At 74.2% G+C, this 115,343-nt stretch carries 93 protein-coding genes and 1 pseudogene (1 of these 94 running past the window's edge); 47 read left to right on the top strand and 47 right to left on the bottom strand.

Annotated features, from left to right (window positions below):
• From ACFVVX_RS10370 to ACFVVX_RS10335, 8 genes are all read left to right on the top strand, one after another.
• Positions 1-1,195: the 3' portion of a flavin monoamine oxidase family protein gene (locus tag ACFVVX_RS10370; protein WP_387943583.1), read on the top strand. Its footprint begins 275 nt before the window's first position; the window shows 1,195 of its 1,470 coding nt (coding positions 276-1,470); its start codon lies off the left edge, out of view; it ends in the stop codon at positions 1,193-1,195.
• 135 nt (positions 1,196-1,330) lie between these two features.
• Positions 1,331-3,037 carry a class I adenylate-forming enzyme family protein gene (locus tag ACFVVX_RS10365; protein WP_387943581.1) on the top strand — a complete coding sequence of 569 codons (1,707 nt, stop codon included), beginning with the start codon at positions 1,331-1,333 and terminating at the stop codon, positions 3,035-3,037.
• A gap of 6 nt (positions 3,038-3,043) precedes the next feature.
• Complete coding sequence (locus tag ACFVVX_RS10360; protein WP_387943579.1) at positions 3,044-4,438, top strand: KamA family radical SAM protein; 1,395 nt, start codon at positions 3,044-3,046, stop codon at positions 4,436-4,438.
• Between the two features lie 85 nt (positions 4,439-4,523).
• On the top strand, positions 4,524-5,603 hold the full coding sequence (locus tag ACFVVX_RS10355; RefSeq protein WP_387943577.1) for a RimK family alpha-L-glutamate ligase: 1,080 nt from the start codon (positions 4,524-4,526) through the stop codon (positions 5,601-5,603).
• Complete coding sequence (locus ACFVVX_RS10350; protein WP_387943575.1) at positions 5,600-6,826, top strand: AMP-binding protein; 1,227 nt, start codon at positions 5,600-5,602, stop codon at positions 6,824-6,826. Before ACFVVX_RS10355 ends, ACFVVX_RS10350 begins: the two co-directional genes overlap by 4 nt.
• Positions 6,823-8,175 (top strand): MFS transporter, encoded by a 1,353-nt coding sequence (locus tag ACFVVX_RS10345; protein ID WP_387943573.1) that lies wholly within the window; start codon positions 6,823-6,825, stop codon positions 8,173-8,175. Before ACFVVX_RS10350 ends, ACFVVX_RS10345 begins: the two co-directional genes overlap by 4 nt.
• Positions 8,172-9,044, top strand: a complete 873-nt coding sequence (locus tag ACFVVX_RS10340; protein WP_387943571.1) for an SDR family NAD(P)-dependent oxidoreductase — start codon at positions 8,172-8,174, stop codon at positions 9,042-9,044. The genes ACFVVX_RS10345 and ACFVVX_RS10340 overlap by 4 nt, the downstream gene beginning before the upstream one ends.
• A 14-nt stretch (positions 9,045-9,058) precedes the next feature.
• Complete coding sequence (locus tag ACFVVX_RS10335) at positions 9,059-10,315, top strand: phenylacetate--CoA ligase family protein (RefSeq protein WP_387943569.1); 1,257 nt, start codon at positions 9,059-9,061, stop codon at positions 10,313-10,315.
• A gap of 62 nt (positions 10,316-10,377) precedes the next feature.
• Here the strand turns inward: ACFVVX_RS10335 and paaI are convergent, their stop codons facing one another.
• Complete coding sequence (gene paaI / locus ACFVVX_RS10330; protein WP_387943567.1) at positions 10,378-10,827, bottom strand: hydroxyphenylacetyl-CoA thioesterase PaaI; 450 nt, start codon at positions 10,825-10,827, stop codon at positions 10,378-10,380.
• 216 nt (positions 10,828-11,043) lie between these two features.
• On the opposite strand from paaI, the gene ACFVVX_RS10325 reads away from it, so the two are divergent.
• The 3 genes from ACFVVX_RS10325 (at position 11,044) to ACFVVX_RS10315 (ending at position 12,926) form a co-directional block, all read left to right on the top strand.
• Entirely contained in the window at positions 11,044-11,745 is a 702-nt protein-coding gene (locus tag ACFVVX_RS10325) for a TetR/AcrR family transcriptional regulator (protein WP_387943565.1), read from the top strand.
• Between the two features lie 216 nt (positions 11,746-11,961).
• Positions 11,962-12,156 (top strand): DUF1918 domain-containing protein, encoded by a 195-nt coding sequence (locus tag ACFVVX_RS10320; RefSeq protein WP_387943563.1) that lies wholly within the window; start codon positions 11,962-11,964, stop codon positions 12,154-12,156.
• A gap of 50 nt (positions 12,157-12,206) precedes the next feature.
• Positions 12,207-12,926, top strand: a complete 720-nt coding sequence (locus tag ACFVVX_RS10315) for a DedA family protein (protein WP_387943561.1) — start codon at positions 12,207-12,209, stop codon at positions 12,924-12,926.
• A 3-nt stretch (positions 12,927-12,929) separates the two neighbouring features.
• Here the strand turns inward: ACFVVX_RS10315 and ACFVVX_RS10310 are convergent, their stop codons facing one another.
• A complete protein-coding gene (locus tag ACFVVX_RS10310; protein WP_387943559.1) occupies positions 12,930-13,670 on the bottom strand; it encodes a PIG-L deacetylase family protein in 741 nt (246 codons plus the stop codon).
• A gap of 272 nt (positions 13,671-13,942) precedes the next feature.
• Between ACFVVX_RS10310 and ACFVVX_RS10305 the strand changes: the two genes are divergently transcribed.
• Positions 13,943-14,995, top strand: coding sequence for an MDR family NADP-dependent oxidoreductase (locus tag ACFVVX_RS10305; RefSeq protein ID WP_387943557.1), 1,053 nt, complete (start codon positions 13,943-13,945; stop codon positions 14,993-14,995).
• Positions 14,996-15,048: 53 nt separating this feature from the next.
• Entirely contained in the window at positions 15,049-15,483 is a 435-nt protein-coding gene (locus ACFVVX_RS10300) for a MerR family transcriptional regulator (RefSeq protein ID WP_387943555.1), read from the top strand.
• A 39-nt stretch (positions 15,484-15,522) separates the two neighbouring features.
• On the opposite strand, the gene ACFVVX_RS10295 is transcribed toward ACFVVX_RS10300, so the two are convergent.
• The gene (locus ACFVVX_RS10295; protein WP_387943553.1) at positions 15,523-17,415 is read right to left on the bottom strand and encodes a CocE/NonD family hydrolase; all 1,893 of its coding nucleotides are present in this window, start codon (positions 17,413-17,415) and stop codon (positions 15,523-15,525) included.
• Between the two features lie 222 nt (positions 17,416-17,637).
• Positions 17,638-18,876, bottom strand: coding sequence for a sensor histidine kinase (locus tag ACFVVX_RS10290; RefSeq protein ID WP_387943551.1), 1,239 nt, complete (start codon positions 18,874-18,876; stop codon positions 17,638-17,640).
• A 249-nt stretch (positions 18,877-19,125) separates the two neighbouring features.
• Between ACFVVX_RS10290 and ACFVVX_RS10285 the strand changes: the two genes are divergently transcribed.
• Positions 19,126-21,336: an MMPL family transporter gene (locus tag ACFVVX_RS10285; protein ID WP_387943549.1), complete on the top strand. Its 2,211-nt coding sequence runs from the start codon at positions 19,126-19,128 to the stop codon at positions 21,334-21,336.
• A gap of 136 nt (positions 21,337-21,472) precedes the next feature.
• Here the strand turns inward: ACFVVX_RS10285 and ACFVVX_RS10280 are convergent, their stop codons facing one another.
• Positions 21,473-21,910 (bottom strand): hypothetical protein, encoded by a 438-nt coding sequence (locus ACFVVX_RS10280; protein ID WP_387943547.1) that lies wholly within the window; start codon positions 21,908-21,910, stop codon positions 21,473-21,475.
• 247 nt (positions 21,911-22,157) lie between these two features.
• Here ACFVVX_RS10280 and ACFVVX_RS10275 point away from each other — a divergent pair, with 247 nt between their 5' ends.
• From ACFVVX_RS10275 to ACFVVX_RS10265, 3 genes are all read left to right on the top strand, one after another.
• Positions 22,158-24,116, top strand: a complete 1,959-nt coding sequence (locus ACFVVX_RS10275) for an FUSC family protein (protein WP_387943545.1) — start codon at positions 22,158-22,160, stop codon at positions 24,114-24,116.
• Between the two features lie 103 nt (positions 24,117-24,219).
• The gene (locus ACFVVX_RS10270; protein WP_387943543.1) at positions 24,220-24,543 is read left to right on the top strand and encodes a hypothetical protein; all 324 of its coding nucleotides are present in this window, start codon (positions 24,220-24,222) and stop codon (positions 24,541-24,543) included.
• A 164-nt stretch (positions 24,544-24,707) separates the two neighbouring features.
• Positions 24,708-25,481 carry a maleylpyruvate isomerase family mycothiol-dependent enzyme gene (locus ACFVVX_RS10265; RefSeq protein ID WP_387943541.1) on the top strand — a complete coding sequence of 258 codons (774 nt, stop codon included), beginning with the start codon at positions 24,708-24,710 and terminating at the stop codon, positions 25,479-25,481.
• Positions 25,482-25,564: 83 nt separating this feature from the next.
• Here the strand turns inward: ACFVVX_RS10265 and ACFVVX_RS10260 are convergent, their stop codons facing one another.
• Positions 25,565-26,986, bottom strand: coding sequence for an amidase (locus ACFVVX_RS10260; RefSeq protein WP_387943539.1), 1,422 nt, complete (start codon positions 26,984-26,986; stop codon positions 25,565-25,567).
• Positions 26,987-27,212: 226 nt separating this feature from the next.
• Between ACFVVX_RS10260 and ACFVVX_RS10255 the strand changes: the two genes are divergently transcribed.
• On the top strand, positions 27,213-28,271 hold the full coding sequence (locus tag ACFVVX_RS10255) for a LacI family DNA-binding transcriptional regulator (RefSeq protein WP_387943537.1): 1,059 nt from the start codon (positions 27,213-27,215) through the stop codon (positions 28,269-28,271).
• 107 nt (positions 28,272-28,378) lie between these two features.
• Here ACFVVX_RS10255 and ACFVVX_RS10250 read toward each other — a convergent pair whose 3' ends face one another.
• Positions 28,379-31,267, bottom strand: coding sequence for a glycosyl hydrolase (locus tag ACFVVX_RS10250; RefSeq protein WP_387943535.1), 2,889 nt, complete (start codon positions 31,265-31,267; stop codon positions 28,379-28,381).
• Between the two features lie 236 nt (positions 31,268-31,503).
• Between ACFVVX_RS10250 and ACFVVX_RS10245 the strand changes: the two genes are divergently transcribed.
• The 9 genes from ACFVVX_RS10245 to ACFVVX_RS10205 all read left to right on the top strand — a co-directional run bounded on the left by ACFVVX_RS10245 (position 31,504) and on the right by ACFVVX_RS10205 (position 43,857).
• Positions 31,504-32,793 (top strand): extracellular solute-binding protein, encoded by a 1,290-nt coding sequence (locus ACFVVX_RS10245; protein ID WP_387943534.1) that lies wholly within the window; start codon positions 31,504-31,506, stop codon positions 32,791-32,793.
• Positions 32,794-32,822: 29 nt separating this feature from the next.
• On the top strand, positions 32,823-33,764 hold the full coding sequence (locus ACFVVX_RS10240; RefSeq protein ID WP_387943533.1) for a carbohydrate ABC transporter permease: 942 nt from the start codon (positions 32,823-32,825) through the stop codon (positions 33,762-33,764).
• A 5-nt stretch (positions 33,765-33,769) separates the two neighbouring features.
• Entirely contained in the window at positions 33,770-34,606 is an 837-nt protein-coding gene (locus tag ACFVVX_RS10235; RefSeq protein ID WP_387943531.1) for a carbohydrate ABC transporter permease, read from the top strand.
• Between the two features lie 28 nt (positions 34,607-34,634).
• Entirely contained in the window at positions 34,635-36,059 is a 1,425-nt protein-coding gene (locus ACFVVX_RS10230) for a GH1 family beta-glucosidase (protein WP_387943529.1), read from the top strand.
• A gap of 107 nt (positions 36,060-36,166) precedes the next feature.
• Positions 36,167-37,336 carry a serine hydrolase domain-containing protein gene (locus ACFVVX_RS10225; protein WP_387943527.1) on the top strand — a complete coding sequence of 390 codons (1,170 nt, stop codon included), beginning with the start codon at positions 36,167-36,169 and terminating at the stop codon, positions 37,334-37,336.
• A gap of 228 nt (positions 37,337-37,564) precedes the next feature.
• Positions 37,565-39,625, top strand: a complete 2,061-nt coding sequence (locus ACFVVX_RS10220; protein ID WP_387943525.1) for a SpoIIE family protein phosphatase — start codon at positions 37,565-37,567, stop codon at positions 39,623-39,625.
• Between the two features lie 67 nt (positions 39,626-39,692).
• Positions 39,693-40,601: an Lrp/AsnC family transcriptional regulator gene (locus ACFVVX_RS10215; RefSeq protein ID WP_387943523.1), complete on the top strand. Its 909-nt coding sequence runs from the start codon at positions 39,693-39,695 to the stop codon at positions 40,599-40,601.
• Between the two features lie 152 nt (positions 40,602-40,753).
• Positions 40,754-42,214, top strand: coding sequence for an APC family permease (locus tag ACFVVX_RS10210; RefSeq protein ID WP_387943521.1), 1,461 nt, complete (start codon positions 40,754-40,756; stop codon positions 42,212-42,214).
• Positions 42,211-43,857, top strand: a complete 1,647-nt coding sequence (locus tag ACFVVX_RS10205) for an amidohydrolase (RefSeq protein ID WP_387943519.1) — start codon at positions 42,211-42,213, stop codon at positions 43,855-43,857. Before ACFVVX_RS10210 ends, ACFVVX_RS10205 begins: the two co-directional genes overlap by 4 nt.
• A gap of 67 nt (positions 43,858-43,924) precedes the next feature.
• On the opposite strand, the gene ACFVVX_RS10200 is transcribed toward ACFVVX_RS10205, so the two are convergent.
• From ACFVVX_RS10200 to ACFVVX_RS10115, 18 genes and pseudogenes are all read right to left on the bottom strand, one after another.
• Positions 43,925-44,932 (bottom strand): MsnO8 family LLM class oxidoreductase, encoded by a 1,008-nt coding sequence (locus tag ACFVVX_RS10200; protein WP_387943517.1) that lies wholly within the window; start codon positions 44,930-44,932, stop codon positions 43,925-43,927.
• 189 nt (positions 44,933-45,121) lie between these two features.
• On the bottom strand, positions 45,122-46,246 hold the full coding sequence (locus ACFVVX_RS10195; RefSeq protein WP_387943515.1) for an NADase-type glycan-binding domain-containing protein: 1,125 nt from the start codon (positions 46,244-46,246) through the stop codon (positions 45,122-45,124).
• A 5-nt stretch (positions 46,247-46,251) separates the two neighbouring features.
• Entirely contained in the window at positions 46,252-46,824 is a 573-nt protein-coding gene (locus ACFVVX_RS10190) for a phage tail protein (protein ID WP_387943513.1), read from the bottom strand.
• Entirely contained in the window at positions 46,821-48,782 is a 1,962-nt protein-coding gene (locus tag ACFVVX_RS10185; protein WP_387943511.1) for a putative baseplate assembly protein, read from the bottom strand. The genes ACFVVX_RS10190 and ACFVVX_RS10185 overlap by 4 nt, the downstream gene beginning before the upstream one ends.
• On the bottom strand, positions 48,782-49,204 hold the full coding sequence (locus tag ACFVVX_RS10180) for a GPW/gp25 family protein (RefSeq protein ID WP_387943509.1): 423 nt from the start codon (positions 49,202-49,204) through the stop codon (positions 48,782-48,784). The genes ACFVVX_RS10185 and ACFVVX_RS10180 overlap by 1 nt, the downstream gene beginning before the upstream one ends.
• The gene (locus ACFVVX_RS10175; RefSeq protein WP_387943507.1) at positions 49,204-49,521 is read right to left on the bottom strand and encodes a PAAR domain-containing protein; all 318 of its coding nucleotides are present in this window, start codon (positions 49,519-49,521) and stop codon (positions 49,204-49,206) included. The genes ACFVVX_RS10180 and ACFVVX_RS10175 overlap by 1 nt, the downstream gene beginning before the upstream one ends.
• Positions 49,522-49,573: 52 nt before the next feature.
• Complete coding sequence (locus tag ACFVVX_RS10170) at positions 49,574-51,391, bottom strand: VgrG-related protein (RefSeq protein WP_387943505.1); 1,818 nt, start codon at positions 51,389-51,391, stop codon at positions 49,574-49,576.
• A 161-nt stretch (positions 51,392-51,552) separates the two neighbouring features.
• A pseudogene (locus tag ACFVVX_RS10165) lies at positions 51,553-52,251 on the bottom strand (LysM peptidoglycan-binding domain-containing protein); the annotation flags it as partial.
• A gap of 110 nt (positions 52,252-52,361) precedes the next feature.
• Positions 52,362-52,787: a phage tail protein gene (locus ACFVVX_RS10160; RefSeq protein WP_045943037.1), complete on the bottom strand. Its 426-nt coding sequence runs from the start codon at positions 52,785-52,787 to the stop codon at positions 52,362-52,364.
• A gap of 34 nt (positions 52,788-52,821) precedes the next feature.
• Positions 52,822-53,112 carry a hypothetical protein gene (locus ACFVVX_RS10155; protein ID WP_387943503.1) on the bottom strand — a complete coding sequence of 97 codons (291 nt, stop codon included), beginning with the start codon at positions 53,110-53,112 and terminating at the stop codon, positions 52,822-52,824.
• A gap of 3,199 nt (positions 53,113-56,311) precedes the next feature.
• Positions 56,312-56,470, bottom strand: coding sequence for a DUF6760 family protein (locus tag ACFVVX_RS10150; RefSeq protein ID WP_387943501.1), 159 nt, complete (start codon positions 56,468-56,470; stop codon positions 56,312-56,314).
• Positions 56,467-56,967 (bottom strand): hypothetical protein, encoded by a 501-nt coding sequence (locus tag ACFVVX_RS10145; protein WP_387943499.1) that lies wholly within the window; start codon positions 56,965-56,967, stop codon positions 56,467-56,469. Before ACFVVX_RS10145 ends, ACFVVX_RS10150 begins: the two co-directional genes overlap by 4 nt.
• Positions 56,964-57,404: a phage tail protein gene (locus ACFVVX_RS10140; protein WP_148648195.1), complete on the bottom strand. Its 441-nt coding sequence runs from the start codon at positions 57,402-57,404 to the stop codon at positions 56,964-56,966. The genes ACFVVX_RS10145 and ACFVVX_RS10140 overlap by 4 nt, the downstream gene beginning before the upstream one ends.
• An 89-nt stretch (positions 57,405-57,493) precedes the next feature.
• On the bottom strand, positions 57,494-59,053 hold the full coding sequence (locus ACFVVX_RS10135; protein ID WP_387943497.1) for a phage tail sheath family protein: 1,560 nt from the start codon (positions 59,051-59,053) through the stop codon (positions 57,494-57,496).
• A 223-nt stretch (positions 59,054-59,276) separates the two neighbouring features.
• Positions 59,277-61,409: an AAA family ATPase gene (locus ACFVVX_RS10130; RefSeq protein ID WP_387943495.1), complete on the bottom strand. Its 2,133-nt coding sequence runs from the start codon at positions 61,407-61,409 to the stop codon at positions 59,277-59,279.
• Entirely contained in the window at positions 61,406-62,110 is a 705-nt protein-coding gene (locus ACFVVX_RS10125; protein ID WP_387943493.1) for a DUF4255 domain-containing protein, read from the bottom strand. The genes ACFVVX_RS10130 and ACFVVX_RS10125 overlap by 4 nt, the downstream gene beginning before the upstream one ends.
• Entirely contained in the window at positions 62,107-65,370 is a 3,264-nt protein-coding gene (locus ACFVVX_RS10120) for a hypothetical protein (RefSeq protein WP_387943491.1), read from the bottom strand. Before ACFVVX_RS10120 ends, ACFVVX_RS10125 begins: the two co-directional genes overlap by 4 nt.
• A gap of 167 nt (positions 65,371-65,537) precedes the next feature.
• Complete coding sequence (locus tag ACFVVX_RS10115) at positions 65,538-66,389, bottom strand: LuxR C-terminal-related transcriptional regulator (RefSeq protein WP_387943489.1); 852 nt, start codon at positions 66,387-66,389, stop codon at positions 65,538-65,540.
• A gap of 149 nt (positions 66,390-66,538) precedes the next feature.
• On the opposite strand from ACFVVX_RS10115, the gene ACFVVX_RS10110 reads away from it, so the two are divergent.
• On the top strand, positions 66,539-67,897 hold the full coding sequence (locus tag ACFVVX_RS10110) for a hydrolytic protein (RefSeq protein ID WP_387943487.1): 1,359 nt from the start codon (positions 66,539-66,541) through the stop codon (positions 67,895-67,897).
• Positions 67,898-68,225: 328 nt separating this feature from the next.
• On the opposite strand, the gene ACFVVX_RS10105 is transcribed toward ACFVVX_RS10110, so the two are convergent.
• Both ACFVVX_RS10105 and ACFVVX_RS10100 read right to left on the bottom strand, forming a co-directional pair.
• On the bottom strand, positions 68,226-68,909 hold the full coding sequence (locus ACFVVX_RS10105) for a response regulator (protein ID WP_387943485.1): 684 nt from the start codon (positions 68,907-68,909) through the stop codon (positions 68,226-68,228).
• Positions 68,906-70,105, bottom strand: coding sequence for a sensor histidine kinase (locus tag ACFVVX_RS10100; protein WP_387943483.1), 1,200 nt, complete (start codon positions 70,103-70,105; stop codon positions 68,906-68,908). Before ACFVVX_RS10100 ends, ACFVVX_RS10105 begins: the two co-directional genes overlap by 4 nt.
• A 193-nt stretch (positions 70,106-70,298) precedes the next feature.
• Between ACFVVX_RS10100 and ACFVVX_RS10095 the strand changes: the two genes are divergently transcribed.
• A complete protein-coding gene (locus ACFVVX_RS10095) occupies positions 70,299-70,925 on the top strand; it encodes a DUF2306 domain-containing protein (RefSeq protein ID WP_387943481.1) in 627 nt (208 codons plus the stop codon).
• 28 nt (positions 70,926-70,953) lie between these two features.
• Here ACFVVX_RS10095 and ACFVVX_RS10090 read toward each other — a convergent pair whose 3' ends face one another.
• From ACFVVX_RS10090 to ACFVVX_RS10080, 3 genes are all read right to left on the bottom strand, one after another.
• Positions 70,954-72,081, bottom strand: a complete 1,128-nt coding sequence (locus tag ACFVVX_RS10090) for an alpha/beta hydrolase family protein (RefSeq protein WP_387943479.1) — start codon at positions 72,079-72,081, stop codon at positions 70,954-70,956.
• An 83-nt stretch (positions 72,082-72,164) separates the two neighbouring features.
• Positions 72,165-73,223, bottom strand: coding sequence for a GlxA family transcriptional regulator (locus ACFVVX_RS10085; protein ID WP_387943477.1), 1,059 nt, complete (start codon positions 73,221-73,223; stop codon positions 72,165-72,167).
• A gap of 53 nt (positions 73,224-73,276) precedes the next feature.
• On the bottom strand, positions 73,277-74,107 hold the full coding sequence (locus tag ACFVVX_RS10080) for a S1 family peptidase (protein WP_387943475.1): 831 nt from the start codon (positions 74,105-74,107) through the stop codon (positions 73,277-73,279).
• 160 nt (positions 74,108-74,267) lie between these two features.
• Here ACFVVX_RS10080 and ACFVVX_RS10075 point away from each other — a divergent pair, with 160 nt between their 5' ends.
• Positions 74,268-75,293, top strand: a complete 1,026-nt coding sequence (locus ACFVVX_RS10075; RefSeq protein WP_387943473.1) for a GlxA family transcriptional regulator — start codon at positions 74,268-74,270, stop codon at positions 75,291-75,293.
• A gap of 60 nt (positions 75,294-75,353) precedes the next feature.
• Here ACFVVX_RS10075 and glmS read toward each other — a convergent pair whose 3' ends face one another.
• Both glmS and ACFVVX_RS10065 read right to left on the bottom strand, forming a co-directional pair.
• Positions 75,354-77,207: a glutamine--fructose-6-phosphate transaminase (isomerizing) gene (gene glmS / locus ACFVVX_RS10070; protein ID WP_387943471.1), complete on the bottom strand. Its 1,854-nt coding sequence runs from the start codon at positions 77,205-77,207 to the stop codon at positions 75,354-75,356.
• Positions 77,208-77,263: 56 nt separating this feature from the next.
• Complete coding sequence (locus tag ACFVVX_RS10065) at positions 77,264-77,539, bottom strand: hypothetical protein (protein WP_387943469.1); 276 nt, start codon at positions 77,537-77,539, stop codon at positions 77,264-77,266.
• Between the two features lie 224 nt (positions 77,540-77,763).
• On the opposite strand from ACFVVX_RS10065, the gene asnB reads away from it, so the two are divergent.
• The 7 genes from asnB (at position 77,764) to ACFVVX_RS10030 (ending at position 87,975) form a co-directional block, all read left to right on the top strand.
• Entirely contained in the window at positions 77,764-79,614 is a 1,851-nt protein-coding gene (gene asnB, locus ACFVVX_RS10060; protein WP_387943467.1) for an asparagine synthase (glutamine-hydrolyzing), read from the top strand.
• Positions 79,615-79,964: 350 nt separating this feature from the next.
• Positions 79,965-81,101 carry a hypothetical protein gene (locus ACFVVX_RS10055; RefSeq protein WP_387943466.1) on the top strand — a complete coding sequence of 379 codons (1,137 nt, stop codon included), beginning with the start codon at positions 79,965-79,967 and terminating at the stop codon, positions 81,099-81,101.
• Between the two features lie 158 nt (positions 81,102-81,259).
• Positions 81,260-82,753, top strand: coding sequence for a pyridoxal phosphate-dependent decarboxylase family protein (locus tag ACFVVX_RS10050; RefSeq protein WP_387943464.1), 1,494 nt, complete (start codon positions 81,260-81,262; stop codon positions 82,751-82,753).
• 109 nt (positions 82,754-82,862) lie between these two features.
• Positions 82,863-84,266, top strand: a complete 1,404-nt coding sequence (locus tag ACFVVX_RS10045) for a GNAT family N-acetyltransferase (RefSeq protein ID WP_387943789.1) — start codon at positions 82,863-82,865, stop codon at positions 84,264-84,266.
• 298 nt (positions 84,267-84,564) lie between these two features.
• Positions 84,565-85,827, top strand: a complete 1,263-nt coding sequence (locus tag ACFVVX_RS10040; protein WP_387943462.1) for a MurT ligase domain-containing protein — start codon at positions 84,565-84,567, stop codon at positions 85,825-85,827.
• A 43-nt stretch (positions 85,828-85,870) separates the two neighbouring features.
• Positions 85,871-86,599 (top strand): type 1 glutamine amidotransferase, encoded by a 729-nt coding sequence (locus tag ACFVVX_RS10035; RefSeq protein ID WP_387943460.1) that lies wholly within the window; start codon positions 85,871-85,873, stop codon positions 86,597-86,599.
• Positions 86,600-86,949: 350 nt separating this feature from the next.
• Complete coding sequence (locus ACFVVX_RS10030) at positions 86,950-87,975, top strand: 6-phosphofructokinase (protein ID WP_387943458.1); 1,026 nt, start codon at positions 86,950-86,952, stop codon at positions 87,973-87,975.
• An 82-nt stretch (positions 87,976-88,057) separates the two neighbouring features.
• On the opposite strand, the gene ACFVVX_RS10025 is transcribed toward ACFVVX_RS10030, so the two are convergent.
• Complete coding sequence (locus ACFVVX_RS10025; protein WP_387943456.1) at positions 88,058-88,885, bottom strand: tyrosinase family protein; 828 nt, start codon at positions 88,883-88,885, stop codon at positions 88,058-88,060.
• Between the two features lie 55 nt (positions 88,886-88,940).
• Positions 88,941-89,345 carry a tyrosinase cofactor gene (locus tag ACFVVX_RS10020; RefSeq protein ID WP_387943454.1) on the bottom strand — a complete coding sequence of 135 codons (405 nt, stop codon included), beginning with the start codon at positions 89,343-89,345 and terminating at the stop codon, positions 88,941-88,943.
• 475 nt (positions 89,346-89,820) lie between these two features.
• Between ACFVVX_RS10020 and ACFVVX_RS10015 the strand changes: the two genes are divergently transcribed.
• Complete coding sequence (locus tag ACFVVX_RS10015; protein WP_387943452.1) at positions 89,821-90,816, top strand: 2-hydroxyacid dehydrogenase; 996 nt, start codon at positions 89,821-89,823, stop codon at positions 90,814-90,816.
• A 21-nt stretch (positions 90,817-90,837) separates the two neighbouring features.
• Here ACFVVX_RS10015 and ACFVVX_RS10010 read toward each other — a convergent pair whose 3' ends face one another.
• Together ACFVVX_RS10010 and ACFVVX_RS10005 are read right to left on the bottom strand one after the other, a co-directional pair.
• Positions 90,838-91,488, bottom strand: coding sequence for a response regulator (locus ACFVVX_RS10010; RefSeq protein WP_387943450.1), 651 nt, complete (start codon positions 91,486-91,488; stop codon positions 90,838-90,840).
• Positions 91,485-92,696, bottom strand: coding sequence for a sensor histidine kinase (locus tag ACFVVX_RS10005; protein WP_387943448.1), 1,212 nt, complete (start codon positions 92,694-92,696; stop codon positions 91,485-91,487). Before ACFVVX_RS10005 ends, ACFVVX_RS10010 begins: the two co-directional genes overlap by 4 nt.
• Before the next feature lie 242 nt (positions 92,697-92,938).
• Between ACFVVX_RS10005 and ACFVVX_RS10000 the strand changes: the two genes are divergently transcribed.
• Positions 92,939-95,083 (top strand): MMPL family transporter, encoded by a 2,145-nt coding sequence (locus tag ACFVVX_RS10000; protein WP_387943446.1) that lies wholly within the window; start codon positions 92,939-92,941, stop codon positions 95,081-95,083.
• An 86-nt stretch (positions 95,084-95,169) separates the two neighbouring features.
• A complete protein-coding gene (locus ACFVVX_RS09995) occupies positions 95,170-96,441 on the top strand; it encodes a GNAT family N-acetyltransferase (RefSeq protein ID WP_387943444.1) in 1,272 nt (423 codons plus the stop codon).
• Between the two features lie 109 nt (positions 96,442-96,550).
• Here the strand turns inward: ACFVVX_RS09995 and ACFVVX_RS09990 are convergent, their stop codons facing one another.
• The 3 genes from ACFVVX_RS09990 to ACFVVX_RS09980 form a co-directional block, all read right to left on the bottom strand.
• A complete protein-coding gene (locus tag ACFVVX_RS09990) occupies positions 96,551-98,908 on the bottom strand; it encodes an arylsulfatase (RefSeq protein WP_387943442.1) in 2,358 nt (785 codons plus the stop codon).
• A 151-nt stretch (positions 98,909-99,059) separates the two neighbouring features.
• Complete coding sequence (locus tag ACFVVX_RS09985; RefSeq protein WP_387943440.1) at positions 99,060-100,001, bottom strand: NAD-dependent epimerase/dehydratase family protein; 942 nt, start codon at positions 99,999-100,001, stop codon at positions 99,060-99,062.
• On the bottom strand, positions 99,998-100,624 hold the full coding sequence (locus ACFVVX_RS09980) for a ScbR family autoregulator-binding transcription factor (RefSeq protein ID WP_387943438.1): 627 nt from the start codon (positions 100,622-100,624) through the stop codon (positions 99,998-100,000). Before ACFVVX_RS09980 ends, ACFVVX_RS09985 begins: the two co-directional genes overlap by 4 nt.
• A 135-nt stretch (positions 100,625-100,759) precedes the next feature.
• On the opposite strand from ACFVVX_RS09980, the gene ACFVVX_RS09975 reads away from it, so the two are divergent.
• Positions 100,760-101,767, top strand: coding sequence for a ScbA/BarX family gamma-butyrolactone biosynthesis protein (locus ACFVVX_RS09975; protein ID WP_387943436.1), 1,008 nt, complete (start codon positions 100,760-100,762; stop codon positions 101,765-101,767).
• A gap of 105 nt (positions 101,768-101,872) precedes the next feature.
• Complete coding sequence (locus ACFVVX_RS09970) at positions 101,873-102,847, top strand: cytochrome c oxidase assembly protein (protein ID WP_387943787.1); 975 nt, start codon at positions 101,873-101,875, stop codon at positions 102,845-102,847.
• Between the two features lie 101 nt (positions 102,848-102,948).
• Here ACFVVX_RS09970 and ACFVVX_RS09965 read toward each other — a convergent pair whose 3' ends face one another.
• The gene (locus ACFVVX_RS09965) at positions 102,949-103,650 is read right to left on the bottom strand and encodes a TetR/AcrR family transcriptional regulator (protein WP_387943434.1); all 702 of its coding nucleotides are present in this window, start codon (positions 103,648-103,650) and stop codon (positions 102,949-102,951) included.
• A 265-nt stretch (positions 103,651-103,915) separates the two neighbouring features.
• Between ACFVVX_RS09965 and ACFVVX_RS09960 the strand changes: the two genes are divergently transcribed.
• Positions 103,916-105,349: an MFS transporter gene (locus ACFVVX_RS09960; RefSeq protein ID WP_387943432.1), complete on the top strand. Its 1,434-nt coding sequence runs from the start codon at positions 103,916-103,918 to the stop codon at positions 105,347-105,349.
• Between the two features lie 102 nt (positions 105,350-105,451).
• Complete coding sequence (locus ACFVVX_RS09955) at positions 105,452-106,450, top strand: YdcF family protein (protein WP_387943430.1); 999 nt, start codon at positions 105,452-105,454, stop codon at positions 106,448-106,450.
• 131 nt (positions 106,451-106,581) lie between these two features.
• On the opposite strand, the gene ACFVVX_RS09950 is transcribed toward ACFVVX_RS09955, so the two are convergent.
• The 3 genes from ACFVVX_RS09950 to ACFVVX_RS09940 form a co-directional block, all read right to left on the bottom strand.
• Positions 106,582-108,801: an NADP-dependent isocitrate dehydrogenase gene (locus ACFVVX_RS09950; RefSeq protein ID WP_387943428.1), complete on the bottom strand. Its 2,220-nt coding sequence runs from the start codon at positions 108,799-108,801 to the stop codon at positions 106,582-106,584.
• Between the two features lie 162 nt (positions 108,802-108,963).
• Positions 108,964-109,332: a DUF4180 domain-containing protein gene (locus tag ACFVVX_RS09945; protein WP_387943426.1), complete on the bottom strand. Its 369-nt coding sequence runs from the start codon at positions 109,330-109,332 to the stop codon at positions 108,964-108,966.
• The gene (locus ACFVVX_RS09940; RefSeq protein WP_387943424.1) at positions 109,325-109,759 is read right to left on the bottom strand and encodes a helix-turn-helix domain-containing protein; all 435 of its coding nucleotides are present in this window, start codon (positions 109,757-109,759) and stop codon (positions 109,325-109,327) included. Before ACFVVX_RS09940 ends, ACFVVX_RS09945 begins: the two co-directional genes overlap by 8 nt.
• 237 nt (positions 109,760-109,996) lie before the next feature.
• Between ACFVVX_RS09940 and ACFVVX_RS09935 the strand changes: the two genes are divergently transcribed.
• Together ACFVVX_RS09935 and ACFVVX_RS09930 are read left to right on the top strand one after the other, a co-directional pair.
• The gene (locus ACFVVX_RS09935) at positions 109,997-110,296 is read left to right on the top strand and encodes an SAV_915 family protein (protein WP_387943422.1); all 300 of its coding nucleotides are present in this window, start codon (positions 109,997-109,999) and stop codon (positions 110,294-110,296) included.
• Entirely contained in the window at positions 110,293-110,607 is a 315-nt protein-coding gene (locus ACFVVX_RS09930; protein WP_387943420.1) for a hypothetical protein, read from the top strand. The genes ACFVVX_RS09935 and ACFVVX_RS09930 overlap by 4 nt, the downstream gene beginning before the upstream one ends.
• Before the next feature lie 118 nt (positions 110,608-110,725).
• On the opposite strand, the gene ACFVVX_RS09925 is transcribed toward ACFVVX_RS09930, so the two are convergent.
• Entirely contained in the window at positions 110,726-110,977 is a 252-nt protein-coding gene (locus tag ACFVVX_RS09925) for a hypothetical protein (RefSeq protein ID WP_387943418.1), read from the bottom strand.
• A 71-nt stretch (positions 110,978-111,048) separates the two neighbouring features.
• On the opposite strand from ACFVVX_RS09925, the gene ACFVVX_RS09920 reads away from it, so the two are divergent.
• Positions 111,049-111,993, top strand: a complete 945-nt coding sequence (locus ACFVVX_RS09920; protein ID WP_387943416.1) for a serine/threonine dehydratase — start codon at positions 111,049-111,051, stop codon at positions 111,991-111,993.
• 35 nt (positions 111,994-112,028) lie between these two features.
• Here ACFVVX_RS09920 and ACFVVX_RS09915 read toward each other — a convergent pair whose 3' ends face one another.
• The 3 genes from ACFVVX_RS09915 to ACFVVX_RS09905 all read right to left on the bottom strand — a co-directional run.
• Positions 112,029-113,351: a DUF2254 domain-containing protein gene (locus tag ACFVVX_RS09915; protein WP_387943414.1), complete on the bottom strand. Its 1,323-nt coding sequence runs from the start codon at positions 113,349-113,351 to the stop codon at positions 112,029-112,031.
• 148 nt (positions 113,352-113,499) lie between these two features.
• Positions 113,500-114,357: an iron uptake transporter permease EfeU gene (gene efeU / locus ACFVVX_RS09910; protein WP_387943412.1), complete on the bottom strand. Its 858-nt coding sequence runs from the start codon at positions 114,355-114,357 to the stop codon at positions 113,500-113,502.
• A 42-nt stretch (positions 114,358-114,399) separates the two neighbouring features.
• A partial coding sequence (locus ACFVVX_RS09905; RefSeq protein ID WP_387943410.1) for a Dyp-type peroxidase occupies positions 114,400-115,343 on the bottom strand: 944 nt, incomplete at its 5' end.

The following is a 115,343-nucleotide window of genomic DNA, read 5'->3' as shown; positions in this document are numbered from 1 at the left end:
CCTCGGCGACCGGCACACCGAACTCCTCGCGACCATGGCGCGGTTGGACCTCAAGACCACACCGACCACGATGGCCGGCGCCAGCCGCTTCGCACTCGGCGGCGCGGACGCCACCCGCGACGGGCGCTTCCCCCCGCTCAACGCGGTCGCCCTGGGCGACCTGTTCGAGCTGCTGGACGAACTGACCGCCGCCGTCCGGCCCGAGGCGCCGTGGCTCACCCCGGACGCCGGGCGGCTGGACACCCTGACCGTCGCCGAGTGGGCCGACGAGCAGCTGACCCACCCGGACGCCCGGCTCTTCCTCCCGCTCTTCCTGGGCGAGATGATGGCCGCCGACCCGGCCGAACTGTCGGTCCTGCACATGGCGTTCTACCTCCGCTCCGGCGGCGGACTGCGCTACCTCAACGCCTTCGAGGGCGGCGCGCAGCAGGACCGGGTCGCCGGCGGCGCGCACCTGGTCTGCGAGCGGCTGGCCGAGCGACTGGGCCCGCGGGTACGGCTCGGCGAGCCGGTCGAGGCGGTCCACCAGGACGCCGACGGGGTCACCGTCCGTTCGGCGCACGGCGTGCACCGGGCGGACGTCGCGGTGGTGGCGCTGCCGCCGCTGCTGGCCGACGCCCTGGAGCACCGTCCGGCGCCGCCGGTGCGGCGGGCCGGCGGGCGGACCTCCCGCGGCTGCGCGGTGAAGGTCAACCTGGTCTACCCCGAGCCGGTCTGGCGCGGGCACGGGCTGTCGGGCTGGTCGGTGAACGCCGAGGGCCCGCTGCTGTCCACGGTGGACGACTCGCCGGCCGGGGGCGGCGTGGGCGTGCTCACGGGCTTCGTCACCGGCGCCGAGGCGCACCGGTTCGCGGCCCTCGCCCCGGACCGGCAGCGGGCGGCGGCGGTCGGGCAGGCCGCGCGGCTGTTCCCGATGCTCCCGGAGCCGATCGGCTTCCACGTCACGGACTGGGTCAACGAGCCGTACAGCCGGGGCTGTTACGCGGCGCTGTTCGGCCCCGGCGACTGGCTGCGGCTCGGTCCGGCGCTGACCGCACCGCACGGACGGGTGCACTGGGCCGGCACCGAGACCAGCACCGAGTACTTCGGGCTGATGGAGGGGGCGATCCGCTCCGGCCACCGCGTCGTCGAGGAGATCCTCGCCGGGCCGCCGAACCGCCCCGAGGCCGCCCACCCCTCGACCGCCCGGCCGTAGCGCGGACACCCCGCCCCCCAGGCGTCTCGCCCCCCGCCTATCGCATCGAAACACCAGCTCCCCCTCTCTCGCCCCTCTCACCCGCCCCCGGTTCCACAAGAACCCCGGCCGGGCCGCCTTCCCTGGGAGACCGCCATGAGCGACCAGACGTCCATCGCCCCCCTCGCCGCCAGAGAACAGCTGATGACCGATCCCACCCTCGGCGCCGGCAACTTCCTGGACCGGGCCATCGCGGTCAACCCGAACCGCGCCGTGCCCTTCGCCCACACCCACCACACGGACCACCGCGGCGCCGTCGTACTGCGCGGGCACAGCCTGCTGGACCTCGCGGCCCTGCGCGACCGCTACGCCAAGTGGTACCGGGCCAACGGCGTCCGCCCCGGCGACCCGGTCGGCGTGGTGGTCGCCGAGGGCCTGGAGCCGCTGCTGCACTTCCTCGCGCTCACCGCGCTGGGCGCCGTCCCGGCCCTGGTCAACGACGCCATGCGGCACGACGTCATGGTCCGCTACCTCAACCATGTCGGGGTGGTCGGCGTCGTCGCGGACGACCCGACCCGGCTGGCCGCCGCCTACCGGGAGGACCCGCAGCGCCGCCCCGGCTTCATCGCCCTGGCCGCCGAGGTCCAGGCCTTCGACGCCGACGCGGCCGGACTCCCGGAGGACTACCCGTACCGGCACGCCGCCGAGGACGTGGTCGCGCTGATCCACTCCTCCGGCACCACCGGCACCCCGAAGTCCACCATGCTGGCGCACCGCCAGTTCTGGGACGGCAAGCAGCCCCGGATGGTGCGCTTCCCCGCCGAGCCCTCGGACCGGCTGATGTCGCTGATGCCGCACACCCACGCCGGCGGGCTCAGCTACTTCCTCACCGCCACGCTGCTCGGTCTGCCGACCGTGGTGATGGCCGACTGGCGGCGCACGGTGGTGGAGCCGGTGATGGAGGCCTTCCAGCCGACCATGGTCGCCTCCTTCCCGCGCACCTTCGTCGAGTTGGCCACCGGGGAGCTCCCGGTCAGGGGCGCGGCCCGGGTGCACTCCTGGTTCAACACCGGGGACAGCGCCCACTACGGCCACATCCGGCGGCTGGTGCAGCTCGGCGAGCGCCCGGCCGGCCTGATCCGGCCGTGGCTGCTGCCGAGCGAGAAGGCCGGGCAACCCGCGCTCCCCGGTTCGCAGTTCATCGACGGGCTGGGCTCGTCCGAGATGGGCATGGCGCTGTTCGGCCAGGTGACCACGCCGGAGACCCCGCGCGACGACCGCTGCGTCGGCAAGCCCCTGGAGGTGGTGCTCAAGGCGGCGGTGTTGGACGAGCAGGGCGTGGAGGTGCCGGACGGCACGGTCGGGATGCTCGGCGTGGTCACCCCGTCGCGCACCCCCGGCTACTGGAACAACGCCCGGCTCACCGCGAGCTTCGAACTGGCCGGCTACTGGCTCACCGGCGACGTGGCCCGCCGCGACGCCGAGGGCCGGTTCCACCACCTCGACCGCACCGTGGACGTCATCGACACCACCGCCGGCCCGGTCTACAGCCTCCCGGTCGAGGAGGTGCTGCTGGCCGACTGCGCCGACCTGGTGCAGGACTGCTCGGTGGTCGGCGTGCCCGGCGGCCCCGGCGGGGGCCAGCGGCCGATCGCCGTGGTCCGCCTCCAGTCCGAGGCGGCGGCGAGCAGCGCCGAGGAGGTCCAGGAGGCCGCCAACAAGGCCCTGGCCCAGGCCGGCCTGGCCGCGCTCGCCGCGGTCCGCATCGCCCGGACCCCCGAGGACTTCCCGCTCGGGCCCACCGGCAAGGTCCTCAAGCGCGAGCTGCGCACCCGCTTCGCCACCCTCTTCACCGGCCAGTAGCACCCGATGGAACACCACGCGATCCGGCAGCCGTACCAGTACGTGCGCACTCCCCTCACCGAGCCGGACTGGCGCCGGCTGCCGGGCTGGCGCGATGTCACCGCGGCCGAGTGGCGGGACGCCCGGTGGCAGCGGGCGCACTGCGTCAAGGACCTCCGCCAGCTGCGCGAGGTCGTCGGCGGCCTGCTCACCGACCGGTTCTACGCGGACCTCGCCGCCGACCAGGCCGAGTTCGCCACGATGTCGATGCTGCTGCCGCCGCAGATGCTCAACACCATGGCGCCGCACGGCCCGACCGATCCGGAGGGGTTCACCGACGCGTTCCTGGCCGACCCGGTCCGGCGCTACATGCTGCCGGTCCGCTCGGAGCGGCACCCGCGGTGGCCGAGCCACCCGTACGCCGAGCGCGACTCGCTGCACGAGGCGCAGATGTGGGTGGTGGAGGGTCTGACCCACCGCTACCCCGGCAAGGTGCTGGCCGAGCTGACCTCCACCTGCCCGCAGTACTGCGGGCACTGCACCCGGATGGACCTGGTCGGCAACTCCACCCCCCAGGTGGCCAAGGCCAGGCTGACCCTGCGGCCGGCGGACCGGCAGGAGCAGATCCTCGACTACCTCAAGCGCAGCCCCGCTGTGCGCGACGTGGTGCTCTCCGGCGGCGACCTGGCCAACGTGCCATGGCCCCGGCTGGAGGCCTTCCTGCTGCGGCTGCTGGAGCTGGAGTCGGTGCGCGACATCCGCCTCGCCAGCAAGGCGGTGGTGGGCCTCCCGCAGCACTGGCTGCAACCGCGGGTGGTCGAGGGGGTGGCCAGGGTGGCCGCGGTCGCGGCCCGCCGCTCGGTCAACCTGGCCGTGCACACCCACGCCAACCACGTGCGCTCGGTGACGCCGCTGGTCGCCGAGGCGGCCCGGGCGCTGCTGGACGCGGGTGTGCGCGACGTCCGCAACCAGGGCGTGCTGATGCGCGGCGTCAACGACACCCCGGAGGACCTGCTCGACCTGTGCTTCGCGCTCCAGGGCGAGGCGAACGTCCTGCCGTACTACTTCTACCTCTGCGACATGATCCCGAACGCCGAGCACTGGCGGACCCCGGTCCACGAGGCGCAGCGGCTCCAGGAGGCGATCATGGGCTACCTGCCGGGCTACGCCACCCCGCGGATCGTCTGCGACGTCCCGGACCTCGGCAAGCGCTGGGTGCACCAGGCGGTGGCCTACGACCGCGAACTCGGCATCTCGTACTGGACGAAGAACTACCGCACCGGCCTGGAGGCGCGGGAGGCGCAGGGCGGCGACCTCGATGCCGTGCTCAACCGGCGCCACCCCTACTACGACCCGGTGGACACCCTGCCCGAGCCCGGCCGCCGGCGGTGGTCCGAGCGCTTCGCCGGGCAGTGCCCATGACCCCGCACAGGCCCACGACCTCGCACAGGCCCACGACCTCGCACAGGCCCCGGACGGACCGGGAAGGCCTCGGAAAGGAGCAGTGGTGAACCCCACCCCCGCGAACGACACCGGCCCGCTGCGCCGGATGTGCTGGATCTTCCCCGACCGGGAGTCCACCCGGATGACGGCGACGTGGCAGCACTTCTTCTGGGAGTTGTACGCGGAGGCCGCCGCCGAGCTCGGGATGAGCTGGACCAGGCACGCGCCCGAAGCGGTGACCGTGGACGCCACCGTCCGCGGCCGGCCGCGGGTCTACGTCGACGAGGAGCTCGTCACCCCGCAGGACACCCTCTTCATCACCGCGCTCTACTCGCTGCCGTACCAGTCGATGGACGTCTTCAACCAGTACGCGCTGTACGCGGTGCTGGAGCAGGCGGGCTTCTACCTGCCGTTCCCCCCGCAGGTGTCGCTGCTGGGCAACGACAAGCTGGCCACGCTGCTCTACCTGGAGGACTCCCCGGTGCGGCCGATCCCCTCGGTGCGGATCGGCACCGGACGGGACATCAGCAAGCACCAGTACGAGGTGGCCCTCGGGGGCATGACCTACCCGGCGATCGTCAAGCCCTCCGGCTGGTGCGGCGGCGGCGGGATCAACCTGGCCCGCGGCCCCGAGGACGTGCGCGGGCTGGCCAGCCTGGCCCAGGGCGGCGACACCACGCTGGTGGTCCAGCCGTACCTCGGCGACGGCACGGTGGACTACCGGGTGTACGTGGTCGACGGCGAGCCCTACGCGGTGATGAAGCGGACCCCGGAGCCGGGCTCCCCGGTGGCCAACGCCAGCCGCGGCGGCAGCATGGAGTTCCCCCCGGTGCCGCCCGAACTCGCCGCCGCGACGGCCTACTTCGCCGAACGGCTACCGATCCCGTTCTTCTGCGTCGACTTCCTCTTCGACGGGGAGCGGTACTGGTTCTCCGAACTCGAACCGGACGGGGTGATCGCCCCGGACTTCGACGACCCGCACCGCACCCTCCAGCGGGACGTCACCCGCGCCCGCTTCACCGCCTACCGCGACGGCCACGCCAAGTGGCTCGCCGACGGGGCCCGACCGGCCGACCCGTTCGCCGCCGCGGGCCGCCCCTACACCTCCGCGCTCGCCACCACCCCAGGAACGGACCCCCGATGACGGACGTGTTCTCGCTGCCCCCGGACGCGGCCGAGCCGCACCTGCACGTCGCCCGGCGCTCGCTGGAACGGCTGCGGACCGTCCCCGGGCTGGCACCGCGCTACGCCGGGCACGACGGACCGGCCACCCTGGAGGGCCTGGCCGCGCTGCCTCCGCTGGTGAAGGACGACCTCAACGTGGCGCTGGCCCACCTGGAACCGCAGGCCGGACAGGCCGCCACCTGGCTGTTCCAGAGCGGCGGCAGCACCGGCGCGCCGAAGGTCGGCTACGCGCCGACCGGCTTCTACATGGCGGGCGTGTACGCGCACTGGCGGCCGCTGGACCGCGACGACGTCTTCGTCAACGCCTGGGGCGCCGGCCGGATGTGGGGCGCGCACTTCCTCGCCGCGGCCCTGGCCGACCTGTGCGGCTGCCGGATCATCGCGCTGGGCTCGGTCACCCGGGACGAGTACGCCGACTGGCTGGCGTTCTTCGCCGCCCGCGGGGTCACCGCGATCGGCGGGACGCCCAGCGTGCTGCGGCTCTGGTTCGCGAACGCCAGGGCCGCCGGGGTACGGCTGCCGGCGCTGCGCAAGGTGCTCTGGCTCGGCGAGGCCTGGCAGCCCCAGCTGGAGGAGGACATGGCCGCGGTCGCACCGGACGCGCGGCGCTGGGGCATGTTCGGCAGCACCGAGACGTGGGTGGTCGGCACCAACACCCCGGACTGCCCGGCGGACACCTTCCACACCCTCCCCGAACAGCTGGTGCACGTCGGCCCGGACGGCCTGCTGGACTTCACCACGCTCGACCCGGAGATGCTCAACCCGGTGCTGCGCTACCGCACCGGCGACGCCGGGGAGCTCACCGCCTGCCCGTGCGGCCGGCCGGGCCGGGCCATGCGGGTGCTGGGCCGCCGCGACGCCGTGGTGCAGCTGCGCGGTCTGGGGCTGCACGTGGACGAGGTCGTCGTACGGGTGGAACAGGAGCCCGGGGTGGCCAGGGCCCAGGTCCTGATCACCGAGCGGGGCGGCCGGGCCACCGGCGTGGACGTGCTGCTGCTGACCGATCCGGGCGCGCGACCGGACACCGGGCGGCTGCGCAAGGAGCTGCTCTCCGCGACCTTCACGCTGAGCACCGCCTTCCAGCACGACCCGGAGTCCTTCCGGGTCCGCACGGTGGACGAGCTGGTCAGCAACGACCGCACCGGCAAGACCGCCGCCTTCGTGGTCCGGGAGGAGGCGTGAAGCCGCGCCGGCCGGCCCCGCTCGGGCGCGGCTTCGACCTGTTCTGGGCCGGACAGACCGTCAGCACGGTGGGCGACCGGGTCACCCTGTTCGTCGTACCGACCCTGATGATCTTCGCCCTGCACGCCTCGGCGCTCCAGGTCGGCGTGGTCGCCATGGCCCAGTACCTGGGCATCCCGCTGCTCGGGCCGGTCGCCGGGGTGCTGGTGGACCGCTGGGACAAGCGGTGGACGATGCTGGTTTGCGACCTGGTCCGGCTGGCGGCGGTGGCGGTCATCCCGCTCGCCTACTGGCAGGACTTCCTCTCCACCCCGCTGCTGTTCGCCTGTGTCGCGGTGATCAGCGGCGCGACGATCTTCTTCAACGTCGGGTACCTGGTCGCCGTCCCCGCCGTCGTCCCGGAGAAGGACCTGGTCCGCGCCTACTCCCGGCTGGAGGGCAGCGGCTCGGTCGCCGAGGTGGCCGGGCCGTCCATCGCGGCCGGCCTCTACAGCGCGCTCGGCGTGGCCGCCCTGCTGGTGGACGCGGCCAGCTACCTGGTCTCGGCGGTCTGCTTCCGCTTCATGCCACCCTGGGGCGAGCGGACGGTGGTCCCCGGCTCGGTCGGGGAGCGGCTGACCGCCGGGTTCCGGCTGAACTGGGCCGACCCGGTGCTCCGGCGGGTGGTCGTCGCGGCGGTGACGCTCAACTGCGGCGGCCCGGTCTTCGTCACCGTGCTGCCGGTGCTCGCCTACCGCGGGCTCGGCGTCTCGGTCGGCGTGTTCGGCGCGGCGATGTCGGTCGCGGCGGTGGGCGCGCTGATCGGCGCCGTGGTCGCGCCGCGGATCAGCGAACGGCTCGGACTGGGACGGACGCTGGCCTGGGCGCTGCTGCTGCACTGCCTGGTCGGGCTCGGCGTGCTCGCCGCACCCGCGCTGCCGGCCGGGCCGGTGATCGCGGTGACCATGGGCTGCTACGGCTTCTTCATGTCGTGCATCAACGTGTGCAGCGCGCCCACCCGGCAGTCCCGGATGTCGGCGCAGCACCAGGGTGTGATGCACGCGGCCTTCCGCACCGTCACCTGGGGGGTGATCCCGCTCGCCGCGCTGGTCGGCGGCGTGGCCGTCTCGCTGCTCACCGGGCCGCTGGGCATCCTCGACGCCGCCCGGGCGGTGATGGCCGGCGGGACGCTGCTGGCGGCGCTCTCCTTCGTCCCGGCCCTGGGGATCCAGCCGCTGCTGGACGCCGCCGCCCGCGCGGCAGGGTCGCGGGCGGCGGACGCTCCGGCGACCGAGGGTGCCGGTACCGCCGGCTCCGCGACCGACGGCTCCGCGACCGACGGCTCCGCGCTCGCGGAGAGCGCGCCGTGACCGCGGCGGAGCGCCCGGTGCTCCTGATCACCGGGACGTCCTCGGGCATCGGCCTGGCCACCGCGGTCGAGGCCGCCCGGGCCGGGTTCACCGTGGTGGCGACGATGCGCGAGCCCGGCCGGGCCGGACCGCTCCTCGACGCGGCCCACCGGGCGGGCACCACCGTGGACGTCCACCGCCTCGACGTCACCGACGAATCCTCCGTCACGGCCTGCCTGGACGGCGTGCAGCAGGCGTACGGGCGGCTGGACGCGGTGGTCAACAACGCCGGCGTCTCCAACTTCGACCCCACGCTGGAGATGTCGACGACGCAGGCGCTGCGGGCCAACCTGGAGGTGAACTTCTTCGGCGTGATCGCGGTCAGCCGGGCCGCCATGCCGCTGCTGCGCGCCGCCCGCGGCCGGCTGGTCACCATCGGCAGCGTGCACGGCCTCGTCGGCCAGCCCTTCAACGAGGCCTACTGCGCGGCCAAGTTCGCCGTCGAGGGATTCATGGAGAGCCTCGCCCCGGTCGCCGGCGCGCACGGTGTCCGGGTGTCGGTCGTGGTGCCCGGCTTCGTGCCGGACACCGACTTCGGGGTCTTCCCCGACATCGACCGCACCACCATCCGGGCCGCCTCCGGCCCCTACGCGCAGACCTTCGGCGACTACCTCGACTGGGTCGGCGGCCAGGGCTGGGAGGCCGCGGGCCAGTCGGCCCGGGAGGTCGCCGCGGTGGTGGTGGACACCCTGCGCGCCGACCGGCCGCCCTTCCGCGTCCCCACCGGCGCCTGGGCCGCCGCGTACCTGGACCAGAAACTGACCGACCGGGACGGCGCGAGCGTGCAACGGCTCGCCCGCACCTGGATCGGACGACCGGACCCCCGATAGAGGCAGGAGAAGCAGTGCCCGCGAAACCGCTACAGGACCTGGTCGACTTCGCCCGGACCAACTCCCCCTTCTACGCGGAGGCGTACCGCGACGTGCCGCGGACGATCTCGCACCTCACCGAACTGCCCCTGATCGACCAGAACGCCTTCTGGGCCGCCAACACCTGGCCGGACAACCGCCTGCTCACCGGACCGCTGAGCGACGCGGGCGTCTACAAGACCGGCGGCACCACCGGCGTCCCCAAGTTCTCCCCCTGGACGCGCACCGAGCACGCCGACTCGGTGAGCGCCTTCGGTGCGGGCATGGTGCAGGCCGGACTCCGGCCGGGCCACCGGGTGGCCAACCTGTTCTGCGCCGGCGAGCTCTACGGCGGCTTCCTCTACATCGAGAACGCCCTGCACCACGCGCCGGTGGAGAACGTCCGGCTGCCGGTCGGCGGCACCGCGCCCGACGACTACGTGGCCGACCTGATCGCCGGGTTCGGGGTGCACGTCCTGGCCGGCGAGCCGATGAAGCTCAGCTCGGTCGCCGAGTGCCTGGTCAAGCGCGGCGAGAGCGCCGACTCGGTCGAGCTGCTGCTCTTCGGCGGCGACCTGCTCTTCGCCGACCTGCGGCCGATCCTCACCCGGGCCTTCCCCAAGGCGGCCGTGTCCTCGCTCGGCTACGCCTCGGTCGACGCCGGGCTGGTCGGCGCCCCCGTCCCGGGCGACGACGTCCGCGTCCACGAGGCCTTCCCCCACCGCACGGTGGTGGAGCTCGTCGACGACGTGACCGGCGAGCCGATCACCGCCGTCGGCGTGCCCGGCCGGGTCGTGGTCACCAACCTCTTCCGCACCCTGATGCCGATCCTGCGGTACCCGACCGGCGACCGCGCCGAGTGGGTCGACCCCGCGCGCGGCCGGTTCCGCCTGGTCGGCCGGTCCGTCGAGGGCGCCCGGGTGGGGACGGTCGCGATGCCGACCGAGGAGATCCGGGCCGTGCTGATCGCCGCCGACCCCGACCGGTACATCTCCGGGATGCAGCTGGTGCAGCGGCGTTGGGACGGACGGGACGGCCTCATCCTGCGCCTGGGCTGCACCGAGCAGCCTCCCGAGGAGCTGAGCGGGCGCCTCGTCGAGGCGGTCTACGCGGCGCGCCCGCTCTACCCGGCCGAGGTGGCGGCCGGCGCCGTCCACCACCTCGCCGTCGAGTGGGTGCCGCGCTCCGAGCTGGTCACCAACCCCCGGACCGGCAAGCTCCAGCAGGTCTTGGACGAGCGCCCGCCGGCCTGACCGCCGCGCCGGGGCCGCGGGGCTGAGGCGCCGCGGCCCCGCGCGGCGGCCCTGCGCCGCGGTCAGTCGCCGAACGGCCGGCCCGGCAGCATCACGCTCTGCCCGCGGAACTCCGCCACGACCTTTCCGCCCGCCTGGCGGACCGTCACGTCGTAGATCCCGGTACGGCCGGAGCGCGACCGCTCCTGCGCCTCGGCCACCAGTTCGTCGCCGACCGCCGCCGGCGACAGGAAGGTGACCTGGGCGGCCTGCGCGACGGTCACCGGGCCGTGGCTGTTGCAGGCGTACGAGAAGGCCGCGTCGGCCAGCAGGAACAGGTAGCCGCCGTGGGCGATCCCGAAGCCGTTCACCATCGTCCCGGCGACCCGCATCCGCATCCGCGCCCGCCCGGGGGCCACCTCCTCCAGGGCGATCCCCAGCGTGCGGCAGGTGTGGTCGCGCTCGTAGAGCTCGGCGATCGCGCCGCTCCCCTCGCCGCTCCCCTCTCCGGTCGACCCGACATCGGAACCCATGCCGCCCTGCCTTCCCTCGGGGCTCGGCCCCCGTGGCCGGCCGGAATCGCCCCCGGATTACACCGACCCGCCCCGCCGCCTGTCAACGGCCGCCCGGGCGCCCTGTCCCGGCACGGCGCGGGGCGCGCGGCCGGCCTGCCGGGGCCCGCGGCCTCCGGTGGGAGTGTTCACCCGGATGATTCGCCGGTGGAACACCGGATGCGGCACAGTGGCCCCATGAGCGCGGACACGAGGAGTCACCAGGCGGTCGGGCGGCCGGGCGCGGCCCGGCGGCGGCCGGTCCAGCAGCGCAGCCAGGAACGCTGCGAGCGGATCCTGGACGCCTGCGCGGGGCTCCTCGACGCGGTCGGGGCCGGTGCGCTCACCACCAAGGAGGTCGCGCACCGCGCCCAGGTGCCGATCGGCACGCTCTACCAGTTCTTCTCCGGCAAGGAGGACCTGCTGGCCGCGCTGGCCGTCCGCAACCTGGAGCACTACCTCCAGCGGCTGGACCGCCGGCTGTTCGCCGAGGCGCCGGTCGGGCCGGCCGGGTTCACCGACCTCGCGGTGGACGAGTTCGTCGCGATGAAGCGGGCCGTCCCCGGGTTCGGCCAGGTGGACTTCGGTCTGTCGGGTGCGCTCGTGCCCGCCGGGGTCCGGGACGACCGGCACCTGCTGGACACCGACCTGGACAACAACACCGCCGTCGCCCTGCGCCTGCAGGCCCTCGGCGGCGAGGCCTTCGCGGGGGCCGACCCGGCGGCGCTCACGCTGCGGCTGCGGGTCGCCCTGGAGGCGGCGGACGCCGTCCTCAAGCTCGCCTTCCGCAGCGACCCGGACGGCGACCCGGCGCTGATCGCCGAGTGCAAGCGCCTCGTCCGCTGCTACCTCGCCGACCAGCTCACCGGACCGGCCGGAGGACCGCTCGCGCCGCGCTGACGGGGACGGGAACAGACGGGAACGGGACGGGAACGGGGTGCGGACGGCGACGTCGGCGCGGCGGGGACGGCGGTGAGCCGTTGCGAGCCCGCCCCGGCCGCAGCACAGTGGAAGCAGCACAGTGCACGTTTCACCGTGCACGCAGCACAGCGCACGCAGCACAGAGTGCGCGCAGCACAGCAGCCACCGAAGCCGCCACTACCGGAGGAGCAGCCCATGCACGCAGCGGTAGGTGACCAGCTCCACATCCACAGCAGGTCGGTGGGCATGGTCGACCAGAAGGGCGAGATCATCGAGGTCCGCGGCGCCGCCGGCGAGCCGCCGTACATGGTCCGCTTCGAGGACGGCCACGAGGGCCTGATCTACCCGGGCCCCGACTGCGTCGTCGAACCCGTCGAGAAGACCCACTGACCCGCGTACCCGCCGCCCCGCGCCCGACCCGCGCGCGGCGGTGAGTCGCGTTGTCCGCGCCCTTCGCCCCCTCCGTTCCCGCCGCTTCCGCCGTCTCCGCCGTTTCTCCCGTTTCCGCCGCCGCCTCCTCCCCCGGCACTCCGCTCCCCGGCGCGCTCGCCGCGCTCGCGCCACTGCTGGACCACTACGGCTACCCGGCCCTGGCGCTGTTCGTACTGCTCGACAACTGCGGGATCCCCGCGCCCGGCCAGACCATGCTGGTGCTCGCCGCCGTCTACGCCGGCACCGGGCACCTGAGCCTCGCCGCCGTGGTGGCGATCGCCTTCGGCGCGGCCGTCGTCGGCAACAGCCTCGGCTACCTGATCGGCAGTACCGGCGGCCGTGCCTTCGTGCACCGCTGGGGCCGCTACGTGCTGCTCACCCCGGCCCGGATGGAGCGCGCGGACGGCTTCTTCGCCCGGCACGGGGGCAAGGTCGTCACCGTCGCCCGCTTCGTGGACGGCCTGCGCCAGACCAACGGCATCATCGCCGGCACCACCGAGATGCCCTGGCGCCGCTTCCAGCCGTTCAACCTGCTCGGCGCCGCCCTGTGGGTCGGTGTCTGGTCGACCTTCGGCTACCTGGCCGGCGCCAACATCGGCACGGTGTACCGGACCGCGATCCGCTACCAGCTGTGGCTGCTGATCGGGCTCGGTGCGCTCTGTGCGGCGCTGGCCGGACGCCAGCTGCTGCGCCACCGGCGCCGCCGCGACGGCGCCGGGCGCGGCTAGGGATCAGTGCAGGGGGAACACCTCGAACGGCACGGCGAAACGCACCCCGAGCCGGCTGCCGGCGCCCCGGCCGAAGCCCTCCAGGAACTCCCGGGCGTCGGCCATCGCCCCGCCGAGCCCGGCCAGGTAGGCCCGGTGCTCCTCCAGCGAGGCGACGCCCTTGTCGAAGTGCTCGGTGGTGTCCACCGCGTGCCGGGACTCCGGCGAGGCGACCGCCCAGACCTCCTGTACGCCGTTCCACGGCTCGTGGCCCTCGGCCGTCAGCTCGCGGAACACCCAGCGGTTGCCCGCGTCCCGGACGGCGTCCAGGGTGGCGCGGCCGACCGCGATGTGGTCCGCCTGGTTGAGGAACGTCCCGCCGTACGTCTCGCGGAAGTTGCTGGTGATGACGATGTCCGGGCGGTGTCGGCGGACCGCCCGGGCGATGTCCCGGCGCAGCGGCAGGCCGTACTCCAGCACGCCGTCCGGGTGGCCGAGGAACTCGACGGTGTCCACGCCGACCACGGCGGCGGAGGCGATCTGCTCGGCCTCGCGCAGCGGACCGCACTCCTCGGGGCTCATCGAGTCGATCCCGGCCTCGCCGCTGGTGACCATCAGATAGACGACCTTCTTGCCCTGGGCCGTCCAGCGGGCCACCGCGGCGGCCCCGCCGTACTCCATGTCGTCGGGGTGGGCGACGACCGCCAGTGCGGTCTGCCAGTCCTCGTTGACCGGCTCGAACGGCTCGGGTGCCTGCTCGCTCATGGTTCTGCTGCCTCTCGTGCTGTGCCTACGTGCTGTGCCCGTGTGCGGTGCTTGTGTGGTGAGTCCGTGTTGTCCGTGCTGTCCGTGCTGTGCGGTGGTTCGGTCGTACGTTCCTGTCGTCGCACCGCAGGCGACTCTAGGAGATCACCGCGCCGACCGGCCGTCAGACACCGCTCCGGACCGCCGCCTTGACCCTGACGCGCGGGTCAGGGGTTAGCGTCCCGGCACCCGCAGCGGGACCGCCGCTGCCCGGTCCGCCCAGGAGCGCTGCCATGCCCCGCACCCGTCCGTCCGCCCTGCACCCCACCGTCCTGCCCGAGACCGCCCGGGAGGTACGGCTGACCGCCGTCCCCGACGGGCTGCCCGCCCCCGCGCACTTCGCGCTGGTCGAGACCCCGCTCCCGGCGCCCGGCCCGGGCCAGGTGCTGGTGCGCAACCGGTACTTCCTGGTCTTCCCCGGCCTGCGCACCCTGATCGGCGGCGAGCTGGGCGACCTCCCGCTGCCGCTGATCGGCCGGGGCCAGGCGCTGTTCGGCCCCGCGCTCGGCGAGGTGGTGGCCGCACCGGCGGGCGGCCCGCTGCGCCCGGGCGACCTGGTCACCCACCTGCACGGCTGGCGGGACTACGCGCTGGCCGACGCCGACCACTTCACCGCGGTCGACGACACGCTGCCCGACCCGGTGGCCTACCTCTCCCCCGCCTCCGCCGGGTACGGCGGGCTGACCCGCACCGCCGAGGTCCGCGCGGGGGACGTCGTGCTGGTCACCGGCGCGGCGGGCGCGGTCGGCACGGTGGCCGGGCAGGTCGCCCGGCTGCTGGGGGCGTCGAAGGTGATCGGCACCACCGGCTCGCCCGCGAAGGCGGAGCGGCTGGTGAAGGAGCTCGGGTACGACGCCGTGCTGGTGCGCGGGGCCGGACCGATCGCCGAGCAGCTGGCCGGGGCGGCGCCCGACGGCATCGACGTCCTGCTGGACACCGTCGGCGGGGAGCAGCTGACCGCCGCCGTCGACGCGGCCCGGCCCGGCGCGCGGTTCTCGCTGGTCGGGGCGCTCTCCGGGCAGCTGGCACCGGACCGGCTCGGCGGCAGCTCCCCGGCCGTGGTCGACACCTTCCGGCTGCTCAACCAGGGCGTCACAGTGCGCGGCTTCCGCGGCGCGGACCACCCCGGTCTGGAGGCCGAGTGGCGGCCGCGGTTCGGCGCCTGGCTGCGGTCCGGCGAGCTGACGTTCCCCTGGACGGCCGTGTCGGGCATCGATCGCGCCCCGCAGGCGTTGCCCCGGTTGATCGGCGGCCACACCTTCGGGGCCACCATCGTCGAGGTGTAGGTCCTGTCCGGCCGATCCTGCCGGACAGGACCTGGTCGGCAACGGGAGGACGGATGCGGATCGGCGACGCGGCGGCAGCGGCGGGCACCACGCCCCGGGCGCTGCGCTTCTACGAGCAGCGCGGCCTGCTGCCGCCGCCGGTCCGCACGGCCTCGGGCCAGCGTGAGTACGGTCCGGCCGAGGTGGCGCGGGTCCGCACGATCCGGCAGCTGCTGGCGCTCGGCCTGACCGTCGAGGACCTGCGCAGCCGGGCCCACCGGCTCGACCTGCTCGCCGAGGACCCGCCGCGCAGCTGCGCCTCCACCGGTGAGGCGGGGCCGGAGACCTTCGCCCCGGTGGTCGAGCACCGGCTGGCCGAGCTGGACGCCGAGATCGCCCGGCTGACCGGTCTGCGCGACCGCCTCGCCCGCCACGCGTCGTCCGGCGGCGCCGGCCCGGGCCCCGGCGTGGGCGGGGGCCCGGGCGTCGGCGAGCAGGCGGGAGCGTGAAGACGGACCCCGGGGCCGCGGACCGCCCGGCCGGGGTTTTCAGCCGACCACCGGGAGGTCGACGTAGGAGGGGCGTACGGCGCCGCGGCCGATGGTGTACTCGGCCCTGCCGTCGGCGGGCAGGAGCTGGAAGGAGTCGGGGTTGGCGGCCGCGACGGTGAGCCGGATCCGGTCGCCCGCCCTGAAGAGGACCGAGGTCGGCTGGAGGTCCAGCGTCACCTGCTGGGGCGTGCCCTGGGGGAACGGTGCGGCGTCGGCGGCCGCGTAGGTGCGCGGGGTGCGCAGCCGGCGCCAGTCGGGGTTGGTCCACCGGGAGGCCACCGCCCGGTCGGCGAGGGCGAGTTGGCCCTCGGTGATGTAGGTGACGCGGCCGTCCGGGGCGACGTCCTCCAGGTAGACGTGCAGCGCGCCGTCGGCGGCGCCGCTGACGCCCGTCACGTCGAGGCTCACCCGGCCGAGGCCGGTCACCCTGGTGTCCTGGTGGACGGGCGGGCTGGTGTAGCTGAGCAGCCCGCGGTCGACGGCGGCCCGGTCGGGGTAACTGACCGGGTCGCCGCTGAGGTTGGTGTTCCAGCGGTCCAGCGGGCCGGTGCCGGCGGTGGGGTCGAGGGTCAGCGGGTCGGTGGCGGGACGGCCGGGCGCCGGGGTCGGCCGCTGCCGGCTGAGGGTGTTCCCGTCGGCGAGGTAGAGCCGCTGGTTCCTCGTCCCGGGGACCGGCCAGCGGTCGGTGGTGCGCCAGGTGCCCTCGTTGAGGGTGTAGTAGTGCACGAGGCGGCTGCCGTCGGGGAGTTCGCCGTCCCTGACGTAGCGGTCGAAGAACGCGAACGTGCGGTCGCCGATCTGCCGGCGCTCGTCGCCGGTGAGCGGCCGGCTGGGCTGGAACGGGTCGGCGAGGTATCCCTGGCCGTGGTTCCAGGGGCCGATCCAGCTCTCCTGGGTGTTCGACAGGCCGGTGAACTGGGACAGCACGCCGTTCGGGGTGCCGGCGTCCAGCCAGCCGGCGTCGGTGAGGATCGGAATGCCGCCCGCCCTGATGGCGCGGCTGCGCTCCGCCACGCTGGTGACCGCCCAGCCCTCCGGGCCGTCGGTGTAGTCGCGGTGCGCGCCGTTGCGGGCGAGGTCGACCAGGTTGGCGTTCCCGTTGTGCTCGGCGCGCGCGGCCGCGCGCAGCGCGGGCCCGTCCGGACCGTCGACGGGCTTCGGCGCGGCACCGGTCAGCCCGTACTCGCCGCAGAGCCGCCGGGTCTCGTCGCTGGTCTCGCAGGTGGTGCCGCCGGCCTGGTCGAGGATCCGCAGCAGCGCGCCGTAGACGGCGACCCGCGGTTCGATCAGCAGCCCACCGGGGCGGATCAGGTCCTCGTAGGGGTCGAAGTCGTAGGAGTTCGGCGCGGCGGCGGTGATGTGGTGGTTGCGCAGGCCGAGGGCGAGCAGCGCGGTGTCGCCTCCGTAGGAGACGCCGGTCGTCCCGACCCGGCCGTTGGACCAGGGCCGGGCGGCGATCCAGTCGGCGAGCGAGCCGCTGTCGGCGATCAGGGTGCTGCCGAGTTCGGCGTCGAGCGTGCCGAACGAGGCGCCGGTGCCGCGCAGATCGGCCAGGACGTAGGCGTAGCCGCGGGCGTTCCAGCGGCCCGCGGCCCCGGCCCTCGGGTCGTTCTCGGGCCCGCCGGCGTGCTCCCTGGAGCGCCAGTACCGTTCGGTCTCCAGGATGGTCGGCAGCCGTTGTCCGGCGGTGGCACCGGGCGGCAGCCAGACGTCGACGGCGAGCCGGACGCCGTCGGGCATCGCCACGTACAGCGACTGGAGGCGCGGCAGTTCACGGGCCGCGGCGCCTGCGGGGTCGGCGGCGGCGGCCGGCGTGAGTGAGAACGCGAGTGCGGCGAGCACGGCCAGCAGCGCGGTCAGCGGCCGGCGGAGGGAGCGGGGTGGTGGCACGGGTGTCCCCTTCGGTCGTGGCGACCGTGCCGCGAGCCCGTTCCGCCCGCGGACGGCGCACCGGCGCGCTTAGGACGGTGACCCGTCAACGCGCCTTTTTCACACTGGGATTGACGTTCGGTCAGGACAACGACCGACACCCCTCACGCGCTCCCGGCCCCGGCCCCTCGCTTCACGCCCCCGCCGGGCCCGGCGCGGTCGGCGCCACCCTGGGCCCGGTCGTCACCGGCGCGCGGTGCCCTCGGACCGGACGGCCGCCACGGCCGCCTCGCCCGCCTCGTCTGCGGGCACTGGCAGTTCGGCGACCACGGCGAACCCCCCGTCGGGCTGCGGGCCGACGGTGAGGGTGCCGCCGTGCAGGGCGACGCGCTCGCGCATGCCGATGAGGCCGTAGCCGCCCGGTCCCGCCTTCGGCGCCCCCTCCTGCGGCGGCGCTCCCCCGCCGTCGTCCCGGACCTCGATGGCGACCAGCTCCTGATGGTACGTCAGTCGGACCGAGACGCGGGCGGGTCCCGCGTACTTGCGGGCGTTGGTGAGGGCCTCCTGGGCGATCCTGAACACCGTGAGGCCGACGGTCGGCGGCAGCGGACGCGGCAGCCCGTGGACGGCGAACTCGGTCGGCAGTCCGGCGAGGCGGGACTCGGCCACCAGGCGGTCGAGCTCGTCGGCGCCGGGCTGGGGCAGCGACGGCTCGGCCTCCGGTTCGTCGCCGGCCCGCAGCACGTCGAGGAGTTGGCGCATCTCGCGCAGCGCGAGCCGCCCGGAGGACTCCAGGGCGACCAGGGCGTCCCGGACCACCTCCGGTTCGCCGAGGTTGGCCCGGGCCCCGCCGGCCATCAGCTGCATGGCGGTGATGTGGTGGGCCACGATGTCGTGCAACTCCCTTGCGATGCGGCGGCGTTCGTCGGCCACCGCACGGTCGGCAAGGAGTCTGCGGTTGGCCGCGACCTCGCGCTGCCAGCGGTTGAGCGCCACCGCGGCGCCGACGACGATCAGGGCGCTGAGGGGTGCGGCGACGGCGTCCTGCCAGGTCGGAATCCGGCCGTCGCCCTGGCTCAGCAGCGTCAGCGACACCGTCGCGGCGGCCGCGGCCGCCGTCACCCGACCGGAGCACTCCCTGGCGACCGAGTACAGGGCGACCACCAGGACGGCTCCGAAGTGGCGGGGCAGCGGCACCATCAGAGCGGCCGTCACATCGAGTGCCAGGACAGCGGTGAGCGCCGCCACCGGGTGGCTCCGCCGGGCGAGCAGCGGCACGGCCGCCAGCGCGACGAGGAGGAACCCGGCGACGCTCACCCGGTGCTGGGCGCCGGGTGCGTCGAAGAACACGTAGCTGAGCAGGTTCATCGCGCAGGCCCCGACGGTCACGAGTGCGTCGCCGAGGCCCCACGGCGGCTCGGCGCCGTCGGTGCGCAGCGGCTCCCGGGCATCGTCCGGCCCGTCGTGTCGGCTCCTGAGCATGTCTGTTTCCCCTTGCGTCCGACCTCCCGGCCCCCGGGACAGGGTTGCACAGCGGCCGCGGCGGCGGTTCGCACCCCCCGGCCCGGCACCAGGACCAGGGTCCTGGTCGCGGGCCGGGGAGGGCCTCAGGACCCCGGTCCGGATCACCCGCTGCCACGACGCCCGAAGGCCCCTCGCAGTGATGGTCTGGAGACCGGCCGGGAGCCCCCGGCAGACGTCCGTTTCCAAGTCCGTCCGTCGGAGGACATCGTGATCCGCGCCCTGACCGGCTACTCCACCAGACACCCGTGGAAGGTCATCGTCCTCTGGGTGGTGCTGGGTGTCGCACTGAGCGCCCTGACCCCGAGCCTGATCTCCCGCGTCACCCAGAACCAGACCGGGGAGTTCCTGCCCCGGAGCTACGACTCGGCCGCCGCGCTGCAGATCGCCCAGGAGCGGTTCGGGGTGGACCCCGACGCCACCACGGTGACGGTCCTGGTCGCCCGGTCGGACGGCAGGGCCCTCGGCGCCGACGACCAGAAGCGGATCGAGGCCGAGGCCGCGAAGCTCGCCCAGCGCCGCGTGGTCATGCCCAGGGAGGACGACCTCCCGGAGTTCCTGGTCCAGGACCGCTCCCAGACTCCCCTGGTCGCCCCGGCGATGACGGCGCCCGACCGGAGCTTCGCGCTGCTCTCCGTCCAACTGCTCGGGAACCCCGTGGACCCGGGGGTCCAGGGCGTCTACCGAGCCTTCCGGGACGCCGCCCGGACCCAGTTCACCGAGGCGGGGATGCGCACCGGGTTCACCGGGAGCCTCGCCGACACCGTCGACACCACGGATGCCCACAAGACCGCCGCGACGGTCGGGAGCGCCCTCGTCATGGGGTTCATCGTCCTGCTCAACGTGCTGGTGTTCCGCAGTGTCCTGGCGGCCGTGCTGCCGCTGATCGCGGTCGCCATGATCGGCGGCGTGGCGGGGGGAGCCGTCGCGGGTGCCGCGATGCTCACCGGGCGCAAGCTCGACGCGGGCACGCCGGGGTTGATCAACGTGGTCCTGCTCGGCATCGGCATCGACTACCTGCTGTTCCTGCTGTTCCGCTTCCGCGAGCACCTGCGCGCCCGGCCGGAGCAGAACGCCCGCGAGGCGGCCGCGCAGGTCTCCGGCCGGGTCGGCACCGCGATCACCTCGGCGGCGCTGACCATCGTGGCGGCGTTCGCCACCCTGGGGCTGGCGACCTTCGGGCAGTTCCGCTCGCTGGGCCCCGCGATCGCCGTCGCGGTCCTGGTGATGCTGCTCGGCAGCCTCACCCTGCTGCCGGCGCTGCTCGCGGCCGCCGGGCGCAAGATGTTCTGGCCCTCCAAGTCCCTGCGCCACGAGCCGCCCGCAGGCCGCGCCGCCCGCTTCGGCGCGCTGGTCGCACGACGGCCGCTGGCGATGCTGACCGCCTCCGTCGCCCTGCTCGCCGCGCTGGCCGCCGGGTTGGTCGGCATCCGGATGGACTACGGCCGGGCCGACACCGGCGACCGGACCCCGGCCGCGGCCACCGCGGCCGAGATCTCCCGTGCGCTGCCGGCCGGGGTGTCGGACCCGACGAGCGTCCTGGTCGCCGCCACGGACGGCCGCGCCCTCGCCGCCGACCGGCTGGACGACCTCGCCAAGGCGCTCTCCCGGGTCGACGGCGTGGGCCAGGTAGCCCCGATCGTGCTGAACGCCGACCACCGTGCCGCCCGGATCGACCTCTACACGACCGCCGACCCGCAGAGCCGGCAGGCCCGCGACCTGGCCTCCGGGCCGATCCGGGCCGCGGTCGCCGGGCACACGCCCGCCGGGACGACGGCCCACGTGGGCGGGACGGCGGCGATCTTCGCGGACATCTCCACCGCCGTCGACCACGACCTGCGGATCGTGTTCCCGGTCGCGGCCGCGCTGATCGCGCTGATCCTGCTGCTGCTGCTGCGCAGCCTGCTCGCGCCGGTGGTCCTGATGCTCGCCGTCGGGCTCGGCTTCGCCGCCACCCTCGGCGCCGCCACGCTGCTGTTCCAGCACGCCCTGGGCAAGCCGGGTGTCGCCTTCACCCTCCCCCTGGTGCTGTTCCTGTTCGTCGTGGCGCTGGGCACCGACTACAACATCCTGATCACCGACCGGATCCGGGAGGAGATGCAGCGCCCGGGCCCGGCCCGCGCCGCCGTGGCCCGCGCGGTACAGCACACGACACCGGCCATCGCGACGGCCGGGCTGGTGCTGGCCGGCTCCTTCGCGACGCTCGCCACGACCCCGGGCAGCGAACAGGTCGCCTTCGCGATGGCGCTCGGCATCATGCTCTCCGCGCTCGTCCTCTCGCTGGTGCTGGTCCCCGCGCTCGCCGCACTGCTCGGCCGGGCCATCTGGTGGCCGGTCCGCCCGCGGCCCGCCACGGCCGGCCACCCGCAGCACCGTGCCACCGAACCCGCCCCGCAGCCCGACCGGGTCACGACGTACTGACCCCCGGGGTCCGCGAACGGCGACGGGCCGTGCACCCCGCGGGGTGCACGGCCCGTCGCCGTTGCCGTGGCCGGGTGCGCGGCCCGTCGCCGTGGCCGGGTGCGCGACCGCCGCCGACCCGGGGCCCGGACGGGGATCAGCAGGCGACGGGCACCGCGATGGTGGCGGTGGACGGCGGCCAGCCCCACTGCGTCACCAGGAAGGTGCCCTCGACGGTCGAGCCGCAGGGGACGGCGCCGGAGACCTGGCCCACCCAGCGGCCGCCCTTGGGGATGACGGCGCTCGGCGTGTCGGTGCCGAGTTCGGCGCCGCCGACCACGGAGGCGGAGAGGCGGAAGGGGACGGCCCGCTCCTTCCAGGTGATGCTGGCGGGGACGGCGTGACCGGTCAGCGTGAGCCGGTCGCCGTCGACCTCGGCGCAGAGCTCGGTGAGCAGGATGCCCTCGTAGCCGGAGACACAGGTCCTCGTGGGGATGGACGAGGCGGTCTCGGCTGCGGTCCGGGCAGTGGCCTGAGCAGCGCCGGCCGCGGTCAGGACGGCGGTGCCGGCGAGGATGGCGAGGAGCCGGTTCATCGGATGCTTCCCGTTCGTAGGAATGGATGACACCGTGAAGCAATGTGACATTTCACGCTTCACACCTCAGATACTGCCATGGATTCGAGCGGAATACCTAGTTCCAACCTTGCTCTCGAAGCCAATTCACGATTTCAGCCTTCACATGTCCGAATCTCGTCGGTCGGAGCTCGGCCGCCTGCACTCCCGGCCGGACGCGCCGTCCGAACGCCGGGCCCACCGGGCGCCGGGGCCTTACGTTGACCCCATGGCACGCAGCGCCCGGGCCGCGCGGCTCGCACCCCCCAGCTGGCTCGCCGCGGGCCTGCGCCCCCGGTCGGCGCCGATTCCCTGGGCGGCCGTCGCCCGCGCCTCGGTCGCCCTCTCGGCGCCCCTGGCCGTCGGCTTCGCCACCGACCGGCCCGCGTACGGCGCCCTGGTCTCGATGGGCGCACTGTCCGCGGTCATCGGCGACACCGCCGACGCCTACCGGATGCGGGTCTTCAACATCGCCGTCCCCCAGCTGTTCGGCGCCCTCGGCGTGGCCCTGGGCACCCTGGTGTACGGGGACGGCTGGGTCGCCGTCGGCGTGCTGACCCTGATCGCACTGGTCTCCGGCATGATCTCCTCGATCGGCGCGGTCGCCTCCGCGTCCGGCCTGCTGCTCCTGCTCGACGCCGTGGTCGGCGCCGGCCTGCCGATGCCCACCCCCTGGTGGAAGGCGCCCCTGCTGCTCACCCTCGGGGGCGTGCTGGTGCTCCTCCTCGCCCTGTTCGCCTGGCCGCTGCGCGGCGGCGTCCCCGAACGGACCGCCGTCGCCGGGACGTACCGGGCCGTCGCCGACCTCCTCGCCGCGGCCGGCACCCCCGCGCACGACGAGAAGCGACAGGCCGTCACGCACTCCCTCAACGAGTCCTACGACCTGCTGCTCGCGCACCGCACCCGCCGGCACGGCCGCTCCCCCGGGTCGGTGCGGCTGCTCGCCCAGCTGAACGCCGTCATCCCGGTGGTCGAGGCCGCCACCTCGGCGAAGCTGCGCCCCTCCTCGCTCGGACCGCTGCCGGACGCCTACCCGGCGGCGGCCCGCGAGCTCGCCGCCGCCGTCGGGACCGGCCGCACCGGGGCGGGACCCCTCGCCCTGCCGGAGCCCGCGGGGCCGTCCGAGCGCGCCGTGGACCACGCGCTGCGGTACGCGGCGACCGTCGTCCACGAGACCGCGCCCGACCTGCACGGCGTCGCCGAACGACTGGGCCGGCCCGCGCCCGTGCGGATCCGCACCCGGCGCGCCCTGCGGGCGGTGATGCTGTCCGGGGCGTCCTGGCGGTACGGGCTGCGGCTCGCGCTGTGCATCGGCCTCGCCCAGGCCCTGGTCTCGGTGATCGCCGTCCCCCGCTCCTACTGGGTCACCCTGACCGTCACCTTCGTGATGAAACCCGACTTCGGGTCGGTCTTCTCCCGGGCCGTGCTGCGCGCCCTCGGCACCGCGGCCGGACTGCTGATCGCCATGCCCGTCCTCGCGGCGGTGCCGCACGGGTGGTGGGACGTGCCGGTGATGATGCTGCTCGCGACGCTGATCCCGGCGGTCTCCGCGAAGGGCTACGCCTTCCAGACCGCGGCCATCACCCCGGTGATCCTGCTGCTCTCCGACCTCCTCAACCACCAGGGCTTCGACCTGGTACTGCCCCGGCTCTACGACTCGCTGATCGGCTGTGCGATCTCGCTCGTCGCGGGCTACCTGCTGTGGCCGGAGTCCTGGCACACCCGGATCGGCGACCGGCTCGCCGACGCGGTGTCGGACACGGCGGCCTACCTGGCCCTCGCCTTCGAACCCCGGCCGGACCAGACGGCCCGGCTGAAGTACCGGCGCCGGCTCTACCGCGACCTGTCCACCGTGCGCTCCGAGTTCCAGCGGGCACTGACCGAGCCCCCGCCCACCGGGACGCGCGCCGCCGCCTGGTGGCCGCTGGTCATCGCCGTCGAGCGGATCGTCGACACCACCACCGCCACCCGGGTCCGGGTCGACCACGGCGAACCCGCCCCGCCCGCCGACGAGATCGCCGCCATCGGACGCGAGTTGCGGGAGCTCGCCGACGCGGTGCGGTCGAGCGGCAGCCCGGCGCGGGCACCGGCGGAGGCGGACGGGCCGGACGAGCCGACGGGCGTGCTGGCCCCGCTGCACGACGAGGTCCGGGCGGCCCGCGCGGTCGCCGCGCCCGGCCTGGGCTGAGCGCCGGACCGGGCCGGGGTCCGGGAGAGGGTGATCTGAGGGCCGGTCAGCACCCGTCCCGGGCGACCGGCGGGCACCCGGGGGCGCGTCGTACGATCAACCCATGTCCCAGCATTCAGGCTCGTTTCGCTCACTCTGGTCCAAGGACGCCGTGCTGTCGATCGCGTCGGCGGGCTCCACCCTCTCGATCGGATCGGTCGCGTCCGTGCTCTCCGTGGGCTCGGTCGGCAGCGTCCTGTCGATCGGCTCGGTCGGCTCGGCGCTCTCCGTCCTGTCGGCCGGCTCCTTCCTGAGCACCGGCTCGATCCTCTCCGCCCAGTCGCGGTGGTCGACGCTGTCCTGGCGCTCCCGGGGCAGCCTGCTAGCCGCCGGCGCGGTGGCGGCGGTCGCCGGTACCGCACTGGTCGAACGGCACCGGTCCCGCTAGGTCCGGTCCGGTCGCCGGTGTCGTCGGTGTCGTCGATGACGACACCGACCACCGGGACGCGGAGTTCAAGGACGGCTTCGGCACTGACGGTCCGTCCGGCCGTCGACGCGTTCGTCCGACTAATTCGCTACCCGGCGGCCGGAACGCCGTGATACACAACCGACGTGCAAAACATTTTGGAGTTTCCCGAGGTCCTGCGGCTGATCGAAGACCGCTCGGCCGCGTTCCGCGCCGCGATCGCGTCCGTCCCCGACCTTGACGTCCAGGTACCGACCTGCCCGGACTGGACGCTGCGCGAGCTGGCGCAGCACATCGGCGACGGCCGCCGCCGCCAGGCCGCCATCGTCGCGGCGGGCCCGGGCGCCGAGCCCCCCGCGAGGACGGACCCGAAGGGCGCCCCGACGGCGCCGCGCGACCGCGAAGCCCTGGACGCCTGGCTCGCCGAGTCGACCGAGCTGATGCTCGACGCGATGCGCGAGGCCGGCCCGGACCGCGGCTGCTGGACCTGGTGGGGCCGCTCGCAGGCCCCGGAGACCAGCGGAGCCGTGGCCCGGCACCAGATCCAGGAGCTCGCCGTCCACACCTACGACGTCCAGCTCACCCAGGGAGCCGCACAGCCGCTGCCGACGGACGTCGCGGTCGAGGGCGTCGACGAGTTCCTGACGACCGTTTCGGCGACGAACGTCCCCTGGCCGTTCAAGCCGGCGACCATCGACCTGCACGCCACCGAGGGCCGCTCCTGGCGCCTGACCCTCAACGCCGACGGCGTCCGCTGCGACGACCTCGCCGCCGACGCGGAGCCGGGCGACATGGCGATGCGAGGCGCAGCGGGCGAACTGGTCCTCTACTTCTACGCCCGCGTCCCGCTCGACAGCGTGGAGACCACCGGCAACGCCGAGCCGATGGAGCAGCTCGCGGAGTGGGACCCGAACGCGTAGACGCGTACCTGCGCGCGTGACGGGGCGAACGGGCCGGGCCAGGCCCGTTCGCCTCCCGATCCGCGCGGCCCCGGCCGGGCGCCTCAGGTCCTGGCGTCCTGCCGGTCCTGGATCCGCCGCCACGGGCGCTCCGCCTCCAGGGCGAAGGCCAGCTCCAGCAGCACCTGCTCCCGCCCGTGCGCCGCCGAGAGGTGCACGCCGATCGGCAGGCCGTTCGCCGCCTCCCCCGCGGGCAGTGCGATCCCCGGGCCGCCCGTCACGTTGTTCACGGGCGTGAAGGCCACATAGCGGTTCAGCCGGTCCAGCAGCTCATCGAACGCGACGTTCGGGCTCAGGTAACCGATCGGCGGGGCGACGTGCGCCAGCACCGGCGAGAGGATCACGTCGTGCTCGTGGAACAGGCCCGCGTAGGCCTGCTCCGCCTGCCGCAGCCGGCGCAGCACGCCCGGTGTCCGGAGGAACTCGCGCTGGTAGCGGCGCCGCAGCCCCAGGGTCAGACCGTCCAGCTTCCGGGTCTGGAAGCCGCGGTCCAGCACCAGCCGGCCCGTGGCGGCGATCAGGAAGGCGAGATAGCCCCAGTACAGCGTGAAGTCCCGGGCGAACTCGGCCCCGAACGGCAGAGCCGCGGGTACGACCCGGTGCCCCATCCCCTCCAGCCGCGCCGCCGTCTCCTCGACGGCCCGGCGGGTCTGCTCGTCGGTGGTGGCCAGCGGCGAGTCCAGCACCAGCCCGACCCGCAGCGACCGCTCCCCCGGGCCCTCCACCAGCCCGAGCGGGGGCAGCGCGGGATTGCGGTAGTGCCGCTCGGCCGCCGCCAGGAAGGCGGCGGTGTCCCGGACGGAACGCGTCACCACCCCGTCCGTGACCAGGTCGATCGGCAGCCTGCGGCCCTGGCCGTTCGCCACCGTCCGGCCGCGGGTCGGCTTCAGGCCCACCAGTCCGCAGCAGGCCGCCGGGATCCGGATCGAGCCGCCGCCGTCGTTGGCGTGCGCGATCGGCACCACACCGGACGCCACCAGGGCGGCCGCACCGCCGGAGGAGGCCCCCGCCGAGTGCGAGGGCTTCCACGGGTTGCGCACCGGCGGCGCGTCGGCGAACTCGGTCGAGGCGTTGAGGCCGAACTCCGGCAGCCTGGTCTTGCCCAGCACCACCAGGCCGGTGCTCAGGAACTGGTCCGCGAATCCGGCGTTCCGCCGGGCCGGGCGGGCCTGGAACGCCGCGCTGCCCTGGCCGGTCGGCAGGCCCGCGAGGTCCACGTTGTCCTTCAGGTAGGTGGGCACGCCGAACAGCGCACCGCCCGCGCCGGCCGGGGCGCTGCGCGGCTGCTCGTAGGCCTCGCACGCGACCGGCGCCAGCTCCGCCTCGACCCGCCGGGCCCGCTCCACCGCGGCGGCGGCCAGCTCCCCTGGGCTCACCTTGCCCGTGCGCACCAGCTCCGCCAGCGCCACCGCGTCGTGCTCACCCAGCGCATCGTCGCCGAATGCGTGGATCCGCTTGTCCGCCATGCGAACTCCCTCATCCCTACCGGCTGGTAATACCCAGAGGGTTCAGCAGTGTAGGGGCGCGCAGCGGCGGCCGACACCCCGCACCGGGCGGGCCGCCCGCCGGCTCACCCACGGTCGGGCCGTGGTCGGGCCATGGTCGGGCCGACCATTTCTGAGAGCGCTCTCACGCCGTGTCCGGTACCGGATAGGCTCTGGGGGCGAAGCGTTTTCGGGAGAGGAGCCCACGGTGGCGGAGCACACGGCGCGGCCGACACTGGAGTCGGTGGCCGAGCGGGCCGGGGTCTCCCGGGCCACCGCGTCCCGGGTGGTCAACGGCGGGGCCGGGGTCCGGGAGTCGCTGCGGGAGAAGGTCCAGCGGGCGGTGGACGAGCTGGGGTACGCGCCCAACCTGGCCGCCCGCACCCTGGTGACCCGGCGGAACCAGGCGGTCGCGGTGGTGGTCGCGGAGCCGGAGAGCCGGCTCTTCTCCGATCCGTTCTTCGCCCAGCACCTGCGCGGGATCGGCCGCGAACTGTCCGACGCCGACAACCAGATGGTGCTGCTGCTGATCGAGGACCAGCGCGACTACGACCGGGTCGGCCGCTACCTGGCCGGCGGCCACGTGGACGGGGCACTGCTGTTCTCCCTGCACCGGGCCGACCCGCTGCCGGAGATGGCCCGCCGGGTGGGCCTGCCGTTCGTGGTGGGCGGGCGGCCCGGCTGGCCGGGCGCGGAGTCCGAGCGCGAGCTGGTGTACGTGGACAGCGACAACCGGGGCGGTGCGCGGCTGGCCGTCGGACACCTGGCCGCGCTCGGCCGGACGGCGATCGCGACCATCACCGGCCCGCTCGACCAGACCTCGTCCGTGGACCGCCTCGACGGCTACCGCGACCTGCTGCCCGACGGGGATCCGGAGCTGATCGCCGAGGGCGACTTCACCCGGGACGGCGGCTGCCGCGCGATGGCCGAACTGCTCGCCCGCCGCCCCGACCTGGACGCCGTGTTCGCGGCCTCGGACGCGATGGCCTCGGGTGCGCTGCGGGTCCTGCGGGCGGCCGGCCGCCGGGTGCCGCAGGACGTGGCCGTGGTCGGCTTCGACGACGTCGAGTCGATCGCGGCCTGGACCGAGCCCCCGCTGACCACCATCCGGCAGGACATCGAGGGCATGGGCCGCCTGATGGCCCGGCTGCTGCTGCGCCGACTGGCACAGGACCAGGGCACCGCGGCCGGGGGCCCCGGCCTGCGCGTCGGCGGGCCCACCTCGGTGATCACCCCGGTACACCTGGTCCACCGCGGCTCGGCCTGAGACCGGGCGACACGGCCCCGGGCGCCCGGATCGGGCCGGGGCCGTGTCGCCCGTCGGGCCCCGGCCGGGGGAAACCGGCCGGGGCCCTAACTCACCTGCGAGGTAGGTCAGTTGTAGGGGATGCGCAGGACGGAGGAGCTGCCCTGCGACTGGGTGGCGCCCACCCTCAGCCGGGCGGGCGCGTTGCCGATCGCCGACCAGACCTCCAGCCGCACCGTGCCGTGGACGAGGTTGCCCGGGGCCCCGGTGGCCGACACCGGACCGGCGCCCGCGCCGGAGTACCGCTCCCAGCCGTCCACCGGGTCGGTGGCGAAGTAGCGGTAGGTCTCGACCCGGTCGAAGGCGCCGTCGCCGTCGAGGTCGTAGGAGACCCGGGCCTGCTGCCCCAGCCCGACGGCGCCGCCGGCGTCGACGAAGAGGTCGAAGTCGGTGCCGGCGCCCGGCCGCAGGGTGCCGGTGACGTTGCGGATCTCGTAGCTCCTGGCCTGGTAGGGCGTGCCGTCGTGGTTGGCCCCGCCCGCCGAGGGGAGGGTGTCGACCGCCGCACCGGATCCGTATGCCGCGGTGAGCGCGCCCGAGGCCTGCAGGTAGAAGGTGTTCCCGGCGGTGGGCGGAACCGTCGGGCTCGCCGTCGGCGACGGCGAGGCGGTCGGGGAAGTGGTCGGCGAGGGCGAGGCCGTCGGCGAGGGCGAGGCGCCGCCCGTCCCGCCGTCCTGGAAGGAGCCCCGCTCACTGGCGGTCGAGCGGGCGGGCACCGTCAGGCTGTACCCGTCCGAGAACCGCACGGTGCGGGCGGCGGTGGTGTAGTTGTGCGCGACGTGCGTCCGGACGGCGCCGTTGGCGAACACGGCCGCGGTCGGGCTGTCCGCGGTGGTGGCCGGATCCAGGGTGCCGAGCACGGCGAGGTTGCGGATCCAGTGGTCGGTGTGCGCCTTGGACTCGCCCTCCTCCGGGGTGTAACCGGCCTTCCCCGCCTCCCAGTTGGCCTTGGCCGCGGCCGGGTCGGCGAGCGCCTGGAACTCCCAGAGCAGATCCCGCCAGTCGGTGAACGTACCGCCGTTGTTGGCCCGCAGCTCGTTCAGGTTCGCCGTGACGGCGTCCTTGCGCCGCGCCAGGTAGAGCGAACCACCCGTCACCGGGAGCACGTTGATGCCGTGGATCATCCCGGGGGCGGCGGTCCACCAGGTCGAGTAGGCCGCGCCGCTGCCCCAGACCATGCCGACGGTGTCGTGCCCGAAGGAGGCGGGGAAGACGGCGTGGTCGGCGTCGAACCAGTACTGCTGCACCGCGTTGGCCTCGGTGGTGTAGAGGTAGATGCCGAGGTCGCGCAGTGCGGTGTCGCCGGTGGCGGAGCCGTAGAGGATCAGCCCGGAGCTGAAGTTGAGCGACTCGGAGGAGGACTCCTCGTTGTTGCCCGCCGCGAAGGCGGCGTGGCCGGAGGCCCAGCCCTGGCCGGCGTACGGGTCGAAGTTGCGCAGCAGCGGGAAGCGGGTGTCGGCGCGGTCGGCGTTGGCGGCGTCCTTGGCCAGCAGCTTGACCATCCCGCCCCAGGCCGGGTCGGCGGCCCAGGCGGCGTCGTAGCGGGCCACCGTGGCGGCGGCCTGGACGAAGTACCCGTAGTGGAAGTGGTGGTCGTTGAGTTCGGCGTCGGTGCCGTACGAGGCCGGGTAGCCGATCAGGGTCTTCCAGGCGGCGTCGTAGGCGAAACCGGTCGATCCGCCGCCCTTGAACCAGGTCTGCAGGCGGCCCCTGATCAGTCCGAGCAGCTTGTCCCTGGTCGCGGCGTCACCCAACTGGTCGGCGATCGGAACGAGTTGGGCGAGCCGGCCGAGCGCCTTGCCGGTCCAGTAGGTGTCGGTGGCGCCCTGGAACGGGTCGGCGGCGTCGGCCGCCTCGCGGACCAGGGCGCCGAGGACGGCCCGGTCGGTCCCGCCGGTGTCCGGCAGCGAGGGCAGCACGCCGTTGACGCTCTGCACGGTGGTGAAGCCGTCGCCCTGCCGGACCTTCATCAGGCCGCGCGGGGAGGTGTAGGTGAGCGCGGTGAGCGGGTCGGCGGTGGCCGTCCACTGGTGGCGGTAGAGGGCCAGCAGGGTGCCGGTCCGGGTGCCCTCCTGGGCGGTCGTGGTGGCGGTGTACGTGGTGGCGAGGGTGCCCGCGGCGGCCTGGTACTGCCAGCCGACCCTGGTGTCGGTGACGAAGCTGTAGGCGTAGTCGCGGAACAGCGCGAGGTCGCCCGGCGAGGGCAGGACGGCCACCGAGTAGTAGTCCTTGGCGCCCAGGGCGGCGGTCAGCGTGGTGCCGTTGACCGTCCAGTCGGTGCCGGTGGGGGCGAACAGGCCGTAGTGGTGGCCGCCGACGGTGATGCCGAGGACGTTGCCCTGGTCCGCGAAGACGGTGGGGGCGCCGGCCGCGGTGACCTGCGCGGCGCCGCCGCTGGCGTGGGCGTACACGTAGGGCAGGCCGTGGCCGATGGTCGCGGTGAAGGTGTGCGCGCCGTCCGACCAGGAGGGGGTGACCGTCCAGTCGGACCAGCCGTCCACCCTGGTGTCCGGGGAGTTGAGCCCGGCCACGCCGAGGGTGAGGTCGCGGGTGTGGGTGAAGTCGTACTGGCGGCCGTCCGGGGTGACGGTCGGCGCGGTCGGGTAGCCGACCTCCAGTCCGGCGGCCTGCGCCTTGAAGGTGAACGGGTGGGCGTACATGTTCTCGGAGTACGGGTTGCCCGCGTAGCGCTGGTAGATCAGCGAGGACCACCAGTCGTTGGTCGGCGCGGCGCGGCCGGCCATCCGGGCGGTGACCTTGGGGGTGACGGGGGCGCCGTCGGAGTTGCTCGGACCGACGGTGCCGGCCGGGCGGCTGTCGCTGTAGCCGCCGAGTCCGACCGGGACGGTCGCGGCGGCGGCGGTGCCGGCCCCGGTCAGAGCGGTCAACGCGGCCGCGGCGGCCAGGGCGAGCGCGGTCACGGCGGCGGCCGGTCTGCGCAGAGGGCGGTGCTTCATGAGTGGTCCACCTCGGGGTGGGGGATGGGGGGTGGATTGAAAGCGCTCTCAGCGATCGGACGGTAGAGGGGTCGGCGAGGGGGTGTCAACGGGCCCGGCGGGATCTGGTGCATTCAGGTCCCGAACGCATGACCGCTACAACATCCTGGATTACGTTCAGGTTTCAGGGTCTTGACGACCACACTGCCCGCCGGGCAGTCTCCCGACATCACTGAGAGCGCTCTCAAGGAGATTTCATGCGCCCCAGCTCTGTCGCCCTCGGCTCCGCCGCGCTCGTGGCCGCCCTGCTCCTCACCTCCTGCGGCAGCTCCGGCGGCTCCGCGGACACCGCGGCCGGCGGCAAGGTGACGCTCACCGTGGACCTCTTCGGGACCTTCGGGTTCAAGGAGAGCGGCCTCTACGAGGAGTACATGAAGCTGCACCCCGCCATCACCGTCAAGCAGACCGACACCCAGGACGAGGGCCAGTACTGGCAGGCCCTGCAGACCAAGCTGGCGGGCGGCGGCGGCCTCGCCGACATCCAGGGCGTCGAGGTCGGCCGGGTCGCCGGACTGCTGCAGAAGCAGGCCGACAAGTTCACCGACCTCAGGAGCCTCGGCCTCGGCGCGGTCAACGACGACCTGGTCCCCTGGAAGGGCGCCGCCGTCAAGGCCGCCGACGGCCGGATCCTGGGCGCCGGCACCGACATCGGGCCCGAGGCGATCTGCTTCCGCACGGACCTCCTCAAGGCCGCCGGCCTGCCCACCGACCGCACCGAGCTGGCCGCCAGGTGGTCGACCTGGCAGGGCTACCTGGACCTCGGCCGGCAGTACGTCGGCAAGGCCGGCGCCGGCAACACCTGGACGGACAGCGCGGCGGGCGTCTTCACCGCCGAGGTCGGCCAGCAGAAGGTGCGCTACGCCGACGCGGCCGGCAAGCCCGTCTTCGACAGCAACCCGGCCGTGCAGAGCGCCTGGACGGACGCCACCCGGCTGGTCGCCGACGGCCTGTCCGCGAAGCTGCCGCAGTGGACCCCGGAGTGGAACAAGGCCTTCACCACCGGCAAGTTCGCCACCCTCAGCTGCCCCGCCTGGATGATCGGCTACATCAAGGGCCAGGCCGGCACGGCCGGTTCGGGCACCTGGGACATCGCCCCGGGCCCCGGCCGGACGGGCAACTGGGGCGGCTCGTACCTGACCGTCCCGAAGAGCGCCAAGCACCCCAAGGAGGCGGCCGAGCTGATCCGGTGGCTCACCGCCAAGGAGCAGCAGACCACGCTCTTCACCAAGCAGGGCTCCTTCCCGTCCTCCACCGGCGCGCAGACCGCCATCAAGGGCGTTCAGGACCCGTACTTCAACAACGCCCCGATCGGCGAGATCTTCAGCGAGTCCGCCGCCAACATGCCGGTCCAGGTGCTCGGCGTGGACGACGGTGTGATCGGCAAGGCGTTCACCGACGCCCTCGGCGAGGTCGAGCGGACCGGCACCGCACCGGACACCGCCTGGAAGCACGCGCTGGACACCGTCCGGACGGCCGCCGGGAACTGACGGCACGTCGGATCACTCAAGGGACCTTCATGGCCACCACCACCTCAGCCCGGCTGCCCGCGGCCCGCCCGGCGGGCGCCCGCCCCCGCCGGACCGGGCGGCTCGCCCCGTACGGCTTCGTCGCGCCGTTCTTCGTCCTGTTCGCCGCGTTCGGCCTCTTCCCGCTGCTCTACACCGCCTATGTCTCGCTGCACCGCGTCGAGTTGCAGACCTCCGACCGGATGGACTGGCTGGGGCTGCGGAACTACACCCGGCTGCTGGACGATCCGTTCTTCTGGAACGCGCTGCGCAACACCTTCACCATCGGCGTGCTCTCCACCGTCCCGCAGCTGCTGATCGCCCTCGGCCTGGCCCACCTGCTCAACTACCGGCTGCGCGGCCGCACCTTCTTCCGGGTGGCGATGCTGATGCCGTACGCGACCTCGGTCGCCGCCGCCACCCTGGTCTTCGCCCAGCTCTTCGGGCGCGACTACGGGCTGATCAACTGGCTGCTGGGCAGCGCCGGGCTGAGCCCGGTGGACTGGCAGGCCGACACCTGGGCCTCGCAGTTCGGCGTCTCCGCGATCGTGACCTGGCGCTGGACCGGCTACAACGCGCTGATCTACCTGGCCGGCATGCAGGCCATCCCCGGCGAGCTGTACGAGCAGGCGGCGGTGGACGGCGCCTCGCGCTGGCAGCAGTTCCGCCACGTCACCGTGCCGGGCCTGCGTCCGACCATCGTGTTCACCGTGGTGGTCTCCACCATCGGGGCCACCCAGCTGTTCGGTGAGCCGCTGCTGTACGAGGGCAACGCCGCCGGCGGCATCTCCCACCAGTACCAGACCCTCGGCCTCTACCTGTACGAGCAGGGCTGGAGCTTCTTCCACCTGGGCCGCGCCGCGGCGGTGGCCTGGGTGATGTTCCTGCTGATCGTCGTACTCGCCCTGGCCAACGCGGCGCTCGCCGCCCGGGCCGGCCGAAGGGACCGGTGACCGCCATGCGCTCCACCCGACGCTCCCCGCTGCACGGCGGCCCGCTCGCGTACACGGCGCTGATCGCCGCCACGCTGGTGTCCGTCTTTCCGTTCTACTGGACGCTGGTGGCCGCCAGCCGGTCCAACTCCGAGCTCAGCGCGGCCACTCCGGCCCTCACACCCGGCCCGAGCCTGTTCCACAACCTCGGCGAGGCCCTCCAACAGGCCTCGATCGGCACCGCGTTGCTCAACTCCCTGCTCGTCTCCGGCCTCGTCACCGCGGGCGTGGTGCTCTCCTCCACCCTCGCCGGGTTCGCCTTCGCCAAGCTGCGGTTCCGCGGCCGCGGCCTGCTGCTGGCGGTCACCGTGGGCACCATGATGATCCCGCCGCAACTCGGGGTGATCCCCTTGTTCATGCTGATCGTCCGGCTCGACCTGCAGAACAAGCTGCCCTCGGTGATCCTGCCCTCGCTGGTCTCGGCGTTCGGGGTGTTCTTCATGCGGCAGTACCTCGTCCAGGCGCTGCCCGACGAGCTGATCGAGGCCGGCCGGGTCGACGGCGCCTCGCTGCTGCGGATCTTCCGTTCGATCGTGCTGCCGGCCGCCCGGCCGGGCATGGCCGTGCTCGGCATGCTGACCTTCATGGCCACCTGGAACGACTTCTTCTGGCCGATCGTGGCCCTGAGCTCGCAGAACCCCACCGTGCAGGTCGCGTTGAAGTCCCTCGGCCAGGGGTACGTCCCCGACCAGTCCGTCATCATGGCCGGCACCCTCCTCGGCACCCTGCCCGTCCTGCTGGTCTTCGGCCTGCTGGGCCGCCAGATCGTCGGCGGGATCATGCAGGGCGCCGTCAAGGGCTGACGCCCGACTCACCGCCAAGGAAGGCGACATGACCCTCGAAGCCCCCACCGCCCCGACCCGCTCCGGCTTCCCCGCCGGCTTCGTCTGGGGTGCGGCGACCGCCGCCTACCAGATCGAGGGAGCCGCCGCCGAGGACGGCCGCACGCCCTCGATCTGGGACACCTTCAGCCGACGCCCCGGTGCCGTCCGCAACGGCGACACCGGCGACATCGCCGCCGACCACTACCACCGCTACCGCGAGGACGTCGCGCTGATGGCCGAACTCGGCCTGGGCGCCTACCGGTTCTCGCTCTCCTGGCCGCGCGTCCGGCCCGGCGGCCGCGGCCCGGCCAACCCGGCCGGCCTGGACTTCTACGACCGGCTGGTGGACGAGCTGCTCGCCCGCGGCATCGCCCCGGTCGCCACCCTCTACCACTGGGACCTGCCCCAGGAGTTGGAGGACGAGGGCGGCTGGACGGCCCGGGACACCGCGTACCGCTTCGCCGAGTACGCCGCGCTGGCCGCCGACCGGCTCGGGGACCGCGTCCCGACCTGGACCACCCTCAACGAGCCCTGGTGCAGCGCCTTCCTCGGCTACGGCAACGGCGTGCACGCACCCGGCCGCAGCGATCCGGCCGCCGCGCTCACCGCCCACCACCACCTGCTGCTCGCCCACGGCCTCGCCACCGGCGTGCTGCGCGAGCGGCTCCCGGCCGCCGCCCAGGTGTCGCTCACCCTCAACCTGGCCGCCGTCCGCCCGCTGACCACCGACCCCGGGGACACCCGGGCGGCCCGCCGGATCGACGGCCTGGCCAACCGGATCTTCCTGGACCCGGTGTTCCACGGCCGCTACCCCGCCGACGTCCTGGCCGACACCGCCCACCTCGCCGACTGGGCCTTCGTCCGCGACGGCGACCTCGCCGAGATCTCCCGGCCGATCGACGCGCTCGGCCTCAACTACTACACCCCCACCGTGGTCGCCGCCGACGACCCGGCCGCCCCGGCGCCGCGCCAGGACGGCCACCAGGGCGAGCGCTCGCCCTGGCCGGCCGACGAGGGCGTCCGCTTCCTCCCCGCCGAGGGCAGCCGCACCGCGATGGGCTGGCCGGTCGACGCCGACGGCCTGTACGAGCTGCTCACCCGGCTGCGCGACGACCTGCCCGGCCTGCCGCTGCTGGTGACGGAGAACGGCGCGGCCTACGAGGACTACGCCGACCCGTCCGGGGCGGTGCACGACCCCGAGCGGGTGGCCTACCTGCACGGCCACCTCGACGCCGTCCGCCGCGCGATCGCCGACGGCGCCCCGGTGCGCGGGTACTTCCTCTGGTCGCTGCTGGACAACTTCGAGTGGGCGTACGGCTACGGCAAGCGGTTCGGCATCGTCCACGTGGACTTCGCCAGCCAGCGCCGCACCCCCAAGGACAGCGCCCACTGGTACGCCGAGGTCGTCCGCACCGGCCGGCTGCCCGGCTGAGCGGGGCGGAGGAATACTCCTGGGGCAGGTGGGGTTGACGCACCGACACCGCGCAGGGGCCGCCACATCGGGGCCGCCGCGCCGGGGCCATCATCGAGGGGGAGCAGATGTCGAGCAGTGCCGTCGTCCACGGGAGCGTCGCACCGGGTTTCGAGCAGGTGCGGGAGGAGTTCGCCGCCGTGGCCGCCGCCGAGTCCGACCTCGGCGCCCAGCTGGCCGCCTACGCCGACGGGCGGCGGGTGGTGGACCTCTGGACGGGCGAGGGCGTGACGGCCGATTCGCTGCTCGCGCTGTTCTCCTCGGGCAAGGGCGCCGCCCACCTGGTGGTGGCCCTGCTGGTCCAGGAGGGCGTGCTCGGCCTCGACGAGCGGGTGGCCCGGTACTGGCCGGAGTTCGCCGCCGAGGGCAAGGGCGGCGTCACCCTGCGGCAGCTGCTGGAGCACCGGGCCGGGCTGATCGGCGTCGACGGCGGCTTCACCCTCCGGGAGCTGGCGGACGACCGCCTGCTCGCCGCCCGGCTGGCCGGGCAGAAGCCGCACTGGGAGCCCGGGACGGGCTACGGCTACCACGCCTTCGTGATCGGCGCGCTCACCGGCGAGGTGGTCCGCCGCCGCACCGGGCGCTCCGTCCAGGAGCTGTTCGAGGAGCGGATCCGGGCCCCGTACGGGCTCGACTTCCACCTCGGCCTGCCGCAGGAGCTGGAGCCGCGCTACCTCCCGGTGCAGCCCGCCCGGCTCACCCCGGAGCAGGAGGCACTGGCCGCGGCCGGCGCGCCCGCCCCCGACAGCCTCACCGGGATCGCCTTCAACCTCAACGCCGGCCCGCCCACCGATCTGGTGGAGTTCGCCAACACGCGCGCGGTGCGCGCCCTCGGCCCGGCCTCCGCCGGGAGCGTGGGCACCGCCCGCGGGCTGGCCGCGATGTACGCGGCCGCCATCAGCGAGGTCGACGGCCGGGCGCCGCTGCTCACCCCGGAGACGGTCGCCGAGTTCGGCCCGGCCCGGACCACCGGCACCGACCTGGTCACCGGCGAGCAGGACCACTTCGGCCTCGGCTTCGAGGCGCAGCACTCGCGCTACCCGTTCCTCGGCCCCGACGCGTTCGGGCACAGCGGCGCGGTGGGTGCGCAGTCCTTCGCCGATCCGCGCAGCGGCGTCGGCTACAGCTACACCCGGCGCCGCTTCGGCTTCGGCGACGGCGGCGGCGCCGCGGAGAACCACCGGCTGGCGGCGGCGGTGGTCCGGGCCGCCGCAGCCGCCCGCGCGACCACCGCCTGAGGTACCGGCCGGCGGCCGGGGGGACCGCGCGCAGCGGCGGCCGACCCCCGTCGGGTGCGACACGTCGGGCCGCGGAGCGGCGGTGCGGCCCGTCAGCGCCCGGTCCGCCGGTAGCGTGCGGGGGGAGGCCGCCGTCGATCACCGCTGATCGGCTCCCGGCCGCCGACCACCGGGCGGCCGGGGCGCTGCGCGTGCCGCCGCCATGCACCGCCGAAGGGGACGAGACGGGTGGCCGAGCCTCAGCTGACACCGGAGGTCTTCGACCGGGCCATCGTGGCGATCGCCCTGACCGCGGGGCCGGACCACATCCTGGTGTACCGCAACGACGCCTTCCGCGACCTGTTCGGACCGCGGCCGACCGGTCGGCCGATGCGGGAGCTGTTCACCGAGCCGGGGGTGAACCGGTTCCTCGAGTCCCTCGACCTGGTCCTCGCCGACGGGACGGCCCGGCAGGTCACCACGCCCCGCACCGTGGAGACCTCGCACGACGACCCGGACGGCCACCGGCACTTCGTCTACAGCTGCTCGCCGGTCTCCTCCCGGTTCGGCCCCGGGGTGCTGGTCTCCGCGATCGACACCACCGCCGAGGTGCACTCCGCGCACCAGGCCGAGCAGCTGTCGACCGAGCGCCTGCACGCGCTGCAGCGCTACGAGGCGCTGATGTCGGCCGTCTCCCAGCTGGTCTGGCTCACCCGCGCGGACGGCTCGATGGTCGAGCTGGTCCCGGGCTGGGAGGAACTGACCGGGCACCCCTGGCGGGAGACCATGGACGAGGAGTGGTTCGAGCTCATCCACCCGCAGGACCGGGACGCCCTGGCCCGGCGCTGGCTGGAGGCGGCGGAGGGCGAGCCGTCGATGTTCGAGCACTCCTTCCGGGTGCGGACCGTCGGCGGGGAGTACCGCCACATCGCCGCCCGGGCGGTGCCGATCGTGCGCGACGGCCGGCTGGTGGAGTGGATCGGCGCCACCTCCGACATCGAGGACCGGTGGCGCAACCGGCTGCGCGAGCGGCTGCTCGCCCGCGCCGTCGCGGTCACCGAGGCCACCCGCGCCGAGGACGCCTTCGCGGCCGTCGCCGAGCTGGTGGTCCCCGACCTCACCGACGCCTGCACCGTGTTCCTGCTCTCCGGCCGGGAGCACTCCTCGCAGCCCGACGAGATCCGCGGCATCCGGATCGCCTCGATCGCCCGGCCCGGTCTGCCGCCGCTGCCGGGTCTGCGCCAGCAGACCTTCGTCCTCGGCCCCGCCGCCCGCCGGGTGGTGGCCGACCGCACCCCCGTCGTGCTGACCTTCCCGGCCGACCGGGTGCCGCCGGGCCTGGTCCCCGCGGAGTCCTCCCGGTGGCTCGCCCGGGCCGGCGCCACCAGCCTCACCCTGCTGCCGATCGTCATCGACGGCGCCACCGTCGCCCTGGCCGCGGCCGCCGGGTGCGACGGCACCCCGCCGCCGGGCCGCGCCGACATCGAGCTGCTCCAGGAGGTCCTGCAGCGCGCCCAGGCGCCGCTGCGCCAGACCCTGGAGCTCCAGCGCACCCGGCACGCGGCCCTCGTCCTCCAGCGGGCCCTGCTCACCGCTCCGCCGACCGTGCCCGGGGCCGAGCTCGCCGCCCGCTACCAGCCCGGCAACCGTGCCGCCGAGGTCGGCGGCGACTGGTACGACGCCTTCGTGCTGCCCGACGACTCCCTCGCGCTGACCATCGGCGACGTGGCCGGCCACGACCTGACCGCCGCCACCACGATGGGCCAGCTGCGCAGCATGCTGCGGTCCATCGCCTACAACCGCACCCATCTGCACACGCCCGCCTACGCCCTCGCCGAGCTGGACACCGCCGCCGACGGGCTCGGCGTCGCCGCCTTCGCCACCGCCATCCACCTGCACCTCGCCCGCGCCGGGAGCGGCTGGCAGGCGGCCTGGTCCAACGCCGGGCACCCGCCGCCGCTGCTGGTCCCGGCCGAGGGGCCCGCCCGGTTCCTCACCACGGACGAGGCCGATCTGCCGCTCTGCGTGGCCCCCGCCGAGGCGCGCCACACCCACGACACCCTGATCGAGGCGGGCGACACCCTGCTGCTGTACACCGACGGACTGGTCGAGGTGCCCGGCGAGAACCTGGCCACCGGTCTGGCCCGGCTGGCCGACGCCGTGGACGAGGGGCACGGCCTGCCGCTCGCGGCGCTCTGCGACCACCTGCTCGCGGAGGTCCCGGACGCCCGCGACGACATCGCCCTGATCGCGTTCCGCGCCGACCCCCCGCCGTCGCCGGCCGCGCCCGGCCCGCCGCACCCGGGCTGACCGGCGGCGGCCGGCCGGGTGCGGGTAGATTGCCTGGATCCTCCGCCCCGCCCCCCAGGAGCTCCCCGTGCTCGACACCACCGATGCCGCCCTGGTACGCGAACTGCAGCGCGACGGCCGGGTCAGCTACCAGCGGCTGTCCGAGCTCCTCGGCATCTCGCGGGAGGCGGCGCGGGCCCGGGTGCAGCGGCTGCTCCGGCACGGCGAGGTGCGGATCGTCGGCATCGTGCCGCCCGCCGTCGCCGGGATCGAGGCGGTCGCCCACGTGTCCCTGGACGTGTCCGGCCCGAGCGGGCCGGTCGCGGCGGTGGCGGCCGGGCGGCGGGCGGCCAGCTTCGTCTCCTGCACGGCCGGGCCGCACGGGGTGATCGCCGAGGTCCGGGTGGCCGACGCGGCCGCGCTGGAGCGCGAGTTCGCGGCGCTGCGGGCGGCGCCCGGGGTGCGCGGGCTGGAGGTGTTCCGCTGCGCCGAGCTGGTCCGGGACGCCTACTCCCCCGAGGTCGCGGGGGTGCGGCCCGGCCCGCCGCCCGCGCTGGACGAGGCGGACCGCCGGCTGCTCGGGCTGCTGCAGCTCGACGGACGGGCCAGCTTCGCCGCGCTGGCCGAGCAGATCGGGCTGTCCCAGCCGGCCACCCGGGCGCGGGTGCTGCGGCTGCTGGAGGAGGGCGCGGTGCACGTGACCGGGCTGGTGGAGTCGCGCGCGCTGGGGGTGCGGGAGGCCGCCGGGGTGGGCCTGGGGGTGCTGGGGCCGGCCCGGGCGGTCGCGGAGGCGGCCGCCGCGCTGCCGGGGGTCAACTACGTGGCGACCGGCTACGGGCGCTTCGACGTGGTGTGCGGGCTGGACGCCCCGGACCGCTCGGCGCTGCTCGCCGGGCTGGAGGCGGTACGCGGTCTGCCGGGGGTCGGCCGCTCGGAGTCCTGGTTCCACCTGGGGATCGTCAAGGAGTCCTACACCTACGATCTGCCCATCCGGTAGGCGATTCACTCTCTTGCGCACCATGGTGCGAATGATTCACCGGGCGGGGAACATTTGACAGGCGAAAAGATACACAACCGCCCTTGACGCGTTCTTTTCGCCTCGCCTTCAATGGCCGGACACCTTCCCCCGCGAGAGAATCCGGTCCCCCGATGACGTCATCTCCTCCCCCACCGCCCGCGGTCGCGGCACTGCCGCGCTCGCTGGGCGTCTTCGGCGGGGTCCTGCTGACCCTGTCGTGCGTGACGCCCGCGTCGTCGCTCTTCATCGTCGTGCCGCCGCTGCTCCAGTCGCAGGGCAGCGGCGCGGTCATCAGCCTGCTGGTGGCGGCCGTGCTCTCGCTCGGGGTGGGCCTGTGCTACGCCGAGCTCGGCACCCTGGTGCCCAGCGCCGGCGGCGAGTACTCGATCGTCGGCCAGGTGCTCGGCCGGCTGGCCGGCTGGCTGGTGTTCGTGATCTCGATCGTCTCCCTGCTGGTGATCCCGCCGATCATCGCGCTCGGCACGGCGGACTACCTCGGCTCGGTGCTCTCGCTGGACCCGGCGGTCGCCGGCTGCGCCGTGATGGCCCTCGCCGTCGCGGTCGGCGTGCTGGACATCAAGTCCAACGCCCTGATCACCGGTGTCTTCCTGGGCCTCGAAGTCCTCGCCGCGGGCGTCGTCACGGTGCTCGGCCTGACCCACATCCAGCAGCCCGCCTCGACCCTGGTGCACGCGGTCGTCCCGGACGGGCAGGGCGGCACCAGCCCGTTCACCCTCGGGCTGCTGATCTCCGGACTGGCCGTGGCGATCTTCACCTACAACGGCTTCGGCACCGCCGTCTACCTCTCCGAGGACCTGCGCGACCCGCGCCGCTCGGTGGCCCGGACCGTCCTGTGGTCACTGCTGGCCGGGGTCCTCGTCATCACCGTGCCGGTGATCGCGATCTGCCTGGGCGTCTCCTCCCCGGACCAGCTGGCGACGGGCGACCTGGTCGCCATCGTCGACTCCTGGGCGGGCAGCACGGTCGGCACCTTCGTCAGCCTCTGTATCGCCGCCGCCATCCTCAACGCCGTCATCGTGATGGTGATCCAGAACGGCCGGGTGCTCTACGCCTCCGCCCGCGACCGCACCTGGCCCGACCCGGTGAACCGCGCCCTCGCCACCCTGCACCCGCGCTGGGGCTCCCCCTGGGTGGCCACCCTCGCCATCGGGCTGCCCGGCGCGGTGCTGGCGCTGACCGTCCCGATCAGCGCCCTGCTCGGCTTCACCGGCGTGGTCGTCGCGGTGATCTACCTGCTGCTCGGCGTCGCCGCCCTCGCCGCCCGGCGCGGCCGCCACCAGTCCACCGGCGCCTGGCGGATGCCGCTGTGGCCGCTCGCCCCCGTCCTCACCACCCTGGTCCTCGGCTACACGCTCACCCAGCAGGCCGGCCGGGACCTGCTGATCACCCTCGCGGTGCTGCTCGTCGGGGTCCTCTACTGGTTCCTCTACCTGCGTCCGCGCAGCGCCACCCACTGGGTGCTCAGCCTCCCGGCCGACCAAGCCGACCAGGCCCGTGCCGAGCGTGCCGACCAGGCCGAGCAGCCGGGCAGCACCCTCGCCGCCGCCACCACCGTTTCGGAGAAGCCGTGAACCGCCCCGCCGAACTGATCGTCCACAACGCCCACGTGCACACCGTCGACGACCGGCACCCCCGGGCCGAGGCGGTCGCCGTCCGCGACGGGCGGATCGCCTGGGTCGGCGACGGCGACGGCTGGCGCGAGCTGGCCGGCCCCGGCACCGAGGTGGTCGACGCCCGCGGACGCCTGCTGGTGCCCGGCTTCGTGGACAGCCACAACCACGTCCGGCTGGGCTCCGACGCGGCCTGCGTCCAGCTGGCCGGCGCGGCCGACCTGCCCGAGATCGGCCGCCGGATCGCCGACTGGCTGCGGCACAACCCGACCGCCGACTGGGTCGAGGCCGAGGCCTTCGACTACTCCGCCATCCCCGGCGGGCGGATGCCCACCGCCGCCGACCTCGACCCGTACACCGGCGACCGGCCCGCCTTCGTGCTCAGCTACGACGTGCACACCGCCTGGCTGAACACCGCGGCCCTGCGCCGCCTCGGCATCACCGCGGCCACCGGTGAACTCGCCTTCGGCACGGTCCGCAAGGACCCGGCCACCGGCGAACCGACCGGGTTCCTCACCGACTTCGCCGTCCGCGGCCTCTCCCGCGACGGCCACCGGGCGCTGCGCGCCGCCGGCGTCCCGTGGGCCGACCCGGACCGGCAGTACGGCCGGCTCTGCGCCAGTCTCGACATGGCCGCCCGGTACGGCCTGACCACCGTCGTGGAACCGCAGAACTCCCTGGACGACCTGGCCCTGTTCGAGCGGGCCATCGCCGAGGGCCGGCTGCGCTCGCGGCTGGTCGCCGCGCTGTTCCACCCGCGCGGCACCACCGCGGCGGAGCTCGCGGAGTTCGCCGCGGCCGCCCGCCGCCACGACGGCGACCGGTTCCGGGTCGGTCCGCTCAAGCTGTACATCGACGACGTGGTGGAGCCGCACACCGCCGCCCTGCTGGAGCCGTACGCGGGCCACCACAGCCACCGCGGCGAGACCTTCTACCCCGCCGAGGAGTTCGCCGAGGTGCTGGCGGGCCTCGACGCGGCCGGCTTCCAGGCCTTCGTGCACGCCACCGGCGACCGGGGCATCCGGACGGTCCTGGACGCCGTCGAGCACGCCCGCCGGGTCAACGGCGCCCGCGACGCCCGCCACCAGGTGGTCCACGTGGAGTGCCTCGACCCGGCCGACGTGCCGCGCTTCGCCGAACTCGGCGTGGTCGCCTGCATGCAGCCCCGGCACTGCTCGCCCGACATCGCCGGGCCGGGCCGCGACTGGGCCGAGGCCGTCGGTGAGCAGCGCTGGTCCAAGGCCTGGCCGATGCGCAGCCTCCAGCAGGCCGGTGCGGTGCTGGCCTTCTCCAGCGACTGGAACGTCGCCGAGATGGACCCGCTCGTCGGCCTCTACACCGCCGTCACCCGCCAGGGCCTGGACGGCGGCGAGCCCTGGATGCCCGGCGAGACCGTCTCCCTGGCCGCCGCCCTGCGCGGCTACACGCTGGGCAGCGCCTACGCCAACTTCCTGGAGGACAGCCTGGGTTCGATCACCCCGGGGAAGCTGGGCGACCTCGTCCTGCTCTCCGAGGACCTCTTCGCGCTGGACCCGAAGGCCATCCTGGACACCCGGGTCGACCTCGGCGTCGTCGGCGGCGAGGTCGTCCACCGGGCCGGCTGACGCCCGGGCCCGCCGCCGCCGCCCCGGCCGCGGCAGCGGGCCCCGGCACAGGCCTGCGGCCCCCGGCTCAGCCCAGCGGGACCGCCTCGGCGAGCAGCCGGTAGGAGTCGAGCAGCGCGGCCCGGTCGTGGGTGCTGGTGGTCACCAGGTACTCGTCGGCCCCGGTGCGCTCCATCAGCGCGCGGAGCTCGGCGACGGCCTGCGCCGGGGTGCCGGCGATGTGCCCGCCCAGCGCCTGCTGGTAGGCGGCGCGCTCGCGCGGGCTCATCTCCCGGTCCAGCACCTCCCCGGCCGGGAGCAGCGGCGGGAACTCGCCATGGGTGCGGGCGTAGGCGCTCGACCAGGCCTCGGCGACCAGCAGCTCCGCGGCCCGCTCGGCACTCCCGGCCACCGCCACCGTGCCCGAGACCACGACGTAGGGCTCCGGTGCCTGCGCCGAGGGGCGGAACCGGGCCCGGTAGCGGTCGATGGCGGCGAGCATCCGGTCCGGCCCGTGCGCGGCGGCGATGACCAGCGGAAGCCCGGCGTCGGCGGCGAGGTCGGCGCCCGCACCGGTGGCCAGCACGAAGGCGGGGACGTGCAGCCCCTCGGCGGGCCGGGCGTGCACGTCGCGGTGGGTGCGCGGCGACCCGTCGAAGTAGCCCAGCAGCTCGGCGAGCTGCTCCGGGAAGCGGTCGGCGGCGTCCTTGTCCCGGCCGAGCGCCCGCCGGACGCCGTCCGTGAAGGCCACCGAGCGGCCCAGTCCCATGTCGATCCGGCCGGGGAAGAGCGCGGCGAGCACCCCGAACTGCTCGGCCACCACCAGCGGCTGGTGGTTGGGGAGCATCACGCCGCCCGTCCCGACCCTGATCCGCGTCGTGGCGGCGGCCACCGCCGCGGCCAGCACCGTCGGCGCCGAACCGGCCACCCCCGGCACGCCGTGGTGCTCCGACACCCAGAACCGGTGGTAGCCCAGCCGCTCCACCTGCTGCGCGAACGCCACCGTCTCGCGCAGCGCCCGCGCCGGCTCCTCGCCCTGTCGCGTCCTGGAGCGGTCCAGTACGGAGAGGCGGATCGTCGTCGCGTCGGTGGCCATGTGGGCAGTAACGATCACCGGCGCGGGTCGCATTCCCCGCGCTGTCCCGTCCCCGGCGCTGCCCCCCCTTCCCCCCGCTGCCGGATTCCCCGCGCTGTCGGAGCCGTCTGTTTGGCTGGCGCCCATGAGCGACGCCGCACAGATGTGGATCACCGCCGTCCCTGCCGAGTCGGGGCCCGGCTCGGCTGCTCAGCTCCGCTGGAAGAACTCCACCTCCGCCAGGGCGAGGTGGCGGTCGCCGTCCAGCCCTGCGGGGGCGTCGAGGGTCAGCCGGATCGTGGTGGCGTCGCTGATGCCGGTCTCGAAGGTCTGCGGACCGGGCTTGTCGCTCAGGGTCAGCGTCTTGAGGACCTTCCGGCCGTCCGACGCCGTCACCTCCATGCCGATCCGGAGCGCCCGGCCCTCGCGGGCGTAGTCCTCGGGCGCGGTCGAGGCGCCGTTGGTGACGATCACGGCCACCAGGCGGAACGGCTTGGCGAAGGTGTACGTCACCGAGGCGCCCGGCGCGGGCGCACCCCAGTAGCGGTTGCTGAGTCCGTCCGTGGCGTCGCCGGCCGGGTGCCCGGGCACCTCGGCGCTCGCCGCCACGCGAACCGGGGTCACCGCCTTGCTCTTGCCCAGCTTGTCCCGGGTGTCCTCGATCAGGCTCCGGCCGGCCGGCAGCAGCAGGAAGCCGCCCGCGCACAGGGCCAGCACCACGGCCAGGATCACCAGGAAGCGCGTCGTGCGGCCCGAGCCGGCCCGGGTCCGGCGGCGCAGCGGCCAGATCGTCCGCCACCAGGGCAGCGGCGGCGGGGTCGTGCCGGGCGTGAGCGGGGTCGCGCAGCGGCGGCAGAAGCGGCGGTCGGGCGGGTTGGGCGTGCCGCAGGAGGGGCAGGGCGCTCCGGCGCCGTCCTCGTCCACCGGGACGGGTCGGACGACCGGGCGCGGCGCGACGGCCTTCGCGGGCTGCACGGGCTGCGGCGAGTCGGGCGGCGGTGAGTCCGGTGGCGGGGATGCTCTCGGCGCGGCTGCCTTCGGGACGGCTGCCTTCGGGGCGGCTGTCCGAGGGGCTGACGTCCGACGGGCCGGGGTCTGCGGGGTCGATGCCTGCGGCGCGGCGGCCTCCGCCTGGGCGGCGGCCTCCGGTGCGGCGGCGGGCTCCGTCGGGGGACCGCCGTCCGGGGTCGTGGCGGCACCCGGCGGCGTGGATGCCGGGGACGCCGGGGCGGCGGGGGCGGTCGAGGTGTCCGACCAGCCCAGGTAGGAGCCGCAGTTGCCGCAGAAGCCGTCCGTCGGACCGTTGGACGCCCCGCACACGGGACACTCGCGCATCGCCGTCACCCCTCCTCACCCGCGGGCGGCCCCGACAGGACCTCCACCCGGCAGACCGTGTGGACCGGGCACAGGCTCCGGACCAGTGAGCGGACCCGTTCCGCGTCCACCTCGTGCGCCTCTCCCCCGCGCCGCGGCCACACCCGTACGAGGACCTCCTCGGCCGGGGCGGGCGGCAGCGCGGCACCGGCCGTGGCCGACCAGGCGGCCCCGCCGTCCCCGCTGACCTCGGCGGACACGCCCAGCACCAGGCGCAGGGCCTCGACCAGGCCGCGCCGGGTGCCGCGCCAGCGGTGCAGTTCCACCGCGCGGGCCACCGCCTCGCGCCGCAGCTCCACCGGCCAGTCGGGGTCGTCGGCGCCGCCCACCCAGGTGGCCAGCCAGGCCAGGAAGTCGGCCGGGGCCAGCCGCGGGTCGAAGTACGAGGGCAGGTTGTCGAGGGTCGTGAACACCGGGGCCAGCACCGTGTCCAGGCCCGCGGTGAACCGCTGCGCGAAGTCGTCGTCGGCGTACAGCGCGGGCAGCTGCTCGCCGATCGGGTACCGGCTGGGCAGTCCCGGTACGGCGGCCCGGCTCATCCGCGCACCTCCGGCTCCCGGGCGGTCACGACCACCTGGTGCTGGTAGGAGAAGACCAGCGCGCCCGCGCCGACGTCGATCCGGTCGACCGGAGCGCCGCGCCGGCCGGTGACCGGGTCGGCGGCGAACAGCAGGATCTCCTCCACCAGCACGTCCCCGACCGCGCGTTGCAGCACGCCGAACACCTCCCCGTACTGCACGGGCCGCCCGAACGGCCAGCCCGTCCCGTCGGGCCCGCCGCGCAACGGGTCGAGGTGCCGGAACAGCGCGGCGAGCGCCGCGTCGCGCACCCGGTCGGTGTCCGCGGCCGGTGCCGAGAGCCGGGCGACGACGGTGACGCCCTGGTAGACGGGCGGCTCGACGACGAGCCGGGTGCCGATCAGGCGCCGCTCGTCGAGGGCCGCGGTGATCCTGGCGAGGACCTGGTCGGAGGGGATCAGCTGCTCGAAGCGCAGCCGGTCGCCGCGGTCGGCCACCGCGTCCGGCACCACCAGGACCCGGACCGCGCCCGGGCCCGCGTCCCGGTCGGGCAGACAGCGGACCCGGAGCACGGAGGGTGCCGCCTGCCGGGCGATGATCTCGTGGTCCTCGGCGGTCACCGCGCGCTCCTGCATGCGCAGCGCCTCCGGTGCCCGCAGCTTGGCGTTGTCGATCGTCTCCCCCGCGACACCGCCGCGCGCCGCCTCCCGGTTGGTGACCCGGGCGACGTACGGGACGGAGCTGCGCAGGACGGAGACCGCGCCGCGGGAGACGTTGCCCGCCGGGCCGCCGCCGGTGCGGTAGCGGGCCACCCGGATCCGGGCGCCCTTGGAGGGCACGGCCCCGCACGGGCGCAGCGTGCCGTCGGCCTCGCGCAGCACCGGGGGGAACGCGAACTCGCCGGTGGTGGCGTCCACCCGGACGTGCCGGTCGGCCGGCCCGGAGCGCCCGAAGTGCTCCACCACCTCCCAGCGCTGCCACCCGTCCGGCGAGGACACCTCCACCACCGGGGGCTCCCCGTCGAGCAGCACGGGCGGGCGGCCGAGCCGGAAGGACTGCCCCGCCACCCCCTCCGACACGCCGAGCGGTACGTCGGCCACCCGCTCGGCGTGCTCCACGGCCGTCGTGCCGCCGACGGTGAAGACGGCGGCCTCGCGCACGGTCGGCGACTCCGAGTAGAACGGCTGGCCCGGCTCCGCCTCGGTGACCCGGCAGCGCAGCCAGCCCGCGCGGGTGCCGCTGACCAGCGACGCCGTGTGTCCTGCCGGGACGTACACGATGACCTCGCCGGGCCGGTTCAGCCCGCCGGTGCTGTCGGAGCCGGTCTCGCAGCGCTGCCACCGGCCGCCGTCCCACGCCTCCCACACCAGCGGGGGCTGGCGCGGGTCGACGCCGACGCCCTCGACGCGGCTGTCGAGGCGTACCGCGACCACGCAGCGCGGCACCGCCGTCGGCAGGCCGAACAGCAGCGCGTCGCCGGGCTCGGGCGCGGCCTGGAAGCACGGGATGTCCCGGCCCTCGGCCAGCGCGGCCGTCCGGTCGGTCTGCTCTCCGCCGCGGTGCGCGGTGACCAGCCGGGTCAGCTCGCTCGGCACGATGCGCAGGTCGTCGGTGGTGGCGAAGACCACGGCCTCCTCGGTCTCGCCGGCCGCGGTCGTCACCTCGGTGCCCGCGGGCAGCGTCACCGTGTCCGGTTGGGGCGCCGACAGCCAGAAGTCGACGTCGGCGACGGCGGCCGACGGCGGGTAGAGCCGGATGCCCAGCAGGTCCAGGAAGGCCAGGTAGTTCTTGTCCGGGACCCGGTTCAGCCGGTACAGCAGCTGGTCCACGAGGTAGGCGAACGTCTCGATGAGGGTGACGCCCGGGTCGGAGACGTTGTGGTCGGTCCACTCCGGGGCGCGCTGCTGCACGTACCGCTTCGCCTCGTCGACGAGCTGCTGGAACCGTCGGTCGTCCAGGTTGGGAGAAGGCAGGGCCATCAGTCCGCGACCGTTTCCTCGGTCCCCTCCTCGGAGGGGATCGTGTAGAAGGGGAAGACCAGGTTGCGCCGGTCGTTGGTGGTGCGCACGGTGTAGCGCACGTCGATGTAGAGGGTGCCCGCCTCCACCGCGTCGAAGGCCACGACGACCTCGTCCACGGCGATCCGGGGCTCCCAGCGCTCCAGCGCCTCGCGCACCTGCTGGGCGATCCGCCCGGCGAGGGCGCCGTCGCCGGGGGCGAAGACGTACTCGTGGATGCCGCAGCCGAAGTCGGGCCGCATCGGCCGCTCGCCGGGCGCGGTGCCCAGCACCAGCCGGATGGCCTCCTCCAGCTCCTGCTCCCGCTCGACCATGGCGATGCCGCCGGTCGGCCCGACCCGCAGCGGGAACGCCCAGCCGCGCCCGATGAACCGTTCGCTCATCACACGCCTCCGATCAGCACGTTCATGGCGCCGGTCAGGACCATCGCGCCGCACGCCGTCTGGTCGCGGGCCCGCGCGGCGGGCAGCCCGCCGATCAGCACCAGGCCCGCGGTGGCCGCGGCCGGGTTGGGCATGAGCACGTTGCCCGGTCCCAGGGCCGCGTGCGGCGGCACCGGGCAGACGTGCAGGCTGCCCACCACGGCGGCGGGCTGCCCGCCGATCAGCACCGTCGCCACCTGCGCGGCGGCGCCGGGCGGCGGGGTCGCGACCCGGCCACCGTGGTTGGTGGGGTCACCGGTACGGGCTGCGGCTGGCATCGGGGGCTCCTCGGGGAGAACGGTCGGGGCGGCATGGAGAAGTGACGAGGCGTCAGTTGATCCTGATGAGGCGGGCCTTGAGGACGGCGAGCAGTCCGCCGTCGACGGAGACGTCCGCCGTCCCGGACACCTTCACCGACCGGCCGCCGATGCTGACCCCGGCCGTGCCGTCGATGTCCACCTGCCGGCCGGTCACCTTCACGGTGCCCTGCCGGGCGTCGAGCGTGATGCCGTCCCGGTCCAGCAGGACGGAGGTCAGCGGGCGGTTGCGTCCCGCGTAAACGGTGAGCTCGATCCGGTCCCGGCGGTCGTCCAGGCGGACCTCCAGCCGCTCGTCCCCGGTCACCAGCCGCAGCCCGGAGGGGCCCGGCGCCGGCGCGTCCAGCAGCTCCACCCGGTGGCCCGAACGCGACACCACCGAACGGCGGTTGACCTTGCCGCTGGTCGCGTCGACCAGCGGCACGTCGTGCGGCGAGGGCTGGTCCACCCCGTTGTAGAGCCCGCCGATGACGTACGGGCTGTCCAGCAGGCCCTGCTCGAACCCGACCAGCACCTCGTCGTTGACCTCGGGGCTCACCACACCGCCGCCGCCCTTGCCGCCCCACTGGACGGTGCGCACCCAGTCGGTGACGTACGTGTCGTCCAGCCAGGGGAACTTCAGGCGCACCGCGCCGCGTTCGGAGCCGTTCGGCTCGCGTACGTCCGTCACCACGCCGATCGCCAGACCGGGGATGCGCGGGCCGCGCCCCGGGGCGTTGGCGCCGGTCACCAGGCCTGCCAGCGAGCGGTCCGGGCTGGCGCTGACCCACACGGTCGTGCGGTAGCCGCCGTGCGGCTCCAGCACGTGCTGCACGGCCGTCGCCGTGTACCGGCCGGAGAACGCCTCGCCCACGTTGCCCAGCGCCACCGGCTTGCCCGCCCGCAGCAACGGATTGCCCTCGGCCACCGCCTCCAACTCGCCGAACCCTGCGCTGACCTGGGCCGCCGCCGCACGGGCGGCCGCCGTCGTCTCCGCCTGCGTCCGGTACGGGGTGTCGGTGACCGCCACGGCCGAGGTCCCGAAGCGGGCGGCGGCCCCGGGGGCGAGACCCGGCACCACGGTGTCGCTGACCACGGACGGCTGCTCGGCGACCAACGGCCGCTTCGTGGCGACGTCCCAGCCGCGCACCTGCACCTTCGAGGCCCCGTCGGCGGCCGACAGCGCGGCCCGCAGCGCCAGGAGGTTGCGCCCGTACTCCAGGACCATCGGGTTGAGCATGGCCGACGTCGACGGGGAGGGCGCCCCGGACGCCTTCGCGGGCCGGGTGAACTGGAGCAGGCCCTTGTCGTCGACGCGCACCTGCGCACCGCTCTCGGCCGCGAGGAACTGCAGGAAGTCCCAGTCGGAGACGTTCGCCTGGGACAGCTGCCGGTACGTCACCGGCGCGGCCTCCACCCTCCCGACGGCCAGGCCCGCGCCCGCGGCCACCTTCCGGACGATGGCCGCGGCCGTCATGTTCCGGTACGCGACGACCTTGCGGCCGCGCTGGAGGCGGTGGGCCTTGGAGTAGGCGCGGACGACGGTGAACGAACCGGTGCGGTCCCGGTCGATCTCCAGGGCCGTGACCTCCCCGTTGAACAGCCGCTCCCGCGCCTGCCCCTTCGCGGTCGTCACCGACACGCGCAGCGGGGAGCCGATGGTGATGCCGGTGGCGCGCAGGAACTCGTGGTCGGGATCGCGGTAGGTGAGCACGGCGGTGTCCGGCAGGCCGACGTTCTCGTCGACCACACAGCTCACCAGCTGCGCCGCCCAGATCTGCGGCAGTTCGCCGGGCGCCTCCACGATCGGGTCGGCCGCGAACGACCTGCCCCCGGAATCGAACCCGCTCACCGTTCCCCCTCGCTGTCGCCGTGTCCGCTGCGGTGTTCGCTGCCGTACCCGTGCCCGTCGGCGTGCCCGGCGCCGTAGCCGTGCCCGTCGCCGTACCCGTAGCCGTCGCCGGCACCGTAGCCGTGCGCGTAGCCGTCGCCGGTCTCCCGGGCGGTCTCCTCGTCCCGCAGGCCCGGCACCACCAGCTCGGTGCCGGGGGCGAGCGCCATCGGGTCGTCGATGCCGTTCGCCTCCGCGATGGCCCGCCAGGCCGTCGCGTTGCCGTACTCGCGCCAGGCCAGCATCGCCAGGCTGTCGCCCGCCACCACGGTGTGCGTGCTGCGGGCGGTGCGCGCGCCGGACGTCGGGTTCTGGCCCGGTGCGTCGACGCTCGCCTCCTCGATGGACAGCGAGCAGGTCGCCCGCAACGGCTTCCCGTCCACGTCGAAGAGCGTGTACGAGACCGACAGGTTCGACAGCACCCCGTCGAACGAGGTGGTCCGGGCGCTGCCCCACTCGAAGCGCACCCAGGGGCTCGCCGGTTTCTTGCGGCCGAGACTGGCCGGGGTCGGCACGCACGCCTTCATCAGCTTCTCCACCGCCTGCTCCACCGAGTCGTCATGGGTGGCGGTGGCGTCCAGGAAGACCTCCAGGCTCAGGGTGCGCGGGCCGCTGCCCACGAACTCGGGCAGCGCCGACTGCCCCGCCATCCGGGACGGGGACCTCCGCCACTCGGTGGTCTTGCCCAGTTGCAGGGTCGAGGGGTTGAACTGGAGGTCCAACCGGGCGATCGTCCCGCCGGGCTTGGCCCCGACCGAGGCCGGGGGCTCCTTCAGGGTGAGCTGGGCCCTGGCGCGGCTGGCGCGTGCCGATGAGGCCATGGCGTGGGCTTCCTTCCGGAGCGGCGGCGGTCGGGTCGGGCGGTGATCGGGTCAGGCGGTGATCGGGTCGGGCGGTGATCGGACGTGGCGCGGGGGCGGTGGTCGGACGCTCAGGCGGGGACCAGGCCCGCGTGGGCGATCTCCAGGGTCTCCACCGCGGCCGCGGAGTTGGCGGGATCGAAGGACGGCCCCTGCCAGCGGACCGGGACGATCCCGAACACCTGCCAGCTGATGATCCGGCTCAGGTCGGGCCGCAGCGCCACGATCTCGCCGTCCTTCGGCTCGACCCGCCGCAACGTCTCGTCCAGCCAGCGGCCGATCTTCGCCGTGTCGGCGGTGACCGGCCGGGTGAAGGTGATGTTCGACCAGGTCACCCGGCCCGGGAGCTGCCAGGTGAAGCCGTTGTTGCCGCCCTCGGCGTAGCTCTCCATCTCGACCTCGGCGCCCATGCCGGAGCAGGTGTGGAAGGCACCCAGGTCGTTGCCGCCGATCGCCAGCCGGAAGAACACGCTGGTCGCGAAGATGTTGTCGGTCATCGGTCCGTCGTCCGTTTCTCGTTCGTGCGGGTGCTCAGCGGCGCCCGTCGAAGGGCCTGCCCGCGCGTTCCCGGCCGCGCCGCAACTCGGTGCGCAGCAGACGGGCGACCGGGTCGAGCAGGCGGCGTGCCAGGTCGTCCAGGTCGAGGTCGCCGCCCTGCGGTACGGCCTCGCGCGGGCTTCCGCCGGGTCGGCCGGAGGCGGTGGCCCGCGGGGCCGTGGCGGAGGCGGTGCCCGGCGTGGTGCCGGAGGCCGGGGCCGGGGCGGAGGCTGGGGCCGGGGTGGTCCGGACGGCGCCCCCGGTACTGCCGGTGTCGCGTTGCACGGAGGGCGGGAGCGAGGACGGGGGCGCGGCCGACTGGGGTGCCGCCGACGGGGCTCCCGGGGTGCGGACGGGGTCCGGCGTCCTCGGCCGTAGCAACGGCACCACGGGTACGGGCCGCGTCGAGTGCTCGGCCGGGGCCGGCTGGACCACGAGCGGCGGCGCGTGCGGGGTGGTCACGGGCAGGGGACCGGACGCGCGCCGGGGTTCGGACGCGGACACCGGGTGCGGGGCGTGGGGACCGTGCGGGGCATGAGGACCGTGCGGGCCGGGAGGCACGGCGGCTCGCTGGACATGCTGCGGTGCGGCGGTGGAGGGCGGGGCGGCCCAGCGTGCCGCGACCACGGGACGGCTCGCCGCGCGCGGGGCGGCGACGGGGGCTGTCGCGCTCCCCATGTCCCGGCCGCTGCCGAGGGTCAGGGGCCGGGCCGCGAGAAGTTGGACGCTGCGCTGGAGAGCGGCCGGCGCATGACCCGGGGCCCCGGCCCGACCGGCGAGGACGAGCGGGACGGGCCCGGTCGCCCGGGCCGTTGCGGGTGCGGGTGCGGGTGCGGGTGCGGGAAATCCGGCAGGAACTCCGGCGGGACCGTTGGCCGGGCCGCCGCGTCGAGGCGCGGAAGCCGGGGGCGCGGAAGCCGGAGACACGGAGGCCGGGGACGCGGGCTGCTGTCCCGGTGCCGGTCGCGACAGGGGTGTGCGCTGGACGGCGAACGGGGAGGCGGGTCGCGCAGCGGTCGGCGGCATCGCGGGCAGCGGCGCCCCCAACCCGGTGCGCGGACGCCCCGCAACCCGGCCCGGGCCGCTCTCGGCGGCCGGGGCGTCCGTCTGCCGCTGCACGATGGGCAGGGCCGCCCCCGAGGGCGTGGCCGTGGAGGAGGGTTCACCGGCCCGCACATGACCGGCCGCGTGACCGACCACGTGACCGGCCGCGCGGGTGCCCAAGGGCTCGGCAGTGGCGGGGAGTTCGGTCAGCGGCGCACCGAGCACCGGACGGCCGACCGTACGCTGCACGGGCGTGTCGCCGAGCGGCGGGCGATCCGCGGCACGCTCTGCGGGCGCCCCGGATGCGGTCTCCGCCAGGCGCTGGACGATGGGCATGACCGGTGCGGGCGCGGAGATGTCCGGCCCCAAGGTGGCGCTGGGGGTTGGGAGTTCGACCACCGGCGCACCGAGGGATGGCCGGTCGGCGGCCCGCTGCACGGGTGCGTCGCCCGACGTCCCGCGGCTCGCGACGCGCTGCACGGGCGCGTCGGTCGGGCTCTCGGGCGGGCTCTGCGCCGGGCGCTCGACCACGGGCAGGACCGGTGCGGGAGCGGGGGCGGTCAGCCCTGAAGACTCGGCGGGGAGGGAGAGTTCGGCCCCCGACGCACCGAGAGCCGGACGATCGGCCGCACGCTGCACGGGCGCACCGGACGGGCCGCCCTCCGCCAGGCGCTGGACGACGGGCACGACCGACCCGGGATCGGAGGCGGACAGTCCCGAAGGCGCAGCGGGGGCGGCGAGTTCGGCCCCCGACGCGCCGAGGGCCGGACGAGCCGCCGCACGCTGCACAGGCGCACCGGACACGCCCTCCGCCAGGCGCTCGACCAAGGGCATGGCCGGCACGGGAGCAGAGGTGTCCATCCCCACATGCGCGACAGGGGCGGAGGGTTCGGCCGCCGGGGCGCCGAGGGCCGGACGGTCGGCCGCGCGCTGCACAGACGCGTCGCCCAGCGGTGGGCGGCTCGCCGTACCCTGCGCGGGTGGCGTGACGGGCTGGTCGGGGACCGCCTCCGCCTGCCGCTGGACGACGGGCATGGCCGGTGCGGGAGCGGGCGCGGCCGCTCCCGAGGGCACGGCGGGGAGCGGGACTTCGGTCGGCGGCGCGCCGGGCGGCACAGCGTCGGCCGCACGCAGCACAGGCGCCTCAGGAGGCGGACCGCCGACGTGTGCCGGGGGTACCGCGGGACGGACGGCGGGCACCCGGCGCCTGGGCGCGGCAGGCACCGGGGCGACGGTCAGCGACCGGCCGACAGGGCGCGTCCGCACCACGGCGTGGGCCGATTCGGCGCGGCCCACGGGGGCGTCCTCGCCCGGGCGACCGGGACTGACGTCCTTCGCGGTGGCCACGTCCCCGCCCGACCGGCGGCCGGTGGTGGTGGCGGCGGCCGGGCCGGACCCGGTTCCGGCTGCGGCCCGCTGCACAAGCGGGCCGGACGGGCCGGGCAGACCGGACGGGGCCGCCGGGGCGCCGCCGCCGGAGGAGCCGGGGACCACCGCGATCCGGCGGACCAGCGGGAGCCGCGCGGGCGCCGGTGTACGGCCGCCCCCGGCCGGGGACACGGCACTCACCGCGGCCCGCTGGACGGCATGGGCGCCGTCCGCGCCGAGCACGCCCGCCGACTGCACGGCAGCGGAGCGCGTGGGCGCGGACTGCGCGAGCGTGGGATGCGTGGGTGTGGGATGCGTGGGTGTGGACTGCGCGAGCGTGGAATGCGTGGGCGCAAGGCCACGGGTACCAGGCGCACCGCCCGCCGCCCCGGCCCCGGACCCGGCACCCGAGGGGAGCTCCCGCCCGCCACCGGACCGGGCCGCCCCGGCCGCAGGCGAGGCCTGCGCGGACACGGGAGCGCCCATCACCGAAGCACCCGAACCCGAACGCGAACCCGAACCCGAACCCGCCGTACCAGTACCCGACGCACTCGCACCCGAAGGCCGCGAGGCCTGCGCGCCGGGCGCAGCCGGCATCTCCACCCCCGGCGCGGCGTCCGCGTCGGACGACGGGTGCAGCGCCCTGAGCAGCAGCGGGCCGCCGCCGCTGTGGGTGGAGGTGGAGTGTGCGGCGGCAGGGCGGGCGACGCCGCGGACGAGGCCGGCCGGGGCGGTCGGCAGCAGGGCGTGGGCGAGGCCGGTGTCGAAGGACGGATCGCGCCAGGCGGCCAGCCCGTCCCGGAAGGCGAGCCCGTCGCTGACACCCATCGGCGTGCGGGACACGGTCAGGAGGGGCGGCGTAGTACGGCGCCAGCCGCCGTCCCAGTCCGCGGGCACGCCCGTGCCCCGGACGGCGGCGGCCTCCTGGACCGCACCCGCGGCACCCGCGCCCACTCCGCCGACACCGGCACCCGCGCCGGCACCCGCCGCGCCCGCACCGCCCGCACCGCCCGAGGGCGCGGCGGCCGGCGCGGCCGCGCGCCGACGCACCCTGTCCCGCCACGCCATCTGCTCAACCACCTTCGTTCATACGGGCGTTGATACGAGCTATCTCGGTGACCCACTGCCGGCGTTCGCCGTGGGTGAGGTCGAGGATCTCGTCGCGCTGCCAGTGGAAGTGGTAGGCGATGTACGCGATCTCCTCCCTGAGTCGGGGGAGCGCGTACGTCACGATTCCCCCAGGCGCCCACCGGAGAGGTCGACCTCGAAGCCGCCTTCGCAGTGCGGGCAGGTGACCGCCGCGCGGGTGTGGCCCTCGCTGTTGACGCGCCGGTAGAAGTCCTGGAGGAACGCGACGTCCGTCGCGTACATCCGCTCCACGACCCCGGCGTGCACGTCGGTGACGGTGCCCAGCCGGGTGATGACCTGGCTGAGCAGCACCACGCTCAGGTACGCCGGGTTCTCCTTGACCCGCAGGTCGATCTGGGGCCGCAGCTCGTCGCGCGCGGTGGCCAGGCGCATCGAGCCGTGCCGGTGCAGGGTGCCCGCCTCGTCCACGTACCCGCGCGGCAGTTCGAACTCGAACTCGGTGCGCAGTGCGTGCTCCTCGCGCGGCGCCGGAGCGGCGCCGGAGGGTGCCGCGGCCGGCGCCGGGGCCTGGGCCTGGGCGGGCGCCGTGACCTGGAGGATCTCCTCCAGGTTGCCCGCCGTCACCGTACGTCGCCTCATTCGACGATGATCTCCTCGAACACGATGGTCACGGACTCGGTGGCCGCGGCGGACTCGCCGGCCTTGAGGGAGGGGCCCTCCCACTTGGAGGCCCACCCGTTCATCAGCTGGATACGGCGGACGGTCTCGCCCGTGGAGTCCTTGATCTCGATGGTGAGGTTCTGCCGAGCGGTGTCGACGGCCCCGTTGTTCAGGGTCTCCTTGATCCACTTGGTGAACTCGCTGCTCTTGTCGAGTCCCCGCGTGATCGTGACCTCGCCGGCCTGGCGGGCCCCGGGCTGCTTGCGGATGATCTGCTTGCCGTCCTTGCTGACCTGACGGACCTCGACCACCTCCTCCTCGACGGTCAGCCCGCTGATCTCCTGGATCGACTCGACCAGGTAACCACCGAGCTGTACGCCGAAGATATGGGTGGAAAGCGCATCGCCCTCTGCCATGACTGTCTGTCACCTTTCCTTGCTGATCGTCCCGGCCGTCCCGGCCGACCCGGCTGCCCCGGGTATCGCGGATGTCGCGGACCCGCAGGTCACTCGTCGATCAGGCTGGTGCTGTCGGAGAACTGCGCCAGCCGGAACACCACGAACTCGGCCGGCTTGACCGGCGACACACCGATCTCGCAGATCACGCGGCCCTGGTCGATCGACTCCTGCGGGTTGTTGTCCCGGTCGCACTTGACGTAGAACGCCTCCGCCGCCGTCCGGCCGAACAGCGCGCCGCCCCGCCACTCCTCCGTGAGGAACGCGGTGACGTTGCGCCGGATGCTCGACCAGAGCCGGTCGTCGTTCGGCTCGAAGACCACCCACTGGGTGCCCAGCAGGATGGACTCCTCCAGGTAGTTGAAGAGGCGGCGCACGTTCAGGTAGCGCCAGGCCGGGTCGGAGGAGAGGGTGCGGGCGCCCCAGATCCGGATGCCCCGGCCGGGGAACGCCCGGACGCAGTTCACCCCGATCGGGTTGAGCAGGTCCTGCTCGCCCTTGCTCAGGCGCAGTTCGAGGTCGACCGCGCCGCGGATCACCTCGTTGGCCGGGGCCTTGTGCACCCCGCGCTCGGCGTCGCTGCGCGCCCACACGCCGGCGATGTGGCCGCTCGGCGGGACGGTCGTGTTACGCCCGGCGGCCGGGTCGAAGACCCGGATCCACGGGTAGTAGAGGGTGGCGTAGCGGGAGTCGTAGCCCGCCTCGTCGTTGCGCCAGGTGCGTACCTGCTGCGCGGAGAGGCCGGGCGGGGCGTCCAGGACGGCGACCCGGTCGCCCATCTGCTCGCAGTGCGAGATCACGGCGAGCTGGACGGTGCGCACGCCCTCGGCGTCGATGTCGCCGCGCTGGTGGGCGCCCATCAGGTCGGGCACCGCGACCATGGTGATCTCGTCGATGGTCTCCAGTGCCGCGAGCCCGGTCCGGGCCGCCGCGTCGCCGATGTACTCGGCCGGGTCGAGCCGGCCCGCCCCGCCCTGGCCGGCGGCCGGCGCGGGCACGGCGGCGGGGGCGTCGGGCAGGGCCACGGTCTGGCTCGCGGGCCGGCTCTGGGTGGCGCCGCGCTGCTCGGTGACCTCGATCAGCGCCGAGGCGCGGGCCTGGGTGACGAGGTAGCCCTTGACGTTCCTGCGGGCGGACACCTCGTAGGTCTCGGCCACCGGCCCATCGCGGCGGACCAGCAGCTTGAACCGGTCCTCGGGCGGGTTCTCGCCGTCCGCGTCGGTGATCTCCACCGACACGCCGGTGACGCCCGGCCGGACCGCGAGCAGGAACCCGCCGAGCTCGACGGGCTCCGCCGCGCGCTGCTCGGGGCCCGCCGCGGCGGCCGACGCGGAGCCGTCCCGGTCGGAGCCGCCGACCCGGACGACGTACGCGGCGCCGCCGCCGTTGGCGAAGTACCCGTAGACCGCGTGGGGCAGGTAGGCGCCCTCGGTGAACCCGCCGAAGCCCTGGGAGTACTGGTCCCAGCTGGTCACGAGCGTCGGCTCGTGGAACGGGCCGCTCTGGGCGAACCCGACGAACGCGGCGACGGCGGTGCCGACCCCTTCGATCGGGCGAGCACCGGACTGCACCTCCTCCACGTACACACCCGGGGTGAGGTACGTCGGCATGCTCGCTCCTTCGTGTCGCTGGTCTTCGGTCCGGGATCTTCGGCCCGGCTCTGCGGATTCCGTCGGGCTCCGTCGGAACCCGCCGGAACCCGTCGGGCTTCTGTCGTGGCCCGTCCACAGCCTTTCCGGCGGCCGTCGCCGGTGGGAGGGGCCTGGGGACCTGCCCGGGGGCAAGTGCGCTGCCCTCCCCGGCCGCCGCGCCGACCCGGCGGCCGCCCCCGGCTCAGACCCGCGTGACCTGCGCCACGTACGGTCCGAACTCACCCTCCAGGACCAGCCGGCCGAGCTTGCGGTACTCCTGCGCGACCGCCGTCACCACCTGGGCCATCGTCACCGGTTCACCCGACTCCGCGGCGAAGTACGCGGCCGTCACCGCGCAGGCCCGGATGGAGCCTCCGGCCAGCTCGAACCGGTCCGCGCAGAAGCCGAGGTCGAGGTCGTCGGCCCGGGGCACCCGGTCGCCCAGACAGCGGTCCCAGAGGGCGAGGCGCTGGGCGGCGTCGGGCACCGGGAAGTCCGCGATCACGTCCAGCCGGCGGGTGAAGGCCTCGTCCAGGTTGGCGCGCAGGTTGGTGGTCAGGACGGCGATGCCGTCGAAGGACTCCATCCGCTGGAGCAGGTACGCCGACTCCATGTTGGCGTGCTTGTCGTTGGCGTCCTTGACCTCCGAACGCTTGCCGAAGATCGCGTCGGCCTCGTCGAACAGCAGCACCGCGTTGACGGCCGAGGCCTCGGTGAAGATCCGCTCCAGATTCTTCTCGGTCTCACCGACGTACTTGTCGACCACCGTGGAGAGGTCCACCACGTACAGGTCCATGCCCAGGTCGGCCGCCACCACCTCGGCCGACATCGTCTTCCCGGTACCGGACGGACCGGCGAACAGTGCGATCACCCCGCGCCCGCGCCCGCCGCCGGGCCGCATGCCCCACTGCCCGAGCACCTGCTCGCGGTGGCGGGCGCGCACCGCGAGCTCCCACAGGCTGCGGTGGGTGGGGGCGGGGAGCACCAGGTCGTCCCAGCCCACCGCGGGCTCGACCCGGCGGGCGAGGCGGGCGAGTCCCGCGCCGTTCTGGGCCCGTACGGCGGTGCGCAGGTCCTCGGCGGAGACCGGACGGCCGTCGAGCGCGGCCGTGCGCACCGCGGTCCCGGCGGCGCGCCGCAGCTGCCCGGCGTCGAGGCGGTGCGCGGCGACGGACCGGGCGAGCGCGTCGGTCCCCGCGCCGCGCTCCTCGTCGGTCCCCGCACCGCGCCCCTCCCCGGCCCGCGCCAGTGCGTGCCGCCAGCGCGCGACCTGCCGGTCGGGGGCGGGGGCCGCCACCGTCAGGGTGACGGGGGTGTCGGCCGCCCAGGCGGGTTCCCAGCCGCTGGTCCCGTAGGTGAGGAAGGGGATGTCCCGCAGGACGGCGCACAGCGTGCGCAGGACGCGGGCCCGCTCCTCGGGCTTGTCGGGCAGTTCCTCCAGCGGCCCCAGCAGGACGCCCGCGCCCAGCAGCCGGGCCTCACGGGCGACGGTGCGGGCGAGTCCGGACACGGCGCGGGGGTCGTGGGACAGGACCGCCGCGTCCAGGGCCAGCGGCCGCAGCCCGCTCGTGTGCAGCGCGGCGACGGCCAGCCCCTCGGGATCGCCGCCGCGGGTGCGCAGGTGGACATGGCCGGTGCCGGTCCCGACCGCGGCGGCGGCCCGGCGCAGCTCGGCCGGGTCGACGGCCGGATCGTCGGCCGGATCACCGAGCACGCCGGCCAGCAGCGGGTCGGGCGAGGCGTCGCCCAGCAGGTGCGCGGTGACCCGGTCCGGGACGATCAGGACCCGCGACAGGGGCGGCCGTTCGGGCTCGGTGACCTCCAGCAGACCGCCCGCGACCAGCGGCGCGGTGGGGGCTAGCCGGAACCGGGCCGGCGCCGCCCCGCTGTGCCCGCACAGTTCGAGGGCGAGCCCGACGGTGGGCCGGCGGAGTGTCAGGTCGTCGTTGAGGTAGCCGTAGAGCCGCTCGAAGCGGGCGTCCAGATCCGGGGCCAGGGCGACCAGCAGCAGGTCCACGTCCGGGGGCTCCAGACCGAAGCGGGCGGCGAGCACGGCCAGCGGCGAGCCGGGCGGCGGGGCGTCCGGCGGCGGCACGGGCAGGGCGGGCCGCTGCCCCTCGTCCAGGAGGCGGGCGACCGCCTCGGGTGTGAGGTACCGGCCGCGGTACGGATCGTCCGGATCGGGATCGACGGCGCGCCGCAGCGCGACGGCCCTGCGCACCCGCTCCTCGACGACCCGCAGCCGCGTCCACAGGTACGGGACCGGCGCCGGCGCCGGGACCTCGTCCGGGACCGGGGCCGTCGTCCCGGCCGGGGGTTCCACGGTGCGCGTCACGGCTGCCGCTCCCCGCGTCGGCGGCGCGCGGGGGCCTGCCCCCGCTCCCGGGAGCCGCCGAAGCCCTCCGGACCGGGCTCGCTCACCTCCGTGTAGCGCAGACGTCGCGCGGACCGCTGCTCCTCCGGTTCGGCCAGCGCCGCGGCGCGGACGACGAGCCCCTCGGTCACCGGCGGCGCGACGGCCGTGGTGACCCCGGCCAGCGGCGCCCGTACCCGCAGCCCCAGCGAGGGCTTCAGCTCGCCGCCGAGCGCCGACCACACGTCGGAGGCGGCGGGCGCGTCGAGTCCGGTGCCGCCGCCGTCCAGGCCCACGATGAGGCCGAGTTCGGCGAGCGAGCCGGTGAGCAGGTGCGGGGACAGCGAGTCGGTGGACACCAGGCACGTCAGCACCTGGGAGAGCAGCCGGTGTTCGTCCTGCGGCCGGCTCGCCCACGCGGTGACGAGGTACGTCAGCTCGAACCAGCGGGCCGGGGCACGGCGTGCGGCGAGGAAGCCGTCCGCGTCGTACACCTCCCCCGCGCCGCTGGCGCGCCGGGTGTGGTCCTCGCGGACGTCGTACAGGAACACGCACACCGTCGGCGCGATGCGGCGGGCCGCCCAGTCGCGCGTCGGCGCGTCGAACACCACCTCGACGCCCGACGCGTCCAGGCCGGACTCCGCGAGCAGCCGGCGCAGTGCCTCGTCGACTTCGTGGATCATCGGCGGATCACCTCGTTGGGCGGCTGGATCGTGCCGCCGACCACCAGGAAGCCGGTCTGCACCGGGGAGAAGCCGGGGCCGCTCGCGGTGATGACGCGGGGGCCGGTCTGGTCCTTGGCGAGGATCAGCAGCTGGCCGGTGAACCGGCCGTCCGGTCCGGGGACGGTCGGCGCCGCCGCCGCCGTGATGCCCGGCTTCCAGGTGAAGCGCACCGGCGCGCCGGGCGGGAAGTCCTCACCGCGCACCGAGGTGACGAATCCGGGCTTGCCGATCGGCGGGACCGCGACGATCCGCGGCTGGAGGATGCGCAGCTGCTGGCGGGCGTCGTTGTCGCCGGGGTCGGCGTCCGTACCGGTGGTGGTGAGGGTGCCGGTCACCAGGCCGGTGAGGGCCTTGTCGGGGCTGAGGACGACCTGGACGACGGTCCGGGCGCCGGGGGCCAGGTCGGGCAGCGCGCACACCCAGGCCTGGTCGCAGCCGGGCGGCGGCCCGTCGTGGGGCACGCCCTCGGGCAGGCCGACGCGCAGCCGCAGACCGGTGGCCAGCCCGTTGCGGCCGTTGCGGACGGTGTACGTGACGACCACGCGGCCGCCCACGTAGCCGGGGTTCGGCTGCGCCGTGAGGCTCAACCCGGGACCGGCCGCCGGCGCGGGCGGCAGCGGCGGGGGTGTCGGGGCCGGTGCCGGTGCCGGGGGCGGGGGCGGCGGCGCGGGGACGGGTGCCGGCGGCGGGGTGGGCGTCGGCGTCACCGCGGGCGCGGGAGTCGGTGTGGGACTCGGTGTCGGCGTGGGCGTGGGCGTGGGCGTCGGCGTCGGCGGTACGGGAGCCGGGCGCACCGGCACCACGGTCTGCCCGGTGTTGTCGCTGGGCCTCGGGTCGAGGACGGCGCCGGTGACCGACCAGTCCAGGGGCTGGTCGCCGACCACGACCCCGGTCACGGTGACCGTGACCGGCACGGTGGTGCCCGGGCGCACCACCCCCAGGACGCAGACCAGCGCCGCCGCGTCACAGCGGGCGCCGGGCGCGGCGAGCCCCGTGACGGCCACCCCGGGCGGGGGCGCGACGGTCAGCCTCGTCCCGGGCGAGGCCGCCGGGCCGTGGTTGACGACGTCCACCCGGACGGTCGTGGAGTCGCCGACGGTGAGCGGCGCGACCGTGCCGGGCGCCTGGACCGCGAGGTCCACGGACTGCTGGACGCCGGGCTCCTTCTGGCGGCCCGGCAGAGCGCCGGTGAGCGGGGTGCGGGCCCCGGAGGCCACGTCCACCAGGGACAGCTTCTCCGGGCTCTCGGCGGCCACGGCGGCACGGGAGCTGAACACCAGCGCCCGGCCGTCGGAGGTCCAGGCGGCGTCGCGGGGCTGGAAGGGTCCGGTGGCCGCCGTGTCGGGCAGCTCCCGGCCGCAGGCCCCCGGCCGGCCGCGGGCCGCGTCGGGCAGCAGCACCCGGCAGCCGCCGCCCGCCGCGGAGACGAGCAGGATCCCGTTGTGCTCGTCGACCCGGCCGGCGCCGTTCTTGCGGTTGAAGGCGATGGTGGCGCCGTCCGGGGAGAACGCCGGGCTGTCGTCGATGACCTCGCAGGCACCGGGGCAGTGGGCGGCGCTCAGGTCGCGCTGCCGGTCCAGGTGGTCCACCGGCACGGTCCACACGTGCTTGTTGCCGCCGCGGTCGTTGATCACCTGGTTGCGGGTGAAGGCCAGGGTCGTGCCGTCGGAGGACCAGGTGGGCTGGGCGTCACCGCCCCGGGACTGCCCCTCGGGCGGGACGACCACGTCGCGGACCGCGCCGGTGACGGCGTCCGCGATCAGGATCCGACCGGGGCCGGAGGCGTCGCCGACACCGCCGGGGGAGGTCCGGGTGAACGCCAGGTACCGGCCGTCCGGGGAGAAGGCCGGGTCGGTGTCCCAGTCCCCGGGGCCGCGCCCGGCCAGCGGCAGCGCCACCGGGTTGGAGCCGTCGGCGTCCGCGATCCAGATCCGTTCGATCCGCCTGGCCGGCAGGTCCGGTCCGGCCTTCGTGTCCTCGAAGCGGGTCACCACGATCCTGCGGCCGTCGGGCGTGTAGCTCTGCCGCTCGGTCCACGGGTCGTACCCGGTGGCGGGCCGGAACAGCGGGTCCTTCGTCGGATCCTTCTCGGTGTCGGCCGCCGGGTCCTCCTTGAGGACGCTCAGGCCGAGGTCGCGGGGGTCGGAGCCGTCCGGGCGGACGTCCTGGAGGGTCACCGCGTGCGGCCCGGCGGCCGAGGTGCGCTCGACCACCGCCCCGCCGCCCTGGAGCGGACCGAGCCAGGTGACCGGTCCGACCTCGCGGTCCTCGCTGAGCACCACCTGCGGTTCGTCCGCCGAGAGCGCTTTCACCCGGAAGACGTGGTCCCAGTCGCCCTCGCAGGAGCAGGTCCGGTCCGGACTGAGGAAGAGCAGCCCGTCCCCGTCGGGCAGCCAGGCTGCCCCGTGCGTGCGCCAGTCCGCCCGCGGGCCCGCCAGCAGCGGCCCGCCGGTGCGCCCGTCGGTCCACCGCAGCCGGGGCCCGGCGGGTCCGGTGGCGGTGTAGGCGATCCGGTCCCGGGTCGCCGCCTCGTCGACCGGGTTCCACACCGGCTCGGTGCCGGTGCCGTCGGCGGGGTCGGAGACCCGCGTGGCGGGGCCGCCCCGCAGCGGCCGCACGTAGACCTGCCGGCCGGCGGCCCCGTCGGCGTCGGAGGAGTACGCCAGCCGCGCGCCGTCGGGCGAGACGGTGGGGTGCTCCTCGTTCGCGGGGGTGTCGGTCAGCCGGGTGAGGCCGGTGCCGTCGGTGCGCACCAGCCACAGGTCGCGCTGCGTGCCGCCGGCCCGGGCGGGCTGCGCCGCGTCGAAGACGACCGACCGGCCGTCCGGGGTCAGCCGCGGGTTCGCGGCGTCCAGACCGCTGGTCAGGCGGCGCACCGAGCCGTCGGCGGAGCGCAGGTAGACCTGCGGGGCCGGCTCGTCGCGGCGGCTCGCGAAGACCAGCCGGTCGCCCAGGGCGGCGGGCTCGGCGTCGAAGTGGGCCGGGCCCTCCCCGAACAACGGGGTGCTCGACGTGCCGGTCGCCACCCGGCCGAGGCTCCGGTGGCGGGTACCGGCGTACGCGATCCGGTTGTCCCCGGCGTCGGCCGCCACGGGCCGGGCCTCGGGGTCGCCCGGGCCGGCGGCCGCCGTCACCGCGAGCAGGGGCGCCAGCAGCAGCAGCGAGGCGCCGGCCCTCCCCCAGCGGTGTCGCCGACGGCCGGATTCAGCCGTGCCCATCGCGGTCCACCTCACAGTCCGGTCCACCATCCACGTCCGAGTCCACGTCCGAGCCCACCTCCGACGGCGCCCACCCTGCCGTCCCGCACGCGCGGACCGGCAGGGCCCGGGGGCCGCGCCCGGGGGAAGCACCGGCTGCGCTTTCGGGCAGCCGGTGCGTCGTCCGGTCAGATCAGCCCGTTGCGCAGGGCGTAGCCGACGGCGTGCGAGCGGTTGCGCAGCTGGAGCCGGGTGATGACCTCGTGCAGGACGTTCTTGACGGTCCGTTCGGAGTAGGAGGTGTTGCGCGCGATCTCCGCGGTGTCCAGGCCCTCCGACACCAGGCGCAGCATGTCCGCCTCGCGCGGGGTGAGGGTGGACAGGGACACCGCGTGCGGGTCGAGCGCCGAGCGCTGCAGGCTGCCGACGTGGTCGAGGAGCTTGGCGAGCAGGTCTCCGGGCAGGACGCCCTCGCCGTTCGCCATCGCCAGGACCAGCCGCAGCAGCCGGTCCTGGTCGGCCTCGGCGCGCCGCAGCACCGCGGTGACCCCGCATTCGATGGCGCGCTGCAGGGCGTCCCCCGAGTCGAAGGTGCCGACCACGAGCCCGGTGCGGGTGGCGGAGTTGTGGCGCAGCCGGTAGAGCAGGGCGGCCGTCTCGTCGTCCACGCTGTCCACGGCCACGAGCGAGACCCGCGCGTCGTGCGCGCCGGCGTCGTCGACCAGCTCGACCTCGGGCCGCTGGCGCAGCTGTTGGACGATCCCGACGTGCAGGACCGGGTCCGAGGCGTACACGGCCACGGTGACCCGCCCACCGGGGCCCCCGGATGCGGTGCCCTGCGCGGCCCGGGTCGAGGCCGGTGCCGGAGCCTGGGCCTGGGCCGGTGCCCGGACCGGCGCGGGGGCCTGGGCCGGAACCCGGGCCGGAGCCGTGGCCTGGACCGGAACCCGGGCCTGGGCGGCCGGACGCGGGGTGCCGGTGCCGGACGGGTGGACGGTGCCGTTGAGGTCGGCGTGGAGCATGAGGTGTACCTGTTCCATGATGCGTATGAGGGACGTACCGCAGGATTGAAAGTCAACAAAGAGCCTGGCCAAGGGAGTTGGGAGGCGTCCGGAGGGGCATCGCGGCTGCCCGGGGCCCTGCCCCCGCGTCCGTGGAGGCGGGGGCGGCGGCGGCGTAGCGTCGCGGCGTGACGACCCCAGCATCCACTCCCAGCCCCGGCGCGCCCGGCCTCGACATCCCGTCGGTGACGGTGACGCCGGGCGGTACCGCGTCCACCAGCCTGACCGTTCGCAACGACGGCGACATCGTCGAGGCGTACCGCCTGGAAGTCGTCGGTGACTGTGCTGCCTGGACCACGGTCGAACCCGACCGGGTCTCGCTCTATCCGGGCACCTCGGAGACGGTGACCATCCGCCTGGCGCCCCCGCGTTCGCCGCAGGTGCGGGCGGGCGAGGTGCCGCTGGCCGTGCGGGTGCTGCCGACCGAGCACCCCGAGGCGGTCCGGGTCCCCGAGACCACCGTGCACGTCGAGGGGTTCCGGGAGCTGCGGGCCGAGAGCGCTCCCAAACGCCGCCGCGGCTGGCTGCGCGGGCGTTACCGCCTCGCAGTCCGCAACGAGGGCAACCGCCCCGTACGGGTGGGGTTCACCCCGGCCCAGCGCGGCGAGGAGCTGAAGTTCGACATCCGCCCCGCGGAGCGGAAGCTGGAGCCGGGCGAGTCGGCGGAGGTGGCGCTGCGGGTCCGCACCGGGAAGCCCGTGTGGTTCGGCAAGCCGGTGACCTGGCCGTTCACCGTCACCGTGGCGGAGACCGGGGCCGCACCCGGCGACGCGGGCGAGGACGAGCGGGAGCGGCCGCGGGCGGAGGCCGAGTTCGTCCAGATACCGGTCTTCCCCACCTGGCTGCTCGCGCTCCTGGCGGCGCTCCTCGCACTGCTGCTGGCCTGGTTCCTGCTGGTGCGCCCCGCCGTGCGCAGCACGGCCAGGGAGGCCGCCGACCAGGCGGTCCAGAAGCAGTCGGCAGCGCCCACCGAGGAACCGGTCGCCGGCCAGACCCCGGCGACCGGTCCCGGCCGACAGCCGGGCACCGGGGTCAGGAGCACCCCGCCCGGAGCGGGCGCGGGCGGTACCGGCAGCGGAACGGGTACCGGCACCGGAACGGGCGGCGACACCGGGACCGGCCTGGGCGGCGGGCAGCAGAGTTCGGCCACCATCGACCTGACGACCGCCGGCGGGGAGACCAAGGCCGGTACCTACACCGTGCCCGTGAACCGGTCGTTCGGGATCACGGACATCGTCGTCGCCAACTTCCAGGGCGACGAGGGCGTCGTGACGATCAACTTCGGCGACCGAAAGATCACGACGATCGCGCTGGAGACGTTCCGCAATCAGGACTACCACTGGGTCACCCCCATCAGGATCACCGAGAACCAGACCGTGACGGTCCAGGTGACCTGCGCGAAGCCGGGCACCCCAGCCACCGGTCTTCAGGCGCAGGAGTGCCACGAGGTCCTCAACGTCAGCGGTGTGCTGAGCGACCTCAGGTGAACAGATGCCACACGCATCGTCTGTCAGGTCGACCGCTGAGCAAAGAGGCGCATGCGCCGTCCCGTCCGAAAACCGACGCCCGGGATGACGCAGAGGCGCCCCTGCCGTGACTGTACATTCTCATCACTGAGCCGAAACGGCGTCGAAAACCTCATTTGGCGCACCATCTGACGGTCATTCAAATACGGCTGAATCCAGCCCCTCTCCGACGGGGCCTGTCACCCGCCGGCCCCGAAAGTGCACTTCCGCACCATCGCGAGGGAATCCGCCGACCGGCTGGATCAGGCCGGTCGGCCGGTTTGCCCCGCACGGTCGGCCGGTTTGCCCCTCAGGGGCCGGTCATCAGCCCGGCGCGGTAGGCGATCACGACGGCCTGGGCGCGGTCGCGGGCGCCGATCTTGGCCAGGATCCGTTTGATGTGGGTCTTGACGGTGGACTCGGCGAGGAACAGCTCCGCGGCGATCTCGCTGTTGGAAAGGCCCTCGGCGGCCTGCCGCAGGACTTCGCGCTCGCGCTCGGTGAGACGGGCCAGCCGGTGGTCGTCGACCGGACCTGCGGGCGGCCCGGCGGGCGGCGCGGTCGCGGCCAGCCGCTCCATCAGCTCCCGGGTGACCACCGGGTCGAGCAGGGCCTGCCCGGCCGCGAGGGTGTGGACGGCGTCGATCAGGCGCTCGGGGGCGGCCCGCTTGAGCAGGAACCCGGCGGCGCCGGCCCGCACCGCTCCCCAGACGTACTCGTCGTGGTGGAAGGTCGTCAGCACCAGCACCCGGGTCGGGAGTCCGGCGGCGACGACCCGCCGGGTCGCCTCGATCCCGTCGATGCCGGGCATCCGGACGTCCATCAGCAGGACGTCCGGGCGCAGCGTGCGGGCGAGATCCACCGCGCGCAGGCCGTCGGCGGCCTCGCCCACCACCTCGATGCCGTCGTCCGTGCCGAGGACCAGGGCGACCCCGGCCCGCAGGATGGCGTCGTCGTCGGCCAGCAGGACGGTGGTCCGGCGGGAGCCGGTCACCGCAGCGGGAGCAGTGCGCGCAGCTGGAAGCCGCCCCCGTCACCTCCCCCGTGGCGCACCGTGCCGCCGAGCACCGCGACCCGCTCGGCGATGCCCAGCAGCCCGCGGCCGGGGGTGTAGCCGACCGCCGGGCCGAGGCCGTGGTCGCGGACCACGACCTCCAGCCCGCCCCCGCACCGGTCGACCGAGACCTCGGCGGTGGCGGCGCCGCCGTGCTTGACGCTGTTGGTCAGCGCCTCCTGGACGATGCGGTAGGCGGAGCGGTCGACGGTGGCGGGTATCCGCCCGACGGACCGGTCGAGGTGGACGCTCACCTGCACGCCCGCCTGGGCCAGCCGGGCCGCCAGGCGGGGCAGGTCCGCCAGACCGGGCTGCAGGCTCGGGGCCGGGCCCTCGACCGGGTCGGGTGCGGCGGCGCGGCGCAGCAGGCCGAGCACCCGGTCGAGTTCGTCCAGCGCCTCGCGGCCGGTCTGCTCCATCCCGGTGAGCAGTTCCCTCGCCTGCCCCGGATCGCGGTCCAGCGTGCGGCGGGCCGCGCCGGCCTGGACCAGCATGACGTTCACCGAGTGTCCCACCAGGTCGTGCAACTCCCTTGCGATCCGCGCCCGTTCGTCGGCGGCCACCTGGTGGCGCAGGCCCCGGCGGGCGCGGGCGCGCTCCTCCTGGCGCCGCGCGGTGGCGTAGCCGAGCGCCCAGGCGAGCAGCCAGAGGAACAGCACCCCGCCGGGGATCTCCGGCAGGCCGCCGGTGCGGTCCGCGAAGTACCCGGCCATGCCGAGCAGCACCAGGACGGGCCCGGAGCGGGCCCGGGCCCGGGTGGCGTACAGGCCGACCGCGTACAGGCCGATCAGGTTGGCGTAGGGCGAGACCGGGTCGGCCACCAGCCACTGCGCCTCCGCCGCGAGGGCCGCCGAACCGGCCAGGTAGGCGGCCACCGGGGCCCTGCGGCGCAGCGCCAGCACGCCCGCGATCACGGCGGTGAGCAGCAGCGCGGCGGGCATCCGCCCGCCGATCCGCTCGGCGGCGCCGATCCGCTCCGCCGTCATCACCACCAGGAACGCCACGGCCGGCACCCAGTCGACGACCCCCTCGCCGGGGCGTGCCGCCCGGACGGCGGCGGCCGCGCGGCGCACCGCTCCGTCGGCCCGCAGGAGGGGCGGGCGCGGCGGGGCCGGGGAAACGGACGGTCGGCTCATCGGTGCTCCGGTGGGTCGCTCCGGCCGCCGGGCGGTGGCCGCTTCGCACGATAGCGAGGCACTCGGGCGGCCGCATCGTCCCGGTGGGGTACGTCAGCGCACCCCCACGGGGGCGGCCGACCCCCGGGGCGGCAGCGCCGCCGCCCCCCGTCGGGGGACTCCCCCGGCCTGCGCCGCTTCCTACGCTCCGGGCATGAATCCCACCAGCACCGGGGTGCCCCGGCGCCGCCGGGCCGGCTGGCTCGCGGTGACCGTGTCGGCCACCGCGATCGCCCTGCTCGCCGCGCCCTATCTCACCCTCGACCCGGACACCTTCCTGGAGGACCAGCGGGCCACCTACCAGGCCCACCTGCCCGCACTGGTCCTGCACATCGGCGGGGCCGTCACGGCCCTGCTGCTCGGCCCCTGGCAGTTCCTGCCCCGGCTGCGGACCCGCCTCCCGGCGCTGCACCGCTGGACCGGCCGGGTGTACCTGCCCGCCGCCGCGGCGACCGGGGTCGGCGGCCTGCTGCTGGTGCCGGTCGGGCTGTACCCGCCGCTCGCCCCGGCCGGGTTCGCCGTGCTCGCGGTCCTGACGCTGGTGAGCACCGTGACGGCCTTCGCGGTGATCCGGCGCGGCGAGGTGGCCCGGCACCGGATCTGGATGGTCCGCTCCTACGCGTTGATCTTCACCGGGGTGACCTTCCGCCTCTGGCTGATCGTCCTGACCGGCGCCGGGGTCTCCTTCCAGCTCGCCTACGTCACCGGCGCCTGGTCCGGCTGGGTGCTGAACCTGCTGGTCGCCGAGCGCCTGGTCGCCCGGCTGCGCCGGGAGGGCTGACGCTCCCGGCGGCCCGGTCGGCGGGGCCTTACGGCCGGTGGAACCGCACCTCCGGGAACTCCGCCGACGGGCCGTTCAGCAGCGGTGCGTGCGCACCCCGCAGCTGGGTGTCGACGAACGCGTCGACGTAGGCGCGGGTGATGGCGTCGACGCGGTCGCCGTCGGCGGCCTGGAGCGGCGAGCCGAGCTGCTTCGCCAGCGGCGCCAGGTCGGTGAAGGAGAGGTGCTCGGTGCCGTCGACGCTCAGCCAGCGCTTCCACCCGGTCAGCTCGTTCCAGGTCTCGTCCCAGGTCGGATCGGGGCCCGCGGGCACGTGGCTGGGCTTGCCCAGCATCAGGACCGGCCGGTCCAGCGGCGTGTCGTTGGGGAACCGGAAGTTGCCGTCCATGTTCACGGCCGCCTTGACGCGCCCGTCCCCCAGCATCGCCGGGATCGTGCTGAAGCCTCCGGCGGAGTGCCCCACCATGACGACGCGGGTGGTGTCGACCGAGACGCCGGCCTGCTGGGCCGCCGGCCCCGCGGTGAGCTCGTCGAGCACGAAGGAGACGTCCTCGGCGCGGACCGCACCGACCCTGGGGTAGTCCGTGTTCCGGCAGGCCACGCACGAGGTCGTGTGCCCGTCGGGGAAGGAGATGCCGTCGGCCTCATAGTTGTGCCCGATCCCGGCGACGGCGTAGCCCCGGCCGGCGAGTTCCTCGGCGAGCCCGGTCAGGGTCGCCCGCGGCATCCCGAAGCCCGGCGACAGGACGACGAGGGGCAGCCCGCGCCACGTCTTCAGCGGTTTGGCGTCCACCGTCGCATGGGTCGCCACCTTGGTCATCAGGTCCGGGGGCAGCGGCAGTCCGATCGAGGCGACGTACTGCGCGGACTCCTCGGGGGTCATGTAGGGCGCGGGCGTGGCCGACGGGCGCACGGCCGGGTACCAGAGCGAGACCATCAACTCCCGGTCCCCCGAGGGCACCCACGGATCGGCCCGGCCCTCGTCCGTCAGGTGCAGTACGGTCCGGCCGATCGGGAGCTTCCCGGAGGGCTCGGGCAACTGCAGTACGGCCGCGGGCGGTCGGGCCGGCCCGGGGTCGGCCTGCGCCGTCGCGGTGGAGGCGGTTCCCGCCAGGGCCAGGGCGACAACCGCGCCGATCAGTGGTGCACGCCTCATCACGGTCCTTCCGTCGATGCCTCGTCGCGACGGACCGCCGCGAACCGATGCCTGAACACTAGGCATCGTGCGTGCACCGGCCATCAGCCCTCGGACCCGTTCGACGCCGGGCCGTACACCCCCGGGCTGCATCCCCCGGGACTAGGGTCCGCCTCCCTGGACAGCCCGGCCGCCCGGTGGCGCGCCCGGTAGGACCGGGGCGTGGTGCCCGTCTGCCGGGCGAAGTGGTGCCGCAGACTCGCCGGCGAGCCGAACCCGGACAGCGCCGTCACCCGCTCCACCGGTTCGTCGGTGTCCTCCAGCAGCTCGCGGGCCCGCGCCAGCCTCAGCCCCAGCAGGTACTGCGGCGGACTGACCCCGGCCTGCGCGCGGAACCGGCGGTTGAGGCTGCTGACGCTGATCCCGGCGTGCGCGGCGATGTCGGCGGGGGTCAGCGGAAGGTGGAGGCGGGCCTCCAGCCACCGCAGGGTCGGCCCGATCCCCGCGCTGTCCCCGATCTCCCGGTCGATGCCCTCCCGGACCCGGTCGGCGTGCACCAGGAGAGGGGTGAGGAGCTCCCGGGAGGTCTCCCCGGCCACCCGCTCGCCGTGGTCGCGGGCCAGCAGGTGCAGGCAGACGTCCATGCCGCCGAAGATCCCGGCCGCGGTGAGGAAGGGTCCGTCGGCCACGGCCGTACCGGCCGGGTCGACCTCGATCCGGGGGTGGAGCCGGGCCAGCTCCTCGGTGTGGCGCCAGCCCGTCGTGGCCCGCCGGCCGTCCAGCAGACCGGTGGCGGCGAGGGTGAACACCCCCGTCCCCACCGCACCGATCCGGCTCCCCCGGGCGGCGGCGGCCCGCAGGGCGGTGCGTACGGCCGCCGGGGGCTCGCCGCGGTGGCCGTCGTGGCCGGGGAGCAGCACGGTGTCCGCGTCGGCGAGGCCCTCCAGGCCCCAGGGGGCGGTGATCCGGAGCGGGGACGGCGGGCCGTCCCCGCCGGTCGGACCGTCCACGCCGGTCGGACCGGTCGGACCGGGGCCGGCACAGAGCCGCACCTCGTAGGCGACGCCCGGCTGGTCGCGCGCCGCCGTTCCGAACACCAGCCCCGGGGTGGTGAGGTGGTGCCCGGGCACCCCCTCGCGTACGAGAACGGCGATCACCGACATCCCCGAACGGTAGCCGAGACGGGCCACCGGGCTCCCCCTGGCTCCCCCGGGCCTCAGTCGTACCGGTGGATCGTCTTCCAGATCCAGTCCGCGTAGGCGGGCACGCTGGTGTAGAGGCCGGGGCCGGTCGAACAGGTCGGGTCGGTGTCCCCGTCGCCGGAGGTCGCCCCGACCAGCTCCCAGCGCCCGCCCCGGCCCCGCTGGAGCTGCGGGCCGCCGGAGTCCCCGTTGCAGGCCATCGCGCCCGGCACCCGGCTGACCGTGCAGAGCCGGGTGCTTCCCGCCCGTCCGGGGGTGCACTCGCCGTCGGCCCCCCGGCGGGTGTCCAGCTCCTGGAGCCGGCTCGCGAACACCGCGTCGGCGACCGAGGCGATGTCCACGACGCTGCCGAACCCGAGCACCCGGGTCGGCGTACCGGGCCGGCCCGGCCGCGCGGCGATCCGGACGGGCTGCTCGCCGACCGGGCGGTCCAGCCGGACGAGCGCGAGGTCGTCCCGGTTGGCACCGCCCCCGCCCTCGCCCAGCGCGTAGCCGGGGTGGGTCACCGTCCGCTCGATGGCGCGTACGGTGCCGCCGCTGGTCCGCAGCGGGGAGCCGATCCGGACGATCCCGTCCAGCTCCACCCCCACCGCGGGGTCGACGCAGTGACCGGCCGTCAGTACCCACCGCGGGTGGATCAGCGTGGCGCCGCACACCCCGTCGTTCAGTCCCGCCGCGGGGGCCGTCAGCGGGATCGAGGCCATGAACGGGTAGCGCTCCGTGGAGTCCGTCCCGTTGACGACGGCTCCGGCGCCGGTGGTCATGGCCGTGGCGCAGACCGCGGCGGCCAGGGCCACGGTGGCGGTCCGCGCCGCACGGCGGGTCAGGGAACTGGGCTTGGACACGAGGGATCCTCTTCGTTCGAGCGCACGCGGGAGGCGTGCCGGATAGGAGGGGGTCGGCGGCCGGGCGGCTGCTCGCCGCCGTGCCGCGCACCACCCATCCTGGGCACCGGGCCGGACCGGAAAAAGTGGGATCGATGCCACTCTGGGCTAAATTCTGGACATGCCAGTGATCGCCGTCCTCGCCCTCGACGGGGTGCCGGGCCACCAACTCACCACCCCCGGGCTGACCTTCGCCACTGCCGCCCGGCACCACCCCGGGGTCCGGTACGAGCTGCGCTACTGCGCCGCCCCCGGTCTGCGCACCACGGGCTCCCCGGCGCCCTTCCGGATCGACACCCCCTGGGGGCTGGAGGGCCTGGCCGGGGCCGACACCGTGCTGCTGCCCGGCCATGACGGGTTCCGCGAGGAGCCGCCGCCCGGGGTCGCCGACGCGCTGCGGTCCGCCGCGGACGCCGGCAGCCGGATCGGCGCGATCGGTACGGGGACGTTCACCCTGGCCGCCACCGGTCTGCTGGACGGCCGCCGGGCCGCCACCAGCCGCCGGCACACCGGCGAACTGGCGCGGCGCCACCCCCGGATCGAGGTCGACCCGGAGGGTTCGGTGGTGGACGCGGCGCCGTACTTCAGCGCGGCGGGGGTGCTCGGCGGCCTCGACCTCTGCCTGCGGCTGATCACCCTGGACCACGGCACCGCCGTCGCCATCGAGACGGAGCGCCAGGTGTTCCTCCAGCTCCACGAACCCGCGGCCGAGGGCGTCCCCGCCCTCCCCACCGACCGGACCGCCGCCACCGACCGGGCCGGCCGCCGGACCGACCGCGGCCTCGGCCCGACCACCCGGTGGATGGAGGCCCACCTCGACCGCCCGCTGACCCTGGACGACATCGCCGACCACGCCGGGCTCACCGTCCGCGCCCTGACCCGGCACTTCCGGGCCGAGACCGGCCTCACCCCGCTGCAGTACCTGCTGCGCGCCCGGATCCAGCTGGCCCAGCGCCTCCTGGAGCGCGGGGACGACCCGGTGGAGCGCATCGCCGCCCGCACCGGACTGGGCACGCCCGCCAACCTGCGCCACCACTTCCAGCACCACACGGGCACCACCCCCCGCACCTACCGCACCGCCTTCCGCTCCCTGGTCACCACCCTGACCCGGGCCGACGGCAGGCCCGCCGACCAGCCCGCCGACTAGAGACGCACACGGCTGCGCCCCGGACCCGACGGGCCCGGGGCGCAGCGGCCGGCCGGCGGACTACTCGACCGTCACGCTCTTCGCCAGGTTGCGCGGCTTGTCCACGTCCCGCTTGAGCGCCACCGCGGCGTGGTACGCCAGCAGCTGCAGCGGGATGTTGAGCAGCAGCGGGTCCAGCTCCGGCTCGCTCTTGGGGACGAGGATGCAGTGGTCGGCGAGCTTCGCCTCGGGGCGGCGGTGGGCGATCGCGACGACCCGGCCGGAGCGGGCCTTGATCTCGCCGAGGGTGGTGAGGTTCTTGTCGAGCAGCTCGTCGTCCGGCACCAGGGCGACGGTCGGCAGCTCGGGGCTGATCAGCGCCAGCGGGCCGTGCTTCAGCTCGCTCGCGGGGTACGCCTCGGCGTGGACGTAGGAGATCTCCTTGAGCTTCTGCGCGCCCTCGCGGGCCACGGGGTAGCCGCGCACCCGGCCGATGAACATCATGCCCTCGGAGTCGGCGTACCCGGCGGCGAGCTCGGCGATGGCCTCGCTCTGGTCGAGGATCTCCCGGATCTGGCCGGGCAGCGCCTTCAGGCCGGCCACGATCCGGCGGCCGTCGGCGGGCGAGAGGTCGTGGATGCGGCCGAAGTGCAGGGCGAGCAGCGCGAAGGCGACCACGGTGGAGGTGAAGGCCTTGGTCGAGGCCACCGAGATCTCCGGGCCGGCGTGCAGGTAGATCCCGCCGTCGCACTCGCGGGCGATGGCGCTGCCGACGGTGTTGACCACGCCCAGCACCCGCCCGCCCTTGCGCTTGATCTCCTGGACGGCGGCGAGCGTGTCGTAGGTCTCGCCGGACTGGCTGACCGCGACGTAGAGGGTGTCGGCCTCGATCACCGGGTTGCGGTAGCGGAACTCGGAGGCGGGCTCGCTGTGCGCGGGGATCCGGGCCAGCTCCTCGATCAGCTGGGCGCCCATCTCGCCGGCGTAGTAGGCGGAGCCGCAGCCGAGGATCTTCACCCGGCGGATCTCGCGCAGCTCGCGGGCGTCCAGGTTGAGGCCGCCGAGGTGCGCGGTGGCGAAGCGCTCGTCGAGCCGGCCGCTGAGGGTGCGCTCGACCGAGCCGGGCTGCTCGTGGATCTCCTTGAGCAGGTAGTGCTCGTAGCCGCCGGTGTCGTAGGAGTCGATCTCCCAGTCCACGGTGGAGGGCTGGCGGTGGGTGGTGCGGGCGTCCTCGGTGAAGGTGCGGAAGCCGTCGGCGCGGACGGTGGCCAGCTCGCCGTCCTCCAGGTGGACGACCTGGCGGGTGTAGCGGACCAGCGCGGAGACGTCGGAGGCGGCGAACATCTCCTTCTCGCCGATGCCGAGCACGATCGGGCTGCCGTTGCGGGCGACCACGATCCGGTCGGGCTGCTCGGCGTCGACCACCGCGATGCCGTAGGTGCCGACGACCTTGCCGAGCGCGGCGCGCACGGCGTCCTCCAGTTCGGCGCCCTCCGCGGCGTGCGCGGCGATCAGGTGGGCCAGCACCTCGGTGTCGGTCTCGGAGCGGAAGACGGCGCCGTCGGCGGCCAGCTTGGCGCGCAGCTCGTCGGCGTTCTCGATGATGCCGTTGTGGACGACGGCGATCCTCCCCCCGCCTTCGGCCGGGGGCACCCCCATGGCGCCGTCCAGGTGCGGGTGGGCGTTGGCGTCGCTGGGCACGCCGTGGGTGGCCCAGCGGGTGTGGCCGATGCCGGTGGTGCCCTTGAAGCGGGCCGGCACGACGGCGGCGAGGTCGGCCACCCGGCCCTTGACCTTGCGGACCTTCAGGCCTCCGGTGCGGCCGGTGACGGCGACACCGGCCGAGTCGTAGCCGCGGTACTCCAGCCGGGCCAGTCCCTCCAGCAGGAAGGGGGTCGCATCCTTGGGGCCGATGTAGGCCACGATTCCGCACATCTGGGTGGACTCCTTGGGAAGTAGGGGGACGGCGGCGCTCGGCGGTGGGGCGGCGCTCAGCCGTAGACGATCCGGCGCAGCTGGCGGGCCGAGAGTTCGGGTGCCGCGACCCGCCGGGAGGGCAGTTCCTCGGCGAGCCGGGCGAAGATCCGCTCGTTGGTCAGACCGCGCGCCTGCAGCTCACCGTGGCGGCGCCGGACGTACTCCTCGGTGCTCTCGGAGAAGTAGGCCAGGACCTCCGCCACGACCCGCGCCGCCTCCCGGGGCCCGAGCGGGCTGGTCCGGGTGAGGTGGGCGAGGAGGTCTTCGTGAGGGTGCGGTGAGCTGGACACGAGAGGGGAGCCTAGGCCGGAGCGCGCGCGAGATCAAAGATCCTGCCCGAATTCGGGCAGAGATCGAGACTTTCGGCGGATCCGGCCCGTCGGAGGGTGCGGCCGACACGCCGCAGCGGGGGCGCGGCCGCATCCACACGCCCTTGTAGGGCACCCCTTCGCAACGTAGCGTGATTCTCCGCATACGCATCGGAGATACGTATCGGAAGACCGGAGGCTTGCTGATGTGCGGGATCACCGGATGGGTCGCCTTCGACCGCGACCTCACCGCCGAACGTGCGGTGCTCGACGCGATGACGGCCACCCAGCTCTGCCGCGGCCCGGACGCCGGCGGCAGCCACCTGGAGCGGCACGCCGCGCTGGGCCACCGCCGCCTCGCCGTGATCGACCCCGAGGGCGGCGCCCAGCCGATGACGGTCGAGCACGACGGCCGGGTACTGGCCGCCCTGACCTACAGCGGCGAGGTCTACAACCACCGCGAACTGCGGGCCGAGCTGGAGGCGCTCGGCCACCGCTTCCGCACCCGCAGCGACACCGAGGTGGTGCTGCACGCCTACCTGGAGTGGGGCGAGGCGCTGGCCGAGCGGCTCAACGGCATGTTCGCCTTCGCGATCTGGGACACCCGGACCGAGGAGCTGCTGCTGGTCCGCGACCGGATGGGCGTCAAGCCGCTGCACTACCACCCCACCCCGCACGGCGTGATCTTCGGCTCCGAGGTGAAGGCCGTGCTCGCCCACCCCGCCGTACGGCCGGTGGTGGACCTGGACGGGCTGCGCGAGATGTTCGCCGTCACCAAGTCGCCGGGGCGGTCGGTCTACCGCGGCATCGCCGAGGTGCGGCCCGGCCACGTGGTGCGGGTGCGCCGCGAGGGCATCACCGTCCGCCGTTACTGGGCGCTGGAGGCCCGCGAGCACACCCACAACCTGGACTCCACGGTCGCCACCGTCCGCGCACTGCTCGACGACATCGTCCACCGCCAGCTGGAGGCGGACGTACCGCTCTGCTCGCTGCTCTCCGGCGGCCTGGACTCCAGCGCCGTCACCGCGCTCGCCGCCAAGGCGCTGCGCGCGGCCGGGGCCGGCCCGGTGCGCTCCTTCGCGGTCGACTTCACCGGCCAGAGCGAGCACTTCCGGCCCGACGAGGTCCGCGCGACCCCGGACGGCCCGTACGCCCGGATGCTGGCCCGGCACGTCGGCGCCGACCACAGCGTCATCGAGCTGGACAGCGCCGCGCTGACCGATCCGGCGCAGCGCGCCGCCGTGCTGCGGGCCCGGGACATGCCGGGCGGCTTCGGCGACATGGACACCTCGCTGCTGCTGCTCTTCCGGGGCGTGCGCGAGAAGTCCACGGTGGCGCTGTCCGGCGAGTCCGCCGACGAGCTGTTCGGCGGCTACCGCTGGTTCCACGACCCGCGGCTGGTCGCCCTCGACGACTTCCCCTGGGTGGGCGCGGTGACCCAGCTCGGCGGGACGGGCGCCGGACCGCGCGAGCAGCTGCTGGACCGGGGGCTGACCGCCAAGCTCGACGTGCACGAGTACCGCCGGGCCCGCTACCGGGAGGCGCTGACCGAAGTCCCGCACCTGCCGGACGCCGACCCGGTGGAGCGGCGGATGCGCGAGATCTCCTACCTCAACCTGACCCGCTTCGTCTGCATCCTGCTGGACCGCAAGGACCGGATGAGCATGGCCAACGGGCTGGAGGTGCGGGTGCCGTTCTGCGACCACCGCCTGGTGCAGTACGTCTTCAACACGCCCTGGGCGATGAAGAGCTTCGACGGGCGGGAGAAGAGCCTGCTGCGCGCCGCCGTCCGGGACGTGCTGCCGGACGAGATCGCCGACCGGGTGAAGAGCCCGTACCCCGTCGTCCAGGACCCGGACTACCCGGCACTGCTGCGGGCCGAGCTCGCCGAGCTGGCCACCGACCCCGGCGCCCCCGTCCTCGGCCTGCTGGACCGCCGGGCGCTGACCGACGCGCTCGCCCCGGACACCGACCCGCAGTCCGTGCGGCTCGGCGTCGACCTGGCGCTGGACCTCAACGCCTGGCTGACGGAGTACCAGGTCTCCCTGGAACTCTGATCCGGCCCGGCGAACCCGCGGGGCACCGACGCCCTGAGCCGCCCTGAGCCGCTCTGAGCCGCCCTGAGCCGCTCTGAGCCGCTCTGAGCCGCCCTGAGCCGCCCTGAGCCGCTCTGAGCCCCGCTGAATTACCGTCACCCCGTACGGCGCGGCGCCGTACGGGGCGGCGGCCCGGCCCCGGGTACGCCGTACGGGTGGTGACCCTCGGCCATCCCGCTTCGTTGAGCGGGTACGACGTGCGATAGCGTCGCCGACACCTCCCTAATGGCGGCCGAAAACGCGGTTTCCCACCCCCGTGCCGTCAGGATGGGGAGCGAACCGTCCGTCTCGATCCGCCGGGGGATCCCGTCATGCAACCGCGAGTGTTCGCGATTCTCACCGCCCTCCTGCTGGGGGTCCTGGGCCTGGGGTCGGTGGCCGTCACCGACTGGACGCCCGCGACGAGCGCCTCCGCGGCCACCGCGACCGTGCCCGGTGCGTCCGGCGCGGGCGCACCGCCGGCCGGCGCCGCGGCGGCGACCGGAGCCCAGCCCGCGAGCGCGACCCCGACGGGCGACCCCGCGGTGTGGACCCGCTCGACGCTGCGCAACAAGCTGATGGCCGAGATGGAGGCGACCGACCCCGGTGTCGCGCTGGCCGACCTCGACAAGATCACCAAGCAGCTGCCGTACACCGTCCGGTTCTGCCACCCGATCGCGCACGAGCTCGGGCACGCGGCGGTGAAGCGCTTCAACGCGGACTTCCAGAAGGTCATCTCCTTCCCGCACGAGACCTGTGCGGCCGGCTACCTGCACGGCGCGGTCGAGGAGATGCTGAACGCCTCCCCGCAGCCCGAGACGGACCTGCTGAAGCTGTGCGCGCCCACCAACACCGGCCCGTGCATCCACGGCGTGGGCCACGGCACCATGTTCGTCGCCAAGCAGGACGTCGCCGCGGCCCGGGCGCTGTGCAACAAGTTCCCGACCGACCAGAACCGGATCCGCTGCTCCGAGGGCCTGTTCATGCAGCTCTTCGGACCGGACGAGGAGGACGAGAAGGCCAAGGCGAACCTGCCCGCCGACAAGCTCGCCCAGGACCCGCTGTACCCGTGCAAGGAGCAGCCGGCGCTGTTCCAGTCCGCCTGCTTCTTCTACGCGCCGACCTTCTACCTCTCCTCGCACGACTACCCGAACCACCCCGAGGTCTACGCCGAGGCACTGAAGTGGTGCCTGAACGGCAAGGCGAGCGGCGGGGCCGTGGACTGCAGCCGGGGCGTCGGGTCGCGCACCATGAAGTACAACCTGGACCGCGAGGACTGGGCCGCCCAGCAGTGCGCGACGGCCGCCGACGGCTGGCAGCGCAAGGCCTGCGCCGAGGGACTGGTCAGCTACTACACGGTCAACTACACCGACGGCGGTGCGGCCGGCCGGCTCTGCGCCAAGATCACCAACAAGGAGATGCAGGGCTACTGCCGCTCCGCGAGCGGGCTCTCCGCCTCGCTCGACTGACACCCCCGTCACAGGGATTCCGACACTCCCCGCCGACGTCCTCGTCGCACCGAGGGGCCCGCGCCGCACGGCGCGGGCCCCTTTCCGTAGGATCAGGCCTGATCAGGTGCGCCGAGGACGCCGCGCCACGAGGCCTCCCCCACCCGCTGGAGCACCCCGTGACCTCAGAGGACTTCCGCGCCGCCGCGCACACCGCCGCCGACCTCGTCAGCGACTACCTCGCCGAGCTGCCCGCCCGCCCGGTCTGGCAGCCGATGGACGACACCGCCCGGCAGGCCCTGCTGGACGCTCCGCTGCCGAAGGACGGCCGCCCGCTCACCGAGCTGCTGGCCGCGATCGAGCGGGACGTCCTGCCGTACCCGATGGGCAACGGCAACCCGCGCTTCTTCGGCTGGGTGAACTCCGCGCCGGCCCCCGCCGGGGTCCTGGCCACCCTCGCCGCCTCCGCGATAAACCCCAGCTCGGCCGGCGGCGACCACGCCGACGTCCACCTGGAGCGGGCCGTGGTCCGCTGGATCGCCGAGCTGGTGGGCTTCCCGCACCCGGCGGGCGGCGGGCTGCTCACCTCCGGCACCTCGATGGCGACCATCGTCTGCCTGGCCGCCGCCCGCAACCGCGCCGCCCGGCTGGCCGGCCACGACATCCGCGAGGACGGCCTCGCGGGCCTGCCCCCGCTGGTCGGCTACGTCACCGGGGAGACCCACTCCTGCGTGCGCAAGGCCGCCGAGCTGCTGGGCCTCGGCAGCAGGCACCTGCGCACCGTCGCCACCGGCCCGGACGGCCTGCTCGACCCCGCCGCGCTGCGCACCGCGATCGAGCGCGACCGCGCCGCCGGGCTGCTGCCCTTCCTGGTGGTCGCCTCCGCCGGCACGGTCGGCACCGGCGCCGTGGACGCCTTCGGACCGATCGCCGACCTCTGCGCCGAGCAGCGCCTGTGGCTGCACGTCGACGGCGCGTACGGGGCCTTCGGCGTGCTGGACCCGCTGATCGCGCACCGCTACGCCGGGCTGGAGCGCGCCGACTCGCTCGCCCTGGACCCGCACAAGTGGCTGGGCGTGCCGGTGGACTGCGGCTGCGCCCTGGTGCGCGACACCGAGGAACTGCGCGGCACCTTCAGCCTGGTGCCGTCGTACCTGCGCGACGAGGCGGCCGGCGCGCTCGGCTGGTTCTCCGAGTACGGCACCGAGCAGACCCGGCCGTTCCGCGCGCTGAAGGTCTGGGCCACCATCGCCCACCGGGGCCGCGACGGCCTCGCCCGGGACATCGCCCGGTGCACCGCACTCGCCCGCCGGCTCGGCGAACTGGTCGAGGCGGACGAGGAGTTGGAGCTGCTGGCGGAGGTGCAGACCTCGATCGTCGCGTTCCGCCACCGTGCCACCGGGCCGGGCCGACCGGCCGGAGCCGACGGAATCGAGGAACCCGGTGGACCCGGCGAGGCCGACGAGGCCGAGGAGGCCGCCGCGGACGCGCTCAACCGGGAGCTCCCGGTGGCGGTCCAGCGGCGCGGGCGGGTCTTCGTCACCGGGGCACGGCTGGCCGGCCGGGAGATTCTGCGGGCCTGTCTGCTCAACGCCGACACCACCGAGGCGGACCTGGAACTGCTGGTGGCCGAGGTGAAGGCGGCGGCCCGCGAGCTGCGGCAGGCCCCTTAGCGTCGGCTGCGAGCGCAATCGCAACCCGGGCCCGGAGACATTAACCGACAGGTCACGGAGGATTCGTGATCGTGAAACACCGAAGCGGCAGATTGATGCCATGGAGCACATGGAGCAGCTGACCACGACCGAGGCCCCGACGACCCCGACCCCGGCCCCCTCCCGTGCCCAGCGGCGCGGCGCCAGAACCCATCGCTGGCGCCGCGACACCGTCGAACTCGCGGCGGTCTTCCTCTCCGTGACCGCCGCCGACCTGGTCGCCACGACGGTGGTGCACGGCCCGGCCGGCCCGGTGGTGCTCGCCGCCTCGGCGCTCGCCCTGATCGCCACGGCGCTCTTCCACAGCTGGTGGTCACACCGCCACCACCTGCACGGACCCCCGGGCCCGGACGCCCCCGCGGCCCCGCCCGCACCCGAGCCGAAGGACCCGCTGCACGACTTCGCGCAGACCGCCCTCTGGCGGGTGCGGACCACCGTGCAGGACTCCCCCGGCAGCCTGGCCCGGGTGTGCACGGCCTTCGCCGAGCGGCAGGTCAACATCGTCTCGATGCAGTCGCACCCGCTGCCGAACGGCACCGTCGACGAGTTCTTCGTCCGGGCCCCGCAGTCCCTCACCCGCGCCGACCTGGCCGCGCTGGTGGCGACCGCCGGCGGGCACGACATCTGGACCGACCCGGCCGACGCGCACGACCTGGTGGACGTGCCGACCCACGTCCTCGCGCTGGCCACCCGCACCGCGCTGGACGCCGCCGAGCTGCCGGTCGCGCTGCGCCAGCTGTTCGGGCAGTGCACCATCCGGCAGTACCCGGGCGCGGGCCGGCGCGGACCCGCCGGGGTGGACGGGCACGTGATGCGGCTGCCCGTGCCGTCCGGGGACCTCATCGAGCTCACCCGCCCGCACCTGCCCTTCACCCCGACCGAGTTCGCCCGGGCGCAGGCCCTGGTCGAGCTGGACACCCTGCTCGGCCCCCGGGTGCCGGACGTCCGGGCCCGGCTGACCCTGCCCGCCGGTGCGGACCTCACCGTGCGGCGGGCCGACGCGGACGACAAGCGGGCGGCGCTGGCCATGCACGGGCGCTGCACCCCGGAGACCCTGCGCAAGCGCTACCACGGCCCGGTCCGGGACGCCGACCGCTACCTCGACCACCTGCTGGACGCCCGGCACGGCCAGGCGCTGGCCGTCGAGGCCGCCGACGGGCGGATCGTCGCCCTCGGGCACCTGATGTGGGACGACGACAGCGCCGAGGTCGCGGTGCTGGTCGAGGACGCCTGGCAGCGGCGCGGGCTCGGCCTGGACCTGATGCGGCGGATGTCCGCGCTGGCGCTGGAGGCCGGGGTGGAGACGGTGTACGCGATCACCCACGCCTCCAACACCGGGCTGATCTCCACCATGCGCAGGCTGGGTGCGCCGCTGGACTACCAGGTCGAGGACGGCACCCTGGTGATCACCGCCCACCTGGCGGAGGCCGCCGAGGAGCTGCCCGTCCCCTGGCCGACCCGGCCCGGCCGGTAGCGGACCCTTCACAACACCCTCACCAGGGCCGGACGGCGACCCCGCCGTCCGGCCCGCGGTGTCGCAACCGGCCCGGGCCCGGCGGCGTCCCCCGCTGTGGGCGACCCGTCCGTACACCGCCGCCCTGATCTCGTGTCAGGGCCCCCGTCGGCACGCCGCCGGGCCCGTCGCAGCAGGCGGCACAGGGTCCGGAGGGTCGAGCCGGGCGACGGAGTCGGTAGGCTGGCCCCGTCCCCGCCGCCCGACGGCCCGTTATCCGGCCCCCGGGTGGTGCCGCAGCAAGGAGGAACCACTGAGCATGGCTGGCACCGAAACGGAGCCCACAGGCGCACGCGACGCCTCGCTGCCCGCCCGCGCCAAGATCGCGGTCACGGCCGGCAAGGTGGCTGCGGCCGTCTCCCGCAAGGCCGGGCGCGGAAGCGGATCGGTGATCGGCGGCAAGGTCGCGCTGCGGCTCGACCCCGACCTGCTCGGCACCCTCGCCGACCACCTCGACGTCGTACTGGTCAGCGCCACCAACGGGAAGACCACGACCACCCGGCTGATCGCCGAGGCGCTGCGCGCCGCCGGCCCGGTGGTCTCCAACGCCCTGGGCGCCAACATGCCGGCCGGCATCACCTCCGCCCTGGCCGGCGGCTCGGACGCCCGCTTCGGCGTCATCGAGGTCGACGAGAAGTACCTGGCCGGGGTCGCCCGCGACACCAGCCCGAAGGCGATCGCCCTGCTCAACCTCTCGCGCGACCAGCTCGACCGCGCCGCCGAGACCCGCATGATGGCCGAGAAGTGGCGCGAGGGCCTCAAGGACACCGAGGCCGTGGTGATCGCCAACGCCGACGACCCGCTGGTCACCTGGGCCGCCTCCTCCTGCAAGAAGGTGGTCTGGGTGGCCGCCGGACAGGCGTGGAAGGAGGACGCCTGGTCCTGCCCCGCGTGCGGCGGTGTGATGCAGCGCCCCGGCGACGACTGGTTCTGCCAGGACTGCGGCTTCCGGCGCCCCAACCCGCACTGGGCGCTCCAGGGCACCCACGTGATCGACCCGCAGCGCGGCGCCTGGCCGATCCACCTCCAGCTGCCCGGCCGGGCCAACCTGGCCAACGCCACCAGCTCGGCCGCCGTGGCCGCCGTGTTCGGCGTCTCCCCGCAGGTCGCGCTGGAGCGGATGCAGTCGGTGACGGCCGTGGCCGGCCGCTACGACGTGGTCCAGTACCAGGGCCGCGACATAAGGCTGCTGCTGGCCAAGAACCCGGCCGGCTGGCTGGAGACCTTCTCGCTGATCGACGGCCCGCCCACCCCGGTCATCCTCTCCGTCAACGCCCTCGACGCCGACGGCACCGACACCTCCTGGCTGTGGGACGTCGACTACGAGCGGCTCTCCGGGCACCCGGTGTTCGTGATGGGCCAGCGCAAGCTGGACCTGGCCGTCCGCCTGGAGGTCGCCGGGCTGCAGTTCCACGTGGTGGACTCGCTGGAGCAGGCCGTCCGGATGGCCCCGCCCGGCCGCATCGAGGCGATCGCCAACTACACCGCCTTCCAGCAGCTGCGGAAGGTCGTGGCCGGCTGATGCCCGGCCCAGCAGCACACTTCACGATGGAAGGCCTTCGAGGATGAGTGAGAGCAGCCTGCGCGTGGTCTGGGTCTACCCGGACCTGCTCAGCACCTACGGCGACCGGGGCAACGCCCTGGTCGTGGAGCGCCGGGCCCGCCAGCGCCATCTCAATGTGACCAGGATCGACGTCCGCTCCGACCAGGCGGTGCCCACCAGCGGGGACATCTACCTGATCGGCGGGGGCGAGGACCGCCCGCAGCGGCTCGCCGCCGAGCGCCTGCGGGGCGACACGGGCCTGGTCCGGGCCGCCGAGAACGGCGCGATCATCTTCGCCGTCTGCGCCGGCTACCAGATCCTCGGCCACGAGTTCGTCAACGACCTCGGCGAGCGCGAGGCGGGCCTCGGCCTGCTCGACGTCTGGACCACCCGCGGCGAGGGCGCCCGCTGCGTCGGCGACGTGCTCGCCGACGTGGACCCGCGCCTCGGCCTGCCGCAGCTGACCGGTTTCGAGAACCACCAGGGTGTCACCCACCTCGGCCAGGGCGTCCAGCCGCTGGCCACCGTCACCGCCGGCCGGGGCAACGGCACCGGGGACGGGACGGAGGGCGCCTGGCGCGACACCGTGTTCGGCACCTACCTGCACGGTCCGGTGATGGCGCGCAATCCCGCCGTCGCGGACATGCTGATCAAGCTGGCACTGGACGTCAACGCCCTGCCGCCGGCCGACACCACCTGGTACGACGCGCTGCGCGCCGAGCGCATCGCCGCCACGACGCGCCCCGCCTAGTACGCCCCGTCCGCGAACCGGGTGCCCGCGATGCGGTCACCCGGTTCGCGGACGGGCCCCGGCGTACGACAATGGGGCTGCCGGCTGCACACCCTCCTCGGCAGCAGGCTGCACTTCCGCGCGGGGGCGCCGACGGCGCCGCTCCCGCGTCGGCTCCTGCCCGGCCGGACGCAGGGGCCGTATGCTCGACAGCACGGCCGGTTTCGGATGTTCTGTCCGAATCGGCCGGTCCTTCACCCCACGGTCATCTCCCCGCCATCACGGCGAGGGGCTGGCCCGTTACGGTGTCGGTTCGTCGTCCCAGCCTGTAGTCCGGCCGTTCCTCGGTTCTGCTCGGGAGTTGCAAAGCAATGCGTATTGGAGTGCTGACCAGCGGCGGTGACTGCCCCGGACTGAACGCGGTGATCCGTTCCGTGGTCCACCGGGGGGTGGTCGACCACGGCGACGAGATCATCGGGTTCGAGGACGGCTGGCGCGGGTTCCTGGAGGGCGTGCACCGCCCCCTGACGCTGGACTCGGTGAGCGGCATCCTGGCCCAGGGCGGAACGATCCTCGGATCCTCCCGGGTCCAGCCCAGCCACCTGCGCGACGGCGTCGAGCGCGCCAAGCAGTACTGCGCGGACCTCGGCCTCGACGCGGTGATCCCGATCGGCGGCGAGGGCACCCTCAAGGCCGCCAAGCTGATGAGCGACGCGGGTCTGCCGATCGTCGGCGTGCCGAAGACCATCGACAACGACATCGCCGCGACCGATGTCACCTTCGGTTTCGACACCGCCGTCTCGGTCGCCACCGAGGCGCTGGACCGGCTGAAGACCACCGCCGAGTCGCACCAGCGCGTCATGGTGGTCGAGGTCATGGGCCGGCACACCGGCTGGATCGCCCTCAACGCCGGCATGGCGGCGGGCGCCCACGCGATCGTCGTGCCCGAGCGGCCGTTCCACATCGACAAGCTCACCGCCGTCGTCCGCGAGCGCTTCGACCGGCAGAAGAAGTTCGCGATCGTGGTCTGCGCCGAGGGCGCCAAGCCCGAACCCGGCACCATGCACTGGGAGGAGGGCACCAAGGACATCTACGGCCACGAGCGGTTCACCGGCATCGCCACCCAGCTCTCCCGCGAGCTGGAGCACCGGCTCGGCAAGGAGGCCCGTCCGGTGATCCTCGGCCACACCCAGCGCGGCGGCACCCCGACCGCGTACGACCGGGTGCTGGCCACCCGCTTCGGCTGGCACGCCGTGGAGGCCGTCCACAAGGGCGCCTTCGGGCACATCACCGCCCTCCAGGGCACCAACATCAACCTCGTCCCGCTGGCCGAGGCGGTCGCCGAGCTGAAGACCGTCCCGCAGGAGCGCTACCTGGAGGCGGAGACGGTCCTCTGACCCTCCCCGCACCACCGACCGCCGGCCCCCCGAGCACTGCTGCTCGGGGGGCCGGCGGCGGTTCGGCGGCCCGGGGGCCGGATCAGAACCCGGTGTCGTAGGTGTACCGGGCGCTGTGGTCGAGCATGTCCGCCGGAGTGACGTTGTTCCACGGCTTCATGGTCTCGTTGAGGTCGACCACGTTGGCGGTGCCGGCCGCCGGCAGGTAGCCCGCCGAGGGGTGGAGCCGCTGCCACTCCGACCAGAGCTTGTCGATGAAGCAGTGGTGCAGCCAGAACACCGGGTCGTTGGGCGACATGCCGGTGGTCATCAGACCGCCGACCCAGACGTGCACCCGGTTGTGCAGGTTGACCCCGCGCCAGCCCTCCAGGTTGTTGCGGAACCCGTCCGAGGCGCTGTTCCACGGCGCGGCGTCGTACGTGGAGATGGCGAGCACCCCGGAGGTCTCCGTCCGGGTCGGCAGCTGGGCGGTCGCGCTGCCGAGCTGGCGCCGCAGGTAACTGCGGCTGTCGGGCCGCACGTTCAGCGTCCAGTTCCCGGTCGAGTAGGCGAACGGCCCGGTGGTCACCTGGCTGTCGCTGCTGCGGCCGTTGCCGCCCATGAAGTCCGCGCCCCAGATCGAGGCGGCGGCGGTGCGGTCCGCCGTCCAGTCCCAGTACGGGAGGGTGACGGTCGGGTCGATCGCCTGCAGGGCCTCCTCGAACTGCAGCAGGAAGCGGCGGTGCCAGGGCAGGAAGGACGGCGAGCGGTGGCCGACCCGCTCGCCGTTGTCGGTGTCGCTGACGATGAAGTCGTTGTGGGTGGAGACGAAGGAGTCGTACCCGCCGTTGCGCTTGAGCGCGAGCACGGCGTTCACGAAGGCGCGCTTCTCCTGGGCCGTCAGGGTCGCCTGGTTCTTGCGGACTGCCATGAGTCCCCCTTGGGTGTGAAGTGGTCTACCGGGTCAGGGTGTTCGGACTCGCCGCTCAGGCGGTCGCGATCGGCACGAGGGTGGCGCCCTGCAGCTCGCCGACGGCCGCGCGGGCGAGCGAGCGCGGGGTGGCGAAGGTCTGGTAGTGGTTGACGACACTGATCCAGGTGCCGTCCGCGTTGCGCATCATGTGCAGCTCGTCGCCGTCGATCCGCACCGAGTAGCCGGCGCCGCCGTGGTGGTGGCTGCTGCCGTCGGTGACCGGGCGGCCCTGGATGCGGCGGCCCTGGAAGACCTCGTCGAAGGTGTCGGACGCGCCCGGGTCGGCGGCCGTCGCCGGCTTGGTGGTCGGCCCGGCGACGCCGAGCACGACGGTGCCCGCTGCGGCGGTCAGGGCCACGGCGGCCCCCTGCAGCATCCGGCGCCGGGTCAGTTCCGAGGCATGGGTGACTTCGGACATGGTGGTACCCCCTTGAGCACCCCACGTGGTGTTGGGGTGCCGTTCAGAAAGGCTTGCAGAAATGTTAATGCGAGGCGATTTCATGATCGCGCCCGCTATTTCGATGCTTCCAGGGCTTATCGACCTAGAGAACAGCCAATCGGCGGGGGTACGTACGGTTGGCGCGGATCCAGCCACCCGTCGATCGCCCACGCCTCGGACGCCCCAGGAAGATCTCCCGTTTCTTCACTGAAAGATCGTCAGACGAAGATGGATCTTCACGCTGTGCAGATCCCGCGCCGAAGATCCTCCGTCCCCGACCCGTCCCCGGTGACCGGCCTCACCCGGGCAGGATGGCGCGATGCGACGGCCTCCCTCCGGCCTCGGGTGGCCGAAGTCGGGCGTGGCGCGCGGAAACTGTCGGTCCGTCGGACAACTCCGGCGGCCCCGGCACGCCGTGCGCCGGCGGCCGGACGCTTCTCGGTACCGTGCGGGGATGGAGATCCTCGCCTACGGCGTCCAAGCAGACGAACAGCCCCTCCTGGAAAAGGCCTTCGCAGGCCGGTACCCTCTGCGCACCCTGGCCGTGTTCCTCAACCGCGACACCGCCCCGCTCGCCGCCGGCTACCCCGCCGTCAGCAGCAGCGTCAACGCCGAACTCGACGCCGGGACCCTCGCCGTCCTCGCCGCCGGCGGGACGAAGCTGATCGCCCAGCGCTCCACCGGCTTCAACAACATCGACCTGGACGCCGCCGCCGACCTCGGCCTCACCATCGCCCGGGTCTCGCACTACAGCCCGTACTCAGTGGCCGAACACGCCTGGGCCCTGGCCCTCGCCGTCAACCGCCGCCTCACCCGGGCCGCCAACCGCAGCCGCGAGTTCGACTTCCGCCTCGACGGCCTCCTCGGCCGCGACATCCACGGCATGACGGTCGGCGTCATCGGCACCGGCAAGATCGGCGAGTGCTTCGCCCGCATCGCCCACGGCTTCGGCACCGAGCTCCTCGGCTGGGACATCGCCCCCAACCCCGCCTGCCTCGACCTCGGCATGACCTACACCGAACTGCCCGGACTCCTCTCCCGCGCCGACCTCGTCAGCCTCCACGTCCCCCTCCTCCCCGCCACCCACCACCTCATCGACACCGCCGCCCTCGCCCGGATGAAGGACGACGCCATCCTCATCAACTCCAGCCGCGGCGGCCTCGTCGACAGCGCCGCCCTCGTCGAAACCCTCCGCGCCGGCCGGCTCTCCGGCGTCGGCCTCGACGTCTACGAGGAGGAGACCGGCGTCTTCTTCACCGACCGGTCCATCCAGGGCATCACCGACGACACCCTCGCCCGCCTCGTCACCTTCCCCCAGGTCCTCGTCACCAGCCACCAGGCCTACTTCACCCACACCGCCGTCGGCCAGATCATCGACGCCACCGCCCGCAACATCGACGACTACGCCGCGGGCCGCCGCAACGAGAACACCCTCGTCCCGAAGGGCTGACGCCGCGAGGAGCCGGGTGCGTCAGCAGGCGGCCAGCCCCTGCTGGATCGCCAGCACCGCCAGCCGCACCCGGTTCGGGCTGCCGGTCTTGGTCATCAGGTTCGACACATGGGTCTTCACCGTGGTGATCCCGATGTGCATCCGTTCGCCGATCTCGGTGTTGGACAGCCCCTCCGCGACCAGCCGGAGCACCTCCTGCTCGCGGTCCGTGAAGTGCACCGCGTCGCGCCGCCGGTCGCCCTCGCTGTCCCAGGCCGAGGAGGCCCGGGACACCACCCTGCGCAGCACGCTCGGGCTGTACGGGCTCTCGCCCTGTACGGCCCGGCGGATCGCGTCCAGGACCGACGCCGGGGACACGTCCTTGGCCAGGAAGCCGCAGGCACCCGCGCCGAGCGCCGGGTAGAGCCGATCGTCGTCGTCGAAGGTGGTCAGCACCACCACTCTGGTGGCCGGCCGGACCCGCAGGATCTGACGGGTCGCCGTGATGCCGTCCGTCCCGGGCATGTGCAGGTCCATCAGGACCACGTCCGGGTGCAGCCGCTCGGTCAGCCGCAGTGCCTCCGCGCCGTTCACCGCCTCACCGGCCACCGTGATGTCCGCCGTGGACTCGCAGAGCATCCGCACACCCGCCCGCACCAGCTGCTGGTCGTCGGCGATCAGCACGCTGATCACGGCCGGCTCCGGTCCGGTGCGGCCGAGGCGGGCAGGCTGGCGGTGAGGCGCCAGCCGCCGGGGACGCTCCCCACGTCGATGGCGCCTCCGACCAGCGCGACCCGTTCGCGCATGCCGAGCAACCCGTAGCCGGTGCCGTCGGGTTGCGGCAGGTCCGGCCCGTCCGGCCCGCGTCGTCGCGGCAGGTCGTTCTCCAGGTCCAGCTGCAAGGTCCCCTCCTCCATCCCCACCCGGAGCCGCACGGCGGCGTGCGGTCCGGCGTGCTTGGTCACGTTCGCCAGCCCCTCCTGGACCAGCCGCAGCACGGTCAGGCTCCGGATCGCGTCCAACTCCGAGATCCGCGAGCCGATCTCGGCCTCGATCCGCAGCCCGGCCTGCCGGGACCGCTCGACCACCCCCTGCACCGCGGCCGGCAAGCCCGTGGTCTCCGCGAGCAGCGGCGCCAGGTGCTGGGGCGGCAGGTCGTGGTCGGCGGGCTCGCGCAGCGCGGTGAGCAGCCGCCGCAGGTCGGTGAGCGCGGTGGTGGCGCTGGCGTGCACGTCGTCCAGCACCTCGGCGAGCCGCTGGTCGGTCCGGGGCAGGACGTGCCGCGCCACGCCCACCCGGAGCACTGTGGAGGCCAGGTGGTGCGCCACCATGTCGTGCAACTCCCGGGCGATCGCGGCCCGTTCGCCCATCCGGGCACCCCACTCGGCGAGGTCCCGGCTGTGCTCGGCCTCGCGGGCACGCTCGTGGGCGGTGCGGGCCGCCGACTCCGCCGAGCGGATGTAACCGGCCAGCAGCACCGGGACGCTGACGATCACCGCCGCCCGGTAGAGGGCGGATCCGATGCCGTCGGCGGTGTGGCCGGCGGAGACCAGCTGAGCGGCCAGCAGTGCCGCCGCGGCCACCGTCGTGGGCCGGCCCCACCGGCGCACCGCCAGTTCGAACAGCGCGGCGCTGGCGCCGACCTTGACCTCGACCAGCACGGCCGGCGCGGACAGCTCGGCCAGCGCCAGCATCCCGGCCTGGCCGAGCGCCACGGGCAGCAGCCGGAAGCCGCCGACCGAGGCCAGCACCAGGACGGCCAGGCCGACGGACCAGTCCGCCGCCCCCAGCTCGGCCGGACTCCGCAGGAGCAGCAGATAGCCCAGGCCGAAGGCCACCAGCGCCAGCCGCATCGGCCCGAACCGGCGGTTGAAGAGACGTCTGATCCACTCCCGCGCCACAGTTGGGACTGTACGGCGATCGGCGCCCTTCATGATCCTCCCCGAGGGGGAGGGCGGCCTCCTCCTTCCGGCCGCCCCGTCCGGCCCTTCGGTCCGCTCGTTCCGACCGGTCGCCCGAAGCCCACGGGCCCGCCCTGCCGGAAGTCTGGGCACATGTGCACCGCCGCGCGGCGGGCTGACCGACCGTGCCTGCGCACTCCCCTCCCCACTCCTCATCCTCCACTCTCTGAAGGAGCGCTCACGTGATCGCATCAATCGGGAGATTCGCCGCCGTGAACCGGCGGTGGGTCCTCCTGGTCGCGGCCCTGTTCACCCTGGTGGCCGGCGGCTGGGGCACCGGCGTGTTCGGTGCCATCACGGGCGGGGCCGGGTTCGACGACCCGGCCAGCCAGTCCGCCCGGGCCGACAAGGTGCTCGCCGGACCTCTCGGTCGCCAGGCCGACGACGTCGTGGTGATGTACCGCAGCGCCGACCGCCCGGTCACCGACCCGTCCCTCGCCGGACCGATTCAGGCCGCGGTGGCCGCCGTGCCCCGCACCGATCTGGCCCGGGTGGACACCTACTGGTCCACCGGCGACAACCCGGACTTCCTCAGCAGGGACGGTCACGCCACCTATGTGGCCCTGCAGTTCAAGTCCTCGGACGACCAGGAGCGGGTCAGGGCCCTGCAGGCCATCGAGGATGACTTCGAAGTCCCGGGGACCGACGTTCGGTTCGGCGGCGTCACCGCGATGACGGAGCAGGTCAACGGACTGACGGGGAAGGACATCGGGCGGGCCGAGATGCTCTCGGTCCCGCTGCTGCTGGTGCTGCTCGTCCTCATCTTCCGCAGTGCCGTCGCCGCCTCCCTCCCCCTGGCCGTCGGCGCGGTGGTGGCTCTCGGGTCCTTCGCGGTCCTGCGCGTGCTCACCCTCTTCGTCGCCGTCTCCAGCAGCGTGATCAACGTGATCACCATCCTCGGGCTCGGACTCGCCATCGACTACGCGCTGTTCATGGTCAACCGGTTCCGTGAGGAGCTCGCCGCCGGAGCGTCGGTGGATGCCGCCGTCGAGCGCACCAGCGCCACCGCGGGCCGCACGGTGGCCTTCTCCGGCCTCGCGGTCGCCATCTCCTTCGCCGGTCTGATGCTCTTCCCGTCCCGCTTCCTGAGCTCGATGGGCTATGCGGCCGTCTCCGTGGTCGCCTTCGCGGTGATCGGCTCGCTGACCCTGCTCCCCGCGCTGCTCCGGGTCACCGGCCACCGGATCAACTCGTGGCGGGTGCCGATGCCGTGGGACCGGCGGGGCGCGGCGCCCCGGCCGGAGGGCCGGGGCCGGTGGTACCGCACGGCCGAGGCCGTGATGCGCCGTCCGCTGCTGACCACGCTCGCGGTGGTCGCCCTGCTGGTCGGCCTGGGGGCGCCGGTCCTGGGCGTCAACTGGGCGCGCCCCGGCGACTGGGTGCTGCCCGGCGGCTCGGACGCGCGGGTCGTCACCCGGCAGTTCGGCACGGACTTCCGGCAGGATCCGACCAGGACGGTCACCGCCGTCGTCACGCTCCCGAGCCCCGCGAGCGGCGAGGGCGGCCCGCTCGGCGAGTACGCCGCCCGGTTGAGCTCGGTGCCCGGCGTGCGGGGCGCCGCGGTGACCGGCACCCACGAGAACCTGGCCCGGATCACCGCGCACTACTCGATGGACCCGATGTCCGCGGAGGCCCGCACCATGGTGGACGGTCTGCGGGCCCAGACCCCGCCGGCGGCCGCCACCACCCGGTTCACCGGCATGCCCGCCTCCCGGGTGGACATCGTCGACATGATCGGTTCCCGGGCGCCCTGGATGGCCCTGTTCGTCGCGGTGGTGTCCTCGCTGGTGCTCTTCCTGGCCTTCGGCTCGGTGACCATCCCGCTCAAGTCGGTCCTGCTGAACCTGCTGTCGCTCTCGGCGGCGTTCGGCGCGATCAAGCTGATCTTCCAGGACGGTTATCTGCAGGACCTGTTGGGCTTCACCCCGATCGGCGCGATCGACGCCAACTTCCCGGTGCTGATCGTGGCGATCGCCTTCGGCCTGGCGATGGACTACGAGGTCCTCCTGCTCTCCCGGATCAAGGAGAGCTACGACCGCACCGGCGATCCGGGCGAGTCCATCGCGCTCGGCCTGCAACGGACCGGAAAGGTCATCACAAGTGCCGCTCTCCTGATGGTGGTTGTCGTCTGCGGCTTCCTGGCCTCGTCCATCGCCTTCATGCAGATGATCGGCGTCGGCCTGGTGGTCGCCATCGTGGTGGACGCGACGCTGGTCCGCGCCGTGCTCGTTCCGGCGACGATGAAACTGCTGGGACACCGGGCCTGGTGGGCACCGGCTCCACTGAGGCGGCTCCGGCGGCCCGGGCTTCGCCGCCTCCGCGCGTAATTCGTTTGACCCGGCGCCGCGGCAACGGCGACTGTGCCTGGTACCACGAGTCGTGGTGCCGGTGCTCCAGGGAGGCAGCAGTAGCAATGGAAATCCGTCCCACGACCGACCAGGACCTCGACGTCTTCGTCGACACGCTCCACACCGCGTTCGGGCGCTTCCCGGAGGCCCCGGCCGAGGGCGGCGGCGGGCGCTGGTGGTCTGCGCTCGAAATGGAGCGCAACCTGCTCGCCGTGACGGCGGACGGCCGGCCCGTCGGCACGGCCGGCGCCTACTCCTTCGAACTCACCCTGCCCGGTGGGATCCTGGCCCCGGTCACCGGGGTCACCGCCGTCGGCGTCCTGCCCTCGCACCGGCGCCAGGGCGTGCTCAGCGCGATGATGCGGCACCAGCTCACCGAGCTGCGGGCCCGCGGGGAGTTCCTCTCCGTCCTGCTGGCCTCCGAGGCCACCATCTACGGCAGGTTCGGCTACGGACCGGCGACCTACACGGCGCGGCTGACGGTGCCCCGCCGCCAGGCCGCCCTCACCCTCCCCCGGGCTCGCGGAGCGGCCGGCACCCCGGCGGCCGGCTCGGACGGCGGTACGGGCAGCGGCGCGGACAACGGCGCGGGCAGCGGCTCGATCGAGGTGCTGCGGCGTGCCGACTGCGGCGACATCCTGGAAGAGGTCTACGACCGGTACCGCCGCGCGCAGCCGGGCGCGCTCTCCCGGCCGCACCGCTGGTGGGCCTCGGGCGCGGGGCAGCCCCCGGTCTCCTCGGCGCCGCGCCACGTCGCCGTCCACCGCGACGCCGAGGGTGTCCCGGACGGGTACGCCAGCTACTCGATCGGCGAGGCCGACACCCTGACGGTCGACGAGACCATCGCCACCGACGACACCGCCACCACGGCCCTGGCCCGGTTCGCGCTCGGACACGACCTGGTCGACCAGGTCGTGTTCAGGCACTTCCCGCCCGAGCACCCGCTGCGCTGGCAGCTCGCGGACTTCCGCGCCGGCCAGGTGGGCAACGACACCGACTGGCTCTGGGTGCGGCTGCTGGACGTCCCGCGCGCGCTCACCGCGCGCGGCTGGTTCCTGGACGGCGAGCTCGTCCTCGACGTCGACGACCCCTTCCTCGGCGAGCACGGCCGCTACCTGCTGACCGTCCGGGACGGCCGGGCCGAGTGCGTCCCGACGGACCGGGAGCCCGACCTGTCCCTGGACGTACGCGACCTGGGCTCGGTGTACCTCGGCGGCACCGCCCCCGGCACGCTCGTACGCGCCGGACACGTGCGGGCCCACCGCCCGGGCGCGGCCGCCCTAGCCGACGCCCTCTTCCGCGCCGAGCGCCCCCCGCACTGTCTGCACTGGTTCTGACCCCGCGCCCGGACGCACCGTCACGCCGACCGGTGGGGGCGTGGGCGGGCGGGGCCCCCCGGGCTCGGGGTGCCCCCGCCCGCCGACCGTCCCTCACTCGCGGGAGAGGTCACTCGCGGGAGAGCATGGCGGCGGCCTCGCGTTCGAGGTCCATGAACGCCTCGCCGCTGACGTCGACGGCCACCCGGTCGATCCGTCCGCCGGTGAAGGGCCAGGGGCGGGTGCCGGGGTAGTCGTCGGTGACGGCGTCGCCCCCGTCGCAGCCGATGTTGAGGCCCTCGCCCGCGATGCTGAACTTGCCCGGCTGGGTCCTGATCCGGCCTTCGCCGACCTTGCGGTCGCCGTGGTAGAGGCTGAGGATGCCGTGGGCGGTGCCGGGCGGGCCCTCGCCGTCCTTGTCGAAGGAGGCCGCCAGGATCAGTCCCTGACCGGTCGGCAGCTCCTCGGTCGCGACGACCTGCTGCACCTCGCTGCCGAGGAAGTTGTAGACGTAGTGCAGCCGGTTGTCCCTGACGTAGAGGGCGTGTCCGCCGAACCGGCCGCCGTGCGCGAACAGCACGCCCTGCGCGCCGGGTTCGGGCAGGTCGACCAGCGCGCCGATGGAGAAGGAGCGCCCGCGCACGGCGACCGCGACCGACTCCGGGACCTCGGCGCCGCCGGGGCGGTACACGTAGCGGCTGCGCGGCGGTGCGAGCTGGGGGCGCGGGGTGGTGATGATCTCGACGGCGGAGCGGTCGTCGAGCGGGAACGCCTGGTAGGCGCCGGCCTCGTGGAACCACAGGCCGACCAGTTCGGCGAGCTTGCCGGGCTCCGCCGCGGCGAGGTCGTGGAGTTCGGCGCGGTCCTCCGCCGTGTGGTAGAGCTCCCAGGCGTCCTCGGGAAAGTGCCCCCACCCGCTGAGCGTGGGGTGGGTGGTGACGGCCTTCCAACCGTCGTGCCAGATGCCCCGGGAGCCGAGCATCGAGTAGAACTGGGTGTGCTTGGCGGTCGGGATGGAGCCGGCGTCGAAGCTGTAGCGCATGCTCACGCCCTCGATCGGGCGCTGGGTGTAGCCCTTCACCGCCTCGGGGAGTTCGATGCCGAGGCAGTCCAGCAGGGTGGGCACCAGGTCGACCGCGTGGTGATACTGGTCCCGGGTCTCGCCGCGGGCCTTGATGCCGTCCGGCCAGGAGATGACGCACGGGTCGCAGGTGCCGCCGTTGAAGGAGTAGCGCTTCCACATCTTGAACGGGGCGTTGAACCCCATCGCCCAGCCGTTCGGGTAGTGGCCGTAGGACTTGGTGCCGCCCAGTTCGTCCAGCATCGCCAGGTTCTCGGCCAGGTCGTCCTGGACTCCGTTGGCGATCTTGTTCTCGTTGACCGATCCGTTCGGGCCGCCCTCGCCGCTGGCGCCGTTGTCGGAGACCACGACGATGATGGTGTTGTCCAACTGGTCGGTGGCCTCCAGGTAGTCGAGCAGTCGGCCGATCTGGTCGTCGCAGTGCGAGAGGAACCCGGCGTACACCTCGGCCATCCGGGAGAACAGCCGCTTCTCGTCGTCGGAGAGGGTGTCCCAGGGGCGGGTGTAGTCCAGCGGCGGGAAGGGCTCGCCCTCCGGTCCGGTGCGGGTCTCGGGGGTGCCGATCGGGTTCAGCGGCGGCAGCTCGGTGTTCTGCGGGACGAGGCCCATCTCCTTCTGCCGGGCCAGGGTCCGGGCCCGCATCACCTCGTAGCCGGCGTCGAACCGCCCGCGGTACCGCTCCGGCCACTCGCTCGGCACCTGGTGCGGCGCGTGCGCGCACCCGGGCGCGTAGTACAGGAACACCGGGCGCTCCGGGGCGATCGCCTTCACGTCGCCGATGAACTCCAGGGCCCTGTCGGTGATGTCGACACCGAAGTGGTAGCCCTCCTCGGGCGTGGACGGCTGCTCGACGGGGTGGTTGTCGTGCACGAGGTCCGGGTACCACTGGCTGGTCTCGGCGCCGAGGAAGCCGTAGAAGCGCTCGAAGCCGCGGGCGACCGGCCAGTTGTGCTTGGTCGACGCCAGGTTCATCTCGTCCTCGGCGCACAGGTGCCACTTGCCGACCAGCGCGGTGCTGAAGCCCCGCTCGACCAGGATCTCGCCGAGCGTGGCGCACTGCGGCGGGATGTGCCCGTTGGCGCCGGGGAACCCGACCGCGCACTCGCTGATGCAGGCCATGCCGTTGGTGGTGTGGTTGCGGCCGGTCAGCAGGCACGAGCGGGTCGGGGAGCACAGGGCGGTGGTGTGCCACTGGCCGTAGCGCAGTCCGTTCGCGGCGATCCGGTCGATGTTGGGCGTCTCGATCGGGCCTCCGTAACAGCTCATCGCGCCGAAGCCCACGTCGTCGAGCACGATGTACAGCACGTTCGGCGAGCCGGGCGGGGCCTTGGGCTGCTCGTAGGGTCCCCAGTCCGGGACCGAGTCGCGGATGTCGAGGTTGACGACGCCGCGGAAGGGATTGGCCATGGCAGGTCTCCTCACGGGTGCTCCGCTCCCCAGCCTCGGCGCCCGGGCCCGCGCCCGCATCACCCGCACCGGGTGACCTCCGTCGGGGCCCTCCGCACGCCTGCCCCGGCCCGTCCCCTCCCCCGAGGAGCGCCCCCCGGCCCGCCCCGGCTCAGCCCTGGGCCGACCGCCTGCGGTACCAGTCGGCCGCGTCGGCCAGCCGGGCCAGCGGGCCGGGGCCCGGCGGGCACTGCGCGAGCCGCCAGATGTCCTCGCTGCGGTACCAGTGGTCCTGGCCGACCAGCGCGAACTGCCGCTCGGAGATCCGTCCGCGGTGCTCGTCGAGCAGCCGCAGGCACGCGGCCCACGGCTGGCCCGGCCCCGGCAGCGCGGGGAGCACGCCGTACCCGGCGAGGGCCGCCAGCAGGTCCCCGGTGCGGACCGGCTCGGGGTGGCTCGCGTGGTGGACGCCCGGCGCGACGGCCTCCCGGGCCGTGGCCAGCGCGGCGATCAGACGGGCCAGGTCCCCGACGTCCACCATGGACAGCCGGGCCGTGCCGCCGTCCCAGAGGACGGGGACCCGCCGGACCAGTTCCTCCAGGGCGGGCACCACCCAGCGGTCCCCGGCGCCGGTCACCAGGCCGGGCCGGAGCACCACGGCCCCCGCCTCCCGGGCGTGCCGCTCCCCCGCCAGCCTGGTCCGGCTGGCCGCGGAGACCGGTACCGCGGGCACCCCGTCGACGGCGATGCCCCGGTGCGGGCCCGCGCCGTAGACGGCCGCCGTGGACAGGTGCACGATCCGGCCGACCCCGGCCCGGACCGCCGCGCCCATCAGCGCCTCCGTCCCGCGGGAGTTGACCGCCTCGCACTCCTCCTCGCTGCCGCCGACCCGGGAGGCCAGGTGGACCAGCACGTCCGCGCCCTCGCACAGCCGGGCCGGCGACACGGCGTCCGTGAGGTCCCCGGTCAGCCACTCGACCGGCCCGCCGCCGCCTTGCGGCGGCGCGCTGCGGACCAGCGCGCGCACCCGCACCCCCTGCTCGGTCAGCGCCCGCAGGGCGGCCGAGCCGATGAACCCGGTCGACCCGGTCAGCGCGACGACCCGGGTGGTCACGCCCGCTCCGGGCGGCGGTCGGTGTCCAGCAGCAGGCCCGCGCGGACCTCCGCCGGGGCCAGCCCGGGCAGCAGGTAGCGCCACAGCTCGGCGATCCGCTGCGGCAGGTCGGCCCGGCCGGTGGCGATCTGCGCCATGATCTGCGAGCCGGTGAAGCTGGCCACCAGGACGGTGGCGAAGCCGCGCTCGTCCGCCTCGGCCAGCAGGTCGCCCTGGGCGCGGGCGGCGGCGAGCTCGCCGCGGAAGCGCTCGATCCACTCCTCGTAGATGGAGTACTCGGCCAGCCCCGACTCGTCCTGCTCGACCGCCAGCCGCACCCCGCCCCGGAGCAGCACGTTGTGCTGCAGCTCGTGGGCCAGGTAGTAGGTGAGGTCGATGAGCTGCTGGAGCCCCTTGGGCTCCTCCGGGAGGTCCCGGAGGCCGTCGGCCTGGTGCATGATCACCGCACGGGCGAGGTCCTGCTTGGACTTGAAGTGGAAGTACATCGCTCCCTGGGTCGTCGAGGCGCGCTCCACGATCTTCATGATGGACGCCCCGGCATAGCCCGCTTCGTCGAAGACCGCGGCCGCCGCCTCCAGGATGAGCTCCCTGGTACGAACCGCCCGTTCCTGCCTGACCTGCACAGTCACCTCACCCCATGTCCACCGATAAAGAAATCAGACGTGCTCCGTGACGAAACGGTGCGCATATGATGCTGCACCGTCTGCCCTATCAGGTTTGCCGCCACACCGACACCGATTCAAGGAAAGCGTACCCTTATGTCCAAAATCGGGACAATCGCCGACCCGACCGGCGATTACACCATCACCCAGGAACTTGTCCACAAGCTGGATCCAGAAGAGGTCTTTCTCACGAACTGGCGCCGCACCGGGCCCGACTCCTTCACGGTGGCCGCCCGGTGGCCCGCCGACCAGCCATTCTACCGAGCCGCCGACGGCGAGTACGAGCCGCTCCTCGTCACCGAGACCGTACGTCAACTCTTTCCCTTGCTCTGCCATGTCGGGTACGGCACGCCCTTCGGCCATCACCTGGTCTGGGAGGGCTACCGCTACGAGCTGGCGCCGCACGCCCTGAGCGGCCGCGACGGCCCGGCCATGCTGGAACTCCGGGTGGTCTGCTCCGATATCGTCCACCGCAGATCGCAGCTCGCCGCCCTCACCATGGACGTGGACGTACTGCGTGACGGAATGCCCGTGGCCACCGCGCACTCCCGTTTCACCGTCCAGGCGCCCGCGGTCTACTCCCGGCTGCGTGGTGCGAATGCGGACAGCGCCGGTGCCATGGCCGCCGCCCCGCCCGCGGCCGCCCCCATTTCCGCCCGCTATTCGGGCCGGCCCGACCCGGCCGACGTCGTCCTCGCACAATCCCCGGCGCCCGGCATATCGATATCCGAATTCCCGGAGGAATTCCACGGCACCCGGCCGGACGGCTGGTGGCTGCGGGTCGACACCGCCCACCGCAAGTACTTCGACCACCCGGTGGACCACGCCCCCGGCATGCTGCTGCTGGAGGCCGCCCGGCAGGCCGCCCAGGCCGTGCTGCACCCGCGGCCGGTGCTCCCCGTGACCATGGAGGCCGCGTTCCACCGCTACGTGGAGCTCGACGCCCCGTGCCGGATCGAGGCGCGGGTGCTCCCGGACGGCCCGGTCCGGGTCACCGCCGAGCAGCACGGGCAGCTCTGCTTCACCGCCGAGGTCGGCACCGGCGACCGGCCGGTGCTGGCCGCGACCGCCGGTACGGCGGGGGCGGCGGACGAGCCCGGGTAAGGCCCGCCTAGGCTGTGGACGCACAGCAAAACGGGCGAACCGGACCCACCCCGGGACCGCGAGGACGGAAAGCAGGACCCGCCGATGGGCGACGGAATGTCAGGAATGCACCACCACGGCGGGATGACGCAGCTGGGCCCGTTCTCCTTCTCCAACGTCTGGACGTGGTCGCCCGACTGGGTGTTCCTGATCGGCAGCCTGGCCGCGTTGGCGCTGTACGGCGCCGGCGTGGTCCGGCTCCACCGGCGCGGGGACCGCTGGCCGATCGGCCGGACGGTCGGCTGGGCGGCGGGCGCCGGCTCGGTGATCCTGGTCACCTGCACCGGGCTGAACGACTACGGCATGGTCCTGTTCAGCGCGCACATGATGCAGCACATGGTGCTGTCCATGCTGTCGCCCATCCTGCTGCTGCTCGGCGCGCCGATCACGCTGGCGCTGCGCGCGCTGCGCCCGGCCGGCAAGGGCCGCCCGCGCGGGCCGCGCGAGCTGCTGGTGGCGCTGCTGCACAGCACCTACGTCAAGGTGATCTCGCACCCGGCGTTCACCATCCCGCTGTTCATCGCGAGCCTCTACGGGGTCTACTTCACCCCGCTGTTCGACTTCCTGATGCAGTACCGGCTGGGGCACATCGCCATGATGGTGCACTTCCTGGCCGCCGGGCTGGCGTTCTTCTGGCCGATCATGGGCGTGGACCCGGGCCCGCACCGGCCGAGCCACGTGATGCGGATCATCGAGCTGTTCATGGGTATGCCGTTCCACGCCTTCTTCGGCGTGGCGGTCATGATGGCCACCCACGAGGTGGTGACCACCTTCACCGAGGCCGGCGCACCGCCCGGGACGGACCTGCTGGCGGACCAGAAGCTGGCCGGCGGCATCACCTGGGCGTTCGGCGAGATCCCGACCGCGATCGTGCTGATCGCGCTGGTGTACCAGTGGATGCGCTCCGAACAGCGGGTGTCGCGCCGCCGGGACCGCGCCGAGGACCGCAACGGCGACGCCGAGCTGGCGGCGTACAACGCCTACCTGGCCTCGCTGGACAAGCGCAGCCAGCGGCCGGCCCCGGCGGCCGACGCCGGCTGACCGCCCCACCGGGCCCGACGAGACCGACGAGACCGGTCCGACGAGACCGACACCATGAGACCCCCGCCCGGGACCGGGCGGGGGTCTCGTCGTTCCCTGGGTCAGCCGCGCTGCCGGGCCAGGCCGCTCACCAGGATGTCCAGGCCGAACTCGAAGCGCTCGTCCCCGACGTTGCGGGTGAGTGCGGCGGCCATCGCGGTGATCATCGGATAGCGGTCGACCGGGATCGTCCCGAAGTAGTCCCGCACCTGGTCGGTGTACTCCTGCGGGTTCCCGCCGCCGCGCATGGACACCTCGAACGTGGTCGCCGTGGTGTAGAGCCCGAGCAGGTCCACCCCGTACGCGGCGGTCTGGTCGTCGAGGCCGCCCGCGCGCAGGATGCCGAGCATGGTCTCGGCGATGTCCATGGCGTGCGGGGTGACGGGCACGTTGGCCACCACCGCGGCCCGGGCGAGGTCCCGGTGCCCGAGCAGGACGTCCCGCGAGCGGCGCATCAGCCGCTTGAGCTGCTCCTGCCACTCGGCGGCGTCGGGCTGTTCGAGCTCGATCTCGGAGTAGGCCAGGTCGAGGACCTGCTCGACCAGCTCCTCCTTGCTGCCGATGTGGGCGTACAGGCTCGCGGCGCCGGTGCCGAGCTCCTGGCCGACCCGCCGCATGCTCAGCGCGTCCATGCCCTCGGCGTCGACGATCCGCAGCGCGGCCTCGACGATCCGCTCCCGGCTCAGCGGCTGCCGCCGGGCCGCCGGCTTCTCCTTCTCCTGCCAGTGCGCTGGCCAGCTCGGACGCGGGGCGGCACTGGTCATCGGGGCTCCTTCGTGGTCGGCGACGGATCCCAGGGTACTTGACACGAACGACGTTCCATGGGAGAACACTGTTCGTCGCGAAAAACAGTGTTCGTTACGGCGAACGCTGTTCGTTCAAGCCCTCGATTCCCCGGGAGACCCGCCCATGCCCCGTCGGACCGCCCCTCCGCCCGCCCTCCGTCCCTCCGCAACCCCTTCCCCCGCAACCCCTTCTCCTGCAGCGCCTTCCCCTGCAGCCCCGGCCCCCGCCACCCCGGCCCCCGCCATGGAGAGCGGGTCCGAGCCGACCGGGTACCGGCTGCGCTGGGCCGGCCTCGCCGTGATCCTGCTCGCCGAGGTGATGGAGCTGCTCGACACCACGATCGTCGGCGTCGCCTCCCCCGCCATCCAGCGCGACTTCGGCGGCACCGGGTCGCAGATCCAGTGGATCTCCGCCGCGTACACGCTCGCCTTCGCCGTCCTGCTGATCACCGGCGGGCGGCTCGGCGACATCTTCGGGCGCAAGCGCCTGTTCATCACCGGCGCGGCCGGCTTCACCCTCGCCTCGGTGCTCTGCGCGACCTCCCCCGGCCCGGCCACGCTGATCGCGGCGCGGACCGTGCAGGGCCTGTGCGGCGCGCTGCTGCTCCCCCAGGGGCTCGGCCTGATCAAGGCGATGTTCCCGCCGAAGGAGGCGGGCGCCGCGTTCGGCCTGTTCGGCCCGGTGCTCGGGCTCTCCTCGGTGATCGGCCCGATCCTCGGCGGCTACCTCACCGACGCCGACTGGTTCGGCACCGGCTGGCGCATGATCTTCCTGATCAACCTGCCGCTCGGTGCCGTCGCGGTGCTCGCCGCCACCCGGCTACTGCCCGCCGACCGCACCACCCGCCCGGCCTCGGCCGGGCGGATCGACCCGCTCGGCGTGCTGCTGCTGAGCGGCGCCGTCCTGCTGCTGGTCTACCCGCTGGTCCAGGGCCGCGAGCTGGGCTGGCCGCTCTGGACGTACGCCGCGATGGCCGGCGCCCTGCCGGTGCTCTGGCTCTTCTCGGCCCACCAGCGCCAGGTGGTGCGGCGCGGCGGCACCCCGCTGATCGAGCCCACCCTGCTGCGCAAGCGGGCCTTCACCTCGGCCCTGGCCACCGGGCTGCTGTTCTTCGCCGCGGTGTCCGGCCTGATGCTGACCTTCACCCTCTACCTGCAGCTCGGCCTCGACTGGAGTCCGCTGCACGGGGGCCTGACGATGATCCCGCTCTCGCTCGGCATCGTCGCCGGCGCGGTGCTCTCCGGCGCGGTGCTGGGCCCCAGGTACGGGCGGCGCGTCCTGCACGCCGGGATGGCGGTCGCCGCGCTGGGCGCGCTCGGCATGTGGGCCAGCCTGGCGCACTGGTCCACCGGTCTCACCAGCTGGGAGCTGAGCCCCGCGCTGGTCGTCACCGGGCTCGGGCTCGGCCTGATCATGGCGCCGTTCTTCGACATCGCCCTGGCCGGGGTGGACGACCGCGAGACCGGCTCGGCCTCCGGCGTCCTCAACGCCGTCCAGCAGCTGGGCGGTTCGCTGGGCGTCGCCGTCCTCGGCACCGCCTTCTTCGGCTGGGCCGCCTCCGACGGCTTCGAGCACGGCGCGGGCTGGACCTTCGGGCTCACCGGCGGCCTGCTCGCCCTGACCTTCCTGGTCGCCTTCCTGCTCCCCCGCCGGGCCCGCCCGCACGAGCAGGGGTGACCCCCGGGCCTGCGGACCCTGGGGTCCGTCTTCGAGCCGCCGCCCGTCCGGCGGGCGGCGGCTCGTCGCGTCCGGGGAGGGCTCCCGGCGTAGGGTCCGGGGATGCAAGCCCTTCTGATGGCCGCCCTGCTCGCCGTGGTGCTGCTCTCCCGGATCCAGGAGCCGAGACGGTTCGGCAACGGGGTCCTGCTCGGCCTGATCGCCGTCTGCGCGGCGCTCGGCACGGTCAGCGCGGTCGGCCACTTCTCGGCGCCGGCCGCCGGCGCCGTCACGGCCGCGGTGGCGGGCGCGGTCTGGCTGAGCGGGCTGGTGGCGGCCGCCCTGCTGGTGGCCAACGGGGTCACGATGGTGCGGCGGGAGGGCACCCGGCCGGCCAGCCTGCTCGCGCTGCTCACCGGCGCCGGGCTGCTCGCCCTGCTGGCGCTGCTGCTCTCGGCCACCTACCTCGGCGTCCGGGAGCTGCGGGCGGCGGCCGGGGCCGCCGTGCTGATCGGCGGCTACGGCGCGTTCCTGCTGCTCTGCTTCCTCGGGTACACCCTGCTGTACCGGCGGCTCGCCGTGCGGCCGGGCGCCGACTACGTGGTGGTGCTGGGCGCCGGGCTGGACGGCTCCGAGGTGCCGCCGCTGCTGGCGGCCCGGCTGGACCGCGCCATGGCGCTGTACCGGGCCGAGGAGGCGGCCGGGCACGCGCCGCTGCTGCTGGTGACCGGCGGCAAGGGCCCGGACGAGAACTGCACCGAGGCCTCCGCCATGGCGGACCACCTGGTCGCCCACGGCTGCCCGCGCGAGCGGATCCGGCTGGAGGAGAAGGCCACCAACACCACCGAGAACCTCGCCTTCAGCCGGGAGCTGATGGAGCAGGAGCACCCCGGCTACCACTGCACCGTGGTGACCAGCAGCTTCCACGTGCTCCGCTCCGCCATCACGACCCGCCGGGCGGGTGTGCCCGGGCAGGTCGTCGGCGCGCCGACGGCCGGGTACTACTGGCCCAGCGCCGTCCTGCGCGAGGTGGTCGCGACCGCGCTGCTCTACCCGCGGGCGAACGCCGCCGCCCTCCTGCTGCTCGCGGCCGCGGGGGCGGCGGCGGGGTGGCGGTGGTGACGCGACCGGCCCGGGGCCGCCCGGACGCGGGGATGCCCCCGGGTCACTGACGGACCCGGGGGCATCCCGGTGGGCTCGGCGCCGACTCGGCGCCGGCCCTGCTACGGCTGCAGCTGCAGCTGCGGCTACGGTCAGCCGAGGTTGGCCAGCGCCTCGTTGAAGGTCTTCGACGGACGCATCGCGGCCGCCGCCTTGGCGGCGTCCGGCTGGTAGTAGCCGCCGATGTCGACCGGCGAACCCTGGACCGCGATCAGCTCCTCGACGATGGCCTGCTCCTGCTCGGCCAGCGTCTTGGCGAGACCGGTGAACGCCTGCGCCAGCTCGGCGTCGGCGGTCTGCTGCGCCAGCTCCTGGGCCCAGTACAGGGCGAGGTAGAAGTGGCTGCCGCGGTTGTCGATGCCACCGAGGCGGCGGCTCGGCGACTTGTCCTCGTTGAGGAAGGTGCCGGTGGCGCGGTCCAGCGTGTCGGCCAGGACCTGGGCCCGGGCGTTGTCCGCGGTCTGCGCCAGGTGCTCGAAGCTGGCGGCCAGCGCGAAGAACTCGCCCAGGCTGTCCCAGCGCAGGTAGTTCTCCTTCACCAGCTGCTGGACGTGCTTCGGGGCGGAGCCGCCGGCGCCGGTCTCGAACAGGCCGCCGCCGTTCATCAGCGGGACGACCGACAGCATCTTGGCGCTGGTGCCCAGCTCCAGGATCGGGAAGAGGTCGGTCAGGTAGTCGCGCAGCACGTTGCCGGTGACGGAGATGGTGTTCTCGCCGCGGCGGATGCGCTCCAGCGAGAACAGGGTCGCCTCGACCGGCGACTTGATCTCGATCTGCAGGCCCTCGGTGTCGTGCTCCGGCAGGTACGCCTTGACCTTCTCGATCAGGACGGCGTCGTGCGCACGCTCCGCGTCCAGCCAGAACACGGCCGGGTCGCCGGTGGCGCGGGCGCGGGTGACCGCCAGCTTCACCCAGTCGCGGATCGGCAGGTCCTTGGTCTGGCAGGCGCGGAAGATGTCGCCGGCCTCCACGGCCTGCTCCAGGACGACCTCGCCGTCGGCGCCGACCAGGCGGACGGTGCCGGCAGCGGCGATCTCGAAGGTCTTGTCGTGGCTGCCGTACTCCTCGGCCGCCTGGGCCATCAGACCGACGTTCGGCACCGAGCCGATGGTGGCCGGGTCGAGGGCGCCGTGGGCGCGGCAGTCGTCGAGGACGGCCTGGTACACGCCGGAGTAGCTGCTGTCCGGCAGCACGGCCAGGGTGTCGGCCTCCTTGCCGTCCGGGCCCCACATGTGGCCGGAGGTGCGGATCATGGCCGGCATCGAGGCGTCGACGATGACGTCGCTCGGCACGTGCAGGTTGGTGATGCCCTTGTCGGAGTCGACCATGGCCAGGGCCGGGCCCTCGGCCAGCTCGGCCTCGAAGGAGGCCTTGATCTCGGCGCCGTTCGCCAGCGCGTCCAGGCCGCCCAGGATGCCGCCGAGGCCATCGTTCGGGCGCAGACCGGCGGCGGCGAACGCCTCACCGTACTGGGCGAAGGTCTTCGGGAAGAAGGCACGGACCACGTGGCCGAAGATGATCGGGTCGGAGACCTTCATCATGGTGGCCTTGAGGTGCACCGAGAACAGCACGTCCTCGGCCTTGGCGCGGGCCACCTGGGCGGTGAGGAACTCGCGCAGCGCGGCGACGCGCAGCACGGAGGCGTCGACGACCTCACCGGCGAGGACCGGTACCGACTCGCGGAGCACGGTGGTGGAGCCGTTGGCGGCCACCAGCTCGATGCGCAGCGAACCGGCCTCGGCGATCACGGCGGACTTCTCGGTGGAGCGGAAGTCGTTCACGCCCATGGTGGCGACGTTGGTCTTGGAGTCGGCCGACCAGGCACCCATGCGGTGCGGGTGGGTCTTGGCGTAGTTCTTGACCGAGGCGGGGGCGCGGCGGTCGGAGTTGCCCTCGCGCAGCACCGGGTTGACGGCGCTGCCCTTGACCTTGTCGTAGCGGGCGCGGACGTCCTTGTCCTCGTCGGTCTGCGGGTCGTCCGGGTAGTCCGGCAGCGCGTAGCCCTGCGCCTGCAGCTCGGCGACGGCCGCCTTCAGCTGCGGGATGGACGCCGAGATGTTCGGCAGCTTGATGATGTTGGCGCCCGGGGTCTTGGCGAGCTCGCCCAGCTCGGCGAGGGCGTCCTCGATCCGCTGGCCCTCCTCGAGACGCTCCGGGAAGCTCGCGATGATCCGCCCGGCGAGGGAGATGTCGCGCGTCTCCACGCGCACACCGGCCGTCGAGGCGTAGGCCTGCACCACGGGCAGGAACGAGTACGTTGCCAGGGCAGGCGCCTCGTCGGTGTGCGTATAGATGATGGTCGAGTCAGTCATCGGTACTCCGCTTCACGTCTCCAACGTCTTGATGTCAAGATATCTCGTGAGCGCCCCTTTGCTCCACCTCCCCCCGCCCCAGGCGTGCGCCGGGCGCCCGGGCGGGCCCCGGCGGTCAGCTCCACGGTGGTCCCCGCGCGGGTGGGGGGCAAGTGGGAGCTGCTAAGGAACGGCCCGGCGCTGCTCGGCGAGGCGGGGGCCGAACTCCTCCTCCTCGGTGAGGAACCAGAGCTGGGTGCCGCGGTTGCTCTCCACGACGAAGTCGCGCAGGGCGTCGCTCGCGGCGACGTGGGCGGAGATGTCGCCGATGACGGCGAGGCCGATCCGGTAGGTGACGAACTTCTGGACGATCCCGCCGGCGACCCGGGTGCTCAGCCGGAAGAAGTCGCCGTCGAGCCGGGCCGCCGGGACGACGACCCAGTCGGCGCCCTGTCCGAACGCGTCCCCGATCACGTCGGTCGCGTCGCGCTCGCTGCGGATCGGCGGGCCGTCGGGGGTGAGCCGCAGGACGGTGGGGTCGTACTCAGGCATGGCCGTTCTCCCTGATCAGCGCGTTGATGATGACGAGCAGCTCGGCCGTGTCGGCCAGGTCCCCCAGGATGATCACCTTGAGCGTGGACCGCTCCTCGTGGTGGACGGTCTCGACCCGCAGCCGCCCGCCGTCCTCCCTGGGGCCGGCGATCGCCGCCATGAGGGTGTTGGCCAGCCGGACGACCTCCTCGGTCCCGATGCCGTCGATCTGGACGATCGTGGACGCGTCGGCGCGGCGCGGCTCGGGGGCCGGCTCGGGCGGCGTGACGGGGGCGCCGGTGAACTCCTCCAGGTCCTGGCGGGCGATCCGGTACTGCTTGCCGATCCTGGTCGCCTTCAGTCGGCCGTCCCGGACGTAGCCGCGCACGGTGCGGACGTGCAGGCCCAGCAGCTCCGCCACCTGTTCCACCGAGTAGTACTGCGGCACCGGCCGTCACTCCTTTCGGGTCTTCCCTATCCTCACGCAACCTACCAGTTCGACATGCAGAATAGGGAAGGATAGTCACGACCGACCGGCCGGACGGCCCGGCGGAACGTCAGGAGTCCGTCAACGCACCGCGTCATTCGGTCAACGCCGCGTCAGGACGGCCTCCGGTGGGCCGAGCCGGGCCTAGCGTCAAGGGAGCAGTTCCGGCAGGCCCCTCCACCACTCGGGAGCACCCGCATGGCCCGCGTCGTCTGGCACGTCCCGGTCACCGTCACCGGACGCACCACCGCCCTCCGCCTCTTCCGCCTGCGCGACGGCCGCCGCTGTGCGGTCGGCTTCAGCTCCGCCGAGGCCCTGGCCGCCCTCCTCGGGCCCGGCCAGGCCCACACCGAACTCTCCGAGCCCGCCCTGCGCGCGCTCACCGATCCGCTGGGCGTCGACGCCCTGGTCCTGGACCCGAAACTGGTGGCACCGCCCGTCACCGGCCCGGCCGACCGCCCGGCGGCCGTCGCCCCCGTTCAGCTCCAGCGCCGGTGACGCGCCTGCGGCTGCTCCCCGACGCGCCGGCCGAGCCCGCCGAGGAACGACCCCTGCACGCGGTGGTCCGGATCGGCTTCGGTCCGGTGCCACTCGACTTCGACCGGCTCGCCGCCGAGTTCCCCGCCGTCCAGAGCGGCCTCGCCCTGGCCGGCGACGTCGACCTCGAACTCCGCCTCGCCTGTACCGGCCCCGACGAGTTACGCGCCATCTCCACCGCCCTGCTGCGGGCCGGCGCGGCCAACCTCCAGGTGGACCTGGTCCTGCGCGCCCTGACCCGCGGCCGGCCCGCCCTCCACCCCGTCCCCTAGGGCTTGCCCTAGGCCCCCTGGCGCACCCGTCCGGGGCGGCTCGTCCCGACCGCGGCCCCTTCCCGCCCCCCGCCGACCGGGGAGGGGCCACGGGCCGCGTGACGGTCACCCCGGCCGGTCAGATCTCGCGGGGGTCGCCGAGCTCAGTGCGGAGCCGGGCGCGGGCGGCCGCCAGCCGGTCCACGTAGTCGGGCGCGAACACGGCGGTGAGCGTCCCGTCGAGCGTCCCGGCGATGCGCTGGACCGGCACCCAGACGGCCGGGTCGTCGACGACCCGGCCCAGCTCGGTCATCTGCAGGCGGTGGAACCAGTCGGAGAGCACCAGGGCCTCGTCGGGGGTCAGGGTGATCGTGATCTTCTCATCGTCCATCGGCTCAACGTACCGTCGTGCTGTCACACGGTGGAGCCCGGTCTCCGCCGCTAGCGGAGGAGAGCAGCAGCATGGACCAGCTGACGTATGCCGAGGTCAAGGCGGCCGGGGAGCGGATCGCAGGGCGGGTACGGCCCGTCGCGGTGGCCCCCGGGGACGACACCGGACGGGTCTGGCTGGCTCTGGAGTTCCTGCAGCACACGGGGAGCTTCAAGGCGCGCGGGGCGCAGAACTTCCTGCTGGCGCACGCCGAGGCGGGCACCCTCCCGGAGGCCGGCGTGACCATCGCCTCGGGCGGGAACGCGGGGCTGGCCTGCGCCTGGGCGGCCCATGAACTGGGCCTCCGGGCAACGGTGTTCCTGCCGCAGACGGCCCCGCCGGTGAAGGTCGCCCGGCTGCGCTCCTACGGCGCTGACGTACGGCTGGCCGGTACGCAGTACGCGGAGGCGCTGGCCGCCTGCGAGGAGTTCGCGGCGGCGGGCGGCGCGCTGGCCTCGCACGCCTACGACCACCCGCTGATCGCCGCCGGCGCGGGCACCGTGCTGGAGGAGATCCGCACCCAACTGCCCGACCTGGACACGGTGGTGGTGTCGGTCGGCGGCGGCGGGCTGTTCGCCGGGGTGGCCGCCGCGGCCCGCGAGCACGGCGTCCGGGTGGTCGCGGTGGAGCCCGTGCACAGCCGGGCGCTGAACGCGGCGCTGGCCGCGGGCCGGCCGGTGGACGTCACGGTGGACTCGGTCGCGGCCGACGCGCTGGGAGCCCGCCGGGCCACGGCACTTGCCGTGCACGCCGCCCAGGATCCCGGTGTGCGTTCGCTGTTGGTCTCGGACGAGGCCATCATCCGGGCCCGGCAGGGCCTTTGGGACGAGCGCCGGATCGCCGTCGAGCACGCGGCCGCCACCGCACTCGCCGCGGTGGAGGCCGCGGGGGCCGCGGACGCCGTGCACGGGGAACGGATCGCCGTCCTGCTCTGCGGCGCCAACACCGACCCGTCCGACCTGGTGGCGGCGCCGTAGCCCCCTCTCGACCCCTCCGGCACCCTCCTCGGCGCCTATCCGATCCCCTGGCGGTCCGGCACCAGCGCAAAGGCGCGGACCTCCGGGTCGGCCAGCTGCTCGGCCACCGCGCGGTCCAACAGGCGGCGCTGCTCCAGGAGTTCGGGGCGGCGCCCGTCCGGGGTGATCCGCAGCAGGTCGTCCAGGGCGGCGGCCAGCCGGCGGGTCACCTGGGGGTGGCCGGCCCCGCAGAGGCGGATCTCGGTGAAGGCCAGGTCGACCATGCAGCTCCAGTCCGGCACCGGCTCGACCAGCCGGACCGCGCCCGCCCTGTCGCGGAAGCGGAGGTCCCCGAAGCTCTCGTGGACGAGCATGCCGAGCAGTTGGTGGATCCGGTCGATCGCCTGGACGGCCGTGGTCGGGTCGTTGACGGCGGGCGAGAGCGCGCGGATCGCGATGTCGACCAGCTGCCGGAACCCGAAGCTGAGGTCCTGGTGCATGGTGCGCTCGACACCGACGTTGAGCGCCCAGGCGATCCGGTGCGGCCGCGGCGGGCGGGCCGCGCCCGCCACCCGGACGATCGGGGTGCCGGGCGTGATGAAGTCGCCGATCCGGGGGACGAGGTACAGCACCACGTCGTGCTTGCGGGCGATCCGCACCAGCCGGCGGATGTTGACGTCCCGCAGGGCGCCCGAGCGGCCCTCGTGCAGCAGGGTGAGCGCCCCCTCGGGCACCACCGGCGGTTGCGGCTCGGGCGGCATCGCGCGGTACTGGACGATGACCGCCACCGACTCGTTGGCGACCCGGTCGATCACGTACGACACCCGCAGCAGCCGCAGGGTGGCCTGCACGTACAGCACGAACAGCGCCAGGCTGAGCAGCACCAGCAGCACGGCGACCAGCCCGGAGAAGACCGGGACGGAGGTGACCTTCGCCGGGTCGGTGGAGTCGTCGTAGCTGAGCTGGACGAGCAGCGCGAAGAGGAAGGTGGCCAGGCAGACGGAGAAGGTGGCCTTGGTCAGCCGGCTGCGCACATACAGCCTGAGCACCCGTGGGGAGAACTGGCTGGCGGCCATCTGCACGGCCACCAGCGAGATCGAGAAGACCACCCCGATGAAGGTCAGCATCGCCGAAGTGACGGTCGACACCACACTCTTGGCCGCGCCGGTGAACCGCATCAGCTCGTCCGCCGAACCGGTCTCGGCGACGCTCGCGGCGACGCTGGCCTCGTCCAGCCAGGCGGTGAGCCCGGCCAGCAGCACCGCCCCGACACAGGTGAGCAGTGGCGCGAACCAGAACGACTCCCGCAGGTGCTCGCGCAGCGGGGAGAGCGGACGGTAGCGGACCGGTCGGGGCGGGGCGGGCTTGCGGTCGGTCATCGCCCCAGGCTAGGGCGGTGGTCGCGGCTAGCGGCGGCGCGCCACGCTCGGGGCGGCAGGGCCGATCGGGTCCCAGCGTTTGTCTGACAATTCGCGCCGCGCGCTGACGCGACGCGAATTGTCAGACGAGTCCTCGGCCGGACAGGTCCTAGCCCTGCGGGGCCGTCTCGGCCGGTGTGACGGGCTTGGCGGGGGTGGTGGTGCGGCCGCCGCCGAAGAGGTTGAGGAACACGGCCAGCGTCGGGACGAGGTAGAGCGCCCAGACCACCAGCTGGAGCACGGTCGGATCGGGCTGGAAGTTGAACACGCCCTTCAGCAGCGTGCCGTACCAACTGTCCTTGGGAACCGTGGAGCTGACGTCGAACGCCACGTCGTGCAGCCCGCCGATCCAGCCCGCCTCCTGCAGGTCGTGCACCCCGTACGCCAGCACGCCCGCCGCGACCACCACCAGCATCGCCCCGGTCCAGGTGAAGAACCGCGCCAGGTTGATCCGCAGCGCACCCCGGTAGAACAGCCAGCCCAGCACCACCGAGGTGAGCAGCCCCAGCGCCGCACCGATCACCGGGTTGTAGCCGTCGTCGGTGGCCTGCACCGCCGACCAGATGAACAGCGCCGTCTCCAGCCCCTCCCGGCCCACCGCCAGGAACGAGGTGACCACCAGCGCGAGGGTGCCCATCGCCACCGCCGCGTCCAGCCTGCCGTGCAGCTCCGCCTTCAGATGCCGCGCGGTGCGCCGCATCCAGAACACCATCCACGTCACCAGGCCCACCGAGACCACCGACAGCGACCCGCCCAGCGCCTCCTGCGCCTCGAACGTCAACTGCGTCGACCCGTACTGCAGCACCGCGCCGAACACCATGCTCAGCACCACCGCCGACAGCACACCCGCCCACACCGGCACCAACCGGTCCCGGCGACCGGTCTTCACCAGATAGGCGATCAGAATGCAGACGACCAGACTCGCCTCAAGGCCCTCACGCAGGCCGATCAGGTAGTTGCCGAACACGGCGCCCTCCTCGGGGATCGAACGAAACAGCAGGGCAACACGTCAGCCGAACAGCGCCTGGCCCCACCACTCACCGGGCCCCCGCACACCCGCCGGACACGCGAAATGCGCCGAACCGACATGCTGGATGTACTCGTTGAGCGCATCACTGCCCGCCAGACGCTGCTGCAACGGCACGAACGCCTTGCGCGTGTCCCGCTGATACGCCAGGAAGAACAACCCCGCATCCAGGCGCCCCAACCCGTCACTGCCGTCCGTGAACGAGAACCCCCGACGCAGGATCATCAACCCCCCGTTGGAATCCGGATGCGCCAACCGCACATGCGCGTCCTGCGGCATCGCCTTCAGATCCGGCGCATCATGCTCCCGCGCACCCCCGAACGGAGCACCCTCCCCCTTCGTCCGCCCGAAGATGTCCTCCTGCTCCTTCAACGGCGTCCGGTCCCACGTCTCGATGTGCATCCGGATCCGCCGCGCCACCAGGTACGACCCCCCGGTCATCCACTCCGGCCCGTCCCCCGGCCCCGCCCACACATGCTCCGCCAACCCCGCCGCATCACTGCCCGCGATGTTGTGCGTCCCGTCCTTGAACCCCATCATGTTCCGCGGCGTCTGCGCATCCGGCGTCGTCGACGACGTCTTCCCGAACCCCAGCTGCGACCACCGGATGTTCACCGTCCCCATCCCGATCCGCGCCAGATTACGAATCGCGTGCACCGCCACCTGCGGATCATCCGCACACGCCTGCACACACAGGTCACCACCGCTGCGCTGCGGATCCAGGTTGTCCCCCTTGAACCGCGGCAGCTCCACCAACGCCTCCGGACGCCGCGCCCCCAGACCGAACCGGTCCACCCCGTCCTTCACGAACAACGACGGCCCGAACCCGATCGTCAGCGTCAACCGCGACGCCGGCAGGCCCAACGCCTCACCCGTGTCATCCGGCGGCGCCTCCGGCAGACCACTCGCAGCACCCGAGCCCACCT

This window comes from Kitasatospora sp. NPDC058170 (genome assembly GCF_042883905.1).
Taxonomy (GTDB): Bacteria; Actinomycetota; Actinomycetes; order Streptomycetales; family Streptomycetaceae; genus Kitasatospora.
Note: the sequence above shows the minus strand (reverse complement) of the source record. Positions and strands in the feature narration are given on the sequence as shown.

Excerpts from the sequence above, each read along its gene's own strand:
- ACFVVX_RS10365 (WP_387943581.1), top strand. The coding sequence starts at position 1,331 with ATGAGCGACCAGACGTCCATCGCCCCCCTCGCCGCCAGAGAACAGCTG.
- ACFVVX_RS10360 (WP_387943579.1), top strand. The coding sequence starts at position 3,044 with ATGGAACACCACGCGATCCGGCAGCCGTACCAGTACGTGCGCACTCCC.
- ACFVVX_RS10350 (WP_387943575.1), top strand. The coding sequence starts at position 5,600 with ATGACGGACGTGTTCTCGCTGCCCCCGGACGCGGCCGAGCCGCACCTG.
- paaI (WP_387943567.1), bottom strand. The coding sequence starts at position 10,827 with ATGGGTTCCGATGTCGGGTCGACCGGAGAGGGGAGCGGCGAGGGGAGC.
- ACFVVX_RS10325 (WP_387943565.1), top strand. The coding sequence starts at position 11,044 with ATGAGCGCGGACACGAGGAGTCACCAGGCGGTCGGGCGGCCGGGCGCG.
- ACFVVX_RS10320 (WP_387943563.1), top strand. The coding sequence starts at position 11,962 with ATGCACGCAGCGGTAGGTGACCAGCTCCACATCCACAGCAGGTCGGTG.
- ACFVVX_RS10310 (WP_387943559.1), bottom strand. The coding sequence starts at position 13,670 with ATGAGCGAGCAGGCACCCGAGCCGTTCGAGCCGGTCAACGAGGACTGG.
- ACFVVX_RS10305 (WP_387943557.1), top strand. The coding sequence starts at position 13,943 with ATGCCCCGCACCCGTCCGTCCGCCCTGCACCCCACCGTCCTGCCCGAG.
- ACFVVX_RS10300 (WP_387943555.1), top strand. The coding sequence starts at position 15,049 with ATGCGGATCGGCGACGCGGCGGCAGCGGCGGGCACCACGCCCCGGGCG.
- ACFVVX_RS10290 (WP_387943551.1), bottom strand. The coding sequence starts at position 18,876 with ATGCTCAGGAGCCGACACGACGGGCCGGACGATGCCCGGGAGCCGCTG.
- ACFVVX_RS10280 (WP_387943547.1), bottom strand. The coding sequence starts at position 21,910 with ATGAACCGGCTCCTCGCCATCCTCGCCGGCACCGCCGTCCTGACCGCG.
- ACFVVX_RS10275 (WP_387943545.1), top strand. The coding sequence starts at position 22,158 with ATGGCACGCAGCGCCCGGGCCGCGCGGCTCGCACCCCCCAGCTGGCTC.
- ACFVVX_RS10270 (WP_387943543.1), top strand. The coding sequence starts at position 24,220 with ATGTCCCAGCATTCAGGCTCGTTTCGCTCACTCTGGTCCAAGGACGCC.
- ACFVVX_RS10260 (WP_387943539.1), bottom strand. The coding sequence starts at position 26,986 with ATGGCGGACAAGCGGATCCACGCATTCGGCGACGATGCGCTGGGTGAG.
- ACFVVX_RS10250 (WP_387943535.1), bottom strand. The coding sequence starts at position 31,267 with ATGAAGCACCGCCCTCTGCGCAGACCGGCCGCCGCCGTGACCGCGCTC.
- ACFVVX_RS10245 (WP_387943534.1), top strand. The coding sequence starts at position 31,504 with ATGCGCCCCAGCTCTGTCGCCCTCGGCTCCGCCGCGCTCGTGGCCGCC.
- ACFVVX_RS10240 (WP_387943533.1), top strand. The coding sequence starts at position 32,823 with ATGGCCACCACCACCTCAGCCCGGCTGCCCGCGGCCCGCCCGGCGGGC.
- ACFVVX_RS10235 (WP_387943531.1), top strand. The coding sequence starts at position 33,770 with ATGCGCTCCACCCGACGCTCCCCGCTGCACGGCGGCCCGCTCGCGTAC.
- ACFVVX_RS10230 (WP_387943529.1), top strand. The coding sequence starts at position 34,635 with ATGACCCTCGAAGCCCCCACCGCCCCGACCCGCTCCGGCTTCCCCGCC.
- ACFVVX_RS10225 (WP_387943527.1), top strand. The coding sequence starts at position 36,167 with ATGTCGAGCAGTGCCGTCGTCCACGGGAGCGTCGCACCGGGTTTCGAG.
- ACFVVX_RS10210 (WP_387943521.1), top strand. The coding sequence starts at position 40,754 with ATGACGTCATCTCCTCCCCCACCGCCCGCGGTCGCGGCACTGCCGCGC.
- ACFVVX_RS10200 (WP_387943517.1), bottom strand. The coding sequence starts at position 44,932 with ATGGCCACCGACGCGACGACGATCCGCCTCTCCGTACTGGACCGCTCC.
- ACFVVX_RS10195 (WP_387943515.1), bottom strand. The coding sequence starts at position 46,246 with ATGCGCGAGTGTCCCGTGTGCGGGGCGTCCAACGGTCCGACGGACGGC.
- ACFVVX_RS10190 (WP_387943513.1), bottom strand. The coding sequence starts at position 46,824 with ATGAGCCGGGCCGCCGTACCGGGACTGCCCAGCCGGTACCCGATCGGC.
- ACFVVX_RS10185 (WP_387943511.1), bottom strand. The coding sequence starts at position 48,782 with ATGGCCCTGCCTTCTCCCAACCTGGACGACCGACGGTTCCAGCAGCTC.
- ACFVVX_RS10180 (WP_387943509.1), bottom strand. The coding sequence starts at position 49,204 with ATGAGCGAACGGTTCATCGGGCGCGGCTGGGCGTTCCCGCTGCGGGTC.
- ACFVVX_RS10175 (WP_387943507.1), bottom strand. The coding sequence starts at position 49,521 with ATGCCAGCCGCAGCCCGTACCGGTGACCCCACCAACCACGGTGGCCGG.
- ACFVVX_RS10160 (WP_045943037.1), bottom strand. The coding sequence starts at position 52,787 with ATGACCGACAACATCTTCGCGACCAGCGTGTTCTTCCGGCTGGCGATC.
- ACFVVX_RS10145 (WP_387943499.1), bottom strand. The coding sequence starts at position 56,967 with ATGAGGCGACGTACGGTGACGGCGGGCAACCTGGAGGAGATCCTCCAG.
- ACFVVX_RS10140 (WP_148648195.1), bottom strand. The coding sequence starts at position 57,404 with ATGGCAGAGGGCGATGCGCTTTCCACCCATATCTTCGGCGTACAGCTC.
- ACFVVX_RS10135 (WP_387943497.1), bottom strand. The coding sequence starts at position 59,053 with ATGCCGACGTACCTCACCCCGGGTGTGTACGTGGAGGAGGTGCAGTCC.
- ACFVVX_RS10125 (WP_387943493.1), bottom strand. The coding sequence starts at position 62,110 with ATGATCCACGAAGTCGACGAGGCACTGCGCCGGCTGCTCGCGGAGTCC.
- ACFVVX_RS10120 (WP_387943491.1), bottom strand. The coding sequence starts at position 65,370 with ATGGGCACGGCTGAATCCGGCCGTCGGCGACACCGCTGGGGGAGGGCC.
- ACFVVX_RS10115 (WP_387943489.1), bottom strand. The coding sequence starts at position 66,389 with ATGGAACAGGTACACCTCATGCTCCACGCCGACCTCAACGGCACCGTC.
- ACFVVX_RS10100 (WP_387943483.1), bottom strand. The coding sequence starts at position 70,105 with ATGAGCCGACCGTCCGTTTCCCCGGCCCCGCCGCGCCCGCCCCTCCTG.
- ACFVVX_RS10095 (WP_387943481.1), top strand. The coding sequence starts at position 70,299 with ATGAATCCCACCAGCACCGGGGTGCCCCGGCGCCGCCGGGCCGGCTGG.
- ACFVVX_RS10090 (WP_387943479.1), bottom strand. The coding sequence starts at position 72,081 with ATGAGGCGTGCACCACTGATCGGCGCGGTTGTCGCCCTGGCCCTGGCG.
- ACFVVX_RS10085 (WP_387943477.1), bottom strand. The coding sequence starts at position 73,223 with ATGTCGGTGATCGCCGTTCTCGTACGCGAGGGGGTGCCCGGGCACCAC.
- ACFVVX_RS10075 (WP_387943473.1), top strand. The coding sequence starts at position 74,268 with ATGCCAGTGATCGCCGTCCTCGCCCTCGACGGGGTGCCGGGCCACCAA.
- glmS (WP_387943471.1), bottom strand. The coding sequence starts at position 77,207 with ATGTGCGGAATCGTGGCCTACATCGGCCCCAAGGATGCGACCCCCTTC.
- asnB (WP_387943467.1), top strand. The coding sequence starts at position 77,764 with ATGTGCGGGATCACCGGATGGGTCGCCTTCGACCGCGACCTCACCGCC.
- ACFVVX_RS10055 (WP_387943466.1), top strand. The coding sequence starts at position 79,965 with ATGCAACCGCGAGTGTTCGCGATTCTCACCGCCCTCCTGCTGGGGGTC.
- ACFVVX_RS10045 (WP_387943789.1), top strand. The coding sequence starts at position 82,863 with ATGGAGCAGCTGACCACGACCGAGGCCCCGACGACCCCGACCCCGGCC.
- ACFVVX_RS10040 (WP_387943462.1), top strand. The coding sequence starts at position 84,565 with ATGGCTGGCACCGAAACGGAGCCCACAGGCGCACGCGACGCCTCGCTG.
- ACFVVX_RS10035 (WP_387943460.1), top strand. The coding sequence starts at position 85,871 with ATGAGTGAGAGCAGCCTGCGCGTGGTCTGGGTCTACCCGGACCTGCTC.
- ACFVVX_RS10030 (WP_387943458.1), top strand. The coding sequence starts at position 86,950 with ATGCGTATTGGAGTGCTGACCAGCGGCGGTGACTGCCCCGGACTGAAC.
- ACFVVX_RS10025 (WP_387943456.1), bottom strand. The coding sequence starts at position 88,885 with ATGGCAGTCCGCAAGAACCAGGCGACCCTGACGGCCCAGGAGAAGCGC.
- ACFVVX_RS10020 (WP_387943454.1), bottom strand. The coding sequence starts at position 89,345 with ATGTCCGAAGTCACCCATGCCTCGGAACTGACCCGGCGCCGGATGCTG.
- ACFVVX_RS10015 (WP_387943452.1), top strand. The coding sequence starts at position 89,821 with ATGGAGATCCTCGCCTACGGCGTCCAAGCAGACGAACAGCCCCTCCTG.
- ACFVVX_RS09995 (WP_387943444.1), top strand. The coding sequence starts at position 95,170 with ATGGAAATCCGTCCCACGACCGACCAGGACCTCGACGTCTTCGTCGAC.
- ACFVVX_RS09990 (WP_387943442.1), bottom strand. The coding sequence starts at position 98,908 with ATGGCCAATCCCTTCCGCGGCGTCGTCAACCTCGACATCCGCGACTCG.
- ACFVVX_RS09975 (WP_387943436.1), top strand. The coding sequence starts at position 100,760 with ATGTCCAAAATCGGGACAATCGCCGACCCGACCGGCGATTACACCATC.
- ACFVVX_RS09970 (WP_387943787.1), top strand. The coding sequence starts at position 101,873 with ATGCACCACCACGGCGGGATGACGCAGCTGGGCCCGTTCTCCTTCTCC.
- ACFVVX_RS09965 (WP_387943434.1), bottom strand. The coding sequence starts at position 103,650 with ATGACCAGTGCCGCCCCGCGTCCGAGCTGGCCAGCGCACTGGCAGGAG.
- ACFVVX_RS09960 (WP_387943432.1), top strand. The coding sequence starts at position 103,916 with ATGGAGAGCGGGTCCGAGCCGACCGGGTACCGGCTGCGCTGGGCCGGC.
- ACFVVX_RS09955 (WP_387943430.1), top strand. The coding sequence starts at position 105,452 with ATGCAAGCCCTTCTGATGGCCGCCCTGCTCGCCGTGGTGCTGCTCTCC.
- ACFVVX_RS09950 (WP_387943428.1), bottom strand. The coding sequence starts at position 108,801 with ATGACTGACTCGACCATCATCTATACGCACACCGACGAGGCGCCTGCC.
- ACFVVX_RS09945 (WP_387943426.1), bottom strand. The coding sequence starts at position 109,332 with ATGCCTGAGTACGACCCCACCGTCCTGCGGCTCACCCCCGACGGCCCG.
- ACFVVX_RS09935 (WP_387943422.1), top strand. The coding sequence starts at position 109,997 with ATGGCCCGCGTCGTCTGGCACGTCCCGGTCACCGTCACCGGACGCACC.
- ACFVVX_RS09925 (WP_387943418.1), bottom strand. The coding sequence starts at position 110,977 with ATGGACGATGAGAAGATCACGATCACCCTGACCCCCGACGAGGCCCTG.
- ACFVVX_RS09920 (WP_387943416.1), top strand. The coding sequence starts at position 111,049 with ATGGACCAGCTGACGTATGCCGAGGTCAAGGCGGCCGGGGAGCGGATC.
- ACFVVX_RS09915 (WP_387943414.1), bottom strand. The coding sequence starts at position 113,351 with ATGACCGACCGCAAGCCCGCCCCGCCCCGACCGGTCCGCTACCGTCCG.